108 protein-coding genes (1 of these 108 cut by a window edge) are annotated in these 114,232 nt (G+C 63.7%); 55 read left to right on the forward strand and 53 right to left on the reverse strand.

Annotation, left to right across the window (positions count from 1 at the left end):
• Positions 1-141: 141 nt before the first annotated feature.
• From HV823_RS19025 to HV823_RS19045, 5 genes are all read right to left on the reverse strand, one after another.
• Positions 142-894 (reverse strand): MBL fold metallo-hydrolase, encoded by a 753-nt coding sequence (locus HV823_RS19025; protein ID WP_176951326.1) that lies wholly within the window; start codon positions 892-894, stop codon positions 142-144.
• Positions 895-904: 10 nt separating this feature from the next.
• On the reverse strand, positions 905-1,987 hold the full coding sequence (locus HV823_RS27370) for an ABC transporter ATP-binding protein (RefSeq protein WP_176951327.1): 1,083 nt from the start codon (positions 1,985-1,987) through the stop codon (positions 905-907).
• Positions 1,984-2,826 carry an ABC transporter permease gene (locus HV823_RS19035; RefSeq protein WP_176951328.1) on the reverse strand — a complete coding sequence of 281 codons (843 nt, stop codon included), beginning with the start codon at positions 2,824-2,826 and terminating at the stop codon, positions 1,984-1,986. The genes HV823_RS27370 and HV823_RS19035 overlap by 4 nt, the downstream gene beginning before the upstream one ends.
• A gap of 2 nt (positions 2,827-2,828) precedes the next feature.
• Positions 2,829-3,692 (reverse strand): ABC transporter permease, encoded by an 864-nt coding sequence (locus HV823_RS19040; protein ID WP_176951329.1) that lies wholly within the window; start codon positions 3,690-3,692, stop codon positions 2,829-2,831.
• 181 nt (positions 3,693-3,873) lie between these two features.
• Positions 3,874-4,956 carry an extracellular solute-binding protein gene (locus HV823_RS19045; protein WP_176951330.1) on the reverse strand — a complete coding sequence of 361 codons (1,083 nt, stop codon included), beginning with the start codon at positions 4,954-4,956 and terminating at the stop codon, positions 3,874-3,876.
• A gap of 112 nt (positions 4,957-5,068) precedes the next feature.
• Between HV823_RS19045 and HV823_RS19050 the strand changes: the two genes are divergently transcribed.
• From HV823_RS19050 to cysG, 9 genes are all read left to right on the forward strand, one after another.
• Positions 5,069-5,698 (forward strand): TetR family transcriptional regulator, encoded by a 630-nt coding sequence (locus HV823_RS19050; protein ID WP_176951331.1) that lies wholly within the window; start codon positions 5,069-5,071, stop codon positions 5,696-5,698.
• Positions 5,699-5,711: 13 nt separating this feature from the next.
• Positions 5,712-6,104, forward strand: a complete 393-nt coding sequence (locus HV823_RS19055) for a YybH family protein (protein WP_176951332.1) — start codon at positions 5,712-5,714, stop codon at positions 6,102-6,104.
• Positions 6,105-6,256: 152 nt separating this feature from the next.
• Positions 6,257-6,859 carry an ANTAR domain-containing response regulator gene (locus HV823_RS19060; RefSeq protein ID WP_176951333.1) on the forward strand — a complete coding sequence of 201 codons (603 nt, stop codon included), beginning with the start codon at positions 6,257-6,259 and terminating at the stop codon, positions 6,857-6,859.
• A complete protein-coding gene (locus HV823_RS19065; RefSeq protein ID WP_176951334.1) occupies positions 6,856-8,070 on the forward strand; it encodes a CmpA/NrtA family ABC transporter substrate-binding protein in 1,215 nt (404 codons plus the stop codon). The genes HV823_RS19060 and HV823_RS19065 overlap by 4 nt, the downstream gene beginning before the upstream one ends.
• 321 nt (positions 8,071-8,391) lie before the next feature.
• The gene (locus HV823_RS19070; protein WP_176951335.1) at positions 8,392-9,627 is read left to right on the forward strand and encodes an MFS transporter; all 1,236 of its coding nucleotides are present in this window, start codon (positions 8,392-8,394) and stop codon (positions 9,625-9,627) included.
• 16 nt (positions 9,628-9,643) lie between these two features.
• The gene (gene nirB, locus HV823_RS19075) at positions 9,644-12,094 is read left to right on the forward strand and encodes a nitrite reductase large subunit NirB (protein ID WP_176951336.1); all 2,451 of its coding nucleotides are present in this window, start codon (positions 9,644-9,646) and stop codon (positions 12,092-12,094) included.
• Positions 12,095-12,235: 141 nt separating this feature from the next.
• Complete coding sequence (nirD, locus tag HV823_RS19080) at positions 12,236-12,565, forward strand: nitrite reductase small subunit NirD (RefSeq protein ID WP_176951337.1); 330 nt, start codon at positions 12,236-12,238, stop codon at positions 12,563-12,565.
• A 172-nt stretch (positions 12,566-12,737) separates the two neighbouring features.
• Positions 12,738-15,434 (forward strand): nitrate reductase, encoded by a 2,697-nt coding sequence (locus HV823_RS19085; protein WP_176951338.1) that lies wholly within the window; start codon positions 12,738-12,740, stop codon positions 15,432-15,434.
• Positions 15,406-17,085, forward strand: a complete 1,680-nt coding sequence (gene cysG / locus HV823_RS19090; protein WP_176951339.1) for a siroheme synthase CysG — start codon at positions 15,406-15,408, stop codon at positions 17,083-17,085. Before HV823_RS19085 ends, cysG begins: the two co-directional genes overlap by 29 nt.
• A 44-nt stretch (positions 17,086-17,129) precedes the next feature.
• On the opposite strand, the gene HV823_RS19095 is transcribed toward cysG, so the two are convergent.
• Positions 17,130-18,029 (reverse strand): LysR family transcriptional regulator, encoded by a 900-nt coding sequence (locus HV823_RS19095; RefSeq protein ID WP_176951340.1) that lies wholly within the window; start codon positions 18,027-18,029, stop codon positions 17,130-17,132.
• Positions 18,030-18,333: 304 nt separating this feature from the next.
• Between HV823_RS19095 and HV823_RS19100 the strand changes: the two genes are divergently transcribed.
• From HV823_RS19100 to HV823_RS19120, 5 genes are read left to right on the forward strand one after another with little or no spacing between them, the layout of a single operon-like run.
• Positions 18,334-19,080, forward strand: a complete 747-nt coding sequence (locus tag HV823_RS19100; protein ID WP_246301801.1) for a 5-oxoprolinase subunit PxpA — start codon at positions 18,334-18,336, stop codon at positions 19,078-19,080.
• A gap of 15 nt (positions 19,081-19,095) precedes the next feature.
• Positions 19,096-19,338 carry an acetyl-CoA carboxylase gene (locus HV823_RS19105; RefSeq protein WP_176951342.1) on the forward strand — a complete coding sequence of 81 codons (243 nt, stop codon included), beginning with the start codon at positions 19,096-19,098 and terminating at the stop codon, positions 19,336-19,338.
• The gene (locus HV823_RS19110; RefSeq protein ID WP_176951343.1) at positions 19,335-20,720 is read left to right on the forward strand and encodes an acetyl-CoA carboxylase biotin carboxylase subunit; all 1,386 of its coding nucleotides are present in this window, start codon (positions 19,335-19,337) and stop codon (positions 20,718-20,720) included. The genes HV823_RS19105 and HV823_RS19110 overlap by 4 nt, the downstream gene beginning before the upstream one ends.
• Positions 20,720-21,595: a 5-oxoprolinase subunit B family protein gene (locus tag HV823_RS19115; RefSeq protein WP_176951344.1), complete on the forward strand. Its 876-nt coding sequence runs from the start codon at positions 20,720-20,722 to the stop codon at positions 21,593-21,595. The genes HV823_RS19110 and HV823_RS19115 overlap by 1 nt, the downstream gene beginning before the upstream one ends.
• Entirely contained in the window at positions 21,585-22,553 is a 969-nt protein-coding gene (locus HV823_RS19120; protein ID WP_176951345.1) for a 5-oxoprolinase subunit C family protein, read from the forward strand. Before HV823_RS19115 ends, HV823_RS19120 begins: the two co-directional genes overlap by 11 nt.
• 96 nt (positions 22,554-22,649) lie before the next feature.
• Here HV823_RS19120 and HV823_RS19125 read toward each other — a convergent pair whose 3' ends face one another.
• Positions 22,650-23,660 (reverse strand): GntR family transcriptional regulator, encoded by a 1,011-nt coding sequence (locus HV823_RS19125; protein WP_176951346.1) that lies wholly within the window; start codon positions 23,658-23,660, stop codon positions 22,650-22,652.
• 199 nt (positions 23,661-23,859) lie between these two features.
• Here HV823_RS19125 and HV823_RS19130 point away from each other — a divergent pair, with 199 nt between their 5' ends.
• From HV823_RS19130 to HV823_RS19200, 15 genes are all read left to right on the forward strand, one after another.
• A complete protein-coding gene (locus HV823_RS19130) occupies positions 23,860-24,222 on the forward strand; it encodes a hypothetical protein (RefSeq protein WP_176951347.1) in 363 nt (120 codons plus the stop codon).
• Positions 24,189-25,262 (forward strand): ATP-binding cassette domain-containing protein, encoded by a 1,074-nt coding sequence (locus tag HV823_RS19135; RefSeq protein ID WP_176951348.1) that lies wholly within the window; start codon positions 24,189-24,191, stop codon positions 25,260-25,262. The genes HV823_RS19130 and HV823_RS19135 overlap by 34 nt, the downstream gene beginning before the upstream one ends.
• 48 nt (positions 25,263-25,310) lie before the next feature.
• Positions 25,311-26,210, forward strand: coding sequence for an ABC transporter permease (locus HV823_RS19140; RefSeq protein ID WP_176951349.1), 900 nt, complete (start codon positions 25,311-25,313; stop codon positions 26,208-26,210).
• A 2-nt stretch (positions 26,211-26,212) separates the two neighbouring features.
• Positions 26,213-27,058, forward strand: a complete 846-nt coding sequence (locus HV823_RS19145; RefSeq protein ID WP_176951350.1) for an ABC transporter permease — start codon at positions 26,213-26,215, stop codon at positions 27,056-27,058.
• Positions 27,055-27,795: an SDR family NAD(P)-dependent oxidoreductase gene (locus tag HV823_RS19150; RefSeq protein ID WP_425487681.1), complete on the forward strand. Its 741-nt coding sequence runs from the start codon at positions 27,055-27,057 to the stop codon at positions 27,793-27,795. Before HV823_RS19145 ends, HV823_RS19150 begins: the two co-directional genes overlap by 4 nt.
• Positions 27,796-27,808: 13 nt before the next feature.
• Positions 27,809-28,576 carry an SDR family NAD(P)-dependent oxidoreductase gene (locus HV823_RS19155; protein WP_210270862.1) on the forward strand — a complete coding sequence of 256 codons (768 nt, stop codon included), beginning with the start codon at positions 27,809-27,811 and terminating at the stop codon, positions 28,574-28,576.
• A gap of 98 nt (positions 28,577-28,674) precedes the next feature.
• Positions 28,675-29,907, forward strand: coding sequence for an ABC transporter substrate-binding protein (locus HV823_RS19160; RefSeq protein ID WP_176951353.1), 1,233 nt, complete (start codon positions 28,675-28,677; stop codon positions 29,905-29,907).
• A 107-nt stretch (positions 29,908-30,014) separates the two neighbouring features.
• Positions 30,015-31,124: an ABC transporter ATP-binding protein gene (locus HV823_RS19165; RefSeq protein WP_176951354.1), complete on the forward strand. Its 1,110-nt coding sequence runs from the start codon at positions 30,015-30,017 to the stop codon at positions 31,122-31,124.
• A gap of 40 nt (positions 31,125-31,164) precedes the next feature.
• On the forward strand, positions 31,165-32,046 hold the full coding sequence (locus tag HV823_RS19170; RefSeq protein WP_097141786.1) for a polysaccharide deacetylase family protein: 882 nt from the start codon (positions 31,165-31,167) through the stop codon (positions 32,044-32,046).
• A 68-nt stretch (positions 32,047-32,114) separates the two neighbouring features.
• The gene (locus HV823_RS19175; RefSeq protein WP_176951355.1) at positions 32,115-32,456 is read left to right on the forward strand and encodes a hypothetical protein; all 342 of its coding nucleotides are present in this window, start codon (positions 32,115-32,117) and stop codon (positions 32,454-32,456) included.
• Complete coding sequence (locus tag HV823_RS19180) at positions 32,453-33,529, forward strand: CobW family GTP-binding protein (protein WP_176951356.1); 1,077 nt, start codon at positions 32,453-32,455, stop codon at positions 33,527-33,529. The genes HV823_RS19175 and HV823_RS19180 overlap by 4 nt, the downstream gene beginning before the upstream one ends.
• Positions 33,526-34,746, forward strand: coding sequence for an ABC transporter substrate-binding protein (locus HV823_RS19185; protein WP_176951357.1), 1,221 nt, complete (start codon positions 33,526-33,528; stop codon positions 34,744-34,746). Before HV823_RS19180 ends, HV823_RS19185 begins: the two co-directional genes overlap by 4 nt.
• Positions 34,747-34,764: 18 nt before the next feature.
• The gene (locus tag HV823_RS19190) at positions 34,765-36,111 is read left to right on the forward strand and encodes an amidase (protein WP_176951358.1); all 1,347 of its coding nucleotides are present in this window, start codon (positions 34,765-34,767) and stop codon (positions 36,109-36,111) included.
• 435 nt (positions 36,112-36,546) lie between these two features.
• Entirely contained in the window at positions 36,547-36,735 is a 189-nt protein-coding gene (locus HV823_RS19195) for a hypothetical protein (protein ID WP_176951359.1), read from the forward strand.
• Positions 36,736-36,787: 52 nt separating this feature from the next.
• Positions 36,788-37,420 carry an RBBP9/YdeN family alpha/beta hydrolase gene (locus HV823_RS19200; RefSeq protein WP_176951360.1) on the forward strand — a complete coding sequence of 211 codons (633 nt, stop codon included), beginning with the start codon at positions 36,788-36,790 and terminating at the stop codon, positions 37,418-37,420.
• A gap of 36 nt (positions 37,421-37,456) precedes the next feature.
• Here the strand turns inward: HV823_RS19200 and HV823_RS19205 are convergent, their stop codons facing one another.
• Positions 37,457-38,143 carry a GntR family transcriptional regulator gene (locus tag HV823_RS19205; RefSeq protein ID WP_176951361.1) on the reverse strand — a complete coding sequence of 229 codons (687 nt, stop codon included), beginning with the start codon at positions 38,141-38,143 and terminating at the stop codon, positions 37,457-37,459.
• 138 nt (positions 38,144-38,281) lie between these two features.
• Between HV823_RS19205 and HV823_RS19210 the strand changes: the two genes are divergently transcribed.
• The 3 genes from HV823_RS19210 to HV823_RS19220 are packed head-to-tail and all read left to right on the forward strand — an operon-like array spanning position 38,282 to position 42,393.
• Entirely contained in the window at positions 38,282-39,055 is a 774-nt protein-coding gene (locus HV823_RS19210) for a LamB/YcsF family protein (protein ID WP_176951362.1), read from the forward strand.
• Positions 39,048-40,679, forward strand: a complete 1,632-nt coding sequence (locus tag HV823_RS19215) for a 5-oxoprolinase subunit B/C family protein (RefSeq protein WP_176951363.1) — start codon at positions 39,048-39,050, stop codon at positions 40,677-40,679. Before HV823_RS19210 ends, HV823_RS19215 begins: the two co-directional genes overlap by 8 nt.
• A 4-nt stretch (positions 40,680-40,683) precedes the next feature.
• Complete coding sequence (locus HV823_RS19220; protein ID WP_176951364.1) at positions 40,684-42,393, forward strand: acetyl/propionyl/methylcrotonyl-CoA carboxylase subunit alpha; 1,710 nt, start codon at positions 40,684-40,686, stop codon at positions 42,391-42,393.
• A gap of 111 nt (positions 42,394-42,504) precedes the next feature.
• Here HV823_RS19220 and HV823_RS19225 read toward each other — a convergent pair whose 3' ends face one another.
• Together HV823_RS19225 and HV823_RS19230 are read right to left on the reverse strand one after the other, a co-directional pair.
• Positions 42,505-43,995 (reverse strand): amino acid ABC transporter permease/ATP-binding protein, encoded by a 1,491-nt coding sequence (locus HV823_RS19225; protein WP_176951365.1) that lies wholly within the window; start codon positions 43,993-43,995, stop codon positions 42,505-42,507.
• A gap of 96 nt (positions 43,996-44,091) precedes the next feature.
• A complete protein-coding gene (locus HV823_RS19230) occupies positions 44,092-44,877 on the reverse strand; it encodes an ABC transporter substrate-binding protein (RefSeq protein WP_176951366.1) in 786 nt (261 codons plus the stop codon).
• 432 nt (positions 44,878-45,309) lie between these two features.
• On the opposite strand from HV823_RS19230, the gene HV823_RS19235 reads away from it, so the two are divergent.
• Both HV823_RS19235 and HV823_RS19240 read left to right on the forward strand, forming a co-directional pair.
• Positions 45,310-46,005, forward strand: a complete 696-nt coding sequence (locus tag HV823_RS19235) for a GntR family transcriptional regulator (protein WP_176951367.1) — start codon at positions 45,310-45,312, stop codon at positions 46,003-46,005.
• Positions 46,006-46,028: 23 nt separating this feature from the next.
• Positions 46,029-46,889 carry an urea carboxylase-associated family protein gene (locus HV823_RS19240; RefSeq protein ID WP_176951368.1) on the forward strand — a complete coding sequence of 287 codons (861 nt, stop codon included), beginning with the start codon at positions 46,029-46,031 and terminating at the stop codon, positions 46,887-46,889.
• 72 nt (positions 46,890-46,961) lie between these two features.
• Here the strand turns inward: HV823_RS19240 and HV823_RS19245 are convergent, their stop codons facing one another.
• From HV823_RS19245 to HV823_RS19275, 7 genes are all read right to left on the reverse strand, one after another.
• Positions 46,962-48,089: a M24 family metallopeptidase gene (locus HV823_RS19245; RefSeq protein WP_176951369.1), complete on the reverse strand. Its 1,128-nt coding sequence runs from the start codon at positions 48,087-48,089 to the stop codon at positions 46,962-46,964.
• A gap of 2 nt (positions 48,090-48,091) precedes the next feature.
• Positions 48,092-49,312 (reverse strand): M20 family metallopeptidase, encoded by a 1,221-nt coding sequence (locus tag HV823_RS19250; protein WP_176951370.1) that lies wholly within the window; start codon positions 49,310-49,312, stop codon positions 48,092-48,094.
• Positions 49,313-49,338: 26 nt separating this feature from the next.
• Positions 49,339-50,970 (reverse strand): dipeptide ABC transporter ATP-binding protein, encoded by a 1,632-nt coding sequence (locus HV823_RS19255; RefSeq protein WP_176951371.1) that lies wholly within the window; start codon positions 50,968-50,970, stop codon positions 49,339-49,341.
• An 8-nt stretch (positions 50,971-50,978) separates the two neighbouring features.
• Positions 50,979-51,803 carry an ABC transporter permease gene (locus tag HV823_RS19260; RefSeq protein ID WP_176951372.1) on the reverse strand — a complete coding sequence of 275 codons (825 nt, stop codon included), beginning with the start codon at positions 51,801-51,803 and terminating at the stop codon, positions 50,979-50,981.
• Complete coding sequence (locus HV823_RS19265) at positions 51,796-52,743, reverse strand: ABC transporter permease subunit (protein WP_176951373.1); 948 nt, start codon at positions 52,741-52,743, stop codon at positions 51,796-51,798. The genes HV823_RS19260 and HV823_RS19265 overlap by 8 nt, the downstream gene beginning before the upstream one ends.
• A 64-nt stretch (positions 52,744-52,807) precedes the next feature.
• The gene (locus HV823_RS19270) at positions 52,808-54,358 is read right to left on the reverse strand and encodes an ABC transporter substrate-binding protein (protein WP_176951374.1); all 1,551 of its coding nucleotides are present in this window, start codon (positions 54,356-54,358) and stop codon (positions 52,808-52,810) included.
• Between the two features lie 26 nt (positions 54,359-54,384).
• Entirely contained in the window at positions 54,385-55,704 is a 1,320-nt protein-coding gene (locus HV823_RS19275) for a M20 family metallopeptidase (protein ID WP_176951375.1), read from the reverse strand.
• A gap of 154 nt (positions 55,705-55,858) precedes the next feature.
• Between HV823_RS19275 and HV823_RS19280 the strand changes: the two genes are divergently transcribed.
• From HV823_RS19280 to HV823_RS19325, 10 genes are all read left to right on the forward strand, one after another.
• Complete coding sequence (locus HV823_RS19280; RefSeq protein WP_176951376.1) at positions 55,859-56,584, forward strand: GntR family transcriptional regulator; 726 nt, start codon at positions 55,859-55,861, stop codon at positions 56,582-56,584.
• Between the two features lie 436 nt (positions 56,585-57,020).
• Entirely contained in the window at positions 57,021-58,004 is a 984-nt protein-coding gene (locus HV823_RS19285; RefSeq protein WP_176951377.1) for a substrate-binding domain-containing protein, read from the forward strand.
• Positions 58,005-58,104: 100 nt separating this feature from the next.
• Complete coding sequence (locus HV823_RS19290) at positions 58,105-59,127, forward strand: galactitol-1-phosphate 5-dehydrogenase (protein WP_176951378.1); 1,023 nt, start codon at positions 58,105-58,107, stop codon at positions 59,125-59,127.
• A 65-nt stretch (positions 59,128-59,192) separates the two neighbouring features.
• Positions 59,193-60,704, forward strand: a complete 1,512-nt coding sequence (locus tag HV823_RS19295; RefSeq protein ID WP_176951379.1) for an FGGY-family carbohydrate kinase — start codon at positions 59,193-59,195, stop codon at positions 60,702-60,704.
• 2 nt (positions 60,705-60,706) lie between these two features.
• Entirely contained in the window at positions 60,707-61,693 is a 987-nt protein-coding gene (locus HV823_RS19300; protein WP_176951380.1) for a sugar-binding domain-containing protein, read from the forward strand.
• Positions 61,690-63,183 carry a sugar ABC transporter ATP-binding protein gene (locus HV823_RS19305; RefSeq protein WP_246301791.1) on the forward strand — a complete coding sequence of 498 codons (1,494 nt, stop codon included), beginning with the start codon at positions 61,690-61,692 and terminating at the stop codon, positions 63,181-63,183. Before HV823_RS19300 ends, HV823_RS19305 begins: the two co-directional genes overlap by 4 nt.
• A 22-nt stretch (positions 63,184-63,205) precedes the next feature.
• On the forward strand, positions 63,206-64,177 hold the full coding sequence (locus HV823_RS19310) for an ABC transporter permease (RefSeq protein WP_246301792.1): 972 nt from the start codon (positions 63,206-63,208) through the stop codon (positions 64,175-64,177).
• 27 nt (positions 64,178-64,204) lie between these two features.
• The gene (gene deoC / locus HV823_RS19315) at positions 64,205-65,158 is read left to right on the forward strand and encodes a deoxyribose-phosphate aldolase (protein WP_176951382.1); all 954 of its coding nucleotides are present in this window, start codon (positions 64,205-64,207) and stop codon (positions 65,156-65,158) included.
• Between the two features lie 9 nt (positions 65,159-65,167).
• A complete protein-coding gene (locus HV823_RS19320; RefSeq protein ID WP_176951383.1) occupies positions 65,168-67,549 on the forward strand; it encodes an aldehyde dehydrogenase family protein in 2,382 nt (793 codons plus the stop codon).
• Positions 67,539-68,252: an HAD family hydrolase gene (locus HV823_RS19325; RefSeq protein WP_176951384.1), complete on the forward strand. Its 714-nt coding sequence runs from the start codon at positions 67,539-67,541 to the stop codon at positions 68,250-68,252. The genes HV823_RS19320 and HV823_RS19325 overlap by 11 nt, the downstream gene beginning before the upstream one ends.
• A gap of 24 nt (positions 68,253-68,276) precedes the next feature.
• Here HV823_RS19325 and HV823_RS19330 read toward each other — a convergent pair whose 3' ends face one another.
• The 7 genes from HV823_RS19330 to HV823_RS19360 form a co-directional block, all read right to left on the reverse strand.
• On the reverse strand, positions 68,277-68,825 hold the full coding sequence (locus HV823_RS19330) for a flavin reductase family protein (RefSeq protein WP_176951385.1): 549 nt from the start codon (positions 68,823-68,825) through the stop codon (positions 68,277-68,279).
• Between the two features lie 183 nt (positions 68,826-69,008).
• On the reverse strand, positions 69,009-69,857 hold the full coding sequence (locus HV823_RS19335) for a GNAT family N-acetyltransferase (protein ID WP_176951386.1): 849 nt from the start codon (positions 69,855-69,857) through the stop codon (positions 69,009-69,011).
• Positions 69,854-70,600 carry an aspartate/glutamate racemase family protein gene (locus tag HV823_RS19340; protein ID WP_176951387.1) on the reverse strand — a complete coding sequence of 249 codons (747 nt, stop codon included), beginning with the start codon at positions 70,598-70,600 and terminating at the stop codon, positions 69,854-69,856. The genes HV823_RS19335 and HV823_RS19340 overlap by 4 nt, the downstream gene beginning before the upstream one ends.
• 14 nt (positions 70,601-70,614) lie before the next feature.
• Positions 70,615-71,433, reverse strand: a complete 819-nt coding sequence (locus HV823_RS19345; RefSeq protein WP_176951388.1) for an ABC transporter permease — start codon at positions 71,431-71,433, stop codon at positions 70,615-70,617.
• A gap of 3 nt (positions 71,434-71,436) precedes the next feature.
• Positions 71,437-72,348, reverse strand: a complete 912-nt coding sequence (locus HV823_RS19350; RefSeq protein WP_246301793.1) for an ABC transporter permease — start codon at positions 72,346-72,348, stop codon at positions 71,437-71,439.
• Positions 72,349-72,519: 171 nt separating this feature from the next.
• A complete protein-coding gene (locus HV823_RS19355) occupies positions 72,520-73,809 on the reverse strand; it encodes an ABC transporter substrate-binding protein (RefSeq protein ID WP_176951389.1) in 1,290 nt (429 codons plus the stop codon).
• 45 nt (positions 73,810-73,854) lie between these two features.
• Positions 73,855-74,943 carry an ABC transporter ATP-binding protein gene (locus HV823_RS19360; protein ID WP_176951390.1) on the reverse strand — a complete coding sequence of 363 codons (1,089 nt, stop codon included), beginning with the start codon at positions 74,941-74,943 and terminating at the stop codon, positions 73,855-73,857.
• 246 nt (positions 74,944-75,189) lie between these two features.
• On the opposite strand from HV823_RS19360, the gene HV823_RS19365 reads away from it, so the two are divergent.
• Positions 75,190-75,912, forward strand: coding sequence for a GntR family transcriptional regulator (locus tag HV823_RS19365; RefSeq protein WP_176951391.1), 723 nt, complete (start codon positions 75,190-75,192; stop codon positions 75,910-75,912).
• A 54-nt stretch (positions 75,913-75,966) separates the two neighbouring features.
• On the opposite strand, the gene HV823_RS19370 is transcribed toward HV823_RS19365, so the two are convergent.
• Positions 75,967-76,782, reverse strand: a complete 816-nt coding sequence (locus HV823_RS19370) for an alpha/beta fold hydrolase (RefSeq protein ID WP_176951392.1) — start codon at positions 76,780-76,782, stop codon at positions 75,967-75,969.
• Positions 76,783-76,944: 162 nt separating this feature from the next.
• On the opposite strand from HV823_RS19370, the gene HV823_RS19375 reads away from it, so the two are divergent.
• From HV823_RS19375 to HV823_RS19395, 5 genes are read left to right on the forward strand one after another with little or no spacing between them, the layout of a single operon-like run.
• Positions 76,945-78,201, forward strand: a complete 1,257-nt coding sequence (locus tag HV823_RS19375; protein WP_176951393.1) for an ABC transporter substrate-binding protein — start codon at positions 76,945-76,947, stop codon at positions 78,199-78,201.
• Positions 78,202-78,204: 3 nt separating this feature from the next.
• Entirely contained in the window at positions 78,205-78,942 is a 738-nt protein-coding gene (locus HV823_RS19380) for an ABC transporter ATP-binding protein (RefSeq protein ID WP_176951394.1), read from the forward strand.
• Positions 78,939-79,652: an ABC transporter ATP-binding protein gene (locus HV823_RS19385; protein WP_176951395.1), complete on the forward strand. Its 714-nt coding sequence runs from the start codon at positions 78,939-78,941 to the stop codon at positions 79,650-79,652. Before HV823_RS19380 ends, HV823_RS19385 begins: the two co-directional genes overlap by 4 nt.
• Before the next feature lie 39 nt (positions 79,653-79,691).
• Positions 79,692-80,567, forward strand: a complete 876-nt coding sequence (locus HV823_RS19390; protein ID WP_176951396.1) for a branched-chain amino acid ABC transporter permease — start codon at positions 79,692-79,694, stop codon at positions 80,565-80,567.
• Positions 80,564-81,556: a branched-chain amino acid ABC transporter permease gene (locus HV823_RS19395; protein ID WP_176951397.1), complete on the forward strand. Its 993-nt coding sequence runs from the start codon at positions 80,564-80,566 to the stop codon at positions 81,554-81,556. Before HV823_RS19390 ends, HV823_RS19395 begins: the two co-directional genes overlap by 4 nt.
• An 86-nt stretch (positions 81,557-81,642) precedes the next feature.
• Here the strand turns inward: HV823_RS19395 and HV823_RS19400 are convergent, their stop codons facing one another.
• The 10 genes from HV823_RS19400 to HV823_RS19445 all read right to left on the reverse strand — a co-directional run bounded on the left by HV823_RS19400 (position 81,643) and on the right by HV823_RS19445 (position 91,335).
• Positions 81,643-82,959, reverse strand: a complete 1,317-nt coding sequence (locus HV823_RS19400; RefSeq protein WP_176951398.1) for a M20 family metallopeptidase — start codon at positions 82,957-82,959, stop codon at positions 81,643-81,645.
• A gap of 111 nt (positions 82,960-83,070) precedes the next feature.
• Complete coding sequence (locus HV823_RS19405) at positions 83,071-84,384, reverse strand: aspartate aminotransferase family protein (RefSeq protein WP_176951399.1); 1,314 nt, start codon at positions 84,382-84,384, stop codon at positions 83,071-83,073.
• A gap of 13 nt (positions 84,385-84,397) precedes the next feature.
• On the reverse strand, positions 84,398-85,066 hold the full coding sequence (locus tag HV823_RS19410) for a cysteine hydrolase family protein (protein WP_176951400.1): 669 nt from the start codon (positions 85,064-85,066) through the stop codon (positions 84,398-84,400).
• Positions 85,063-86,091: a branched-chain amino acid ABC transporter permease gene (locus HV823_RS19415; protein ID WP_176951401.1), complete on the reverse strand. Its 1,029-nt coding sequence runs from the start codon at positions 86,089-86,091 to the stop codon at positions 85,063-85,065. The genes HV823_RS19410 and HV823_RS19415 overlap by 4 nt, the downstream gene beginning before the upstream one ends.
• A 13-nt stretch (positions 86,092-86,104) precedes the next feature.
• Positions 86,105-86,995: a branched-chain amino acid ABC transporter permease gene (locus tag HV823_RS19420; RefSeq protein ID WP_176951402.1), complete on the reverse strand. Its 891-nt coding sequence runs from the start codon at positions 86,993-86,995 to the stop codon at positions 86,105-86,107.
• A gap of 3 nt (positions 86,996-86,998) precedes the next feature.
• Positions 86,999-87,706 (reverse strand): ABC transporter ATP-binding protein, encoded by a 708-nt coding sequence (locus tag HV823_RS19425; protein WP_176951403.1) that lies wholly within the window; start codon positions 87,704-87,706, stop codon positions 86,999-87,001.
• Positions 87,699-88,433, reverse strand: a complete 735-nt coding sequence (locus HV823_RS19430; protein WP_176951404.1) for an ABC transporter ATP-binding protein — start codon at positions 88,431-88,433, stop codon at positions 87,699-87,701. The genes HV823_RS19425 and HV823_RS19430 overlap by 8 nt, the downstream gene beginning before the upstream one ends.
• A gap of 146 nt (positions 88,434-88,579) precedes the next feature.
• The gene (locus HV823_RS19435) at positions 88,580-89,749 is read right to left on the reverse strand and encodes an ABC transporter substrate-binding protein (protein WP_176951405.1); all 1,170 of its coding nucleotides are present in this window, start codon (positions 89,747-89,749) and stop codon (positions 88,580-88,582) included.
• 130 nt (positions 89,750-89,879) lie between these two features.
• Positions 89,880-90,530, reverse strand: a complete 651-nt coding sequence (locus tag HV823_RS19440) for a cysteine hydrolase family protein (RefSeq protein ID WP_176951406.1) — start codon at positions 90,528-90,530, stop codon at positions 89,880-89,882.
• Positions 90,520-91,335: an N-formylglutamate amidohydrolase gene (locus HV823_RS19445; RefSeq protein ID WP_176951407.1), complete on the reverse strand. Its 816-nt coding sequence runs from the start codon at positions 91,333-91,335 to the stop codon at positions 90,520-90,522. The genes HV823_RS19440 and HV823_RS19445 overlap by 11 nt, the downstream gene beginning before the upstream one ends.
• Positions 91,336-91,493: 158 nt before the next feature.
• On the opposite strand from HV823_RS19445, the gene HV823_RS19450 reads away from it, so the two are divergent.
• Positions 91,494-92,393 carry an SIS domain-containing protein gene (locus tag HV823_RS19450; protein WP_176951408.1) on the forward strand — a complete coding sequence of 300 codons (900 nt, stop codon included), beginning with the start codon at positions 91,494-91,496 and terminating at the stop codon, positions 92,391-92,393.
• On the forward strand, positions 92,383-93,696 hold the full coding sequence (locus tag HV823_RS19455) for a type I glutamate--ammonia ligase (protein ID WP_246301794.1): 1,314 nt from the start codon (positions 92,383-92,385) through the stop codon (positions 93,694-93,696). Before HV823_RS19450 ends, HV823_RS19455 begins: the two co-directional genes overlap by 11 nt.
• 75 nt (positions 93,697-93,771) lie before the next feature.
• Here HV823_RS19455 and HV823_RS19460 read toward each other — a convergent pair whose 3' ends face one another.
• From HV823_RS19460 to HV823_RS19490, 7 genes are all read right to left on the reverse strand, one after another.
• Positions 93,772-95,058 (reverse strand): NAD(P)/FAD-dependent oxidoreductase, encoded by a 1,287-nt coding sequence (locus tag HV823_RS19460; RefSeq protein ID WP_176951409.1) that lies wholly within the window; start codon positions 95,056-95,058, stop codon positions 93,772-93,774.
• The gene (locus HV823_RS19465; protein WP_246301795.1) at positions 95,051-95,800 is read right to left on the reverse strand and encodes an ABC transporter ATP-binding protein; all 750 of its coding nucleotides are present in this window, start codon (positions 95,798-95,800) and stop codon (positions 95,051-95,053) included. Before HV823_RS19465 ends, HV823_RS19460 begins: the two co-directional genes overlap by 8 nt.
• Positions 95,724-96,554: an ABC transporter ATP-binding protein gene (locus HV823_RS19470; protein WP_176951410.1), complete on the reverse strand. Its 831-nt coding sequence runs from the start codon at positions 96,552-96,554 to the stop codon at positions 95,724-95,726. Before HV823_RS19470 ends, HV823_RS19465 begins: the two co-directional genes overlap by 77 nt.
• Positions 96,551-97,546, reverse strand: coding sequence for an ABC transporter permease subunit (locus HV823_RS19475; RefSeq protein ID WP_176951411.1), 996 nt, complete (start codon positions 97,544-97,546; stop codon positions 96,551-96,553). The genes HV823_RS19470 and HV823_RS19475 overlap by 4 nt, the downstream gene beginning before the upstream one ends.
• Positions 97,546-98,496, reverse strand: a complete 951-nt coding sequence (locus HV823_RS19480; RefSeq protein ID WP_176951412.1) for a branched-chain amino acid ABC transporter permease — start codon at positions 98,494-98,496, stop codon at positions 97,546-97,548. The genes HV823_RS19475 and HV823_RS19480 overlap by 1 nt, the downstream gene beginning before the upstream one ends.
• Positions 98,497-98,652: 156 nt before the next feature.
• Positions 98,653-99,762 carry a branched-chain amino acid ABC transporter substrate-binding protein gene (locus HV823_RS19485; RefSeq protein ID WP_176951413.1) on the reverse strand — a complete coding sequence of 370 codons (1,110 nt, stop codon included), beginning with the start codon at positions 99,760-99,762 and terminating at the stop codon, positions 98,653-98,655.
• Positions 99,763-99,909: 147 nt separating this feature from the next.
• On the reverse strand, positions 99,910-100,668 hold the full coding sequence (locus HV823_RS19490) for a GntR family transcriptional regulator (protein WP_176951414.1): 759 nt from the start codon (positions 100,666-100,668) through the stop codon (positions 99,910-99,912).
• Positions 100,669-100,775: 107 nt separating this feature from the next.
• On the opposite strand from HV823_RS19490, the gene HV823_RS19495 reads away from it, so the two are divergent.
• Complete coding sequence (locus HV823_RS19495) at positions 100,776-101,537, forward strand: NAD(P)-binding domain-containing protein (RefSeq protein WP_176951415.1); 762 nt, start codon at positions 100,776-100,778, stop codon at positions 101,535-101,537.
• A gap of 6 nt (positions 101,538-101,543) precedes the next feature.
• Here HV823_RS19495 and HV823_RS19500 read toward each other — a convergent pair whose 3' ends face one another.
• From HV823_RS19500 to HV823_RS19530, 7 genes are all read right to left on the reverse strand, one after another.
• Positions 101,544-102,299 (reverse strand): SDR family oxidoreductase, encoded by a 756-nt coding sequence (locus HV823_RS19500; protein ID WP_176951416.1) that lies wholly within the window; start codon positions 102,297-102,299, stop codon positions 101,544-101,546.
• Between the two features lie 25 nt (positions 102,300-102,324).
• Positions 102,325-103,248 (reverse strand): 3-hydroxyacyl-CoA dehydrogenase NAD-binding domain-containing protein, encoded by a 924-nt coding sequence (locus tag HV823_RS19505; RefSeq protein ID WP_176951417.1) that lies wholly within the window; start codon positions 103,246-103,248, stop codon positions 102,325-102,327.
• Between the two features lie 10 nt (positions 103,249-103,258).
• Complete coding sequence (locus HV823_RS19510; RefSeq protein WP_176951418.1) at positions 103,259-104,113, reverse strand: hypothetical protein; 855 nt, start codon at positions 104,111-104,113, stop codon at positions 103,259-103,261.
• Positions 104,114-104,115: 2 nt separating this feature from the next.
• Positions 104,116-104,439: an NIPSNAP family protein gene (locus HV823_RS19515; RefSeq protein WP_176951419.1), complete on the reverse strand. Its 324-nt coding sequence runs from the start codon at positions 104,437-104,439 to the stop codon at positions 104,116-104,118.
• 78 nt (positions 104,440-104,517) lie between these two features.
• Positions 104,518-105,852: an acetoin dehydrogenase dihydrolipoyllysine-residue acetyltransferase subunit gene (locus HV823_RS19520; protein ID WP_176951420.1), complete on the reverse strand. Its 1,335-nt coding sequence runs from the start codon at positions 105,850-105,852 to the stop codon at positions 104,518-104,520.
• 12 nt (positions 105,853-105,864) lie between these two features.
• Entirely contained in the window at positions 105,865-106,839 is a 975-nt protein-coding gene (locus tag HV823_RS19525) for an alpha-ketoacid dehydrogenase subunit beta (protein ID WP_176951421.1), read from the reverse strand.
• Positions 106,840-106,841: 2 nt separating this feature from the next.
• The gene (locus HV823_RS19530) at positions 106,842-107,813 is read right to left on the reverse strand and encodes a thiamine pyrophosphate-dependent enzyme (protein ID WP_176951422.1); all 972 of its coding nucleotides are present in this window, start codon (positions 107,811-107,813) and stop codon (positions 106,842-106,844) included.
• A gap of 100 nt (positions 107,814-107,913) precedes the next feature.
• Here HV823_RS19530 and HV823_RS19535 point away from each other — a divergent pair, with 100 nt between their 5' ends.
• The gene (locus tag HV823_RS19535; RefSeq protein ID WP_176951423.1) at positions 107,914-108,660 is read left to right on the forward strand and encodes an SDR family oxidoreductase; all 747 of its coding nucleotides are present in this window, start codon (positions 107,914-107,916) and stop codon (positions 108,658-108,660) included.
• 13 nt (positions 108,661-108,673) lie between these two features.
• Here the strand turns inward: HV823_RS19535 and HV823_RS19540 are convergent, their stop codons facing one another.
• From HV823_RS19540 to HV823_RS19555, 4 genes are read right to left on the reverse strand one after another with little or no spacing between them, the layout of a single operon-like run.
• Positions 108,674-110,413, reverse strand: coding sequence for a cobalamin-dependent protein (locus tag HV823_RS19540; RefSeq protein WP_176951424.1), 1,740 nt, complete (start codon positions 110,411-110,413; stop codon positions 108,674-108,676).
• Between the two features lie 13 nt (positions 110,414-110,426).
• Positions 110,427-111,218 carry an alpha/beta fold hydrolase gene (locus HV823_RS19545; protein WP_176951425.1) on the reverse strand — a complete coding sequence of 264 codons (792 nt, stop codon included), beginning with the start codon at positions 111,216-111,218 and terminating at the stop codon, positions 110,427-110,429.
• Entirely contained in the window at positions 111,218-112,036 is an 819-nt protein-coding gene (locus HV823_RS19550) for an aspartate dehydrogenase domain-containing protein (RefSeq protein ID WP_176951426.1), read from the reverse strand. The genes HV823_RS19545 and HV823_RS19550 overlap by 1 nt, the downstream gene beginning before the upstream one ends.
• A gap of 3 nt (positions 112,037-112,039) precedes the next feature.
• The gene (locus HV823_RS19555; RefSeq protein WP_176951427.1) at positions 112,040-112,573 is read right to left on the reverse strand and encodes a cupin domain-containing protein; all 534 of its coding nucleotides are present in this window, start codon (positions 112,571-112,573) and stop codon (positions 112,040-112,042) included.
• Positions 112,574-112,721: 148 nt separating this feature from the next.
• On the opposite strand from HV823_RS19555, the gene HV823_RS19560 reads away from it, so the two are divergent.
• Positions 112,722-114,232, forward strand: the 5' portion of a protein-coding gene (locus HV823_RS19560; protein ID WP_176951428.1) for an FAD-dependent oxidoreductase. Its footprint extends 94 nt past the window's final position; only the first 1,511 of its 1,605 coding nucleotides appear in the window; it begins with the start codon at positions 112,722-112,724; the stop codon falls past the right edge of the window.

Genomic DNA, 114,232 nt, shown 5'->3' on the forward strand with positions numbered 1-114,232 from the left:
CCCTGGCTCTCCACCACCGGCTTCCTCGACAAGATCGACGAGAACCTGAAGAAGGCCATGGCCGCCTGAACGGCGACACCGACATAACCACACCATCGGACGGACCCGGCCTCGCGCCGGGTCTTTTCGTTTGCGGGTTGCTCAGCCCAACCGTTGGCCTGTCGGACGGTCGCGCTTTGCGTCGAGCCAATGGCGGATCAGTTGCCGGTATCGCGCGCCGTCGAAGCTTGGGAAATGCCCGCCGTGAACCACGCGGACCGGATAGTCCAATAACCGCTTCATGGAGGCCAGATAGTCGGTGGCGTCGGAGTGGTAGGTGTCTTCAATCAGCGGACCGTCATAGAGAATGTCCCCGGAGAAGAGGATACCCGTCCTTTCCTCCCACAGCGCAATCCCTCCGGGCGAATGGCCGGGCGTGTGGACGACTTCGAAATGCCGGTCGCCCAGGTCGATCACGTCGCCGTCCTGCAGGATCCGCGTGGCCGGCGCGGCCATCACGCCGTAGCATTTCGAGCAGTAGGGCTCGGGCGGCAGCGCGTCGAATATGTCGTCGGTGACATAGGGATCGGCGAGCGTATTGGCACGTGTCGGCTGTGCGAGAAGCTCGGCTTCCGCCGCGTGGACCGCCCGGCATTCGAATTCGTGATGGCAGCCTATGTGGTCGAAATGGGTGTGGCTGGCGACTGCAAGCAGCGGGCGCTCGGTAACAAGCGGTACCCATTCCCGCAGCGAGACGACACCCATGCCGCTGTCGACCAGCATGTCGGAATCGCGCCCGCGCACATGCCAAATGTTGCAGCGATAGAACTCCTTGATGTGTGGCTCGCAGATATAGGTAACGTCATCATCGAGACGGGTCACGGCATACCATTTGTCTGCTGGAATTCTCTGCATTGCCTCTCCTTTACGCCGCAGCCAGTGCTGTCACGGCGGAGGGATCGAGCGCAAGGGGGATGCGCTCGCCTGGCGTCACCGTGGATGCTTGCGGCATATGCGCGACGAGGCTCAACTCATTGGCCGCCATGGGGGCGAGATGACACCTGAAGTGGGTGCCGAAAAACGCGGCGGAGGTGATGTGCGCCTCGCCCAACCGAACCGCCGAGTGACTGGCTGCTTCGCAGAAATGCTCGGGCCGGATGCACAGCGTCACGTGGTCGCCGGGCGCCGGCTTGCCGCTGATGAAATTCGCGGCGGGGAGGACGACGGTTCCGACCGGCGTCTCGACCCGGGCACTGTCATTGGCCGCCTCCCGCACCCTGCCTTGCAGGAAGTTGACCTCGCCCATGAAACCGGCGGAAAAGAGCGATTTCGGCCGCATATAGATTTCCGACGGCGCGCCCAAGTCCTCCACTTTTCCCTGGTTCATCACCACGATGCGGTCGGCGATGGCCATCGCTTCCTCCTGATCGTGGGTGACATGGACGAAGGTCGTGCCGACGCGCTTCTGGATTGCCTTCAGTTCGTCCTGCATCTGCCGGCGAAGTTTCAGGTCCAGCGCGCCAAGCGGTTCGTCCAGCAAAAGCACGTCGGGATCGACGGCAAGGGCGCGGGCGAGGGCTACGCGCTGCCGCTGCCCGCCGGACAGTTCGTGTGGCTTCTTTCGGGCGGCAGACTTCAGGCCGACGAGATCCAGAAAACCCATCGCCTTGTCGTCCCGCTCGCTCTTCGGCAAGCCACGCATTCGCAGGCCGAAGCCGACGTTGTCTATGAGACGCATGTGCGGGAAGAGCGCGTAGTCCTGAAACATGGTCGTGGTCGGCCGGCTGGCGGGCGCGACGCCCGCCATATCCTTTCCGCCGATCAACACCGATCCGGCGGTCGGCGTGGTGAAGCCGCCCAGGATCGACAGCAGGGTCGTCTTTCCGCACCCGGACGGCCCCAGCAGGACGATGAATTCGCCGGCATCGATATCGAGCGAAACGTCGTCGAGCGCCTTGAACGGGCCGTAAGTCTTGGTGGCATTGCGGATGGAGACGGATGCGGTCATGATTTGCGGCTCCTGCCGAAAAGAGCGAGTTCGAGCACCAGCAGCACGGCGACCGAAACCAGGAAGACGAGCGAACCGATGGCGTTCGTCTTCGGGTTCAGGCCGGAGCGAAGCATGCTCCAGATTTCCACCGGAAGCGTCACGTCGAAGCGCGACAGGAGGAAGGCGATGATGAATTCGTCCCAGCTGAAGGTGACCGAAAGGAAGAACGCGGCCATGATCGAAGGCATCAGCATGGGCGCGGTAACCAGCGTCATCACCTTGAAGTCGCTGGCGCCGAGATCGCGCGCTGCCCGCTCTATGTTGATGTGATGATCGCCCATCGAGGCGTAGATGACGGCAAAGCAGAGCGGCAGGTTGATCACGACGTGCCCGATGCCGACCGTCCACAGCGACAGGCGAATGCCGAACGTGTTCAGCACCGCGAGCAGCCCGAGCGCGATGATCAGGTAGCTGACCGTCATCGGCGCGATCAGCAGGCCGCGCTGCAATGCCGACCCCGGCAGCTTGTATCGCGCCAGCGCATAGGCGGCCAGAAAGCCGAGGGTGCAGGCGACGACGGAGGAGGTCGTCGCGACCAGGAAGGAATTGGCAAGTGCCGCCGTCAGCTTGCGGTCGGCGAAGACTGCCTCGTACCATTGCAGCGAGAAGCCGTTGAACGGCGGCACCGGCAGCCGCCCGTCCTGGAACGAGAACAGCACCAACACAGCAACAGGCAGGAATATGAAACCGTAGATGCAGGCCAGATAGAGCCAGCTCAGGCAGGAGCCGAGCACACGCTTCAGCCTGCCCTGATGAAGCAGAACATCTGAGGTGCGCGCCTGTTGGTCGAAAGCCATCGTCATGCCCTTTCGATCTTCAGCCAGCGCGCGCAAAGCACATAGGCTGCCGTGACGGCGAGCATCAGTATGATGGAAAGGGCGGCCGCCATCGGGAAGTCGGCCCGCCGGCCAATCTGCAGCATGATGATCTGCGGGAGGACAAGCTCGTTGTTGCCGCCGAGGATCTGCGGCGTGATGTAGTCGCCGATGCAGAGCACGAAGGTCAGGAAGGCGCCGGTCATCACGCCGGGCAGCGTCAGCGGCAGGATCACATGCCAGAAGGTCTGGAACGCATTGGCGCCGAGGTCGGCGGCGGCGCGGCGGTAGTTCGGCGAAAGCTGTATGAGGTTGGAATAGATCGTCAGCGTCAGGAGCATGACGAAGAAATGCACGAAGCCGATGACCGTCGCGGTGCGGTTGCTGGCGATTTCGAGCGGTTCGGAGATGAGGCCGATCCCGAGCAGCGCCTGATTGATGACGCCGCCCTTCGACAGCAACAGCAGCCAGGAATAGGAGCGGACGACATAGGAGGTCCAGAACGGCAGGATGGCCAGGATAAGCGCCATCCGCTGCCAGCGCTTTGGCACCCGTTCGGCGATGATCCAGGCCAGCGGATAGGCCAGCAGCACCGAAAGCACCGTCACTGTCAGGGTGATCTCGAGCGAGTTCGTCAATCCCCGGAGCAGGGCACTTTCGCTGAAGAAGCGGGCGTAGTTGTCGAGGTTCCAAACACGCAGGATATCACGGCCCTGCCGCGACCACAGGCTCATGGCGGCCATGTAGAGAAAGGGAATGACGAAGAACGCAACCGTCCAGAGGAGGGCGGGGGCGACGAGGGCCCAGGCCTTGCGGCGTTCCGATTGCTCAAGGGTGGCGGTGGTCATCGTCATCGTCCAACTGGTGTCCGCCTGCTATCCCCGGTCGCAATTCTGCTACAGCATCCGCCTCACAGCTTGCGAGAGGTCGGCTATGCTGCTTGTGCAGCCGCACGGACAGGGCCTGCACAGGGTTGCGCATACGCCCGCCCCTTCCACGCGAGAAAGGGCAGGCGGGCAGAGGTTCCCCTCACTGCTGCATCATGTTGGTCCAGGCATCCTGCATCTTCTGGTCCAGTTCCGCCGTCGGGATCGGATAGAGCTGGGTGTTCTTCAGATAGGCGGGCTGGTCGTCCCAGCGCAGCGCCTTCTTCTGCTCGTCGGCCAGATGCTCGCCGGCCTTCTGGTTGGTCGGCATGCCCCAGTAGCACGACGACGTCGCAAGGCGGGCCTGACCCTCCGGGCTGAGGATGTATTGCACGAACTTCAGTGCCAGGTCAGGCTTCTTGCTATCCTTCATGACGCCGATGGACTGCGCCCAGCGCATCGCGCCCTGCTTTGGCACGATCCAGTCCAGGTCCGGCTTGTCCTTTGCGAGCGAGGCGGTGATCCACTCGCCGCCGCCGACGAGAATGTCCACCTCGCCCGTCGCAAGCGCCGTCTGGGAGGAAACCACGTCGCTTACCTGCTTAGACACGGTCTTCATCGCCGACAGCTTTTCTTCGATGGCCGGCATGTCGGCGTCGGAAAGGTCGGCGGTCTTCTTGCCGAGGCCGAGCTGCACCAGGCCGATCATGGGCAGATAGTAGTCATAAAGGGCGATGCGGCCCTTGTACTTGTCCGACCATATGACCGAGAGGTCTTCCATGTCCTTTGGGTCGACCTTGGTCTTGTCGAAGGAAATGGTGTTGTAGCCAAACTTCTCGGTCACGGCATAGGTCTTGCCGTCCTTGGTATTGTTTTCCTCCATGCGGAGTTCGGGAAAAAGGTCGGCGGTAGGCAGCGCGTCTGCGGGCATCTCTCCGAGCAGCCCCATATCGATCACGCGATGCACGTCGACCGCGTCCACCACCATCACGTCCCAGTCGCCGGGCTGCGATTGCTCCAGGATGGAGAGGCCGGCGCCGGTGCCCTCGTATTCCTTCAGGTTGACCTTGACGTCGTTGGCCTTTTCGAAGGGCTCGATCAGCGCGGGATCGGTGTGATCGCACCACACGAGCGCATTGAGCTCGTCGGCAGCGGCCGCCTGTCCCGCCGCAAGCGCTGCGAGGGTGAATGCTGCAACCGAAGAGAATAGCCGGCATGAAGCGGCCCTTGAATGAGATCTGTTCATCGTTCTGCCCTCTGGTTTCGGCGCTCGTTGCGGCGCCTTTACAAAAAGATTGAATGAGTTCATTTTTCAAGTCAATCTGAAAATTGAAGACATTCAAATAAAGGAATGGCGGGTGACCGGACTGCGCGCAAGACAGAAGGCCGACAAGAACAGGCGCATGCTGGAGGCGGCAACCAGGCTCTTCCGCGAGGTCGGCTACGATGCCGCGCGCATCGAGGACATCGCCGAGCGCGCCGAAGTCTCGGTCGGAACCTTCTACAATTACTATGAGAACAAGGGCGACATGCTCGTTGCCACCGTTGCCATGGAGGTCGAGGAAGTGCTGGAGGCGGGAGAGCCGATCGTCGCCAACCCGCCTGCCGATACGCTGGAGGCGCTGTCGGCGCTGATCAACCAGTACTACGACCACTCGCTCGTCTACCTCAGCAAGGACATGTGGCGGACGGCGATGGCGATCTCGATCCAGCAGCCCGACACGCCCTTCTCCAGACGTTACACCGAACTGGACCGCGCTCTCTGCCGGCAGGTGTCCACCCTGATCCAGCGGCTGCAGCAGCGCGGCGTCGTGATAATGGGCGTCGATACGGCCGCAGTCGGCGCCATGTTCTTCAATAATCTCAATATGATGTTCACGGAATTCGTGCGCGACGAGGCGATGTCGCTGGAACGACTTAAGGACGACGTGGCGCGCCAGAACAGGCCGCTGGCGACCTTGATAAGCGCACCGCAACAGCAGGCATGATCGGGGAGGAACAATGAACTGTGCAATAGACGGCGTAACAGCAGCAGCCGACCGGCTGGTCGGGGCGTTCGGACGCCATGACGTCGAGGCGTATTTTGCAGCATTTGCGGAAGATGCCACCTTCATCTTCCACAATCTCGATCGCGTTTTGACAAGTCGTGACGCGTATCGGGCGGAATGGCGGCTTTGGGAGGAGCGCGATGGATTTCGCGTGCTCGGGTGCCGTTCGAGCGAGCAGCGGATCCAGCTTGCCGGAGGCACCGCAATCTTCACGCATCGCGTGGAAACACAGGTGGAATTCGGCGGCGAACCGATGGAGACCGAAGAGCGGGAAACGATCGTGTTCCAGCAGGATCAGCACGGCGCGTGGCTAGCCGTGCACGAGCACCTGTCGAAGGCCGGTTGAATATTGCCTGAAAACCTGGCGGCATCGCCCCGATCGAAGATCGGCGACAGGCCGCCGCTTTTTGACGGGCACGCTTGATTTCCATGCCGGCATGGCGCATCTGCGAAACGTCGGCACGCTTTGTGCCGGCGCGGTCTCAATGCGGTGGCGGAATGAAACCAAGCGGATTGAACGTACTGGTCATAGACGAGAACCGGATTCGCGCCGCCATCATCGAAGAGGGACTGCGCGACGCCGGCTACGACCAGATCACGGTGATCGACGAGATGCGTGGACTGGCCCGGCGCATTGCCGATCTCAATCCCGACGTCATCGTCATCGATCTCGAAAATCCCAACCGCGATATGCTGGAGAGCTTTTTCCAGATCTCCCGTGCCGTGAAACGCCCGATCGCCATGTTCGTCGATAAATCCGACGAGGCCTCGATCGAAGCCGCCGTCGACGCGGGCGTCTCGGCCTACATCGTCGACGGATTGAAGCAGGAGCGCGTCCGGCCGATCCTGAAAATGGCGATCAGCCGCTTCAACGCCTTTTCGCGGCTCAACCGCGAACTGGAGGAGACCCGGGGCGAGCTGGAAAACCGCAAGCTGATCGACAGGGCCAAGGGTTTGCTGATGCGCTCGCGCGGCCTGTCGGAAGACGCCGCCTACGCGCTGCTTCGTCGAACGGCCATGAACCAGAACCGCAAGATCGTCGAGATCGCACAGAGCCTGCTTACCGCCGCCAGCCTGCTCGATCCGGGAGCCGAGGAATGACGACAACACATCACATCACCGCCGGCTTCCTTCCGCTCCTCGACAGCGCCCTGCTGGTCGCGGCCAGGGAAAAGGGCTTCGCCGAAGCCCAATCGGTGGAACTCACGCTGGTGCGCGAGCGGTCCTGGGCCACGATCCGGGACAGGCTTGCGGTCAGTCATTTCGATGTTGCCCATATCCTTGCGCCGATGCCGATCGCCTGCAATCTCGGCCTCAGCGCCCCGGCACCGAAGATGGTGGTTCCCATGGCGCTCGGGCTTGGCGGCAATGCCGTCACCGTTTCCGCAGCCCTTTGGGACGCGATGGCGGAATGCGGCGCGACTGACGACCTGGATGCCCGCACGAGCGGCGCAGCACTGCGACGGGCCATCGATAGCCGAAAGGGAGAGGCGCTTCGCTTCGGCGTCGTCCATCCCTATTCCGCACACAACTATGAACTGCGCTACTGGCTGGCAGCGAGCGGCATCGATCCCGACAGCGAGATCGAGATCGTTGTCCTGCCGCCGCCCGACATGGGCGATGCGCTGGCGTCCGGCCTCATCGACGGCTATTGCGCCGGCGAACCCTGGAACACGTTCGGCGTGCTGAAGCGCAGCGCTCATCTTGCAACCGTCAAGGCGGCGATCTGGAAGTCCAGCCCGGAGAAGGTCCTCGGCGTCAATGCGCGCTGGGCGGAAAGCCATGGCGAGGCGCTGGATGCCCTTCTGAGAGCGCTTTACAGCGCGTCGCTCTGGTGCGCGGAGCCGGAAAATCACGAGGAGCTGGCCAGTCTGCTGGCCGACACGTCCTATGTCGCCCGGCCAGCCGAACTGCTGTTACCGGCGTTGAAGGGGCTCCTGCCCATCGGCGCCGGGCAAACGCGGGTCGTAAAGGACTTCTTCGTGCCGAACGCCAAGGCGGCCACCTTCCCGTGGAAAAGCCATGCGCTTTGGTTCTACACCCAGATGGTTCGCTGGCACCAGATCGAACATACGGCGGAACATCAGAAGATTGCGGGCGGAACCTACCGCCCCGACATCTATCGGAACGCCATGAGGTCGCTCGGCGTAGCACTGCCTTCTGCCAGCGCCAAGGTGGAAGGGGCCTTGCGCGTCGAGACGCCGGTCGGATCGAGCGGCGCCCTGACACTTGGTCCCGACGGCTTTTTCGACGGCAGCCTGTTCGATCCTGACGACATCACTACCTATATCGCCGCGCAACTGGGATCGTAGGCCGTGCCCAATTTGCGTGCATTGCACAAATTTTGGATCGATTTCTGCATCCGATCGGCTCGGTCCATCGACCACCAAGGGCGCGGCTGCCGCTAAGATCACGTAAAAACAATTACTTGCAGAATCTGGCACGCACCTTGCTTTTAACCTAGCAGGCCCCCGGGCCACGAATTCGGCGTCCAACGACGGGCGCCTCCAGCAAAGCCGCTGATCAGGATAACTCGCGCGCCTCTTTGGGTGCATGCGTGGCCTGGCCAGCGGCTTTTTGTTTTTCAACCCCCAAGTTGGATCGGCACGACCTTGTCGGGCCAGGGAGAAGCCATGCCTGAAAACACCCAAGCCATGTCCGCCGGCGAACCGGCCAAAGCATTGTGGATGTCCACGCTCGCCTTCACCATCTGTTTCGCCGTCTGGACGATCTTTGCGATCATCGGCGTCCGTATCAAGCAGGACCTCAGCCTCACAGAGGCCCAGTTCGGCCTCCTCGTCGGCACCCCGATCCTGACCGGGTCGCTCGTGCGCATCGTGCTCGGCGTCTGGACGACCCGCTACGGCGGCCGCCTCGTCTACACGCTGACCATGCTCGCCGCGGCGGTGGCGACCTTCCTGCTCTCCTACGCCACCACCTATCCGCAGATGCTGCTCGCCGGCCTCGGCGTCGGCCTGGCCGGTGGCTCGTTCGCCGTCGGCGTCGCCTACATCTCGCCGTTCTTCCCGGCACAGAAGCAGGGCACCGCACTCGGCATCTTCGGCGCCGGCAATGTCGGCGCGGCGGTGACGAAGTTCGCAGCCCCCTTCGTGCTACTCGCCTGGGGATGGCAGGCCGTAGCCCAGATCTGGGCCGCAGCCCTCGTCGTCATGGCGATCGTCTTCTGGTTCACCACCACCGACGACCCGGCCTACCGCGCCCGCCGCGAGAAGGGTGCCGCACCGCGCAGCCTCGCCCAGGAATTCGCCCCGCTGAAGAACGCCCAGGTCTGGCGCTTCTGCCTCTACTACTTCTTCGCCTTCGGCGGGTTCGTGGCCCTTTCGCTCTGGCTGCCGCGCTATCTCGTCGGCGTCTACGGTTTCGACCTTGCCGTAGCCGGCATGATCGCCGCTGCTTACTCGATCCCCGGCAGCATTTTCCGCGCCTTCGGTGGCGTGCTGTCCGACAGGAAGGGCGCCCGCAGCGTCATGTACTGGATGTTCGGCGTCTCGGCGGTCTCGACCCTGATCCTGTCGCTGCCGGCAGGCGTCACGCCCACCGTCTTCATCGTTGTCGTCTTCGTGCTCGGCTTCGTCATGAGCCTCGGCAAGGCGGCCGTCTACAAGCACATCCCCGTCTACTACCCCGACAGCGTCGGCGCGGTCGGCGGCGTCGTCGGCATGGTCGGCGGTCTCGGCGGCTTCGTCCTGCCGATCGCCTTCGGGCTTTTGAAGGACGCAACCGGCCTGTGGTCGAGCTGTTTCCTGCTTCTCTTCGCCGTCGTCGCCGTCTCGCTGATCTGGATGCACGTTTCGATCAGGCAGATGGAGCGCCGCAGCCTCTCCGTCTCCGCCGTCGCCGCCACCTGATCCGAGGAGCAGAACTATGACCGAGAAACTTGTCATCATCGGCAACGGCATGGCACCGGGGCGCATGCTCGAGCACCTGTTCGAAAGGGCGCCCGGCCAGTACCAGGTGACGATCTTCAACGCCGAGCCGCGCGTCAACTACGACCGCATCATGCTCTCGCCGGTGCTCTCCGGCGAGAAGGACTACGAAGAGATCATCATTCACGGCGACGGCTGGTACATCAAGCACGGCATCACCCTCTACAAGGGGCACAAGATCATCAACATTGATCGTGCCAGGAAGACCGTCACCTCCGACCACGGCGTCACCGAGAGCTATGACAAGCTGGTGATCGCCACCGGCTCCGTGCCCTTCATCATCCCGGTGCCGGGCAAGGACCTGCGCGGCGTCATCACCTACCGCGACCTGGACGACGTGCAGGCGATGCTGCTCGCCGCCCAGTCGCGCGAGAAGGCCATCGTCATCGGCGGCGGCCTGCTCGGGCTTGAGGCTGCAGCAGGCCTTGCAAGCCGCGGCATGGATGTCACCGTGCTGCACGTCATGCCGACGCTGATGGAGCGTCAGCTCGACCCCGCAGCCGGATATCTGTTGCAGAAAGCAGTCGAAGAGCGCGGCATCAAGGTCATCTGCAAGGCCAACACCAAGGCGATCGTCGGCGATGGCAAGGTGGAAGGCATCGAACTCGACGATGGCCGCATCATCCCGGCAACGCTGGTCGTCATGGCGGTCGGCATCCGGCCGAGCGTCGGGCTGGCCAAGGAGGCCGGCCTCGCCGTCAACCGCGGCATCGTCGTCGACGACGGCATGCAAACCTCCGATGGCAGCATCTGGGCGCTCGGCGAGTGCGCGGAAGTCGGTGGCATGGTCTACGGCCTCGTTGCGCCCCTCTACGAGATGGCGCGCGTCGCCGCCTCGCATCTCGCAGGTGACCATTCGGCCACCTTCGTGCATTCCGATACGCCGACCAAGCTCAAGGTCACCGGCATCGAGCTCTTCTCGCTCGGCGATTTTGCGGACGGCGACGAGCGCGAGGAGATCGTGCTGCGCGATGCGTCCGCCGGCGTCTACAAGCGGCTCGTGCTGAAGGACAACAAGATCATCGGTACCGTGCTCTACGGCGAGACGGCCGACGGCGCCTGGTTCAACGACCTGAAGAAGAAGCAGACGGACATCTCGCAGATGCGCGAGACGCTGATCTTCGGCCAGGCTTATCAGGGAGGGTCGCCGCTGGACCCTATGGCGGCCGTTGCAGCCTTGCCGGATGACGCGGAAATCTGTGGCTGCAACGGCGTCTGCAAGGGCAAGATCACCTCGTCGATCACCTCCAAGGGCTTGACGTCGCTTGATGATGTGCGCGCCCATACCAAGGCATCCGCCTCCTGCGGCTCCTGCACGGGTCTCGTCGAGCAGCTGATGACGCTGACGCTCGGCGAGAGCTACAACCCCGCCGCCGTCCAGCCCATGTGCGGCTGCACCGATCTCGGCCATGACGACGTCCGCCGCCTGATCAAGGCCAAGGGTCTGAAATCCATTCCTGCCGTCATGCAGGAACTGGAATGGAAGACCTCGTGTGGCTGCGCCAAGTGCCGCCCGGCGCTGAACTACTACCTCGTCTGCGACTGGCCGGACGAATATGCCGACGACTACCAGTCGCGCTTCGTCAACGAGCGCGTCCATGCCAACATCCAGAAGGACGGCACCTATTCCGTCGTGCCGCGCATGTGGGGCGGTGTCACGAATGCAAAGGAGCTGCGCGCCATCGCCGACGTGGTCGACAAGTTCGACGTGCCGCTGGTCAAGGTCACCGGAGGGCAGCGCATCGACCTGCTCGGCATCGAGAAGGAAGACCTGCCGGCCGTCTGGGCCGATCTCGGCAAGGCCGGCTTCGTGTCCGGCCAGGCCTACGCAAAGGGCCTGCGCACGGTGAAGACCTGTGTCGGCTCGGACTGGTGCCGGTTCGGCACGCAGGATTCGACCGGGCTCGGCATCCGCATCGAAAAGTTCATGTGGGGTTCCTGGACACCGGCCAAGCTGAAGCTGGCCGTCTCCGGCTGTCCGCGCAACTGCGCCGAGGCGACCTGCAAGGACATCGGCGTGATCTGCGTCGATTCGGGTTTCGAGATCCACTTCGCCGGTGCCGCCGGCCTCGACATCAAGGGCACGGAAGTCCTCGGCCTTGTCAGGACGGAGGACGAGGCGCTGGAGCACATCGTGGCGCTGACGCAGATGTACCGCGAACAGGCCCGTTATCTGGAGCGCATCTACAAGTGGGCCAAGCGCATCGGGCTGGAAGAGATCCGCCACCAGATCATGGGCGATGCGGACAAGCGCAAGGCGTACTACGACCGTTTCGTCTTCTCCCAGAAATTCGCGCAGGTGGATCCCTGGTCGGAGCGCGTCTCCGGCAAGGACAAGCACGAGTTCCAGCCGATGGCATCGGTCGGTTTCAACGAGGCCGCGGAGTGATCTCCTTCTTCCCGCGGGCGGGGAGAAGGCGCCCGAAGGGCGGATGAGGGGCAGCGGTTCGAGAAATTGCCCCTCACCCTGGCCCTCTCCCCGCAAGCGGGGGGAGGGGACGAGCAATCCCATCGACAAGGATCGAGACCCATGAACTGGTATCCCATCGGCAAAATCGAGGACATCCCGCTGCGCGGCGCGCGCTGCGTGAAGACGCCGCAGGGCAAGATCGGCGTGTTCCGCACCGTCGAAAACGAGGTCTTCGCCATCGAGGACCACTGCCCGCACAAGGGCGGCCCTCTCACCCAGGGCATCGTGCACGGCAAAGCCGTGACCTGCCCGCTGCACAACTGGGTGATTTCGCTCGAAACCGGCAAGGCGCTTGGTGCCGACGAGGGCGCCGTCCGGTCGATACCCGTGAAGAACGAGGACGGCGCGCTCTCGATCGCGCTCGAAAGCCTTATGATGGCGGCGGAGTGAGGAAGTATGGCGATGGTCACCGCACCTCATCCGGCTACCGCCACGCTCTCCCCGACTGGACGGGGAGAAGGCCGCTGGAGCATCGACATCGCCACACTCTCCTCCCTGCCTGCGGGGAGAAGGTCCCCGCAGGGGGATGAGGGGCATGCCACGTTCCCGCAAGGAGCAGCCCATGGCCGTTGAGACGAAGACAACCTGCCCTTATTGCGGCGTTGGCTGCGGCGTGATCGCCCGCGTCGACGATGACGGCGCCGTCTCCGTCAAGGGCGATCCGGATCATCCGGCGAACCTGGGGCGCCTTTGCTCGAAAGGTTCGGCGCTGGCCGAGACGATCGACCTCGATGGGCGCCTGCTCCATCCCGAGATCGATGGCAGGCGGGCCGGCTGGGACGAAGCGCTCGACCGTGTGGTGCAGCGCTTCTCGGCTGTCATCACCGAGCATGGGCCTGACGCCGTCGCCTTCTACGTCTCCGGGCAGCTCCTGACCGAAGACTACTACGTCGCCAACAAGCTGATGAAGGGTTTCATCGGCTCGGCCAACATCGACACCAATTCCCGGCTCTGCATGTCGTCCTCCGTCGCCGGCCATCGCCGCGCCTTCGGTTCGGACACCGTTCCCGGCTGCTACGAGGACCTTGAGCTGGCCGATCTGGTGGTGCTCACCGGTTCCAACCTCGCCTGGTGCCACCCGGTGCTCTACCAGCGCCTCGCCGCGGCCAAGGCCGCCCGGCCCGGCATGAAGGTGGTCGTCATCGACCCGCGCCGGACGATGACCGCCGACATTGCCGACCTGCATCTCGCAATCCGCCCCGACGGCGACGTCGCGCTGTTCAACGGCCTCCTCGCCCATCTCGCCAAGACGACGGCGATCGACGAGAACTACCTTGCCGCGCACACCGAAGGCTTTGGCGAGGCTTTCGCAGCGGCAAGCGGCATGAGCTTTCCGGAGTTGATGGACAGGACCGGGCTTGGCGCCAGCGAACTGCGGCAGTTCTTCGGGCTGTTCGAGCGCACCGAAAAGACGGTCACCTGCTATAGCCAGGGCGTCAACCAGTCGTCGTCAGGCACCGACAAGGTCAACGCCATCCTCAACTGCCATCTGGCGACCGGTCGCATCGGTCGGCCCGGCATGGGGCCGTTCTCGCTGACCGGCCAGCCGAATGCCATGGGCGGACGCGAGGTCGGCGGCCTCGCCAACATGCTGGCGGCGCATATGGCGATAGAAAATGCGGAGGATCGGGATCGCGTGCAGCGCTTCTGGGGTTCGCCGACGATTGCCGACCGCCCCGGCCTGAAGGCCGTCGACCTGTTCGAGGCGGTGGCCGAAGGCAGTATCAAGGCGCTCTGGATCATGGCGACCAATCCGGTGGTGTCGATGCCGGATGCGGATGCGGTAGAGGCCGCCATCAAGGCCTGTCCTTTTGTCGTCGTATCCGATGTGTTGAAGACCACGGATACCGCGCGCCATGCGCACGTGCTGCTGCCCTCGCTCGGCTGGGGCGAGAAGGACGGCACGGTGACGAATTCCGAACGCCGCATATCCCGCCAGCGCTCCGTCCTTCCGGCGCCGGGGGAGGCGCGTGCCGACTGGTGGCAGCTTTCCGAAGTCGCCCGCCGGATGGACTTTTCCGGTTTCGACTATCGCTCGCCCGCCGAGGTCTTCGATGAGCATGCTGCGCTCTCAGCCTTCGAAAACGACGGCAGCCGCGATTTCGATATCGGCGACTATGCCGGGCTCGACCGCGAGATCTACGAGACGCTGGCGCCGTTCCAGTGGCCGGCGCCGTTAAATGGCAGCAAAGCCCCCGCCAGCAATCCACCCCTCGGCGGCACGAAGCCGGACAGCGCCAGACGTTTCTTCGCCAATGGCGGCTTCTACCATCCTGGCGGCCGGGCCCGCTTCGTCGCCGTGACCCCTGCCGAGACCGACCGGACGAATGCCGAGTATCCCTTCACGCTGAACACCGGCCGCATCCGCGACCAGTGGCATACGATGACGCGGACGGGGAAGAGCGCACGCCTCTCCTCCCATATTGCCGAGCCCTACGCCGAGCTTCACCCGCGCGACGCGATAGACATCGGCGTCGGCAATGCCGGTCTGATCGAGATTGCAAGCCCGCATGGCAAAGCGATCGTGCGCGCGCTGATCACCCAGCGACAGGCGCGCGGCAATATCTTCGTGCCGATGCACTGGAACGACCAGTTCGCGGCCAAGGCCCGCGTCGATGCGCTCGTGCCGCCACTGACCGACAAGTTTTCCGGTCAGCCGGCCTCCAAGAACGTCGCCGTCAGCGCGCGCCCCTTTTTAGCCTCGTCCTATGGCTTTGCCGTATCGGTCGAAAAGCCTGTGGCGCCGCAGGCCGACTATTGGGCGATCGCCAGGGCCGAGGGCGGATGGCGGGCCGAACTCGCCTTTGCCCGCGAAGTTGTGGACTGGCCGGCATGGTGCAGGCAGACCTTTGCGCTGCCCTCCGACGTGGAGCCGCTCGGCTATGCCGACCGCCAGACCGGCGATCTCCGGCTCGCCTTCTTCGATGGCGACCGGCTGCTGGCTGCCCTGTTCCTCGCTCGCGAGCCTGTTGCTGTCGCGCGCAACTGGGCGGTCTCGCAGCTCTCGGCCGAGCACGGCAACCTGCGCAAACGCTTCACTCTCGTCGCCGGACGCCCGGGCGCCGGCAGGCCCGATCCGGGCGCCACCGTCTGCTCCTGCTTTTCTGTTGGCGTCAATCAGATCGTCGGTGCCGTTCGCAAGGGTTGCCACTCGGTGGAGGCGGTCGGCGAAACGCTGAATGCCGGAACCAATTGCGGCTCCTGCCGCGCGGAGATCAGGGGGATCATTGATGGATGTCTTGCAGCAGCGGCGGAATGACAATACCGCCCGGGTGGAACCACTCGCCACGCTTCCCGTGTTCTGGTCACTGGCAGGCAAACGGGTAATCGTTGCCGGCGGCTCCGACGCGGCTGCATGGAAGGCCGAACTCTTGGCAGCGTGCGGCGCGGAGGTGCACGTCTACGCAGACGACCTTTCGGAAGGTTTTGCCAGGCTGGTCGAGGCCGATATCGCTTTGCCCCGCACCCTGTCCCTTTCCCCGCAAGCCCGGAAAGGGGACGCAGCATCTGCACGCGAACAGGCAGGCGGGAGGAGGGCCGGCGAGAGGGAGGCGTTCGACGGCGGCCAAATCCTCGCCTCTCCCAGCATGCGGCGAGAAGGTGCCGGCAGGCCGATGACGGTGGAAACCTCACAACGTCACGGCCACTACGTTCACCATCCGCGCTCATGGTCGCCCGAGATTTTCGCCGATGCCGCCCTTGCCATCGCCGACTGCGAGGACGAGGAGGAGGCGCTTGCCTTCTTTAAAGCCGCACGTTCCGCCGGCGTTCCGGTCAATGTCATCGACAAGCCGGCTTGCTGCCAGTTCCAGTTCGGCTCGATCGTCAACCGGTCTCCCGTGGTCGTAGCGATCTCCACGGACGGCGCGGCTCCCATCCTGACACAGGCGATCCGCCGCCAGATCGAGACCTTGCTGCCGCGCAGCCTGAAGAGTTGGGCCGCTCTTGCCCGGTCCATGCGCGACCGCGTCAACGAGAGACTGGCACCGGGCCCGCAACGGCGCGCGTTCTGGGAACGCTTCGTCGACCGCGTCTTTGCCACAACGGACACGCCGGAGGAGGGCGTCGGCAGGGCGCTTCTTGCAGATGCCGAAAGGCTCGCGGAAGCGCCCGCCACCGGCCGTGTGACGCTCGTCGGAGCGGGACCGGGCGAGGCCGAGATGATGACACTCAAGGCGGTGAGGGCGCTTCAATCCGCGGATGTGATCCTGTTCGACGATCTCGCGTCCGACGAGGTGCTGGAACTCGCCCGCCGCGAAGCCAGGCGCATGCTGGTGGGCAAGCGCGGCGGCCGCGAAAGCTGCCGGCAGGAGGAGATCAACGACATGATGGTGACGCTGGCGCGAGCCGGCAAGCACGTCGTGCGGTTGAAATCCGGGGACCCGGCGATCTTCGGGCGCGCCGGCGAAGAAATCGAAAGACTGGAGCGGGAGGGCATTCCCGTCGAAATCGTTCCCGGCATCACCGCGGCAAGCGCCATGGCCTCGCGTCTTGGCGTATCGCTGACCCATCGCGACTGCGCGCAGTCCGTCCGCTTCATCACCGGGCACTCCCGTCATGGCGGCCTGCCGGCGGATGTGGACTGGCGCGCGGTGGCAGATCCCCGGACGACGACCATCTTCTACATGGGAGGACGAACGGCATGTCTCATCGCCGAACGGCTTGCAGAGGAGGGCCTGCCTGCGGCAACCCCTGCCGTCATCGTCAGCAACGTCAGCAGGCCGTCCGAGAAACGCTGGCTGGGCACAGTGGAAAGCATTCCCGCAGGCATCGCGAAAATCGGCTTCGAAAACCCGGTCCTGATCGGCGTCGGTACCGTTTTCGAGGCCTGTGCGGCGCGATACCAGACCGCGCCGCAACATGCGCCGGCCGGCGTGCAGGAGACGGCAGCCCTGCATGCGCGACGTTAGCGAGCCTTGGCCGGGCACATGGGTGAATGAACCTTGGGCGCCGTCTATTCCGGAAGATGGAAGGCACCTCTGAAATAGGCGCGAAATGCCGACATCTGCGGGGAAAATTCGGTGCTGCGCCGCCAGGCCAGGCCGACGTCCATCGACGGTATGTCGTCCTGGAGCACCAGCGTCTCGATGCGTCTGCCCTCCAGCGACCACGGCCGGTGCACCATGTCCGACAGGATCGCGACGCCCTGGCCATTGGCAACGAGCGAACGGACGGCCTCCACCGAGGAAGTGCGCAGCGATATGCTGGGCTGGTAGGGCGTCTGGGTCCAGTACTTCAGCGAGGTATGCGAAGCCTCGTCCACCGTCAGCATGATATAGGGTTCCTCGGCGACATCCTTCAGGCCGACCGGCCCCACCGACAGAAGCCTGTGGCGGGCGGGAAGCCACAGGCGGCGCGGAGAACTCAGCAGTTTCTCCGTCTGCAGCTCGGGATTGAGGATGTTCGAGGTCAGCAGCACCGAAATGTCGTAGCGGTTGGTCAGCAGCCCTTCCTCGATCGACTCCCGATTGAGCTCGAAGAGCTGGATGTCGAGCCCCGGGAACTGCCGGCGTAACCGCTCGATGTGATAGGGCAGGAAATAGCCGATGACGGTGTAGGTCGCCGCGACCGTCAGGCGGCCAGTGACTTCGCTGGTCACCAGGTTGAGCTGCTGGGCCTCGGCGACCTTCTTCATGATATCATAGGCATGGCCGAGAAACTGCCGTCCGGCAGACGTCAGGTCCATCCCGTGAGGCGTGCGCTCGAAAAGCTGCGCCCCGACCGTTTCCTCCAGGTCGCGGATCGCCGTCGTCACCGCAGACTGCGAGATCGACAGGTTGACCGCTGCTTGCGAGACCTGCCCGGATTCCGCTGTCGCGATGAAATATCTGACCTGTTTGAGACTGAGCGCCATATCGTAATTCTGGATATCGATCTTTCGTTTTTCAGATACGAGGCCGAAGCATCGGCTCAATTTCTCTCCAGCGCACCCTTATTTCCGCGCTAAACACTTGAATCAACAACGGATTGTGGTGCTCAGAAAATGGGCGCCATATTCTGATTTTCAGATAATAAACATGAGAAATTCGAATTTTTCAAATGCGAAATTTGCGCGTAGCGTCTCCTGACGAAAACGCGTGCACCATCTTGCATTGCAAAAAATACAAGCAGAATGGGAGAGGCTTTTGGCTCTCGAGGTAGTAGATATCAATTGCGACATGGGCGAGGCTTTCGGGCGCTGGCACGTCGGCGACACCGACGATGCGAGCCTCATGGGCTACATCAGTTCCGCCAACATCGCTGCCGGCTTTCACGCCGGCGATCCGAACCTGATGGACCAGACGGTTCGCCTCGCGGTGGAGCATGGCGTCGGTATCGGTGCGCACCCCGGCTACAACGACCTGCAGGGCTTCGGCCGTCGCCGCATCAACGGCACCTCCCGCGAACTGGTCAACGACATCGCCTACCAGGTCGGCGCGCTGCGCGAATTTGCGCGCCGCCACGGCGCCCGCCTTCAGCACGTCAAGCCGCACGGCGCGCTCTACATGGAAATGGCAGTCAATCCGGACTTCGCCCAGCAGTTCATCACCTACATGCGGACGGTGGCGCCCAACGCATTCGTCTTCTGCATGGCGGGTTCGGCGACGGAGCGTGCGGCGCACGAGGCGGGGCAGCCCGCGATCCGCGAGTTCTATGCCGATCGCGACTATGATGAGAGCGGCTCCATCGTCTTTACCCGCGACGCGGGCCGGCCGGACCCGGCCGCGATCGCCCGCAAGGTGGTCCGCGCCTGCGTCGAGGGCAGGGTGACCGCTGTCACCGGCCGCGATATCGAGGTCCCGTTCGAAAGCATCTGCTTCCACTCCGATACGCTCGGCGCATTGGACATTGTACGCCACATGCGCGATGCGCTGCGCGCCGAGGGCATTCGCATCGCCCCGGTATCCGAAATCGTCAAAGTTTAATTTCCGGAGAACATCATGAGCAAGCTCGAGATCAGATCGCCGCTTCCCGGCACTTTCTACCGCAAGCCGTCTCCGGATGCGCCAAACTTCAAATCCGACGGCGATGCCGTCGCCACCACCGACGTGGTCGGCCTCATCGAGGTGATGAAGACCTTTCACGAGATTCCGGCGGGCATAGAAGGAAGCCGGGTCACGTTCCTGGTGGACGATGCCGAACCGATCATGGCAGGCCAGGTGATCGCAGAGGTCGAGGCATGACGATCCGCTCGCTGCTGATCGCCAATCGCGGCGAGATCGCGGTGCGGATCATCCGGGCGGCCAAGGCTCTGGGCATCCGCACCGTGCAGGTGCATTCCGCCGCCGACCACGACATGCTGGCCGTCAAACTCGCCGACGAGGCGATCGACATCGGCCCGCCGTCTGCCGCAAAGTCATATTTGAAGATCGAGGCGGTGATCGCCGCCGCCAGGCAGGCCGGCGTCGATGCCATCCACCCCGGCTACGGCTTCCTGTCCGAAAATGCCGCCTTTGCGCAAGCGGTCGAAGACGCCGGCATGATCTTCGTCGGCCCGAAGGCCGGGGCAATCAGCCTTCTCGGCGACAAGGTCGAGGCGCGCAAGGTCGCCAAGCGTGCCGGGGTGCCGACGGTGCCAGGCAGCGACGGCCGCGTGGACAGCGTCGAGGTTGCCCGCGAGATCGTCGGAAGGATCGGGTTCCCGATCATGATCAAGGCCGCCGCTGGCGGCGGTGGCCGCGGCATCCGGATTGCCGAGACGATGGAGGATTTCGAACGTCACTTCCCGCAGGCCTCAGCCGAGGCGCTCGCCGCCTTCGGCGACGGCGGCCTCTACATCGAGAAGGTGATCACGCGGGCCCGCCACGTCGAGGTGCAGATCCTCGGCGACGGGGAGAATGCCGTGCATTGCTTCGAGCGAGAATGCTCGCTCCAGCGCCGTCGCCAGAAGGTCTGGGAGGAGGCGCCATCGCATCTCCTGCCCGAGAATGTGCGCACCGCCCTTTGCGCCAGCGCAGTGGCGCTTGCCCGGGAGGTGAACTACCGCGGCGCCGGTACCGTCGAATATCTCTACGACGAGGTCAGCGGCGAGTTCTACTTCATCGAGGTCAACACCCGCATCCAGGTCGAGCATCCGGTGACGGAGATGATCACCGGCATCGACCTCGTGGCTGAGATGATCCGCATCGCCGGCGGCGAAAAGCTGTCCGTTCGCCAGGAAGACATCAAGGTCCACGGCCATGCCATCGAATGCCGGATCAACGCGGAGGATCCGTCCAAGGGCTTCCTGCCGGGACCGGGCACGGTGGAGAAGCTGGTGGTGCCGGAAGGCGAGGGCATCCGTTTCGACACCATGCTCTACGAGGGCTACACGGTCCCGCCCTTCTACGACTCGCTTCTCGGCAAGCTGATCGTCTGGGCGGAGACGCGCGAAGCCTGCCTGAAGCGCCTGCAAGACGCCCTGCGCGGCCTCACGATCAAGGGGCTGCCAACGACGGTTCCGCTGCACTTGGCACTGGCCGGCGACCCGGCCGTGGCAAACGCGGATTTCCATACGCGCTTTCTTGAACAATGGCTTGAAACGGATTTTCCGGCGGCGCTCGCCGCCCTCGAGGAGGCTGCCTGATGCCCATGCGCTATTCATTCGGAGGCGACGAGCACCTGTTTGTCGAATGCAGCGAGGACATGTCGCTCGAGGCCTTCTTCAACAGCCTGTCAATGACGACCGGCATCAAGGAGGCGGGTATCAAGGGCGTGACCGAGATCTGCCCGGCCAACGCCTCCTTCCAGATCAAGTTCGATCCGGATGTCATCCATCCCGACGACGTGCTGAGCGAAGTCAAGGCGATCGAGGCTGCGGCTACGAAGGCGGAGCCCGTTATCACCACCCGCATCGTCGAGATCCCGGTCTTCTACAACGATCCCTGGACACACGAGACGCTGATGCGTTTCCGCGAGCGCCATCAGGACCCGACGGGCACCGACCTCGACTATGCCGCACGCATCAACAATTACGCCTCGGTCGACGAGTTCATCAGGGCGCATTCCGGTTCGCCGTGGTTCGTATCGATGGTCGGCTTCGTCTCCGGCCTGCCGTTCATGTACCAGATGGTCGAGCGCAAGCGGCAGATTCAGGTGCCGAAATACCTGCGCCCGCGCACGGACACGCCGCGCCTCACGGTCGGCCATGGCGGCTGCTTCGGCTGCATCTACTCGGTGCGCGGCGCCGGCGGCTACCAGATGTTCGGCATCACGCCGATGCCCATCTACGACCCCACCCAGCAGACCAGCTATCTGAAGGATTTCATGGTGTTCTTCCGTCCGGGCGACATCGTGAAGTTCAAGCCGGTCGACCGCGACGGCTACGACCAGGCGGTGGAAGACGTGGACAAGGGTCGGTTTGCGCCCCCGATCCGCGAGGTCAGGTTCGACCTGCGCGAGTTCCAGAACGACATCGACGGCTACAACGCAAAGCTGGAGGGCGTGCTCAATGGCCATTAAGGTTATCCATCCCGGCCTTGCCACGACCGTCCAGGACCTCGGCCGCCCGGGCTATTTCCATCTCGGCATTCCCGAAGGCGGAGCGATGGACCGCTTGTCGCTCAAGGCGGCAAATCTTCTCGTCGGCAATGACGAGGGCGCCGCCGGCCTCGAGGCCGTGTTCATCGGGCCCAAACTCGAATTCACCCGGGATGCAATGGTTGCAGTCACCGGCGCGGAGATGCCCATCAAGGTCGATGGCGTCGAACAGCCCGGCTGGACTGCCCTTGCCGTGAAGGCCGGACAGGTACTGACGTTCGATTTCCTCAAGGGCGGGGCACGCATCTACATCGCCGTATCCGGCGGCATCGACGTTCCCACGGCCCTCGGCAGCCGTTCGACCTATCCGATCGGCGCGCTTGGCGGCTTCAATGGCCGCGCGATCGCCGCGGGTGACGAATTGCCGGTGGGCGAGGCGCGCAAGGCGACCGAAGGAAAATCGATCCCCGAGGCGCTGCGCCGCAGACCGGGCATGCCGGCGGAACTTCGCGTCGTGCCTGGCCTCTACTGGCATCGCATCAGCGAACAGGCTGGCAGGAACTTCTTCGAGGACGAATGGAAAGTGGCGCCCGAGGCCGATCGCATGGGTTATCGCTTCCGCGGCGGCAGGCCGCTCGATTTCGTGCCGCGCGAGCAGCCGTTCGGTGCCGGATCGGATCCGTCCAACATCGTCGACAGCTGCTACCCCTATGGTTCGATCCAGGTGCCCGGCGGCACCGAGCCGATCATTCTGCACCGCGATGCCGTCTCCGGCGGCGGTTATTTCATGATCGGCACGGTGATCTCGGCCGACATGGACCTGATCGGCCAGATGCAGCCGCATACGCCGACCCGCTTCGTCAAGGTCGATATCGGGACGGCGCTGCAAGCCCGCAAGGACCGCGCCGCCCTTCTCGGGCAGATCAAGGCGCTGTTCTAGGAGGATAGGGCGATGGCCGGGACGACTGCGAGAAAAAGCGTTGCGGCCATCGTCACCCGGCATGCTCCGGAAAGCGCGGGCCGGCAGGCGAGCGCCTTACTCCATCACGCGGGTGAGGTAGTCGGCGGTAACGCTCGGCCCCGGAATGATCGCCACGATCTTCATCTGGGCGATCGTCCGGTTGACCGAGGCGTCGAGATGGCTTTCGAGCATGGCGGCGGCGGCGGCAACCGCCCCGCGCATCAACAGTTCCACCACGAGCCGCAGCTCGGTGATGAGGATAGGCTCGCCGGGCAGGCCGAGACGGCGCAGCAGGCGCTCGGTCGCGGCCACCGGCAGCAGGTTGTTTGCGATGAGATCGCGCAGCTTCTCGTTCGGCGTCGACAGGACACAGGTTTCGATGAAGCGCGTCTGGATATCCTCAGGGTCGCGCTGGACGTCGAGCGCATGCAGCTTCTCAAGTTCGGCGAGGCGATCGAAGAGCCGCTTCAGCGCATCGCGATCGAGGTGCGGCGCACCGGTGATCAGCGCCTGGGGCTCGAGCATCTTGCGCAGGACGAAATGTTCCTTGACCGTCTGCGCCGTCAGCGGTCCTGCCACCCAGTGGGAACTCTGGTTCTTACGAACCAGGCCCCGTTCGCTCAGGCGGCCCAGAACGTCGCGCACGACCGTTCGGCTGACGTTGAAGTGGCTGGCAAGCTCGGTTTCGATGATCCTGTACTGCCCGAAGACAACACAGCCGGCGACGTCCTTCTCGACCGTGTTGTAGATCCGCTCCCAGGAGGAACGGCTCTGCAGCGCTTCGTCAACGTGCTGGGGAACGACGAGGCCGATCGACTTGATGTCGACGCGGTTCGGCTCAACGCGCTCCCCGCCGGGACCGACAAGGAAGCCGCGCCCCTTGAAGCGCGACACCAGTCCCTCGGACTCCAGCGTTTGCAGCGCGCGCTGCACCGGGGCGCGCGAAATCTGCAGGATCTCGGCAATCGGGCCCTCCAGCAGCACCAGACCGGCCGGAAGCGTGCCCTCGACAATATTCTTCCGCAGCACGTGCTCGGCAAGTTCGTAGCGACGCTGCGTACTCTGTCCGGTCCGGTTGTCGGCCATGAAATCAAGATACCTTCGCTCTGGCGCCCGAGTGGTCATCCGTTTGTACGCGATCTGCAATTGAAGTTCGATAGACGACTATAAATGCATTTTGCATACATCATTGACAAGAAGGATTGACGCAATTCGGCGCCGATTGCGCTGAAAACGGGACATCGCGCCGCGCGCAGAATGCGCGCGGTGCGGATGTGTGCGCGAAATGCGCGCCAAAGAGGCGATAACGTGCGCGTTCTCGAGGCGCATCGGCGCGTCCGCCGACAAGCCTGCCAACTTCTGCTCCAACAATGCAAAAAATTCAAAAAAGTCTATTGAGTACAAAAATCATTTATGTATTCTAGATCACAACAAGCGCGCCGCTCAGAAGCGCGGGGAACTGAACACAGATTTTAACTTTGGTGGAATCATTCGATCGTGCGCGGAACGCCTGCGTGCGAGCGCTATCGGCTTGTCGCCGTTCGGTCGTCACTGGCTGAACGAACGGATTGTCGTTGCCGGATGCATGCCGCCTGCAAACTGGCAGGATGAACAGTGTCGGCCGTGCTTCAACTTTCCAATGTCGTGAAGACCTATGGTGACCTGAGGGCGCTCGACGGGATCGACCTGTCCCTGCCTGACGATTCCTATGTCTCGCTGCTGGGGCCGAGCGGCTCCGGCAAGACCACGCTGCTGCGCGTGATCGCGGGTTTCGAACCGCCGGAAGGCGGCACAATCCGGTTTTCCGGCAAGGATGTAACCAACACGCCGCCGCACGAGCGTAATATCGGCTTCGTCTTCCAGAACTTTGCCTTGTTTCCGCATCTGTCGGTCTACGACAACATCGCCTTCGGACTGGTCAATCGTGCAGTGGATCCGGTCACCGACCCGAAGCTGGTGGACAGGAAGGTGCGCGACATGATTTCACTGGTCGGGCTCACGGGTCTCGAAGGCCGCGCCACGACCCAGATCTCGGGCGGCCAGAAACAGCGCGTCGCGCTTGCGCGCACGCTCGTCACCGAGCCGCAGATGGTCCTGCTCGACGAGCCGCTGGGTGCGCTGGACGCCAACCTTCGCGCCCGCATGCGCAGCGAACTGCGCATGATCCGCGAACGTTGCGGCGTGACCTTCCTGCATGTGACCGGCAGCGAGACCGAGGCGCTCGCCATGGGCGACACCGTGCTCGTGCTCGACCGGGCGCGCATCGCCCAGCAGGGCGATTCCGACACCATCTACAACCGCCCCTGTTCGCCGGCCGTGGCCCGCTTCCTGAACTGCTACAACCTGTTCTCGGGCAAGATGGCCGATGGCGGATTTGCAACTGCGCAGGGGCTGCTTGGCTTCCAGGGACAGCCGCAAAGGGCTGCCGATCCTGCCTATGCCATCCGCTACGACCGCGTCGACATCCGCCCGGCAGGGGCGGCTGTGACCGGAGACGAGGTGCAGATCGAGGGCACTTTCATCGCCAGCGAATACACCGGCTCGGCCGTCAACGCCTTCTTTTCGCTGGACGACGGAAAGGTGTTCGAGGTGGAGGCGCATCTCAGCCACCGGGCGCCGGAAAATCACGAACCGCACAGGCGCTACGCGCTGGCCTGGAAGAGGGAGGACGCCCTTGTCTTCGCTTGAACCGAATGCACGCCGCTGCCTCCCAGCCCGTTCGCGGAGAATTGCGAGATGACCATGACCGCCGTCACCGAAGAAATCAAAACCGAGAAGGCTGCGGCCAAAAGCTCGTCTGGCAAGACGCTGTGGCTGCTTGCGCCGGGCGTGCTGTGGATGCTGCTCTTCCTCGTCCTGCCGCTCGCGATGATGCTCTATGTGTCGTTCTGGACGCAGACCACCTTCAAGATCGAGCCGACGCTGACGCTGAAGAGCTGGATCACCTTCTTCACCTCCGACACCTATCTGGGCGCGCTGTGGACCACCGTGCGGATCTGGCTGATCGTGCTCGCGGCCACGGTCGTGGTCGGCTATCCGGCAGCCCTTTTCGTCGGGCTGTTCGTCAAGAACAAGACGCTGCAGACCGTCCTGCTGGTGCTGTGCGTCATACCGTTCTGGACCTCGTTCCTCATTCGCGTGCTGGCCTGGCGGCCGATGCTCGGCAAGGAGGGCGCGATCAACATGATCCTGATGAAGATCGGCATCATCAGCCAGCCGATCGAGGTGCTGCTCTTCTCCGAGCTCTCCGTCATCATCGGCATGACGCAGATCTACTGCGTTTTCATGGTCGGCCCGATCGCCTTCATGCTCGGCCGCATCGATCCCTCGATCATCGAAGCCGCCAAGGATCTCGGCGCAGGCTTCTGGCGGATTTTCCGCACCATCATCCTGCCGCTTTCCATGCCGGGCGTCGTGGTCGGCGCCATCTTCGTCTCGGTCATGGTTCTCGGTGAATTCGCTACGTCGGCCGCACTTTCGGGCCGCAAGGTGAACCTGCTCGGCAACATCATCGTCACCCAGGTCGGATCGCTGAAATGGGCCTTCGCGGCGGTCGCCGGCGTCGTCCTCACCATCCTCATGGGCGCAGTCGTCGCGGCTCTCCTGCGGGTCGTCGATCTCAGGAAGGAGCTCTGATCATGAACGCAAGCGGCATCAAGTTCGGCCTCGGCGTCTACACCACGCTCTTCCTCGTCTTCCTGTACGGCCCGCTGGTCGTGCTTGCCATCCTGTCGTTCCAGACGGGTCCGGAGGGCGGGCCGCAGTTTCCGATCATCGAATGGTCGACCTACTGGTACAAGCATCTCTTCGGCCTCACGCCCCCCTCGCGCATCGCACCGCTGCCGATCGACCAGGGGCTCGGCCGCTCGATGCTTCTGGCGATGATGACCATGGTGGTTTCCACCATCCTCGGCGTCACCGCAGCACAGGCCTTTCGGCGCAGGTTCACCGGTTCCGGCGTGGTCTTCTATCTGATCGTGCTCGGCATGATGGTCCCTGGCGTGCTCGTCGGTCTCGGTATGGCACTGGTCGCCAACACGCTCGGCATCGAGCGCCACTGGTGGGGCACGGCGTTCGTCCTGCACGTCGTCTATACGTTCCCCTTCGCCTTCCTGGTGATGCTGGCAATCTTCAACCGCTTCGATTCCAGCGTCGAGGAAGCCTCCTGGTCGCTCGGCGTCAGCCCGGCCCGCACCTTCAGGAAGATCACCTTCCCGCTGATCTTCCCGGGCGTCCTGTCGGCAATGCTGTTCGCCTTCACGCTCTCCTATGACGAGTTTTCCCGCACGCTCTTTGCGTCCGGCCGCGACCTGACGCTGCCGCTCGCCATCTACGGCACCTTCTCGGTGGAGGTGCACCCCAACGTCTTCGCCTTCGGGGTCCTGACCACGCTGTTCTCGTTCGCGCTGCTTAGCGTCTACGCGGTACTGATGGGCCTCTCCGTCCGCCGCGCCAAGCGTATCGCCGTCCAGGAGGAAGCATGATGTCCGGCATATCCACCATCGTTACCGGCGCGGGGTCGGGCATCGGCCGGGCGATAGCCGAACGGCTTGGCGCCGACGGCTACAGGGTCCTCGTGAACGACCTCTCGCCTGAGCGCGCCGAGACGGTCGCTGCCGGCATCCGGGCCAGGGGCGGCGCCGCCGTCGCCTTCGCCGGCGATGTCTCTTCGGAGGCGGACACAGCTTCGATCCACACGGCGGCCGTGAAAGCGCATGGCACGGTAGGCCTTCTGGTCAACAATGCCGGCATCGCCCACCAGGCGCTGTTCGAAAATCTCGAAGTCCGCGACTTCGACCGCATGTTCGCCGTGCATGTCCGTGGCACCTTCCTGATGACCAAGGCCGTTCTCGGCCCGATGCTCGCAGCCGGAAAGGGGTCGATCATCAATATCGCCTCGCAGCTCGGCCAGATCGGCGGCATCGAGCTTGCCCACTATTCCGGTGCCAAGGCGGCGATCATCGGCATGACCAAGTCGCTGGCCCGCGAGGTGTCGAACCGCGGCGTCCGCGTCAATGCCGTGGCACCCGGGCCGATCAACACGCCACTGGTGATGGAACTCTCGCCGGAATGGCGCGAGCGCAAGAAATCCGAACTGCCGCTCGGCCGCTTCGGCGAACCGGAGGAAGTGGCCGCAACCGTCGCGTTCCTCGCGTCCGACGAAGCAAGTCTGTTCGTCGGCCAGACGCTCGGCCCGAACTCCGGCGACGTCATGCTGTGAAGGAATGGAAAACATGTCAGCAAGAGAAAAGCGCATCGTTATCGTCACCGGGGCCGGGATCGGCATCGGTCAGGCCGCAGCAAAGGCGTTCGCCGCGATCGGCGACCATGTCGTCGTTACCGACATTCTGGAAAAAGAAGGCAGGGAAACGGTCGATGCGATCACGGCGTCGGGCGGCTCCGCCGAGTTCCAGCACTATGACGTCCGCTCAACCGAGCGAACCGATGCGTTGGTCGCCGATATCGAGAAGCGGTACGGCAGGATCGACGTCATAGTCGCCAATGCCGGCATCGCCCATAGAACCCCGCTTGCCCAACTGACGGACGAGAAGTGGGACCTGACCTTCGACATCGACCTGAAGGGCATTTTCCGACTGGTCCGCGCCGCCGCACCCAGCATGCGGGCCCGCAAGTCGGGCAGCATCGTCGCCCTCTCTTCGATCATGGGCATTGCGTACGGCTGGGACGAGCATGTCCACTATTCGGCAGCCAAATCCGGCGTGATCGGCCTGGTGCGCGGACTGGCAGTCGAGCTCGCCCGCGACGGCGTGCGCGTCAATGGCATCGCGCCCGGCTACATCCGCACAGCCCAGCTGCTTTCGGAGGAAAACTCGCTCGGTCCGGCCGGCGCCGAGAAGGCGGCCGAATTCATCCCGATGGGGCGGCTCGGCACGCCCGAGGACATCGCGGATGTCATCGCATTCCTGGCCTCTGAGGCCGCGAGATACATGACCGGCCAGGTGCTGGTCGTGGATGGTGGCCTCCTCGTGGGGCGGTACTGAACCGCACTGAAGGCCGGAACGGAATGTCCGGCCGGTGACGGCAATCAAGAGGGCGCTCCGGGGAGCGTTCCTGGGAACAACCAAAACTGGAGAAGAGAATGTCCAAGATGGAAATCAATCGCCGCTCGCTCCTGAAGCGGTCTGCAGGTGCCATGGCGCTCGCCATGGGCGCGGGTACGCCCTTCCTGTCTTCACGCCTGGCCTACGCTCAGGCAGCCGACCTGGCCAGCCAGCAACTGCGTACGATCGGCCTTTCCACGACCGTTCAGGAACGCATTCTCGAAACCTTCAAGGAGAAGTATGGCGTCGGCTCCGTATCCGGAACGGCCTCCACCTTCCCCGATGCGCAGACCAAGATCCTTTCCGGCTCGAGCGACTACGATTGCTGGGAAATCATTGCCGAACGTCTTCCCTCGATCGTCATGACCGAAAATGTCGCGCCCATTCCGGCGGCGGAACTGAAGAACTGGAACAGCATCCGCGATACGTTTACCACCGCAAGCGACAAGTGGGACCGCAGCGCCCAGATCGTCGGCCAGATCTGGACGGACGAGACGCAGACCATGCTGAACATGGTGCCGACCGTCTACAACTACGACTCCATCGGCTACAACCCCGACGTCCTCTCCGAAGAGGAGGCCAACACCTGGACCGCGATCTTCGATTCCAAGTGGCGCGGCAAGTCCGGCCTGAACACCGATCCGCTGATCGCCATCGGCCAGGCCATTCTCGCCATGAACTCGCTGGGCATGCTGGAAGCCAAGAACCCCGGCAACCCGACGGCTGAAGAAATCGATGAAGCGGCAGCCTTCCTCATCTCCAAGAAGAAGGATGGCCAGTTCCGCGCTCTCTGGGGCGATTTCGGCGAACTCGTCAACTTCATGGCTTCGGGCGAAATGGTCGTCTGCGATGCCTGGCAGCCTGCCGTCATGGCGGTCAAGGCGCAGGGCAAGCCGGCCCGCTATGCGGTTCCGAAGGAAGGCACCCGCGGCTGGGCGATCGGCCCGTCGATGATCGCCTCCACCAAGAGCCGCGAGGCCGTCATCGCCTATGCCGACTACTGGCTCTCCGGCGAGCCGGGCATCACCGTCTCCGAGCAGGGCTACTATTCGCCGTCCACCAACATCAAGAACGCGATGTCTCCGGAGAAATATGCGTTCTGGTACGAGGGCAAGCCCTGGGTTGGCGCGGCCGAACGCGGCATCAAGGAAGGCGACCTGCGCGACGGCGGTTCGCTCGAAGAGCGCTCGCAGAAGGTCGCCTACTGGCACCAGTGGCCGGATGAATACGACCACCTCGTGCAGAAGTGGGACGAGTTCCTGAACGCATAACCAGACTGTGACGGCGGCTCCTTCCCCGGTTAACCGGGGGAGGGGCGTCCAGACGACTTCGCGGCCTGATCCGAGCCGATCAGCATGCGCCAATCCGGAGAGCTAGGATGATTTTCGACCTCGAACTGATGAAGGTGGGCAAGGTCTACGACAATGGCACCACCGCTGTCAGCGAATTCGACCTGTCGGTCAGCAAGGGGGAGTTCATCGCGTTCCTCGGCCCATCCGGCTGCGGCAAGACGACGACGCTGCGCATGATCGCAGGGTTCGAGGGCATCTCGTCCGGCGACATGATGATCAAGGGCGTCCGGATGAACGACGTGCCGCCGGAACGCCGCCCCACGTCCATGATCTTCCAGAGCTATGCGCTGTTCCCGCACATGACCGTGCGCCGCAACGTCGGCTACGGCCTCGAGGTCAAGGGCCTTGCGAAGGCAGAGCGCGACGCCAAGGTCGATCGTATCCTTTCCACGCTCGGGCTTGAGGATATCGCCGAGCGCAAGACCGACAAGCTGTCGGGCGGCCAGCGCCAGCGCATCGCGCTTGCCCGCGGTCTTGTCGTCGAGCCGGATATCCTGCTGCTGGACGAGCCGCTGGGCGCGCTCGACGCCAACCTGCGCAAGGCGATCCAGAACGAGCTGAAGCTCCTGCAGAAGACGCTCGGCGTGACCTTCATCTTCGTCACGCATGCCCAGTCGGAAGCTCTGGCGCTATCCGATCGCATCGTGGTGATGAACCAGGGCCGCGTCGAACAGATCAGCCCGCCGCACCAGCTCTACACCCGCCCGAACACTCCCTTTGTCGCCCAGTTCATCGGGCGCAACACCATCTTTTCGGGCGAGGTGCAGAAGGCCGACGGAGAGAACGCCGTCGTGAACACGCCGGCAGGCGCGCTCACCGGCCGGATCAATGGTGCCGTCGCCAGCAAGGCGAAGGTGAACCTTGTCGTGCCGGCCGAGGCCATCGAAATCCATGGCACCTCGGATACCGATCGCGGCCGCGCCAGCACCGAGTTCGGCGGCAACGTCATCGATGCGAAGATCACCCGCTCCGACGTCGTCGGCCATCTGGCGCAACTCACGGCGGCACTGCCGGACGGACGGGCCATTTCGCTCGAGGCGCATATCGACAAGTATCGTCCTGGCGCCTTTGCGACGGGATCCGACGTCCTGCTCTCGTGGAAACCCTCCGAGGCAACCGTCATCCCGGCCCACTGAACATCTCAAACAGAAAAGCACCACAGAAGGAGACTTACCCATGGCGAAGGAAATTTTCTGCAGCTTCGGCATCGACGTCGATGCCGTCGCGGGCTGGCTTGGTTCCTATGGCGGCGAGGATTCGCCCGACGACATCTCGCGCGGCCTCTTTGCCGGCGAGGTCGGAAGCCCCCGGCTGCTGAAACTCTTCGAACGTTTCGGCATCAAGACGACCTGGTTCATCCCCGGACACTCGATCGAAACCTTCCCCGAGCAGATGCAGGCCGTGGCCGAAGCCGGCCACGAGATCGGCATTCACGGCTACACGCACGAAAATCCGATCGCGATGACGCGCGAGCAGGAAACCGAAGTGCTCGACAAGTGCATCGAACTCGTGACCAAGCTCTCGGGCAAGCGGCCGACCGGCTATGTGGCGCCGTGGTGGGAATTCTCCAACGTCACCAACGAACTCCTGCTGGAGCGCGGCATCAAGTACGACCACTCGCTGATGCACAACGACTTCACGCCCTACTACGTGCGTGTCGGCGACAGCTGGACCAAGATCGACTACTCCAAGAAGCCCTCGGACTGGATGGTCCCGCTGAAGCGCGGCCAGGAAACCGATCTCATCGAAATTCCGGCATCCTGGTACCTCGACGACCTGCCGCCGATGATGTTCATCAAGAAGTCGCCGAACAGCCACGGTTTCGTCAACCCGCACGATATCGAGCAGATGTGGCGCGACCAGTTCGACTGGGTCTACCGCGAGATGGACTATGCCGTCTTCCCGATCACGATCCATCCCGACGTCGCCGGACGCCCGCAGGTTCTGATGATGCTGGAACGGCTCTATGCCTACATGATCAAGCATCCTGGCGTGAAGTTCGTCACCATGAACGAGATCGCCGACGACTTCGCCAAGCGCTTCCCGCGCAAGAAGTAAAGATGCACAATGCCGGCTGGCGGTAAATGGCCGCCCGCCGGCCCTTCAATAGAATACAGAGGCAGCACATGTGTTCGCTTTGCGGCATTCTCGGAGGCAACGAGCACTGGGCGGACGCGGTGGCCCGGCCGGGCGTCTACACGCGCAACACCGAGCGCCTTGACCGCAGGCGCGAACGTGCGAACCGCGTCCACGCCGCCAACAGGGTGCTGTCCTGCTTTGCGCTCAGCCTTTCCGACTGGCAGGGTTCCTCCTACGTGATCGCGAATCGGACAGGCAAAAGCGAGATGATCGAGGATCTCGGCCATTTATGGCCGGCAGCCGAAAAGATGACGGGACGGCCGCTCGACCCGCTCGATCCTGACCTGATCGCCCGCATGGAAGCCCTGCATGGAAGCGATGTGCGATGACTGACCTTCCGCTTTTTACGAGCGTCAATCTGCTGACCGGCTTTCTCGGATCCGGCAAGACCACGCTGCTCAAGCGTCTGCTCGCCGATCCTTCGCTTGCGGATGCTGCGGTGCTGATCAACGAGTTCGGTGAGACCGGGCTCGATCATCACCTCGTCGAACGCATCGACGAGAACATGGTCCTGCTGCAATCGGGCTGCTTGTGCTGCACGGTGCGCGGGGAACTCGCCGACGCCATCCGCGATCTTTTGTCCAAGCGTGATCGCGGCATCGTGCCGCCGTTCCGGCGCCTCGTCATCGAAAGCACCGGCCTTGCCGATCCGTTTCCCGTGCTCTCCACCCTCAAGGCCGACCCGGTCCTGCGTCACCATTTCAAGGCGGGCAGCGTGATTGCAACCGTGGATGCGGTGAACGGCATGAGGTCGCTGGATACCTATCTGGAATCCAATCGGCAGGCGGCGGTCGCCGACCGCATCGTCGTGACGAAGACGGACCTTGTGCCGGATACGGAACGGCTCATCGAGCGGCTACGACGCATCAATCCCGATTGCGCGATCATCGACGCCCGCGATCCCGGTCTGTCGGTCGATGCGCTTCTGAGTGATGTCGGCCGTTCCCCGGGCAGCCGGTCGCAGTCCGCCTCCGGCTTCTATTGCGAGGAAAGCCTCGACCTGACCGACGCCGAGGGAAATCCGCACAGTGCCCGCTTCCGATCATTCTCGATTTCCGTCGATCGTCCCGTCGACTGGACGGCGTTCGGCATCTGGCTGACGATGCTGATCAACCGCTACGGCGAACAGGTGCTCCGCGTCAAGGGCATCCTCAACCTCGCCGGCGAGGAACGCCCCGTCGCCATTCACGGCGTTCAGCATCTCGTCCATCCGCCGGTCCATATGGAAGCATGGCCGAGCGCGGATCGGCGCTCGCATATCGTTTTTATTGTTGACGGACTCGACCCGGGCTTGATCAAACGCTCATTTGAGGCCTTCACATTGGTCAAACGTGCAGCAAACGGCGGGCCTCAGCGTGAAGTACCAGACGAGGGTCCCATGACGGTCGGGGTCGGAGGATGAACAAGCACCAACCCGCGCCGGACGTCTCCGGCGCACCGGCGCTTCATCTGGGCGGCAAGCCACGGCTGCGCGTGCTGGGTACGGCCATTTCCCTGCTCGAGGAATTGCGGGTCCAGGCGGAACGGGACCTGGATATTGAGGTCGTCTTCGATAACAACGACTTCCTGACGGCCCAGACCAAGGCCGCGCAGGAGCCGGAAAGCTACGACATCTACGATCAGTGTTTCCACAACCTCGATATCGTCTGGTACTGGCGCGCCATCCAGCCGATCGATATCGGCCGTATAGCATTGTGGGACGAAATCACCGACCTGACGAAAACCGGGCAGATCGCGCCGACGGCGCGGCTGGGCCAGGGCGACGCGCCGGTGAAAAAGCTGTTCGTACAGTCCAATCTCGCCCTTGGGGAAAAGCCCAGCAGCTTGATCTCCATGCTTCCGACCACGCACAATTTCGACAGCTTCGCCTATCGCACCGACGTGGCCAGCGCTGCGGAAGTCAACAGCTGGGCGGCCCTGTTCGACGATCGCTGGAATGGGCGCTGCGCGCTGGTGGATGAGCCGGCGATCGGCATTTTCGATGCGGCGCTCGCGGCCCAATCGGCGGGTCTGCTCAGCTTCGGCAATATCGGCAACATGACGATCGCCGAAATCGACAGCCTCTTCGATCTGCTCGAAACAAGGAAGAAGGCCGGTTTTTTCCGCGGTTTCTGGCGCACTGCCGAAGAGGCCGCCGAACTGATGGTCAAGGAACAGACCGACATCCAGAGCATGTGGTCGACCGGCATCGGCATCCTCAACAGTGCCGGCCTTCCCGTCGAGCAGAGCGTTCCGGCGGAAGGGTACCGTGCCTGGCACGGCGGCCTTTGCCTCTCGCGCGGGCTGGAAGGACGAATGCTGGACGTGGCCTACGAGTATCTGAACTGGTGGATCTCCGGCTGGCCAGGCGCTGTCGTCGCCCGGCAGGGCTACTACATCTCCACCCCCCACCACACGCGCCGGCACATGTCCGAGGCCGAGTGGGACTACTGGTATCGCGGGCTTGCGGCTGCCGAAGACCTGCCGGGGCCGGACGGCTCCATGCGCATCAAGGCCGGTTCCGTGCGCAGCGGCGGCTCCTACTGGCAGCGCGCCAACTCGATCGCGCTTTGGAATACGACAATGGACGAGCACAACTATCTGGTCCGACGCTGGATGCAGCTCGTCGGACGAAACTGATTGCCGAGGAATGACAAGATGAAATCGATCGCCCAGCTTTCAACGCTCATCCAGGCCGTTCAGTTGGACCCCGTCGCGCTTGCCGAGGAGACCATCGCCGGCATCGAGGCCTATTCCGACAAGGCCGTTTTCACAAGGCTGACCAGGGACCGCGCACTGGCCGAAGCCCGCGCCGCATCCGCCCGCATCCGCGACGGGCGGTCGCTTGGCGCGCTCGACGGCATTCCGATCGCCTGGAAGGACCTGTTTGCAATGGAAGGCCTGCCGACAACGGCTGGATCGAAGGTTCTGGCGAACGACCCTCCCGCCGAGGCCGATGCGGCCGTGGTCGCCTTGCTCAAGGCAGCGGGCATGGTCAGCGTCGGCCGCGTCAACATGAGCGAGTTCGCCTTTTCCGGCCTCGGTATCAATCCGCACTACGGCACGCCGGCCAATCCCGTATCCAGCGACGGCCACCGGCTGCCGGGCGGCTCTTCGTCGGGCTCCGGCGTCGCAGTGGCGGCAGGGCTGGTGCCGGTCTCGATCGGGACCGACACCGGCGGCTCCGTTCGCATCCCTGCCGCCTTCAACGGCATTGTCGGTTACAAGGCGACGCGCGGCCGCTATTCGATGCAAGGCGTGTACCCGCTGTCGAAGAGCCTCGATTCGCTTGGTCCTCTCTGCCGCACGGTCAAGGATGCTGTCCTGATCGATGCCGCAATGCGCGGTCTGACAGCGTCTTCGGTTACGGCGCGCAGCGTTAAGGATCTCGCCCTGCTGGTCCCGGAAACCGTCATGTTCGACGGTGCCGAGCCCGAAGTCGTCGCCAGTTTCGAAGCCGCCCTGGGGCGCCTCCGGGCGGCAGGCGCAAAGATCCGACGGTCTCCGGTGCCGGTTTTTGCCGAGATCTTCGAACTCATGGCGAGGCACGGAGCGCTGGTGACCGCGGAAGCCTATGCGCTGCATCAGGCCCGTCTTGCAGGCGCGGAAGCGGACGGAATGGATCCGCGCGTCGTGGCGCGCGCGCGGCTGGGCGCCAATATCTCGATGCCCGACTATATTGCCACGCTTGACGCCCGCGAGCGCCTGATCGCCCGGATGGCCGATATCCTGCGGCCCGGCGAACTGATCGCCTCGCCGACGCTGCCGCACGTTGCGCCGAAAGTGGCGCCGCTCATTGCCGACGACGATGCCTTCTTCGCGATGAACGGCAAGACCTTGCGCAATACCCTGATCGGCAATTTCCTCGACTGGTGCGGGGTATCGCTGCCGTGCGGCCACGGTGCGCATGGCATGCCCGTCGGTTTCCTGCTGTCAGGGCTTGCGAACACCGATGAATTGCTGCTCGGCCATGCGCTTGCCGCGGAAGAAATCATCCGCGGCTAGCCTGCAAATCGGGGACGCGCCCCCTGCACGTCGTGCACGATCACCATGTAGCGAGCCTGCCGTCGGGCTTGCGCTGACGGACCTGAAGTGGCTACCGCGGCGGGTCCTGCTTTCAGCGACGACCAGATCGCCGATGCACTTTCCGGATTCCGGAAAATTATCCTAATTCAGATCGCCATTCTCATTACATCAGAATTTTTGTACCAATTTTCTCCCGCAGCGCGTTGAGCCGCGGCGAGAATAATAGTATAGTTATTTTATAGATTAAATGCTTCCGGGAAAGGGATGCGGCATGGCGAAAAGCGCGGATTTGACCATTTCGACCGTCATGAACGATGCCCTGGTCGCAAGGCGTTGTCGCCGCTCTAGTTAGGCCATCCGCGGCCGTTAACACGGCTGGATTTGAAACTGAGCAGACATCGGCGGTCAAAGACCATGAACAAGCAAGTCATCGAGCATGCAGGGGTACCTGTGGGCATAGCGATCCCCGACGAGGGGCAACTGCGGTTCATTGCCGTGAAATTCAGCGTATTCGACCTGGACCAGCGCCGTTTCGAGACGCTCGGCCAGCTACAGAAAACCGTGAGGCACCACTTGCTCACGGAGACGGCCCACGCCGCATAGAGGGATTGGCTGGTTCAGAAAATCGAGCAGTGCGCAGCAGAAGGAGGCGCTCATGCCGTCAACCGATTTCGCCGTCGACACGCTCATTCTGCCCGGCCTCTACGGTTCGCCTGCCGCCCACTGGCAGCGCCACTGGGCCCGCGACAATCCCGACAGCCGGGTCCTCGAACAGTCCGACTGGCAATGCCCGGATCGACAAAGCTGGCTGACGCGGCTGGAGCAGGAGATCGACACGATCGGCAATGACGTCTGGCTGGTTGGCCACAGTCTCGGCTGCATTCTTGCCGCCAATCTCGCCGAAAGCCGGCTTGCATCCCGAATCCGCGGTGCGCTCCTTGTTGCGCCCTGCGACCTCGATGCGACGGAGACGCTGCATCCCTCTATCATCAAGTTCGGCGCCATGCCGACCGCGCGGCTGCCTTTCCTCTCGCTCATCATCGGCAGCCTCAATGATCCCTATATGCCGGTCGACAGGCTTCGCCGCACGGCCCGCAATTGGGGCGGCCACCTTCTGGACATCGGCAATGCCGGCCACATCAACATCGCAAGCGGCTTCGGTCGCTGGACGGACGGTTACGATTTCCTCGATCGCCTGAAGTCGAGTGCCGGACGAGAGGCCTTTTCGACGGGGAACGGCACCCGGTTTTTCTCGGCAGCCGTCGCCAATACCTGCCTGACGATCTAGCAACCTTGCCTCGTCATGGTGGCTCGGCCCGCGGTCCTAAGCCAACTTTCGAACCTGTCCCTTTTGCCGCTGCAGCGCTGCCAGCACCGCGCGTTCCGATTTCAGCAGATAGGTCTCCAGCTGGGCCACGGCATCCGCAATCCGCCCCGCTTCCAGGGCGATGACCAGGGATTTGTTCAGCGCCACATAGGGTTCGTGCAAATGGGCGGTGTCGTCCAGTTGGCCGAAGACAAGCCGCAGTTCGGCCAGCACGAGATCGAAACAGGTGCTTAAGCGCGGGCTGTCGCAAAGCTCCACCATTGCGCGGTGGAACTCCATGTTCAGCGTGCCCACCTTTTGCCAGTCGCTCAGGCCAAGCGCTGCCTCCGCCTGCGCAACCAGTTCCCGCATGCGCGCCAGCGCCGGATGGCCAGGACCAGCCGCCATGACGGCACCCCGCTGGATTACCTGCCGCACCCGGTAGATGTCCAGGACGGCCGCTTCGCCCGGAGCGGCGACGAAGGCACCGCGATTGGGGATGTGCTCGACCAGCCCCTGGCTGCTCAATAGTCGGAAGGCCTCCCGCAGGGTATTGCGCGAAACCCCGAACTGCGAAGCGATCTGCTGCTCCGACAGCTTCTCTCGTGGTGAAAAGCCGCCGTCGATCAGCATGTCCCTGATCCGGTCCGCGACCTGAATGGCGAGCGACTGGTCCTCGGCTGGCAGAACGGGCGTGACGGGCATGAACCTTCCTTACGAACTGTGCTTTGCGGCTGCCTCGGGCCAAATTTCGCACCTTCGGCGGATTTTGTATTGTTGAACAATCTATAATAGGTTATTCAACAATAATCGACATAAAGCGTGCGTTCAATGGGGTGCGACATGGCAATCATCGATCTCAACAGTGATCTGGGCGAGAGCTTCGGCCCATGGCCGATGGGCGACGATACCGCGATGCTTCAGATCGTCACCAGCGCCAACATCGCCTGCGGTTTCCACGCCGGCGACCCGGCGGGCATTCTCACCGTTCTTCGCGAGGCGGCAAAGCGCGGGGTGGCGGTCGGCGCCCATGTCGGCTATCGCGACCTCGTCGGCTTCGGGCGCCGCAACATGGATCCGTCCAGCGCCGAGCTCGTCGGCGACACGATCTACCAGATCGGCGCTCTGCAGGGGCTGGCGCGCGCCGCGGGCACGTCCGTGCGCTACGTCAAGCCGCACGGCGCGCTGTACAACACCATCGCCGACGACGCGCGGCAGGCTGCGGACGTGATTGCCGCAATCAAGGCGATCGACCCCTCGCTCGTGCTGATGGCGCTGGCCGGGGCGCCGATCGTCGCGCAGGCGCGGCAAGCCGGGCTTGCCGTGGTCTGCGAGGCCTTTGCAGACCGCGCCTACAATACCGACGGGAGCCTGGTCAGCCGCCGCCTGCCGGGATCGGTGATCCACGATCCGGCTGCAGTGGCCGCGCGTATGCTGCGCATGGTCACGGAAGGTCGCGTGACGGCCATCGACGGCACCGATATCACGCTGGAGGCGCAGTCGATCTGCATTCATGGCGACACGCCGGCAGCCGTTGCCATTGCCCGCACCTTGCGCGAAACGCTCGAGGCGCATGGCGTCAAGCTGACATCCTTCGCAGACGCGCCCCATGTCTGAGCGTCTGCGCTTCCTGCCGGCCGGCAGCGACAGCTTCCTCGTCGAACTCGCCGACCTCGAAACGACGCTGACCCTGCTCGATGCGCTCCTTGCCGACATGCCGGAGGGCGTGATCGAGGCAATCCCCGCCGCCAGGACCGTCATGGTCCGGTTCGACCCACAGGTCACGGACCGGACGCGTCTGACGGCGCGCATATCCCGGTTCGACCTGACGAAACGCAGTTCACGACAGGGCGAGCTGTTCGAGATCCCGGTCGCCTATGACGGGGAGGACCTTGGCGACGTCGCCGAGCACCTCGGCTGGACGGTCGACGAGGTCGTACGCCGCCACACGGAAGCGACCTATACCGTCGCTTTCACCGGCTTTGCCCCGGGCTTTGCCTATATGACCTGTGACGATCCCGGTTTCGACGTACCGCGACGCAAGAGCCCACGCGTGCGCATTCCCGCCGGCTCGGTCGCCATCGCTGGAAAATTCGGCGGCATCTATCCGTCCGACAGCCCCGGCGGCTGGCAGCTGCTGGGGACGACGCCGCTGAAGATGTGGGACACGACCCGCACCCGCGCCGCATTGCTCTCACCTGGCGACCGCGTGCGCTTCCGCGACATAGCGAAGGGGGCGGCTGTTCCCGTGGCCGTGCCACAGAAGCCGGAGCCCGAGCTTGCCGTGTTGGCGAAAGGCCTGCTCGTGACCCGTGCAGACCGGCCGGCACTCTATCAGGATCTCGGGCGCCCGGGTCGCGCCAGCCAGGGCGTCGCGCAGTCGGGCGCCCTCGACCGAGGTGCGCTGCGAGCAGCAAACCTCTGCCTCGGCAATCCCCGCGATGCGGCTGCGGTGGAGATCACCTTCGGCGGGTTTGCCGTGAAGGCCGATCGCCCCGTCACCATGGCCGTGGCCGGCGCGTCTTGCCCGCTCACCATCCGCACGGCTGCGGGGCGGGAGGTTGTCGCGCCGTTCGCACGCCCCTTTGCGCTCGATGCCGGCGACGAACTGGTTCTCGGGTCCCCGACAGAAGGCATGCGAAGCTATCTGGCGCTTCGCGGCGGTTTTCTGGTTCAGCCTGTGCTCGGGTCAGCCGCAACGGATACGCTGGCAAAGATCGGTCCCGAGGCCATCCAGGCTGGAAGCGTTCTCGTTCCGGACGATCAAACGTCGGGCGCCGTCGACCCGGCCCCACCGGTTCCGCCCCGGCTGCCGCGCTCCGGCGAAGTCGTGACGCTTGACATCGTTCTCGGCCCGAGGACCGACTGGTTCACGCAAGACGGCGTCGAGACGCTGCGCACGCAGGAGTGGGAGGTCACCCCGGAATCGAGCCGCGTCGGCATGCGGTTGTCGGGCGCTGTTGCGATCGAACGCCGCGATCAGGCCGAACTGCCATCCGAGGGAACCGCACTCGGTGCGATCCAGGTGCCGCACACCGGCCAACCCGTGCTCTTCCTCGCAGACCATCCGCTGACCGGCGGCTACCCCGTCATCGGCGTCGTGGCGCAGCACCATCTCGATCTGGCCGGACAGATTCCGATCGGCGCGCGCATCCGCTTCAATCCGACAAAAGCCTTCGACCCGCAGGAGACTGTTTCCGGCACGGATACCCCGGCACCCGCCGCCCAACAGAAAGACTGAACCGATGAAGAAGCTGCTCATCGCCAATCGTGGCGAGATCGCCGTCCGCATCATCCGCGCCGCACGCGACTATGGCGTTGCCTCGGTCGCGATCTATTCAGATGCCGATGCCCGCTCGTTGCATGCCGAACTCGCCGACGAGGCTTATGGCCTCGGCCCCGGCCGTCCGGCGGAGACCTATCTCAACATTGAAAAGGTCCTGGAGATCGCGCGCCGCGCCGGCGCGGATGCCGTCCATCCGGGCTATGGTTTTCTGTCCGAACGGGCGGAATTTGCCACGGCCGTCATCGATGCCGGCCTGATCTGGGTTGGGCCGGCGCCGCAGGTCATCACCGCACTTGGCGACAAGGTGGAAGCGCGCCGCATCGCCGAAAAGGTGGGCGCTCCGCTGGTCAAGGGCTCCGACGGCCCGCTGGCGTCGGCCGCGGAGGCCGTCGCATTCGCGCGCGAGGCGGGTCTGCCGCTTGCCATCAAGGCGGCCTTCGGCGGCGGCGGCCGCGGCATGAAGGTGGCGCATCGACTCGACGAGGTCGGAGAACTGTTCGATTCCGCCGTACGCGAGGCGACGGAAGCCTTCGGGCGCGGCGAATGCTATGCCGAGCAGTTCCTCGACAAGCCGCGGCATATCGAGGCCCAGGTGATCGCGGACAGCCATGGCAACACCGTGGTGCTCGGCACGCGCGACTGCTCGCTGCAGCGGCGCAACCAGAAGCTCGTCGAAGAGGCGCCTGCGCCTTTCATCACACAGGACCAGCGCAGCCGCATCCACGAGGCGGCCCGCGCGATCTGCGCCGCGGCCGGCTATACCGGCGCCGGAACGGTCGAGTTCCTGTTGTCGCAGAACGGCGTGATCTCCTTTCTCGAGGTCAACACCCGCCTGCAGGTCGAGCATCCTGTCACGGAGGAAACGACCGGGATCGACATCGTCATCGAGCAGCTGCGCGTCGCCGACGGCCTTCCCCTTTCCGTCACCGAGACTCCGGAACCGCTCGGCCACGCATTCGAGTTTCGCATCAATGCCGAGGATCCGGGCCGCGGCTTTTTGCCCACGCCTGGCCTAGTCACGCAGTTCCGCGCCCCGGGAGGGCCGGGGGTACGCCTCGATACGGGCGTCGAGACGGGTTCGGAGATCCCCGGCCTCTACGATTCCATGATGGCGAAGCTGATCGTCACCGGAGCGACGCGCGAGGAGGCCCTGATCCGCGCGCGCCGGGCGCTCGCCGAATTCCGCATCGAGGGTGTCGCCTCGGTCCTCCCCTTTCACCGGGCCGTGCTTCAAGAGCGCGACTTCACGGGCGAGGAAGGGTTCAAGGTCTACACCAACTGGATCGAGACGGCGTTTCGCGGCATCGAGCCCGCGCCGCGCGTCGATCCGGCCGAAGGCGGCCTGCTGCGCAGCTTCATCGAGATCGACGGCAAGCGTCACGAGCTCGGACTGCCCGCCGCATTGTTCTCGGGGCTCGGCGCTGCGCAGCCCGCAGCGGCAACACCTCCGAAGGCCGGCGCGGGCGCAGTCACGGCACCCATTCCCGGCACGTTACGGCAGTGGCTGGTCGAGGACGGCGCCGAAGTCGCCGAAGGCGAGATCGTGGCGGTGATGGAGGCAATGAAGATGGAGACGCGCATCCCGGCACCGAAGGCCGGCCGGATCAGCCTTGTGGCGGAAATCGGCGCGACGGTAGGGATCGGCGCGGAACTGGCGACAATAGCCTGAAGGCAAAAGGGGCAGGCGAGCCCCCGCCACTCAACCATCGCACAAAAAAGAAGAGCGGCAATCGGATGATCGCCGGTTTCTCTTTCCATCGCGCCGGTGATGTTGCGGCGCTCAGCCTTGCAGCATGAAGCGGCGGATGCGGCTGTCGGCGGGTGAGGCTTCGAGCTCAGTGGCGGTCATGTCGGCGACGACGTGACCGTCTTCCATCATCACCACCCGATCGCTGACGCGGCTGACGAAGCGCATCTCGTGCGTCACGATGATCATGGTCATGCCATCGCGCGCCAGGCTTTCTATGACCTGCAGCACTTCGCCGACCAGTTCGGGATCCAGCGCCGAGGTCGGCTCGTCGAACAGCATGATTTCCGGATCCATCGCCAGCGCCCGGGCGATCGCCACGCGCTGCTTCTGGCCGCCCGAGAGCTGATGGGGATATTTGTTCGCATGGCTTGCCATGCCGACGCGGGCGAGGTGCCCCATTGCGGCCGCGCGCAGGGCGTCCGTGTTGCCGCTTCCGTGATAGCGCGGCCCGAAAGTGACGTTCTTCAGAACCGTCATGTGCGGAAACAGATTGAAGGATTGGAAGACCATGCCCAGCCGGGTGACCCGGTCATGGAAGTCCGCCGCCAGCCGATAATTCCCCTCGGCACTGATCCAGTCCCCGCCATCGAGGACAATGCGACCGGCGTCGATGTCCTGCAGCGCGTTGATCGTGCGGATCAGCGTCGTCTTGCCGGAGCCCGACGGGCCGATGATGCTGACGACTTCGCCCTTGTTGACCTTCAGCGAGACGTCCGCCAGCGCGCGTTTGTCACCAAAATCCTTTCGAACGTGATCGAGCGCGACCACGACTTCGTCGCTGACACGGCGCGCGGTCGCCGGCGCCTCGGTGACGACATTCGCAGGCGCCGTAATCTCCGCGCCCGTCATGCGCGCGATGTCGAGACGCTTTTCGAGCCGCGACAGGAACAGGCCAAAGACCGAAACGACCAGGACATAGTAGAACGACACCGCGACGAGCGTTTCAATCACCATGAAGTTACGGGTGTAGAGCCGCTGGCCGACCAGCAGGATTTCGGCAAGCGAGATCACCGAGACCAGCGAGGTCAGCTTGACGATGGTGATGAACTCGTTGCCGAGAGAGGGCAGGGCGACGCGGATCGCCTGCGGCAGGATGATGTGCCGATACTTTCCGACCGGCCGCACGCCGAGCGCATGGGCCGCCTCGTGCTGGCCCTGATCAACGGAGATCAGGCCGGCGCGATGGATTTCCGCCAGATAGGCGGTCTCCGAAATGACCAGCGCGATGAGCCCCGCCCAGAACGGTACCGACAGCACCGGCGAGAGAGATGGCGCGAACTGCGGCAGGTTGTAGACGAAGATCAGCAGCACCAGCAGGGGCAGGCTGCGGAACAGCCAGATGTAGGTCTTGGCAAACCAGCGCACCGGACGCAACGCGGATTGGCGCGCCAGCGCCAGCAGGAAGCCGAGCACGGTCCCGATGACCCAGGTCAATACGCCGAGCCAGGCGACCAGGGCAGTGGCTCGCCAGAAATCGGGATAAAGCGCCAGGCTGAAAAGATAGTTCCAGTCGAAGTTCATGGGACCTGCTTCTTCGTTAGGCGGCGCCGGAGCGCCGCGCAATGCTGCATCGGACAACGGGCCGGACAGGGCGCGAGCCCCGCCGGCAGATACCCCTTATTGTGCGATGGCGGCCTTGAATTCGGCCTCTGTGGACTTCGCCACGCCATATTTGCTGAAGAGCGCTTCGTAGTCCGCGTCTCCTTCGAGGCCGGCCAGCGTTTCGCGCAGGAAGGTTGCGAGTTGCTCGTTACCCTTCTTCACGCCGAGACCGACGATCACCGGATAGAGCTGTTCGGTCGAGGTCACCTTCAGGCGTCCGTTCAGCTTGACGGCGGCATCCGCCAGGACAGCGGAGTTTTCGAGCTGCGCGTCGACGCCACCCGACATAACCGCCTGAGTGGCCTCGGGCGAAGTCGGGAACTCGCGGGAGTCGATCGGATTGCCGGCGCAAGTCGTCGCGTTCAGTTTCTCAAGCTCGGGGATCCAGGCCGCCCCCTTGATCGAGCCGACGCGCTTGCCGCACAGTTCCTCCGGCTTGGCGAAGCTCTGGCCGCCGCTTGCGGAGACGGCGATCGACACGCCGGTCTTCATGTAGGGCACATAGTCGATCTGCTGCGCGCGGGCCGGCGTGACATAGAGCGTCGAGGCGATTACGTCGAACTGCCCGCCGGAAACGCCGAGGATCAGGTTTTCGAAGCGTGTGTCGAGGAACGAGACGTTGCCGCCGCTCTTCTTGCCGATCAGTTTCATCAGCTCCACGTCGAAGCCGGCAGGCTGGTTGGATTCGTCGAAGTAGTTGTAGGGCGGATAGGTGAGATCCACTCCGACCCGAAGATCTTCGGCCTGTGCGGTCGTCAGCGATGCCACAAGGAGAATGGCGCCGGCCGTAAATTTTTGCATGATGCATTCCTCTCGATGAATGGCACCATCTTTGTTGAACAATTTTTAGAATGCAATACCCTTATGATCAGTGCGGCGCGCTTCGTCCCGGCAGACGCGTCCGTGGAGCGGCCGATCCGGATCAGGATTCCGATAAGAATCAGGCGATTCCCATGACTTTTTTCGTTATTTCTCGCCAAGCTCGCCTGCTTTTCTGCCGCAATCCCTCAATTCCCGCCGCGAATTGAGAAAAGTCGAATTGTCTGCGGAATCTCGCCGACCTCACCTCCAAAGCGCCCAATGTTCGACAATCTTGACAGCCGGAAGGGCATCAGCCGCGCCCGGACTGACCTCACAATCCATCACCATGAGCTTTCTTCGCGGGACGAATTACCAACAATGCGCCTTGACAGGAAAATTTTGTTCAACAAATTATAGAGCAAGGAGATACTCGTGCCCGAATCCGATCGCCCCCTCGTCCTTTCACAGACCGCTGCCGGACTGCTGCGCGACAAGATTCTGCGCGGGGAGCTGGCGCCGGGCACGCCCTTGCGCGAGGTCATCTGGGCGGAAGCGTTGAACGTCTCCCGCAACACCCTGCGCGAGGCGTTGCGCGACCTTGTCGCCGAAGGCCTGATAGAGCATCGCCCACACCATGGCGCGACCGTTCGCGCCCTGACGTCGGCCGAGATCAGCGAGATCTATACGATCCGCCTCACGCTCGAGCTTCGGGGCGTGACCTGCAGCGCCTACGCCTCGAAGGAGGCCATGGCCGAGTTGGTCGAGCGTGTCGAGGCGGTTCAGCGCGCCGCACTCGCGCGCGACTGGAAACAGAGCGGCACGGCGTCCCTCGAGTTCCACCGCCAGATCGTCAGTTTCATCGGCAGCCCTCGGCTGGATGAGCTGTTTGCTTCGGTCGCCGCGCAAGCGCGGCTTGCTTTTTCGCTTGCCAGCGACGCCCGCCGTTTCCAGGAGCCTTGGGTGGCGCGCGATGTCGAGATCTGCAGCATGCTCTGCGATGGCGACCGCGCAGGAGCATCCCGGGCACTTGAGCTCTATCTGCAGGAATCCGAGCGCGTCGTGCTGGAAGCGGCCCGATCCCACGGCCTGCCCCGCCCCTCCAGGACCGCGGCGCCCGCCCCGGACTGACTTAAGACACGGAGAAAACAGGGATGAAACCCCAGCCCATCACCAACGCCCCGCAGGATGCGGCGGCCCGCAAGGCCATCGCGCCCGTCATCTGCTATCCGGTCGAGACGCTGCCGCGCCCCGATCTGGCGACCTATCGCGCCGCGCGCGAAAAAGTCGAGCTTGTCGATCGCGTCACGGTTCCCGCACGCGATGCCGCCTGCTGGTCCGTTCCGGCCGGCCACTTCTGCCGTATCCTCTGCAGCGAGGGATCGCAGGTTGGCGACCTCAACCTGTTCAACGCCCACAATCTCAGTGAACGTCTCTATACCGGCAAGACGCGGGCTCTGAACGGCACCCATGTCGGCCTCGGCGATCAGCTGTTTTCGAACATGCCCTATCTGCGCCCGATCGCCACCATCACCCACGACACGCTCGACTGGTATGGTTTCGACGAATTCGGCGGCTCGGTGCATGACGTGATCGGCACGCGCTGCGATCCCTATACCCACAATCTTCTCAGCCATGGCGGCCAGTATCACCACTGCTGCCACTCGAACCTCACCCGCGCCTTTGCCAAACAGACGGGCAAACCGCTTGCCGAAGCCGCCGACCATATCCACGACGTCCTGAACGTGTTCATGTGCACCGGCTTCACCCGTGACACCGGCCAGTATTTCATGAAGGCGAGCCCGGTGCGCCCGGGCGACTATCTGGAGTTCTTCGCCGAAATCGATCTTCTCGGCTGCATGTCGGCCTGCCCCGGTGGAGACTGCTCGTCGGAGCATTCTTCCGACACGGCCGCCTGCTATCCGCTCGAAGTGGAGATCTACAGGCCGGCAGCATTGCCGGAAGGCTGGAAGCCGCCGCAGCTGAACGGCTATGACGGCTCGCACGGCGTCTGAGGGTTGAGAATTCGTGCCCCCTGCCACGCCTTGAGCGGGCAGGGGGCACCACCGGCAAGCGCGGCGAAGGCCTCAGGAGGCCTGGCCGCCAAGGATCGCTCGGTCGGTTCGTGTCAATTTGACGCCACCATCTTTCCCGACCACCACCGTTTCGCTGAAACCCAGGCCCTGCGCGGTTGCATACAGGTGAAAGACCATTCCTTCTTCGAGCGGCCAGTCCGAGGTGGGGAGGAAGACGCGTGAGAAGTCACTGGTGCGCGGCGTGCGCGTATAGAGGCCGAGCGTATAGGCCGTCACGTTCTCGTAGAGAGGGCGCAGCCCCTGGCTGAGGGCGCCCTGTCGCATGATCGCGTCCACCTCGCTCGCCAGCACCCCCGCCTTCATCGCTTCGATCTGCCGGTCCTGCAAGGCGACGAGGCGTTCTGCGGCGGATACGAGTTCGGTAGCCGCCTGACCGACCACGATCGGCCGCATCATGCGCGCGCCGTAGTTTGCGACGCGCGGGATCAGCTCCACATGCAGTATCTCGCCGGGGCCGATGGCTTCGGTCTTGAAGACGCCGTGCAAGAACTCGTGGCTGCCGCTCGCCTTGACCACAGGACCGACTTCACCGGTATCGGCGCCTTCTCGCAGGAAGACGGATGACGCGATCGCAGCTGCCTCCCGCGTGGTGAGGCCCGCCCCTGCCTCGTCGGCAATGGCGCGCATCGCCTTGTCCGCGATCTGCGACGCCTGCCGCAGGACCGCGACCTCGGCCGGGGATTTGATCCAACGCAGGCTGTCGCTGACACCCGGCATGGGAACAAAGCATGCCTGCGGCAGGAGATCGACAAGCCTGGCGAACGTCGCAGCGCTCATGCTGTAGGAATTGGTGTCGAGACCGATCCGCGCCGCCCCGAAGCCACGCGCGCGGATGCTGTCGGCTATCGCCGTTTGCGGTTCCTCGGTGTCGGCAAAGCCGGCGACGTCGGAAATCCAGCTTTTCTCACGGCAGGGCGCCTCGTCCAGCGCCCGCAAGGCGAACCAGGCCTTGCCGTCACGCGACAGGAATGCCGCGCGGTACATCGTCTCCGAGACGGTATAGCCGGTGAGCCAGGCTAGCAACTCGCCGCTGTCCACCAGAAAGAGATCGACATCGGCGGCCGCCATGGCGGCGACCGTCCTTAACACGCGCCGATCATACTCGCCGCGGGAAAACATGATCAGGCGACCTCGCAGATATCGAGGATCGTCAGCATGTAGATCTTGATCATGTCGATGAAGTCAACAATGTCGACGCGTTCGTCCGGCATGGTGTTGTAGCGTCCGCCGGGGCCGCACACGATCCCTTCCATGCCTGTCTCGTGATAGAGATGACCCGCATCCGTCCCATAGAAGCGCGTCGGCGTGATGGCGCCGGTCGGCTGCGGTTCGCCGCGCACCGCCTCGTAGGCGGCATTGATCGACTTGACGATCCGCGATTCCGGGGAGACCTCGAAGGGCGGCATCAGGGGACGGCCTTCGATCATTTCCGGAACGAGCTTGGCCTTCAGGCCGGGGAAGCGCCTTTCCAGTTCGCGCAGTTCGGCGTCGAGATCGGCCAGAACGCCTTCCTGCGTCTGTCCCGGCGCATAGCGGCACGAGCCTCTGAGGCGCACGAAATCGGCTACCTGCGGCGGGCGCCATTCTTCGAGCTCGCGGCCGAGCGCGCCATGGACGACGCCGACATGGCCGCGATTGATGGAGCGATGAACATCGCTTCGCGCGCCGCTGAACGTCATGGCGTTGATGCGCGGGATCAGGTCGCAGGCCGCCGCGATCGCATCGACGGCTTCCTCACGCTTGGAAAGATGACGGGTATCACCGGTCAGTTCGATCACAAAGCTCAGGGCCGCTGCGTGCATCGTCACGGCGACGAGATCGCTGGGCTCGCTGTTGATGAAATAGTCCGCCTTCATACCGCCCTTGATCGCGGCAAGGGTGCCCACGCCGCCCTGAAGCTCGCCGACCACGAAGGTGAGGATAACGTCGCCCTTCAGCCTGATTCCCGCGTCGAGCAGGGTCTTGAGCGCGCAAAAATAGGCCGCGTCGCCCGCCTTCATATTGGATACGCCGATCCCGTAGATGAACTTGTCGTCCACCAGTCCGCCATAGGGATCGACCGTCCAGCCCTCGGTTACGGGGTTCGTGTCGAGATGACCGTTGAACAGCAGGCTCTTGCCGCCGCCTGTGCCCTTGAGGCGGCCGATGGTGTTGAACCGGCGCCCTTCGTCGAAGGGCTGCAGCTCCGCCTCGACGCCGATCTTCCTCAGCTCCTCGGCCATGTAGCGCGCCAACTCGCGCTCGCCCTCGGTTTCGGAATGGCTCTTGTGGCGGACCATCTTCGACAGAAAGTCGAGGCAGGCCTTCTCGTCGATCCATTCGACGAGCGATTTCGGGTCCATTTTCATGCTCCTAACATTTGCAAGAATTACGCGGCCGACCCGACAGGGGGCGGGACCGCGTCCAGCAGGCGGCGCGTGTAGTCGGCGCGCTGCGGGCTATCGATCTGGTCGGCGGGGGCGATCTCGATCAGGTCGCCGCGATACATCACCGCTATGCGATGGGCGATCTGGCGAATGAGGTTGAGATCGTGGGTGATGAAGAGATAGGCGGTGTTACCCGCCTTCTGCAGCTCCAGCAGCAATTGCACGATCGACGCCTGCACGGAGACGTCGAGCGCGGAGGTGATCTCGTCACAGATCACCAGCTTCGGCCGGGAGGCGAAAGCGCGTGCAATGGCGACGCGTTGCTTTTCCCCGCCCGACAATTGGTGCGGATAGCGGCTTGCATGCGTTCGAGGCAGGCGAACCTGCTCGAGCATGTCGCCGATCTGCTGATCGAGGTTGGCGGCGTCGCCGTAGAGCTTCAGCGGCCGCGACAGGATCTCGCCGATCCGCTGGCGCGGGTTGAGCGAGGCGTCAGGATGCTGGAAGATGATCTGGACGTCCTTGCGGTAGACCGTGTTCATGTCCTTGAGGCCGGTGATCGGCCTGCCGTCGAACCAGATCTTGCCCTCGAAGGGGTTCAGGCCCGTCATGGCCTTGGCGAGCGTCGATTTGCCCGAGCCCGATTCGCCCACGATGCCGAGAATCTCGCCCTGGTTGACGCTCAGGCTCACGGCACGGTTACCCGTCACCCTCTCATGCTTGCGCCCCGTTAGCGCCGCCAGAAACGGCTTTCTGCCATAGTGGACGCTGACGTCCTCGACCCTGACCAGAGGCTGGGCATCGGTCGGAACCTGACCTGCGACCAGGCGGCGGCGGGGATCGGGCACCGCGGCGATCAGTTCGCGCGTATAGTCCTGTCGGGGAGTGGTGAAGATTTCTCCCACGCTCCCCTGCTCGACGAGCTCGCCGCGGCGGATCACGGCCACCCGGCCGGCCGTTCTCGAAACGAGCGCCAGATCGTGCGAGATGTAGAGGGAGGCGACCCCTGTCTCGGCTTGCAGCTCGACGAACAGGTCCAAAATCTGACGCGACGTTATCACGTCGAGCGCGGTTGTCGGCTCGTCGAAGATGATGCATTCCGGGTTACAGGCAAAGGCGGTGGCGATGACCACCCGCTGCTTCTCGCCGCCGGAGGCCTCATGCGGCATACGGTGCATCATCGCCGCCGGTGTCTTCAGCCCGACGCGGGCGAGCATCGCTTCGCCTTCGCTCCAGGCCTGCTTCCTGGTGAGGCCGCGGTGACGCACCAGCACTTCCGAAAGCTGCGAGCCGAGTGACAGTGTCGGGTTCAGCGACGTGCTGGGGTCCTGGAACACCATACTGATGCGCTTGCCGCGCATGTTCTCGATTTCCGAGGACGATTTCTGTGCGAGATCTTCTCCGCTCAAGAGGATCTTGCCGCTCGTCTCGCGCGCATTGCCGGGCAGGTAGCGCATGATCGACCATGCAAGCGACGTCTTGCCGGAGCCGGATTCCCCGACGAGGCCGAGGATTTCTCCGCGCGCGATTTCGAGACTGATGTCCTTCAGCGCATGGAACGTTCCGTTCGCGGTTTTATAGTCGAGCGAGTAGTTCCGCACGTCGAGGACGGCATTTTTGGTGTTGTCTGTCATGATCGTCCTCACGTCCGCGGATTGAGCGCGTCGCGCAGGCCGTCGCCAAGCAGGTTGAAGCCCACGGCGACGATTGCGATGGCGGCGCTCGGCCAGATGAGAATGCCGGCGCTCAGGTGCATGTATCTCCGGGCCTCGGAGACCATCAGCCCCCATTCGGCGGCAGGCGGCTGGGCGCCCAGGCCGAGGAAGCTCAGCGTTGCAAACAGCATCACGGCGAAGGACACACGGATGGTCATCTCGACCACGATCGGCGCGATGACGTTGGGCAGCATTTCCCGCATCACGATGTAGGAGGAGCCTTCGCCGCGGGCGATCGCCGCATTGACGTAGTCCTGCTTGCGGACGGCCAGCGCCACGCTGCGGGTGATGCGCGCCATGCCCGGCGCAAAGGCGATCGCGACGGCTACCAGTGCATTGATTGTGCTGGAGCCGAGCAGGTTGACGATGAGCAGCGCAAACAGCAGGCTAGGGATCGACATGACCGCATCGATCGTGCGCATGATGAATTCGTCGGCGCGCCCGCCCATGAATGCCGACGCGGTGCCGACGATGGCGCCGATGAGCGTTCCGACGATGGTGGCGAACACGGCCATGGTGACGGTCGCGCGGGCGCCGATCAGAAGACGGCTGAAGATGTCGCGGCCGTACTGATCCGTGCCGAGCCAGAAGGCCGTGCTCGGCCCCTTGTAGCGGGCAAGCGGCGACAGCGCCTCGGGATCATGGGGCGCAAGCGTTGGGCCGAGAACCACGGCCACCAGCACCAGCGCCACCAGCGTGACGCCGATGGCGCCCTGCGGCGTGCGCAGCAGGCGTTTCAGGAACTCAATCATACTGGATCCTCTTGTCGAGCCAGGCATAGAGGATGTCGGCGACGAAATTGACGATGGAGTAGGTGGCGGCCATGATCAGAACACCCGCCTGGATTGCCGGGAGATCGCGCGCCTGAATGGCGACGATGAGTTGCCGGCCGATGCCAGGGATGGCGAAGATTTCTTCCACCACGATGACCCCGCCCAGCAGATATCCCACGTCAAGGGCGACGATCGTGATGGTCGGCAGCAGAGCGTTGCGCAGGGCGTGGCGTCGCAGCACCGTGCCGCCGGATAGGCCCTTCATCCGCGCAGCGCGGATGTAATCGGTGTGCAGGACATCGACCAGTTCGGAACGCACCATGCGCGAGACATGCGCGATCAGGATGATCGAGATTACGCAGACCGGAAGGACGAGATAGCGGATGCCGTCGACGAAATTCTCGGTCAGCGGCACGTAGCCCGTCGGCGGCAGCCACTTCATCAGATCGGCGAAGAACAGGACTGCGAGGGTCGCGGTGACAAATTCCGGAAGCGACACGCCGGCGTAGGAAACGAGGCTGACGACCATGTCGGCAACCTTGCCGCGCCGGATCGCAGCGATGATGCCGAGCGGGATCGCCAGCACCAGCATCAGCCCGATCGACAGCACCGCCAGCAGCAGCGAGCGACCGAGCGCTTCGAACATGATCGGGCCGACCGGCTGGCCGGTGCGCAGGGACGTGCCGAAATCGCCCTGCAGCAGTGAGCCCAGCCAATGCCCGTACTGCGCCCAGATCGGCGCGTCGAGGCCCATGGATTGACGCAAGGCGTTCAACGCCTCGTCCGTCGCGTTTTCACCGAGCATCATCACCGCGGCATCGGCCGGCAGGACCTGCGTGATGGCGAAGACGATGAGCGACACGACGAACAGCGTGTAGACGATCATCATCAGTCGCTTGAGGATGTAGTTTGGAGACACGGAACCGTCCTTGCCGGTTGGGAGCCGGACGCGGATTGCCGCGCGCCCGGCCGCTCTTGTGCAATCAGCCGCGCTTGGGAGCGTCTTCCGTCAGGGAGACGTAGTCGAGGCGGAAAACGGATGCGCGCGGATGCGCCTCGAAGCCCTGCACCCAGCTGCGCTTTGCCGCAAGGACATCGAAGAAGGCCGGGACGATCGAAGGAACCTCTTCATTCATCAGTTCCTGGGCCTTGGTATAGAGCTCGGAGCGCTTGGCCTCGTCTGTCGTGGCCCGGGCTTCCGCCACCAGCGCGTCGAAGTCCTTGTTGTTCCAGCGCGTCTCGTTCCACGAGGCATCGGACGTGTAGAGCAGCTTGAAGATCCCGTCGGGCGTCGGCTGCATGTTGTAGAAGCCGACATAGAAGCTGCCCTTCTTCCAGACCTGCTCCAGATAGGTGGCGTGCGGCATCGTCTGCACATTGATGGTGACGCCTGCCTCCTTGGCCATTTCCTTCAGCGCGACGGCAAGCTGGGTGCGCACGGCGGGACGATCCGAGGCGATCAGCGTGGCTTCGAAGCCGTCCGGATAGCCCGCTTCAGCGAGGAGCTTCTTGGCTTCCTCGATGTTCTTCTCGCGCCTGGCGATATCCTTGAAGAAGCGGTAGGAGGGGTTCAGCGGCGTGTCGTTGCCCAGCGTGCCGAAGCCTTCGGTCACGAACTGGAGCATCGCCTCGCGATCGACCGTCAGGGCGATGGCGCGGCGGACGCGGGCGTCGTTGAAGGGGGCCGTGTCGCAGCCGAAGTTGATGTTGCAGAACTGACCCGAGGCGACGCGCAGGACGTCGACGCCGTCATTGCCGTCAAGACGGAGGTATTCCGTCGGCTGCAGCGTGGAGATGACGTCGATGTCGCCGGAAATCATCGCCGAGCCTTCGGCCGAGGTGTCGGGGAACACCTGCACCTCGACGCGGTCGAGATAGGGGCGCGCCGGGTCGTAGTAGTCCGGGTTGCGCTCGACCGCGATCAGGCGGTCCGGCTCATAGCTTGCAAGCTTGAACGGGCCGGTACCGACCGCCTTGGACGAAAGGCTCTTCAGGTCGCCATTGGCGATGGCGGCAGGAATGATGCGGGCCGTCGGGTAGGCAACGGCGACGGGAAGATCCGCATAGGCCGTGGTCAGCTTAAAGAGGACCGTTACAGGATCGACGGCCACGACATCCGCGATCGGGCCGACATTGTTGCGGCCGGGCGAAGCGGTCTCGGGGTTCAGAATCGCCTTGAAGGTCGCAGCCACATCCTCGGCGGTGAAGGGCGAGCCGTCGTGGAACTTGACGCCGTCGCGCAGCTTGAAGGTCCATTCCGTCAGGGCGTCGTTCGGCGTCCAGCTCTCCGCCAGATCGGGCTCCAGCGACATGTCGCCCTTCAGGCGCGTCAGGTTGCTGTAGAGCAGTTCGGTGATCATGTATTCCGGATTGACGCGGGTCAGCAGCGGATGGATGACGCTTGCGGCCTGGTCGATGGAGATGCGCAAGGTGCCGCCCTTGGCCGGCGCTGCGGCCAGGGCGAAGCCTGCGGAAGGCATCGCCAGCAGGGCTGCGGTTCCTGCGAGGAAGAAGCGGCGGTTCATTTCAAGCATGTCGAAGTTCCCCTTGTATGGTGGGCTTAGTGATTCTGGTTTTCCGGAGCGAGATCGGAGGCGAAGTCCCGTGCGAGATAGGCGAGAATGCTTTTTGCGAGCGCGATGATGTCTTGCTTCGTGGTGTGCTCTTCCGGGCTGTGAATGCAGCTTTCCGGACGCCCCAAGCCGCCGAGCAGCACCTCCTGGGCAAACCCGGCCTGCTGGACGTAGCCGAAGTCGGAACAGCTTGCCGCGCCCCACTTCCTGAAGTCCTCCGGCTTATAGCCGAAGCCCAGCGACAGGGCCTTCTGCCAGCGCGGCCAGTGCGGTCCATCCGGATCGCTTGTCGGCACGAGGTGACCCACGAGATCGACGGAGACGCCGAGGCCCGGGGTCTGCTCGACGCCAGTGCGAATGGCGGCTTCGATTTCGCCGCGCGCGTCCTCGTAGCGCTCCTCGGGCGCATAGCGCCTGCTGACGAGCAGCTTCACTTCGGCCGGCACCTGGCCGCCAGCCGTTCCGCCCGCAATCGCCGACAGGTTGAGCTGGGGCCTGAGAGGGCCGCTTGCATGCGGCGGCGGCGCCAGCTTCGATTCCCGGCTTGCAACGACCGGCTTCAATGCGGCCAGGGCATTCAACACCGGCAACGCGCCCTCGATGGCGTTGATGCCCGCGCCGGTGCGGTTGCCTTCACCGGCATGGACGACATGGCCGCGGATGGTCACCTGCAGATTGAAGATGCCGAAACAGCCGGCCCAGACGCGGGGTGCAGCCGAACCGTTGAAGTTCAGGATGTGCCCCTTGAGCATCCTCTGCTCGGCCAGGTAGCGGATGCCGGGGTAAAGGCCACCTTCCTCGTCCGTGCACAGAAGCAGCATCGGATCGTACAGCAGCTCTACCCCGCACTCGCGCGCGGCCGCGAGTGCCAGCAGGGTCGCCGCAATCGTCCCCTTCATGTCGGCGGCGCCGAGACCGAAGAGGTCGTCGCCCTCGACGGTGAGCGCCAGGGGATTGCGCGTCCAGCCGGGAGACACCGGCACCGTATCGACGTGGTAGTAGAGGCCGCATACCGGCTTGCCGGTTTCGCGCTCGGCGACGAGGTTTGTTCTCGGCCCCCAAGCCGGGCCGCCGTCAACACGCCAGAGCTCTTCGGGTACAGTGACACGCCGGCTTTCGAAGCCGAGCGGCGCGAACAGTTCTTCCATCAGGTCGGCGAAAGCCTCATAGCCCTCGCCAGGCGGAAACGAGGTATCGATCTCGATCATGCGGCCGAGCTGCCCCACGGCGGCCTCGACATTGCGCTCAATCGCTGCCATGGCAGTCGAGAGACGAAGTTCAGATGTTTCCTCCAGCAGAGTGGCCATTGCGATGTACCCTTGTCAGCGCGACATATCCCGTCGCCATGACCATTAATATAAACTATATAGTAATGATGAGAACTCCGAAGCCGCGAGTCAACTCCAAATAAGAGGCAAATCATTGTCTAAAATGCCTATTTCTTCAGCAGAACCATTGAGAATGTCGGAACTCTCGTTGCCGCTCTACGAGGTCGTGAAACGGCAGATCAGCGAAGCCATCATGCTGGGGAAATGGGAGGCCGGCGCGGTGCTTCCGAGCGAAATCGCTCTGTCGCAAACCTACGGCGTTGCCGTCGGAACGATCAGGCGCGCGCTCACCGACCTTACCAATGAAGGGCTGCTCAGCCGGAGAAGAAAGACCGGCACCGTCGTCACCGGCCGCACGCCGCAGCACAGTCTGCGATTCTTCTTCCAGTACTTCCGCCTTCACGGGCTCGACGGCTCTCTGCAGAAATCGAACACCATCGTCACGTCGCTCGTGAGCGGGCTCTCAACAGAGAGTGAGCAGGCCAGGCTGCAACTGGAAAATGCCGCTCAGGTCTATCGCTTCCACCGCCTGCGCCTTGTCGACGACAAGCCGATCATGCACGAAACACTGGTGCTCCCGCAGGAAAGCGTGCCGAATTTTCCGGCGAACAAGGACGAGATCCCGCAACTGTTCTACCTGCATCTCCTGGACAAGTATGGCATTCGCATATCGGCGGTGCGCGAACAGATCGGCGCCGATCTCGCCACCGAGGAGGATGGGCGCTGGCTTGGTCTGAAGCTGCCTGCGGCCGTGCTGACCATCGACGAGGTCGCCTATGACCAGTCCGCGGTTCCGGTACTCATCTCGACGCATCGCGCGACCACCGCGAACCATCGCTACGTCCACGAGGTAAAATAGCCGGCTACGCCGCAGGCGGATCGTTCGCGATCCCCGTACCAACTCCCGCTGTATCCGCCGCTCGTCTGGAGCGTTTGCCTCGCCCGCTGATCGAAGCACGCGGCTAGATGCACCATCCCGGTTCCGCGCCCGGTCTCGAATGCACCATTTGCGCTGCACAATCCAACAAATGCGGGTTTTTTGCGCAATCTAAGCGCGATGCAAGCAGACGAAGCAACCAGGCCCCTTCTGACCTGGAAGACGGATGCGGTTAGTGATCCAATAAATAATCAATTTAAAACAACACATTATACCACAAACAGCATTTTCAACAGGCGTTCTGTTGACAAGCGGGACCCGTTCATGTCGGCATGAATTCAGCATAAGTGAATAATTATCACAAATGCTGATTGCCGAGGAGGGCAATCGTTCATTTGCTTCAATCCGGGAGGACCGCATGAAAACCCGTCGTACAATTCTGGCCAGCCTGGCTACCGCAGCTTCTGCCATCGCCATGCTCGCCGTATCCGGTGCAGCGCACGCCGAGGGGCTCAAGATCGGCTTTAGCCAGGTCACCCTCCAGTCGCCGTTCTACGTGCAGCTGAAGACCGGCGCAGAGGCCGCCGCCAAGGCCTCCGGCGACACTCTGGTGTTTCTCGACGCCAACGGCGACGTCAGCAAGCAGAACAACGACATTCAGGATCTGATCACCCAGGGCGTCAGCGCGATCATTATCAATCCGGTCAACCCGGAAGCTGTGGCGCCCTCGCTTGAAGCGGCCGCGGCTGCCGGAATTCCCGTCATCACCGTCGACCGCCCGGTTACCGGCGGCAAGGTTGCCGCACATGTCGGTCGCGACAACAAGGTGATGGGCAAGCTCGTCGGTGAGGCTGTCGTCGCCAAGCTCAAGGCCGACGGCATAACGGGTGCGAAGATCATCGAGATCCAGGGCGATGCCGGCGGCGCCGTCATGATGGATCGCCGTGACGGCTTCCACGCCGCCATCGAGGGCTCCGGCCATGCCATCACCGAAGGGCCGTATGCCGAGTACATTCGCGCAAACGCGGTCACCGCGATGCAGGACCTGCTTCAGGCGAATTCGGACGTGAAGGTGGTCTACGCGCACAACGACGACATGGCGCTGGGTGCAATGCAGGTGCTCAAGGAAAACGGCCGCGACGACGTGCTGATCGCAGGCGTCGACGGCCTGTCCGAGGCACTGGAAACGATGGCTGCCGGCGGACAATACGTCGCGACCGCCCTCAACGACCCGCAGTACCTGGGCGACGTCACGATCCAGGTCGCACGCGAGGCGGCGGCCGGCAAGACCGTCCCCGCCTTCGTCGATGCCGGCACCGCGCTCGTGACGCCTGAAAATGTCGGGCAGTTCCCGCATGCCGCGCTGTTTGCGGAATACCGTCCGCAGATCCTCAACAAGTAACTCCCAAGAAGGTGGGAGGGGCCATGTGCCCCTCCTGCTTGACGAACGCCGGCCGATCACGGCCGGCGACTGCCCAGTCGCATTCAAAGGATCGATTTACATGCGTGCAGCCGTGCTTCACACCCCCGGAGACATTCGCCTGGAAGACGTGGCAAAGCCTGTGGCAGGCCCGGGAGAAGTCCTCCTGCGCGTCGCCGCCGTCGGCGTTTGCGGGTCGGACCTGCCGCGGATGCTGGTCAAGGGCGCCCACAAGATGCCGATCATTTGCGGTCACGAGTTTTCCGGGCACATCGAGGAGATCGGCCCCGGTGTCAGCGGTTTTGCCAAGGGCGAGCTCGTGACGGTGCCGCCCATGCTGCCGTGCGGCACCTGCGACCAGTGCGCGACCGGAAACTTCTCGCGCTGCAGAGATTACGATTACTTCGGTTCGCGCCGTGACGGCGCCTATGCCGAGTGGGTCTGTGCGCCCGTCGAAAACCTCCTGAAGGCCCCGGAAGGCTGTGATCCCCGTGCCGCCGCCATGGTCGACCCGGCATCGATCGCCCTTCACGCCATCTGGAAGGCGGGCGGGGCGCGCATGGGCGATCGCGGTGCCGTCATCGGCTGCGGCCCGATCGGGCTTTTTGCGATCCAGTGGATGCTGCTGATGGGCGCGCGCGAGGTGGTGGCGATCGACGTCTCCGAGGAGAAGCTTGAACTTGCGCGGCAGGCCGGTGCGACCCAAACGCTGCTGTCGGGCGCCGAGCTGCCGAAAACATTGCTGTCGGATGTGATCGTCGAGGCGGCGGGCCATCCGAGCTCGATCAACGCCGCGGTGAAGCTCGCCGCTCCCGGCGGGCACGTGGTCTTCATCGGGATACCGGTCGGCGAGGTTCCCCTCTCGAACGCCGCCTTCCAGCATTTCCTGCGTCAGGAGGTTTCGCTGCATGGTTCATGGAACTCCTTCGGCGCCCCCTATCCGGGCGCGCAGTGGACCGTGACCCTCGACAAGCTTGCGTCGGGCGCCCTGAAATGGGAATTCATGATCACCCACGAGCTGGGACTGGAGGAGTTGCCCGGCATTTTCGAACGGCTTCGCACCGATCGCGGCTTCTTCTTCTCCAAGATCATGTTCCGTCCGTGACGATGCGCCCCGGAAGCAGGAGGCCGGGGCCGTCTGAGACGCACGTTTGAGGAGGACATCAGGACATGGCTCATATTCTGAGCTTCGACTTCGGCACAGGGGGCGTGCGGGCGGGTGTCTATGACACCGACCGCCGACAGATGCTGGGACAGGCGGATGCCCCCTATGCCACACGTTATCCTCGCGCCGGCTGGGCCGAGCAGTCACCCGACGAATGGCGCACAGCGCTGCGCCTTGCCGGTCGCGCCGTCCTTGAAAAGACCGGGCGCAGGACCGTCGATGCGGTGTGCACCGCGACGACCGCCTCGACCGTCGCCGTCTGCCTGCGCGACGGCACGCCGCTCTCCCCGGCCATCCTGTGGATGGATTGCCGCGCCGAAACCGAAGCGCGTGAAACCGCGCGCTTGACGCATCCGGCCATGCGCTTCTGCGGCGGCTCCGATGCCGTCGAGTGGCTGGTGCCGAAATCGATGTGGCTCAAGCGCCATCAACCCGAACTATGGTCGAAGGCGGAAGTCGTCTGCGAGGCATTGGACTACGTCAACTTCGACATGACCGGCGAATGGGTCGGCTCGCGCATGAACGCGGCCTGCAAGTGGAACTACGACAGCGAGGGGCACAGCTTCGTCCCGGAAATCTACGAGAGCCTCGGAATAGCGGACCTCATCGACCGCCTGCCGCAGCGCATCGTGCCGGTGGGCGGCGTCATCGCCCCGATGCGTGCAGCCATGGCGGCCGACCTCGGCCTTGAAAACCGGCCGATCGTCGCTCAGGGCGGCATCGATGCCCATATCGGCATTCTCGGCGCCGATACCGTCGAGCCGGGCGGCATGCTGTTCATCGGCGGCACGTCGATCGTGCAGCTCGTTCAACTGGCGGAGGAGGCGGACGTCTCCGGCTTCTGGGGACCTTATCCCAACGCCCTCACCGACGGGCACTGGCTCGTCGAATGCGGGCAGGTGGCCGCCGGTTCGATGCTGAACTGGCTGGCCGGCGAAATGTTCGGCCTCGATCAGGCCGGTCACGCGGCCCTGATCGAGAAGGTTGCGGCATCGCCCGGCCGCTCCGAAGGCCTTCTCGCGCTCGACTACATGATGGGCAACCGCACGCCTTATCGGGACGCAGCCTTGCGCGGCGCGCTGATGGGGCTGACCCTCGGCCACACGCGGGCGGACATCTACGCCGCCGCGGTCGATTCCCTCGCGCTCGGTTCGGCCAACGTCCTGTCCGTGCTGAAGGCGCGCGGCGTGGCGGTGGACCGCGTGATGATGGCCGGCGGTATCGTGAAGAATGCGGCCTGGCTTCAGGCAACTGTGGACGCGCTGGGCCTGCCGGTCCAGGTGGCGCGCGAGGACAATCTCTCGCTGGTCGGCACGGCGGTGGCCGCGGCCGCGGCGATCGGCGTCTTCTCCGACCTGAAGACGGCGGCACGGGCGTGCGCCGCTCCGGCAAGCGAGCTGACCCCAGATCCCGCGCGGGCCGAATGGTTCTCGCGTACATTGCCCCTCTATCAGGAGGCCACGGAGCAGCTGCGCCCGGTGCTGCACCAACTCGCCCGCCGGCAGATGGGAGGCTGAACGTGGCCGAACGCAATCCCTATTCGGCGCGGCTGCCGATCAACGAGCAACGTGATCACCTGATGGTTCAGGTGGCCAAGCTCTACTACGATCTCGACCGCACCCAGTCCGACATCGCGACGGAACTCGGGCTGACCCGCTGGCAGGTCGGAAGGTTACTGACCGAGGCCAAGGAGGCGGGTATCGTCCGCATCGAGATCACCCCGCGCGCAGGCCGGCGGACCTCGCTTGAAGTCGAATTGCAGCGCCAGTTCGGCGTCCGCGAAGCGATCGTCGTGCCGATCGGCGACATCGAGGATCCGAGCCTCATCATCGACAGCGTCGCGCAGGCGGCGGCGACCCATCTTGCCAGCCTGAGCCCCAAGCCGTCCCTGATGGGGGTGAGTTGGGGGCGTACCATGGCCGCGGTCGCCCGGGCCCTGCCGAAGGACTGGTGCCCCGGGCTGCATGTGGTTCTGGTCAACGGATCCACGGCTCTGACGACGACGACGAGCCGCAATTCGGCCGTCGCGGAGGAAATCGCCCAGTCCGCCGGCGGGCGGGCGACGCTGCTGCCAGTCCCCGCCATCATGGGATCGCGTTCGACCAGGGACGCACTCGAACAGGATCCGATCATCGACAGGGTGCTGAGCCTGGCCGACGAGGCGCCCGTCATCTGCTTCGGACTCGGCGGGCTGACCCACCAGTCCGTCCTGCTCGGTTCGGGCTATCTCGACGAGGACGACATCGCGCGGCTGAGAAAGCTGAATTCGGTGGGCGACATCATGGGGCGCTTCGTCGACCGGGAGGGCAGGATCGCCGACCCGCATCTGGACGACCGAACCATCGGCCTGCGGCTCGATGCCCTTGTGCGCAAAGAGCGGGTGATCGGGGTCGCAGCCGGCGAAGACAAGCACCTGATCGCGGCGGCCTGCCTGCGGGCCGGCTACGTCACCGACCTCGTCACGGACGAGGGGACGGCGCGGCGCATACTGGAGGAGACTGCATGATGGAGGACGTACTGCGCATCGAGCGGCTGTCCAAGCGATTCCCGCCCAACATCGTGGCGCTCGCGGACGCCAATATCTCGGTCCGCAAGGGCGAGGTGCATTGCCTTTTGGGCGCCAACGGCGCCGGCAAGTCGACGTTCCTGAAGCTGATTGCCGGCGCATTGTCACCGTCCGCCGGCGAAATGCGCGTCGATGGTCACAAAGTGAGTTTCCGCGCGCCGGCGGAGGCCGCCGCCGCCGGAATATCGATGATCTACCAGGAACTCGACCTGGTGCCGCAGCTGACGGTGGCCGAAAACCTCTTCCTCGGCCATCCGCCGCAGCGTTTCGGCTTTCTCGACAAGCGGACGCGCCGTGACCGCGCGAAAGAGGCGCTGATCCGCGTCGGCGCGAACTTTTCGCCGGAAGACCGGGTGGGCAGCCTGTCGATCGCCAACCAGCAGCTGACGGCCATCGCAAGGTCTCTGACCCGCGATGCCAAGGTCATTATCATGGACGAGCCGTCGGCAGCGCTTAGCGAGACGGAGCTCAAGGCCGTCTTCCGCGTCATCCGCGAACTCACCGCACAGGGCGTGGCCATTCTCTATGTCAGCCACCGGCTCGGCGAACTGCGGGAGATCGGCGATCGCGTGACGGTCCTGCGGGGCGGTCAGACGATCGAGACCTTCGATGTCGAAGGCACCCCCGACAGCGCGCTCGTCGAGGCGATTCTCGGCCGCAACCGTACGCTCGTCGAGCGTCGCCAACGCCCGCCGGTGACGGGCGATGTCCTCCTCAAGGTCGACCGGCTGACGGCGGCGCAGGGCCTCGACATCCGCGATTTCGAACTTCGCCGCGGGGAGATTTCGGGGCTGACCGGCCTCAACGGCTCCGGGCGGACCTCGTTCCTCAAGGCGCTTTTCGGCGCTGAGCTCTGCGAGGCGAAGATGTCGCTCGATGGCCGGCCCTACCGGCCGAAGGCCCCGCGCGACGCGATCAGGGCCGGGCTCGGCCTCGTACCGGAGAACCGCAAGACCGAAGGCCTCATTCTCGATGCGCCAATCTATCGAAACGCGACGCTGCCCGCGATGCAAGGCAACTTCCTCGCCCGGCACGGCGAACTGAAGGCGAAAACCGTCCCCGTCCTCAAGCAGTTGTCCACCAAATACGGCGCACCGGAACAGAAGGTCATCCAGCTTTCCGGCGGCAACCAGCAGAAGGTCGTGCTGGCGAAGTGGATCATCAAGGGCGCGAGCCTGCTTCTGCTCGACGAACCCTCGCGCGGTCTCGACATCGGCGCCAAGGCAGACCTCTACCGGCTGGTCGAGGAACTGGCTGCGGACGGTGCCGCGGTGATCGTCGCCTCGTCCGAGCTGGAGGAACTCTACGCGGCCTGCGACACCATCTGGGTCTTCCACGAGGGGCGAAACATCGCCCGGTTCGATCCGGCCATCACCAACCAGGACACGATCCTGAAGCATCAGATTCTCGGAGAACATCACCATGACTGACACCGTGACGGGAGCTCCGCCCATGCAGCGTTCCGGACGCCGCCTCATCGATCTGGCGATCGAATACAACTTCATCTTCATCTTCCTGGTTGTCGTGGCGATCGCCGCGATCCTGTCGCCAAACTTCATGACGCCGACCAATATCGCCAACCTGTTTCAGCAGGCAGCCGTCGTCGGCGTGGTCGCGATCGGCATGACCTTCGTGATCCTGACAGGAAACATCGACCTTTCCGTCGGCTCCGTGGTTGCGCTGTGCGGCATGCTCGTCGCGGTGCTGCTCGCGGGCGGCATGCCGATCCTGCCGGCGATCGCCATCACCATCCTGACGGGCGCGGCTGCCGGCGCGACAATCGGACTGATCACGGCGCTGGCGGAAGTACCGAGCTTCATCGTCTCGCTTGCCGGGCTGGTCTCCTTCCGCGGCATCACCTACCTTTTGACCGACGGCGTGCCGGTCTCCGGGCTGCCGCCAAGCTTCGGAGCGATCTCGTCCACGATGATCCCGCTTTTCCCGGGCGCGCAGATCAGCTCGATGGGGCTGATCTTCATCGTTCTCTGCATCGCTGCCGGCGCGCTCCTTCGCTTCACGGTCTTCGGGGAATCCGTCTACGCGACGGGTGGCAATGCCGAGGCGGCCCGCCTTTCCGGCCTGCCGACCAAGCGCATCCTCGTCCTCGTGTTCACCGTTTCGGGCATCATGAGCGCTCTCGGCGGCATTCTGCTCACCTCACGCCTGCGCATCGGCCAGCCGACCGCCGCGCAAGGGCTGGAACTCGATGCCATCGCGGCCGTGGTCCTCGGCGGCACTTCGCTCTTCGGCGGCCGCGGCGGCGTGCTCGGCACCTTCTTCGCCGTGATGCTGCTGCAGGTGCTGCGCAACATCTTCAACCTGCTTGGCCTCGGCTCATTCTACCAGATGACCGTCACTGGCCTGATCATCGTCGCCGCCATCCTGCTCAATCGTTTCATCGACATCCGCCGCGGCCGGGCCTGACCCCGCCGCCCAACGCTGGACATTGCCATGACAAAACATTTCCCCCGTCCGGAGGGTTCTCCCCTCATGCTCGATTGGTTCGACGGCCATGCCGTCAATCTGAGCGCCACTGAGCGGCGTGCGACGAGCCTGCCGACGCGTCGCACCGTCAAGAAGGAGTGGCAGGCCGCCTGGCTCCTGCGGGCGATCACCTGCATCGACCTGACGACGCTTGCCGGCGATGACACCGAGGGCCGCGTCCAGCGCCTGTGCGCCAAGGCCAGGGCGCCGGTGCGCGCGGACTTGCTCGAAGCGCTCGGCATCGAGAAAGTGACCGTCGGCGCGGTCTGCGTCTATCCGACGATGGTGGCGCATGCGGTGAAAGCGCTCGAAGGTTCGGGCATTCCCGTCGCCTCGGTCGCGACAGGCTTCCCCGCCGGCCTCACGCCCCTGCCGCTGCGGCTGGCAGAAATCCGCTACGCCGTGGAGCAGGGGGCGAAGGAAATCGATATCGTCATCACCCGAGAGCACGCGCTGAGGGGCGACTGGGCCGCTCTCTATGACGAGATCAGGGCGATGCGCGAGGCCTGTGGCGCAGCACACATGAAGGCCATCCTCGCCACCGGCGACCTGAAGACGCTGACCAACGTCTACAAGGCCGCGATGGTCGCCATGCAGGCCGGATCGGACTTCATCAAGACGTCGACCGGCAAGGAGGACGTCAGCGCGACGCTGCCGGTGTCGCTGACCATGGTCCGCGCGCTTCGCGACTACTGCGGCCGGACCGGCCAGATGGTCGGCTTCAAGCCGGCCGGCGGCCTCAGGACTGCCAAGGACGCGATGAACTGGCTGATCCTGATGAAGGAGGAGCTCGGCACCCGCTTCATGATGCCGGATCTTTTCCGAATCGGCGCGTCCTCCATGCTCGGCGATATCGAACGCCAGCTCGAACACCATGTCACGGGCCGGTACTCGGCCGCCAACCGCCACGCGCTGGCCTGAGGAAAGACCATGCCTTCCATCAAGGACATCATGCAAACCATGGAATATGGCCCCGCACCCGAGAGTAATTCCGAAGTCAAGGCCTGGCTCCAAGCCCGTTCGGCCGGGCTCGGCCACTATATCAACGGCAAATTCACGACGGCCGAGGGTGACCTTATCGAGGTCTCCAACCCGGCGACCGAAGAAGTGATCGGCCGGGTCGCCAAGGCCAATGCCGGCGATGTGGACGCTGCGGTGCGTGCTGCCCGGGCCGCGCTGCCGAAATGGTCGGCGCTGAGCGGCCACGAGCGCGCGAAATATCTCTACGCCATCGCCCGCCATATCCAGAAGCGCGAGCGGTTCTTCTCCGTGCTGGAGACCATGGACAACGGCAAGACCATCCGCGAAACGCGCGACATCGACATCCCGCTCGTCGCCCGGCACTTTTATCACCATGCCGGCTGGGCCGAGCTCGTTGCCGACGAGTTTCCGAACCATGCGCCGGTCGGCGTCTGCGGCCAGATCATACCCTGGAACTTCCCGCTGCTGATGCTGGCCTGGAAGGTCGCGCCGGCTCTGGCGGCGGGCAACACCGTCGTCATCAAGCCTGCGGATCTCACGCCGATGACCGCCTACGCGTTCGCAGAGCTCCTGAGCGAGATCGGCCTCCCGCCGGGCGTCGTCAACATCGTCCACGGCGACGGCGAGACGGGGGCGGCGATCGCCGGCCACCCGGACGTCGATAAGGTCGCGTTCACCGGCTCGACCGATGTCGGCAGGATCATCCGCCGCCAGATCGCCGGCTCGGGCAAGAAGCTCAGTCTGGAGCTCGGCGGCAAGTCACCCTTCATCGTGCTGGAAGATGCCGATCTCGATGCGGCGGTCGAAGGGGTAGTCGATGCCGTCTGGTTCAACCAGGGCGAGGTCTGCTGCGCCGGGTCGCGCATCCTCGTGCAGGAGGGAATTGCCCCGCGCTTCTTCGAGAAGCTGAAGAGCCGCATGGCCACCCTGCGCGTCGGCGACCCGCTGGACAAGACCATGGACATCGGCGCCGTCGTGTCGCCGAAACAGCTCGCCCGCATCAAGGGCCTGCTTGCGACCGGCGAGGCCGAGGGAGCAACCCTCAATCTCGCCCCCGTCGATCTGCCGAAGCGCGGCGCCTTCTGCGCGCCCGGCTTCTTCACCGGAACGGCACCGGCCCACACCGTGTCACAGGTCGAGATCTTCGGACCGGTCGCCACCAGCCTGACCTTCAGAACCCTCGACGAGGCGATTTCGCTCGCCAACGATACGCGCTACGGGCTTGCCGCTTCGGTCTGGTCCGAGAACGTCAACCGCGCCATCGAGATGGCGGCACGGGTGAAGGCCGGCGTCGTCTGGATCAATGCGACCAACCTGTTCGATGCGGCAGCACCTTTCGGCGGCTATCGGGAAAGCGGCTTCGGCCGCGAGGGCGGGCGCTCCGGCCTGCTCGAGTACCTCACGATACCCGCAGACAGGCAGGGCAAGACGCGGCCTGCGCCAGCGCTTCAGCCGCAGGTCGTGCCGTTTACCGGCAAGGCCGAGCGGCCCGACATCGACGTGACGGCGAAACTCTATATCGGCGGCAAGCAGGTCCGGCCCGACGGCGGGCAAAGCTACACCGTCTTCGGCAAGTCGGGCCAGGCGATCGGGCAGGCGGGCCTCGCCAATCGCAAGGACGTCCGCAATGCCGTGGAAGCTGCGAACAAGGCAACGGGCTGGGGAAGTGTCACCGGACACAATCGCGCCCAGGTACTCTATTTCCTCGCCGAGAACCTGAGCCAGCGTCGCGCCGAGTTCGTGTCGGCGCTCGCGGTAACCGGGGCAAGCCCGAAGCCCGAGGAGGAGGTGGAACTGGCGATCCGGCGCGCCTTCTGGTACGCGGCTCAGGCAGACAAGTTCGATGGCGCCGTTACGGCGACGAAGTCGCGACATGTGACGATGACCGTCAACGAGCCCTATGGCACCGTTGGCGTCGTCGCCGCAGACGAGGCGCCGCTGCTGTCGCTCTTGTCGCTGATCCTGCCCGCGCTCACACTCGGCAACCGGGTCGTCGCGATCGCCGCCCAGAGCCACCCGCTCGTCGCAACGCGTCTCTACCAGGTGCTCGAGACATCAGACATTCCCGCAGGCGTCGTCAATCTCCTCACCGGTGAGCGCGACGTACTGGCCAAGACGCTTGCCGAGCACGACGATGTAGCCGCGGTCTGGTACTGCGGCGACGACGAGGGCTCCAGGATGGTCGAGGCCGCCTCTGCCGGCAATCTGAAGACGACGTGGGTCGATCACGGCAGGCTGCGCGACTGGCGCGATCCGCGCCAGGGGCAGGGCAGTGAATTCCTCCGGCGCGCCTGCCAGCTCAAAACCATCTGGTTGCCCTATGGCGAGTGAACGAGCGGCGGCGGCCGGGGTGCTTCGGCGTCCCCGGCTGGTCATCTTCGATTTCGACGGCGTGATCGCCGATAGCGAGACTATTGCGCTGGAGGAGCTTGCCGCGGAGATGACGGCACGAGGAGCCGAGACGAGCTACGAACAGGCGAGGGCCCTCTTCCTCGGCATGTCAACGGCACGCCACATGGCCTATATCAGCGAGAAATCGGGCCGCCCTTGCGCGCCGGATTTCCCAGACGTCTGGCATGGCCGGCTCTTCTCGCGCTATTCGACCGAGCTTGTTGCCGTGACCGGCGTGCATCGAACGCTCAACCTGCTCGATCGCCTCGGCATCGACTACTGCATCGCGTCCGGCGGAAGCGTCGAACGCATCCGCTTCGCCCTGGATTGCTTAGGCTTGGCATCACGCTTCGAGGGCCGCGCCTTCAGCGCGGAAATGGTGGCACGGGGAAAGCCGGCGCCGGACCTGTTTCTCCACGCCGCCGCCGCCCGCAGCACGTCCCCGCACGAATGCCTCGTGGTCGAGGACGCGCCCTCCGGCGTCATGGCGGCCGTGGCGGCGGAAATGCCCTGTGCGGCCTTTCTCGGCGGGTCGCATCTCGATCCCATCCGCACCCGGCATCGGGAGACTTTGATACAGGCGGGCGCCACGGCCTGCGTGGGGGATCACGCCGAATTGCAGGTGATGATCGAGGCACGCTGACGCCATGGGCAAAGCCGCCGCCTATCAGCCTGCCAGCGGCGAAAAACCGCCATATCGGCCGTTGTGATAGACAAGCGACTGCCCGCCGCCGATCGTGACCTCCAGGACGCGGCCGATGATGATGCCGTGGCTGTGCCTCTCGATGATTTCCTCGACTTCACAGTCGATGGCCGCCAACGCACCGACCAGGACCGGCGCACCGCTGAGCCGTGTCGTCCAGGCGGCACCTTCATAGCGCGCTTCGCCCTTGACCCCGCCAAGTCCGGCGAAGCGGTTGGCGATTTCCTGATGTTCTCCCGCCAGGATGTTGACGCAGAAGTGGCCATGGCGGCTGATGACGGGAAAGCTGGAGGACGCGCGGTTGATGTTGACGATCATCGTCGGCGGTTCGACGGACAGCGCCGTGGCGGACGTGACCGTCGCGCCCGTGCGATCCGGGCCGGCGCCGGCCGTGATCACCGAGACCGCGCCGGAGACCCTGCGCATGGCCGTCTTCAACAGAGCCGGATCAACGATGGCGCGCGCGCCGTGGTCGTCGTTGAAGCCGATGTTTGTGAGATTGGCCGTGTTCATTTCCGTCTCCGTCGTCGAGCCTTCGCTAAAGGCAGCATTTCGTCGGAGAATGGAAGTCCGGATATGCATCTCATGCATTGCCTGACTGTCAGTCTGGCAACCACGGCCGCATTGGAGACCATCTGCCCGAGCGCTGATGAGCCGCGCCGGGTCTGCGGCACCGCCGGATGAACGCGGCCTCGATCAGCCCAGTTCCAGCGTGGTAACCGCAAAAACTCCTTCGTGAGATACGGACGGTGCGGCTCCCCGGTACATGCGCGCAGTCACGAAACCCTTCTGCATGCCTGACCGTTCCAGAACGGCTGCAAAAGTCGCGCTTGTCTCCGGCACGTCAAGCTGAATGAGGTCCGGTCCGCACGACTGCGCCAGCGACGCGAGCAGTTCCGTAGCTCCACTCGTATCGACCGCAAAAAGCGGGCCGATCTTGTAGCCTTCCCGGCAGCGCCTGGCGACACTGTAGCCGCAAACATTTCCATCCCGAAGCAGGACGCGTGCAATTCGCGGCGGCGCGAGCCATTTCGAGAGAAAAGCCTGACGCTCCGCGGGAAAGAAGCGCCGGTCGAAGGCGGAGAGCGACGCCAGGGGGTCAGGCGCTGCGTTGACGAAGGTCCCGCTCGGAGCAAAGGCCGGCAGCGCAGGGCGGCCCGACCAGCGATAGGTCTCGTAGACGGGCCGGAAACCCATGCTGGCATAGTTCTGTTGCTGCTGCGGAACGCCATCGAGACCGATCGTGCGGCCGGCAAGGTACGCCATGCCGGCATCCCAAACAGCTTTGCCGTAACCCTTGCCCCGTGCATCCGCGCGGCAAATGTAGAGGCCGATGAACCCGAAATCGGCCCCGTAGGCGATGGCGGAGATGCCGGCCACCATCCTGTCTTCGACGAAAGCGCCGATGAAGCCCGCCGGATCGGCGGCATGAAAGGCCGGCGCGTCGTCCAGTCCTGGATTCCAGCCTTCGGCTGCAGCCCAGTCCAGAAGCTCCGCCACCTCGGGAAGGGTCAGTGTCCGTATCACGGGTATCGTTGTGCTCATGCCGACAGGATGACCTGCGGCGCGAATGATTCAAGCGCGCCGCTATAGGATTTTGGCAGCGGCGCCGCATAGGGACCGCGCTTGGACGTGCGCAGCCCCAGTGCCACGAGTGCTTCCGCCTGTTTGACGGCTGCGGCGACGCCGTCGACAACCGGAACGCCAAATTCGGCGCGAAGGGAATTTGCGAGGTCGGCCATGCCGGCGCAACCGAGCACGATCGCCTCCGCGCGATCGTCACGAAGGGCAGCGCCGATCTCGCGGCGCAGACGGTCGCGCGCATTCGAGCGCGGATCCTCCAGCGACAGGACCGGGATGTCTGCGGCGCGCACCTTGCAGCGGCCGCCCATGCCGTAGCGATGGACGAGATCCTCGATGGGAAGGCGCGAGCGCTCCATTGTCGTGACGATGGTGAAGCGCCGCGCGATGAAAGAGGTTGCGGCGACCGCGGCCTCGCAGATGCCGAGCACGGGGATTTCAGCGAGCGCCCGGCACGCATCGAGCCCCGTATCGTCGAAACAGGCGATGATGGCGGCGTCGGCTCCGGCGCGCTCGGCCTTGGCGAGTTCAACAAGAAGACCCGGCACGGCCAGCGCCTCGTCATAGTAACCTTCGATCGACGCCGGGCCGGATGCCGAAGTTATGGGCACGATCGCGGTCAGCGGGTTCGCCACGCGCGAAGCCGCATCGGCGATGGTCGCGGTCATGGACTGCGTGGTGTTGGGGTTGATAACGGCGATGCGCATGACTGCAGAATTCCCTAGGCCCGCGCCCTGCGCCGGTTGAGGTAGAGGATGGTGCCGACCGTGCCGCCAATGACAAGAAAGGAGAACAGGGTGGTGACGGTGCCGAGCGCATAGAGCACCGGCGTGGTGACGTTGGTGGTCATGCCGTAGATCTCCAGCGGCAGCGTGTTGTAGGTGCCCGAAGTCATCAGAGTACGTGCGAATTCGTCGTAGGACAGCGAGAAGCCGAACAGGCCGACGCCGATCAGGCTCGGCGCGATCATCGGCAGCACCACATGGCGGAAGGTCTGCCACGAACTGGCGCCGAGGTCGCGTGCCGCCTCCTCGTATGTGGGAGAGAAGCGGTTGAAGACGGCGAACATGATCAGCACGCCGAAGGGCAGGGTCCAGGTGAGATGAGCCCCGAAGGCCGAGCTGTACCACGCCGGCTGCAGGCCGAATTGCTGGAATAGCACGCCGATGCCAAGCGAAATGATGATCGACGGCACGACGAGGCTTGCAACCGAAAGGTAAAACAGCGGCGTGGCGCCGAAGAACTTGCGGCGGAAGGCGAGCCCGGCAAGCAGCGAAATCACCACGGTCACCGCCATCACCATCAGCCCGAGCATGAGCGAACGGCGGAAGCTGCCGCCGAAATCGCCGACCGCCTGCTTCTCCAGAAGATTGCCGAACCAGTGCAGCGACATGCCGTTCAGCGGGAAGGTCAGGCCGCCGTCCGGCCCCTGGAAGGAGAGGATGACAATCGCCGAAAGCGGTCCGTAGAGAAAGACGACGAAGAGCGCGAAGAAAAGCGCCAGAACATAGAATTCGCGGCTGCGGGGTTCGCGATGCATGGCTCAGAGCTCCTTGCGGATATCGACGATGCGCAGGATCCCCGCCACCATCATGAGAACGAGGACCAGCAGGATCACGGCATTTGCGGCGGCCGCCGGGTATTGCAGCAGTGACATCTGGTTCTTCATCATCAGCGCGACGGAGGCGCTCTGGCCGCCGGACATGACCTGCACCGTCGAGAAGTCGGCCATCACAAGGGTCACCACGAAGATCGTGCCGATCGCCATGCCGGGCTTTGCGAGCGGCAGGATGACGTTGGTCAGCACCTGCCAGCTTGATGCGCCCGCGTCGCGCGCCGCCTCCACCAGCGATCTGTCGATGCGCATCAGGGTGTTGAAGATCGGCGTCACCATGAAGAGCGTGTAGAGATGCACCATGGCAAGCACGACGGCAAAATCAGAGTAAAGCAGCCATTCCACCGGAGCGGCGACGATGCCCGTGTCCACAAGCGCCGAGTTGATCAGCCCGTTGCGACCGAGCACCGGGATCCAGGAGATCATGCGGATGATGTTCGAGGTAAGGAAGGGCACCGTGCAGACGAGAAAGAGGACTGTCTGCATGGCCGACGTACGGACGTGGAATGCCAGGAAATAGGCGGCCCAGAAGCCGACGAAAAGCGTGATCATCCAGACGATGACAGCGAATTTGAGGGTGTTGAGATAGGTCTTCCACGTCACCCAGGAGCCGAGGGTCTCGGTGTAGTTGAAGGTGACGAAATCTGGATACATCGCCGCAAAATCATAGTCCCAGAAGCTGACGACTGCGATCATGAGGAGCGGCAGCAGCAGGAAGGTGCCGAGAATGACGAGGAGCGGCAGCGCCTGCAGATAGGCGGCGAATTCGCCGATCCGGCTGCCGGGCTTGCGTGTACGTACAGCGGGTTGCGCAATCGCAGTATCAGTCATCGTCGCCATGTCTTCTCCTGAAGATGCGGGGAGCGCCCCGTTTCCTGCGCATTGGCTCTCGGTCACACCGGCACCGCCTCGCTCGACCGTCATCCTCGGGCTAGCCCCGAGGATGACGGCGTGGGTTTGCGCCGAGGCTTTCTCCCCGCGCGGAAAGCCGGGGTCAGCGGCAGCAAGCGGTTACGCAGCGATAAACTCGTTCCAGCGCTTCAGCATGTAGCGGTCCTCGTCCATGACCGAATTCCAGCAGGCGACCTTGCCCATGCGCTCCTCGAAGGAGCCGCCGTCGCGGACGGCGCCCGCCTTCTCCATGACCTTGCCTTCAGGTGAGAGGATGTCGCCCTGGGCCGGCTTGCCCTCGATCCAGTAGCCCCACTCGTCCGGCGACATGAATTCCTTCGCCGTGTCCATGCAGGCCGAATAGTAACCCTGCCGGTTGAGGTAGCCGCCGACCCAGCCGGAGGTGTACCAGTTGATGTACTCGTAGGCCGCATCGAGCTGTGCGCCCGTCAGATGCGTGGCAAGGCCGAGACCGCCGCCCCAGGAGCGATAACCTTCCTTCAGCGGCTGATACTTGCAGGCGATGCCCTTGGAACGCACGGCGGCTACTGCCGGCGACCACATGGACTGGATGACGACTTCGCCCGAAGCCATCAGGTTGACGCTTTCGTCAAACGATTTCCAGAAGGCGCGGAACTGGCCGTCCTGCTTGGCCTTGATGAGGAAATCGATCGTCGCGTCGATCTCCTCCTTGGTCATATTGCCCTTGTCGGCATATTTGATCTTGCCCATCGCCTCCATGATCATCGCGGCGTCCATGATGCCGATCGAGGGGATGTTGAGGATCGAGGTCTTGCCCTTGAACGCCGGGTCCATGATGTCGGCCCAGGAGGTGATCTCGCGGCCGACGAGGTCCGGACGAATGCCGAGCGTGTCGGCGTTGTAGATCGTCGGCATCATGGTGAAGAAGCCGGTCTCGCCGGAAGCAAAGGTCTTGGCGTCCTTGCTCTCGACATAGCCGACCGTGTGCGGTGCCGTCCCCTGGGCGATGACACTGTCAGGCGTCAGCTTGCCGGTTTTGAACAGCGGAACGACCTTGTCGTAGTATTTCAGCTTGGAGGTTTCCATCGGCTGGATGACGCCGGTCGGATAGACCTTCTTGAGGATCCAGTATTCGATGTCGGCGATGTCGTAGGAATTGGGCTGGGTGACGGCGCGCTGGGCCGCAGCATCGGAGTCCGTCGCCGTCATCTCGAGCGTGATGCCGAGGTCTTCCTTGCATTTCTCGGCGATGGCATTGATGTTCGAGACGCCGGTACCGAACTGGCGCAGGGTGATCGGGTTCTGCGCCCAGATGGTCGGGAAGCCGGTGATGGCGCCCGAGCCCGCGGCAAGGCCGGCGGCTGCGGCACCCGTCTTCAGAAGCGCCCGGCGGCTGACGCCGCCCTTGTGCGATGCATTCTCTGTCATAGGCTGTTCTCCTTCATTGTGATTGTTGTCGTTGTCTGGTCGGCCTTACGCCGCGACACGCCCGAGCACGATGGCATCCGCCCCGCCCCAGGAGAGCGGCACGGCGTCGCCGACCCTGATCGTCTGCTGGAAGAAGGTCGCGTCATCGAGGATCGCCGTGAAGTCCTCGACGCCCGCACCGTCGAAGGTCAGCTTCACCGTCGAGCCACGGTACTCGATGTTGGAAACGATCCCGTTGAAGCCGAGACCGGCTTGATCCGGGTGGCCGATGCGGACGCGGTCGGTCCGGACCGCGATATCGACAGGCCCGCCGATGTCCGCCGCGTCACCGATCGCCTTGAACTGGCCGCCATTGGCCACTTCCAGCGTGACGACGCCGTTTCCGCTTGCAACCGCACGGCCGGAAATCACGTTGTGATCGCCCATGAAGCGGGCGACGAAGGCAGTGGCCGGCCGTTCGAAAACCGTGCGGGGTGCCGCTGCCTGCTCGATCCGCCCGTCGTTCATCACGACAATCAGGTCGGCCAGCGCCATCGCCTCTTCCTGGCTATGGGTGACGTGGACGAAGGTGATGCCGAGGGAGGTCTGCAGGCGCTTCAACTCGGCGCGCATGCGGATCTTCAGGAACGGATCCAGCGCGGAAAGCGGCTCGTCCAGAAGCAACGCTTCGGGATCGGTGATCAGCGCGCGGGCAAGCGCCACGCGCTGCTGCTGCCCGCCGGAGAGCTGTGCCGGCCGCCGCGTCGCATAGGCCTCAAGCTGCATGAGCCGCAGCATGTCGAGCGCCTTCTGCCGCCGCTCGTCCTTCTCCACGCCCTTCATCTTCAGGCTGAAGGCGACATTGTCGACAAGGTCGAGATGAGGAAAGAGCGCATAGGACTGAAACATCATGGCCGTGCCGCGCCGCGCCGGCGGCAGGTCGGTCACGACGACGTTGCCGAGGCGGATATCGCCGCTGGTGATGCTCTCATGGCCAGCGATCATTCGAAGCGTGGAGGTCTTGCCGCAACCGGACGGCCCGAGCAGGCAGCAGTAGGTTCCGGCCGGAATTTTCAGGCTGATTGCCTGCACGGCCGTCGACTGGCCGTAGACTTTGGAGACGGAAGCGATGTCGATTTCTGCGGCTTTGGTCATGCGGCATCTCCTGGTTCCCGCCATGGGCGATGCAGGTGCCGTGCCAGTTCAAATGAGGAAATGCCAAGGCATTGAAATCGCGGAAGTTTAATTTCGGCTGCCTGTTGTTTGCGCTGCATCGCAGCAATGCATGCACAAAAAACAGCATTTTGCGTTCAATCTGGTGGCGATATTGAATGCAAAACAATTTTGAAATTGCAGACGCTCCATATTCCCTCGCGGGCCGTCGCAGGCTAGAGATAGGTCATGCCAAAGACCCTGAAGATCGCCGAACCGCCGCTCCCCTCCGATCCGAGCCAGGAGGATCGGGCCCAGGCCATCCGCGACTCGTTACGCGACGCGATCGTCGATCGCCGGCTTGCGCCCGGCACAAAGCTGTCGGAAGCAGAGGTTGGAACGCTCTTCGATGTGAGCCGAACGGTGGTGCGCGCCGCCCTGCAGATGCTGGCGTTCGAAGGGTTGGTACGGGTCGAGCGCAACCGCGGTGCCTTCGTGTCCGATCCGACGCCAGAGGAGGCGATCCAGGTGTTCGCGTCCCGACGCCTGATCGAACCCGGCGTGATCTCAGCAGCGATCGAGCGGGCCTCGGCGAAAGACATTGCGGCCTTCCGCCGTCACCTGGAAGAGGAAACGCGCCACAAGCATGAGAGGGGTGCGCAGGCGCGGCGCGCGGAGATCAAGGCGTCCGGCGACTTCCACCTGATGCTTGCCGCCGTTGCCGGCAACGTCATCTTGCAGAAGTTCATGGACGAGCTGGTTGCCCGCTCGTCGCTGGTCATCGCGCTTTACGGCCGCTCGGGCGCGTCAAGCTGCGGGCACAACGACCACGCCGATCTGCTCGACGCAGTCGAGGCACGGGACGTCGCACGCGCGCAGGCGCTCATGCTGCGCCATATCGATCACATCGAGGCCGACCTCGACCTTCGGGCCAGTTCCAGCCTGACCCTTCGCGACGCACTTTCGCTTTAGGGGGCGCCCGCGACCTGGGGCGCCCTGAAAATTTGTATCGCCACTTCCGGCCTGTCAGGCCGCGACATCGCGGATGAAACGGAGCAGATATTCGTCGAATTCCGCCGGCTTGTCCCAGAAGGGGGCATGACCCGAATTGGCGATGGTGTGGGTTTTGCCTTCCCATAGGTTGCCGAACCTGACGTTGGCAACGAAATCCACCTCGACGAATGGCTCGTCGATACCATTCACGACGGCGATCGGCGGCGTCGGCCCGGCGACGATGTCGCGCTGGTTGTCGCCGGTGCCGGCAGCGAATTTCTCGAACATCAGCCGGCGCGCGCGACCATCGGTTCGCCGCACCGTATCCAGCAGGAACGGTTCGAACGGCTCGCCGCAGGTGGAGTGCGCATAGTGGCCGACATCCTCCTCGGTGAAATCCTGCTTTCCGGCAAGCCCCATGTGCGGACTGGGTCGGAAGCCCCGGGAGACCTCGTCGGGCGCGACCGGTGGCGTCCCGGTGATCATCAGGCCGAGCATGCCGGGATACCGCTTGATCATCTCCAGGCCGATATGGCCGCCAAGCGACCAGCCGAATACGACGGCGCGCTCGATGCCGAGAAGGCCAAGTGCCTCGACCATGCAATCGGCATAGCCTTCCATCGAGTAGCTGCGTTCCGGATCGACGGCATCGGATGAAACGCCATGTCCGGGGAGGTCGAACGAGATCATGCGGTAGGTGGCGCCGATCTCCCCTTGAAACTGATTGCGGAATACCGCGCCAGAACTCGAATTCCCATGCACGAAGAGGATCGGCGTACCTGTACCGCCGCTCTCGCGGACCGCAATTTTCGCATGGCTCGTTTCGAGCACTGATGTTCGCACGCTCATGAAAATCTCCGGAAAGCGGACGTTGTCCAATTGGTGGGCATGCTCAGAAATTAAGCGAAATCTTTAACGCGTCAATGAAATTATCTTTTCAATCGAAATTGATTATGCCTATATTGAAAAAAATATATCGCCGCCGAGGGTGGTCATAACAGGGGTCCGCACATGAAGAATCGCTCCATTGCCGCGCATGTCCGCAAGCTCGCCTCCTGCGTTGCCGCAGGTGTCCTGCTGAGTGCCGCCGCGGCGAATATCGCGTCCGCAGCCACCATCAAGATCGGCCTTCTGGCGCCGTTGACCGGGCCAGCCAGCGCTGACGGCCAGGAGTACGAGCGCGGTGCACAGATGGCCATCGACGAACTCAACGCCGCAGGCGGCTTCAACGGCGACACCTTCGAACTGGTTGTTGGCGACGTGAAGGACCAGTCTGCCGGGAATGTCACCAGCGCCGTCGAGCGCCTGCTCGGCGATCCAGACGTTCACTTCATGCTGACGGGCTATGCGAGCCTGACCAACTTTGAAATCGACACCATGGCCGAGGCGGAGATGCCTTATGTGCTCGCCGCCACCTCGGCGCAGACGCGCGACATCATCGCGCCGGATCCGGAAAAGTATAACTGCTGCTGGTCCTGGACGCCGTCCTTCGACGCCTACAACACCGATGTCACGTATTTCGTCGAGAAGCTCGCTGCCGATGGCAAGCTGAAGCTGTCCGACAAGAAAGTAGCGATCATCTCGTCCGACAATGCCTACTCGAAGACGATCTCCGAGGGCATGAAAAAGACCTTCAGCGAGAAGGGCTGGACGCTCACAGTCGACGAAATGGTGCCGTTCGGCGAAGTCACCGACTGGCGTCCCATTCTTGCCAAGGTGCGTGAGAACCCGCCGGACGTGGTGATCAATACCGACTATCTGTCGGGCAATTCCGCCTCGTTCCTGAACCAGTTCCTGGAACAGCCGACAGACAGCCTCGTCTTCCTGCAATATGCGCCGAGCGTGCCCGAGTTTGTCGAACTGACCAAATCCAACTCCAACGGCGTCGTCTACAACCTGCTCGGCGGCCCGCTCTTTTCGCCGAAGAACCCGCGCGCCGACGAGGTCGCAAAGAAGTTCAAGGACAAGTATGGCGTGGAAAGCGGCACCTATGGCCTGGCGCTCTACGAGATCGTCAACGTCTACTATGACGCGCTGAAGAAGGTCGGCGATGCCAGCGACCACGAGGCGATCATGAAGGCGATCGGCGAGACCGACAAGCAGGTGGTTGCCGGCCGGCTGAAGTTCGACCCCGCCACCCACCTTGCCATGCAGGGCGACGACTACATTCCGATCACCTTCTTCCAGATCTGGGATGGCCAGCGCACGTTGATCTCGCCCGCGGCCTATGCGAGCGGTGAATACAAGCAGCAGCCCTGGATGAAGTGAAGCATGCCGCTGCTCGAAGTCGAAAGCGTCAGCAAGGCCTTCGGTTCGCTGAAGGCTTTGGACAAGGTCTCCTTTAAGGTCGAGCCCGGCGAGATCTTCGGGATTGCCGGACCGAACGGATCGGGCAAGAGCACGCTGTTCAACGTGATCACCGGAATTCCGTTCGGCCCGGACAGCGGCCGCATCGTCTTCGACGGTGCCGAAATTCAGCGCAAGGCCGGCCATGAGATCGCGTGGCTCGGCCTGGCGCGGACGTTTCAGCGCGAGACGAGCTTCGACAAGCTGACCGTGTTCGAAAACGTCCTGATCTCCGGCGCCTATGGAAAACCCGGTCGTTCGCCGGAAGAAGCGCGCGCCGGCGCTCTCGAGGCGCTGGACATCGTGGGGTTGCCAAGATCGAGCCATGGGCGACTGGCCGAGGAACTGTCGGTGTTCGACCGCAAGTGCCTGATGCTTGCAACCGCGGCCGCGATGCAGCCGAAGATGCTTCTTCTCGACGAGCCCGCCTCCGGCCTCACCAAGCCGGAAATCGAGACGTCGATCGGCTTGATCCGCAAGATCGCGGACCTCGGGGTGACGATCGTGCTGATCGAACACGTGCTGACTTTCCTGATGAGCCTTTCACAGCACCTTCTCGTGCTCAACCAGGGACAGGTCCTCACCATCGGCAATCCAAAGGACGTGATCGCCGATGAGCGCGTCATAGAGGCCTATCTCGGCACGAGGAAGGCTGCGGTATGAGCGGGCTTCTCGAAATCACCAATCTGACCGCCGGCTACGGCCGCATCGATGTGCTGCACGACCTGACCATGTCGATCGGCGCGCACGGTAATGTCGGTCTTTTCGGGCCGAACGGCCACGGCAAGACGACGTTGCTCAGGGCGATCTCCGGCCTGGTGAAGGCGCGTTCCGGCTCGATCCGTTTCGGCGGCGCGGCGATCGCCAACCAGACGCCGCGCTCGATCGTCGGGCTGGGCCTGGTCCACTCCTCGCAGGGCAACCGGCTTTTCCCTGATCTGACGATCGGCGAATGCCTGGCACTCGGCGCCTATACGCCACGCGCCAGGGCGCAGGAGGAGGCGAACCGGGAGCGCGCGCTGAAGATATTTCCGAAGCTCAGCGAACGCTGGAACCAGAAGGTTCGCACGCTTTCCGGCGGCGAGCGCCAGATGGTGTCGATCGGCACTGCGCTGATGAGCAGCCCGGCAATGCTGATCCTCGACGAGCCAACGCTCGGCCTTGCACCGAAGATCAAGGAAGAGCTATGCCGCGCCGTGCTCGATATCTCCGCCGGCGGCATCCCGCTCGTCGTGGTGGAGCAGGACGTCGAGTTCCTGCTCGAGCTCAGCCAGCACCTCTACCTCATCAATCACGGGCAGGTGGCCGCCGAGATCAAGCCCGGCCAGACCATGGACCATGCCGATATCATGGCGCTCTATTTTGGCCAGTAAGACGATGTTCGATTTTTACCCCTCCGGAGGGCAGGCATAATGGATGCAGCCTTGCAGATCCTGTTCGGTGGCCTGTTTCAGGGTTCACTCTTTGCCATGATGGCAGTAGGGTTGGCGCTGATCTGGACGACGATCGGCGTCTTCAACTTCAGCCACGGCGTGATGATGATGCTGGGCGCATACGTCGCCTGGCAATTGAGCGACTGGTCCTTGCCCCTTTTCATCGTGCTGCCGGCGACGATGCTGATCATGGCGGGGGTCGGCTGGCTGCTTCAGGCCAGCGTTGTGCGCCCGCTAATCGGCCGTCCCAACATCGTTCTCGTGGTCGTGATCACGACGCTCGCCGCAGCCTCGCTCATCGAGAACGGCGTCCTTGAGGTATGGGGGCCACGGTCGAAACAGCTGCCGACGCTGATCGAAGGCAATACGCAGATCCTCGGCGTCGGCGTTTCGATGCATCAGATCGCCATCATCCTCATTACCCCGGTGATCCTCGGCGCGCTCTGGCTGTTCCTGAACCGGACGCGGCTAGGGCTTGCACTTCGCGCGGTCGCGCAGAACGAGGACGCCAGCCTGCTGGTCGGCCTGAACGTGACGGCACTTTACGGCCTCGCCTTCGCGATCGCCGCAGCCCTTGCCGCTCTCGCCGGCATCTTCATGGGCGGCTATCGCTTCATGTCGCCGGTGATGGGGGCCGATCCGCTGCTGAAGGCGCTGATCGTGGTAGTCTTCGGTGGATTGTCGAGCATTTCCGGCCCGATCTTCGCGGCCTATCTGATCGGCTTCTTCGAGGCGATCTGCAGCTACTACTTCGGCCTCTACTGGACGCCGGCGCTGCTCTTCGCAGTTCTCATTCTCATGCTGATGATCAAGCCGGAGGGCCTCTTCGGCGCAAAGACGAGGGGGCTCGCATGAAGGCCGACCTGCGCTCGACACCTGGCCGCGTAAGCTGGAAGAACGAGGCGGCACTTGTCGCTGCGGCATTTGCCGTGCTGGCGCTGCTGCCATTCGTGATCACCGACAGCTACAGCCGCCACATCCTGATCATGGCGTTCATCTATGCGGTGGTAGCGTCGAACTGGGACCTGAGCCTGGGCTATGGCGGCGTTTTCAATTTCGGCCATCTGGCGCTGTTCGGCATCGGCGTCTACGCCTACGGCCTGATGACCAAGCTTGCCGGCATCGATCCGTGGCTCGCCCTGGCATTGAGCGGCGCGGTGTCCACAATTGCCGCGATCGTGGTGACGATCCCGATCCTGCGGCTGAAGGGTATCTACATCATTCTCGTGACCTTCGGCTTTGCCCAGCTCGTCATGCAGTTGATCCTCAGCCAGTCCGATTATACCGGCGGCACGCAGGGCATGGTGCGGATCCAGACGCTCTATCTTGCCAGCCACAACATGATCCGCGACGGGAAGTTCGCCTATTTCTACATCGCGCTGGCGATTCTGTTTGCCAGCACGGTGTTTCTGCGGCTGCTCGTCCGCTCGAAGACCGGAGCCAGCATCGTAGCGCTTCGCGACAATGAGGAATATGCCGTCAGCCGGGGTATCTCACTGGTGCGCCAGCGAGTGATCACGCTTGCCGCAAGCGCTTTCTTCACCGGCGTCGCGGGTGCCTTCTATGCCGCCTACCAGCGCAATGCCTCGGTGGACGTGTTCGGCATGAGCCTTGCCACGATCATCCTGTCAATGGTGCTGCTGGGCGGCACGAGCACGATATATGGAGCGATCGGCGCATCCTTCGTGCTGACGATCTTCGCCGAGATCATGGCCGACTTCGGCGCCTGGCGGCCGATCATCACCGCCCTTCTGATCATTGTCGTGATGCTCGTCTATCCGTCCGGGCTTGCGGGGATATGCACTTCGGCGCGCGCCTCATGGCGCAGACGCCAGGAAATCTGAACAGACAGGGGTTCCCCAACGATAAAAAACCCGGACTGCATCCCTGCAGCCCGGGTTTTTTGGCACTGGAATGCGGGCCTGGGCGCTTACTTGCTGCCGCACCAGTCGATGACGCTGGCCGCGATCACCTTCGTTGTTTCGACCAGGGATTCAACATCGACATATTCGTCGTCACCATGAAAGCCGTCGCCGGAGGGGCCGAAGATGACGCCGTCAACGCCGGCCCCGGCATAGTGGGCAGCATCGCAGACAGCAACGAACCCCTTGATGTCAGGCTTGCGCCCCACCGCCGTCTTGTTGGCCACGAGAGACTGCACGAGCGGATGATCGACCGGCGTATTGAGGGGCGGGAAATGCAGCCCGCCGAGTTCCCATTGAATGGTTGGCGGATTGTTGCGCAGCCAAGCGTCCGTCTGGGCGAAATGATGCACGAAGGCTTCGAAATCGCGCCTATAGTCCGCGGAATTCTCCGACGGCAGGAACTTCATGTCGAGATCGATCACGGCGACGTCGGGGATGATGGCCGGGTTCGTCATCGTGATCGGCAGGCCGTTGTCGCCGAGACCGGCGCCCGCATGCAGGACGCCGACGTTGATCGTGTTCATGCCCACGGGCAGAAGCGGGTGGGATGCCGCACGGGTGCGGCCGGATTCATAGTGGCGCAACGCTTCGATGAAGCGCGTGGCAAGCTCGATCGCATTCACGCCGGGTTCCAGGCGCCCGCTTTCCTGCCGCTGCGGATAGATCTCGTTGTAGCGCCAGGCCGAGTGAGCCGTGCGCCCGCGGATCGTCACGCGCGCCCATTCGAGGCCGCCTTCTGCCGGCAACACGTCGCCCCAGGTCGGCTCAGCGACGAGGACGGCCTTTGCAAGCTTGCCTCGCTTGACCGCATCCATCGCGCCGAAGCCGCCGGCTTCCTCGTCGACCACCGTATGGATCGAAAGCCGGCCGTCCAGCTCGATGCCAGCCGCACGAACCGCCCGCGCGGCCGCAATGCAAGCAGCCACGCCACCCTTCATATCGATGGCGCCACGTCCGTAGAGCCTGCCGTTCTTGATCTCACCGCCGAACGGATCGACGGTCCAGCGGGCTGGATCCCCGATCGGCACCACGTCGATGTGACCGCACAGGATGAGGCTTTTCTCCTCGTTGCCGGCAAGATCGCCGACGACGTTCGGGCGGCCGGGCAACGCATCCCAGCTTTCGGTCGAAAATCCGATCGTCTTCAGTTCCGTCTCGATGAGCTTCTGAACGTCCGCCTCGCGATTGACCGCCGGATCGAGGTTGAATTTCGGGTTGACGGAGGGGATGCGGACCAGACGCTGCGTCAAGTCGACAACCCAGTCCCTGTCCTTTTCGATCAGGGCGGTTACTGTCTCAACCAGTTGGGAACGTGTCGTCATGGAGTTTAACCTTTCCGGATAACATGCTGTTTTCGGGCAATTTCATTTCGTTTGACAAAGACTTTGATTTTCATCGGCGGCGCGCCTCCCCTCTCAGAGGCACGTCGAAGGCTACCATCCTGCAAAGCCGGAAAGGACGTCTTCACCGATCTTGCCGTCGCGGACGTCGGTGAGCGCCCGGTCGAGGATGGCCACCCCCTTCTCCGCCTCCTCAGCGGTGAGGGTGAGCGGCGGTGTGAATTCCAGCACGTTGGATCGTACCCCGACATAGTAGAGCACCAGCCCCAGTTCGAAGGCACGATAGACGGTCAGCGCCGCTTCCCGCGCGGCTGCGGCGCGACTGGCCGCATCGCTCACAAGCTCGACCCCAAGCGCCAGACCATGACCCCGGATATCGCCGATCAACGCATGGCGAGAGGCGAGCCGGTCGAGAGCGGTGCGGAGAACGCTCCCCGTCCGGGCTGCGTTTTCGGCAAGGCGGTCCCCCTCGATCGTCTCAAGCACGGCGAGGGCGGCGGCGGCGCAGACAGGGTTGCCATGGACCGTCTGCAGCGAGAAGGCGGCGGCGTGGTTCATCAAGGACTCAGGGCCGACGACGGCGGAGATCGGCAATCCGCCGCCGAGGCCCTTGCCGAAAACCACGATATCCGGCTCGATCCCGGAATGCTCGTATGCGTGGAACCGGCCGCTGCGGCCGATCCCGACCTTCACCTCGTCGCAGACGAGCAGGATGCCGTGCTTGCGGCAGAGCGCCTCCACCGCCTGAAAGAAGCCGTCCGGCGGAACCAGCATGCCGCCATCGGACTGGACCGGCTCGATGAAGAAGGCCGCAACCTCATCCGGCGGCACTTCGGCCGCAAACAGGCACTCGAGATGGGAAAGGGTGGCGTCCCGCGCGGCCTCGGCGCTGCCGGCGGTATAGCTGTTGGGGTAGGGGACGAGCGTCAGGCCGGCCGCGCGCGCACCTTGCTGCGCCGGATGCCCGGAAACGGCCATCGAACCGACAGTGCCGCCGTGGTAGGCGCCATTGAATGCGAGGATCCGCGGACGCCCTGTTGCGGCCGTGACCATGCGCGCGACCGTCTCGTTGGCGTCCGAACCGGAATGGCCGAACCAGACCCGGCCTCTGGCACGCTCGGGCACGAGCGACAGCAGCTTTTCCGCAAGCAGCACGCAAGGCTCGTTCGCCGACGAAAGATAGCTGGCCCCGGCCTGGTCCGAAAGCGCGCGGTCGACCGCCGCGCGGATCGCAGGATGCGAATGTCCGAGGCTTGCAGACCCCCACGATGCGGAGAAGTCGAGAAGTTGCCGGCCGTCGTCGCCGGTCAGATACGCACCGCGGCCGCCGACGACCGCCTGCGGGAAGAACCGCAGGTGCGCCATCTTGGAGACCGATTGGCCTTCGCGGGCGTAGAGACCGGACATGGCATTTCCTCGCCTATTTGAAGAAGGTCAGGACCTCGTCGAGCTGGACGACATGGCAGTAGATCATGTTGATGATCTCGAGTTCGCGCGCGTGCAGTTCGTCCGTCGCCGCCGCACCGCAATCGTCGACGACCACCACGCCAAAGCTCTCATCGGCCAGGCTGCGCACCGTCGAGGAGACGCACTGGTCGGTGAAGATGCCGCAGCAGATGACGTTCTTGATGCCCATGTTGTGCAGGACGAGGCGCAGGTTCGTGCCGGTCAGCGCGCTGTCGGTGGTCTTTGTGATGACGATTTCGTCCGGACGGGGCTCTAGCTCCGGCACGACCTGGCCCTCCGGCAGTTCCTTCGGCAGCAGCAGGTAGTTGAAACCCGGCTTCTTCTGGCTCAGGGACCGGTCGCGTCCATCCGGTTTCAGGCAGGCGATCCGGGCGAAAATGACCTCCACCTTGCGCTTGCGGCATTCCTCGATCAGCCGCGCCGTATTGGGGATGACGGTCTTGCGCATGCGGTCGTAGAAGGGCTGCCAGCGGTCGGTTTCCTCGGGCGTGTCCTTCGGGTCAAGATAGGTGTTCTGGATGTCGATGACCAGCAGTGCGGTCGTTTCCGGATCGAGGACAATATCCTCCGGTTCTTCGGCATTGGCATAGTAGAAGGATCGGTAAGCGGTCTTCCAGGTCATGCGGAGGTCTCCTTCTTGCGGCGCATGCGGGCGAGGATGTGGCCTATCTCGCGGGTCGGAAAGAGGCCGCCAGGCCTGAGGATCATGAAGGCGATCATGGCGATCGCCAGAACGATCTCGGTCAGTCCGACCACCTGTCCGGCGCCAGCGGCCGTCGCGTTCAGCGTTCCTTCGAGGCTGCGGAGCCCCTCATAGGCGAACGTCACGAGGATGGCGCCGGCGACAGCCCCCGTCACGGTGTTCGCGCCACCGATCACCAGCATGGTGATGACGAGGAAGGTTTCCTTCAGATAGAACGACTTCGGCGCAAACGAGGTGATGAAGTGCCCCCACAACGCCCCGCCGACGCCGGCGATGAAGGCCGCCAGCACGAAGGCCTTCCAGCGAAGTTTCGGAATGTCGGCGCCGAGCGCCGCAGCGGCGACCTCGTCCTCGCGCGACGCCCGCAGCAGCTTTCCCGTTCGCGACTCCTTGAAGACGAGCGCGACGACGACGACAAGGGCCGCCACGATCGCCGCCATCGGCAGGGTCGTGGTCTTCGGTAAGCCGAAAAGGGTGCGCGGACCGTTGGTGAAGGCGCTCCAGTTGTTCATCACCGTGTATAGAACGACGAGCAGCGCGAAGGAGGTGATGACCGCCGCCGCATCGGAAAGGCGCATCAGCGGGTAGGCGACGATCGCGGCCACGATTGCGGCAACGATGCCTGCGACCAGCATGGCGAGCAGCGGTGATACCTCCACCGCCGTCATGAAGCCGTAGAGGTCGGGCAGTGCCATGCCCTTCATCTGCGCCGGAATGGTGAGAACGGCGGATGTATAGGCGCCGAAGCCCATGAAGCCGATATGGGCGAAGGACAGCAGGCCGGAATTGCCCATGAAGGTCTGCAGCCCGATGACGAGCACCAGCGAGATGAGGAGGTTCGTGACGATACGGTCATAAAGCCGGATGCCGAGCAGTTCCGTGCCGACGACGAGGGCCGCGATGAGACCGATCAGCAGAGCGGCAGTGATGTAGGAATGCTTCATTGTTGCGCGCTCCTCAGGTCCGCTGGCCGCTTGCCGGACCCTTGATGAGGCCCGCCGGCCGCCAGAGCAGGATCAGGATGACGAGGGTGAAGGTGAAGGCGTCGCGGAACTTCAGCAGGTCCTGCGGCAGGGTGTAGTTCAAGGTGGTGTCGATGAGCGCGAGCAGGAAGCCGCCGACGACGGCGCCGGGCAGGCTCCTCATTCCTCCAATCACCGTTGCGATGAAGGCGACGAGCAACGGTTCGAGGCCGACGCCCGGCACCACGGTTCCGATGCGACCGATCCAGAGGATACCGACGACACCGGCGAGGAAGCCTGAAAGCGCGAATGCCGAGGAGATGATCAGGTTTGCGGGAACGCCGAGCATGCGGGCCATGGTGAAGTTCGTGGCCGCCGCGCGCATGGCGATGCCGAGCGTGGTCTTGCGCATCAGGTAGGCGACGGCGGCGAGAAGCACGATCGATGCGGCTATCGTGATCAGGTTGCGGACTGGGGTGATCGCCCCCCCGATCTCGACCGTCTGCGAGAAGATCGGCGGCAGCGGCACATTGCGTGGACGCGGCGAGATGAAGAGAAGTGCCGCATTCTGCAAGAGGTTGGAGAAGGCAAACGAGGTGATCAGTACGGCGGTGACCGACTTGGCGCGTACCGGCCGGAAGGCGGCGTAGTCGGTGAAGATGCCGAACACCACGGCCATGGCGACGGCGAGCGAGGCCATGACGATCCACGGCAGACCCGAACCGCTGGAGAGATACATGGTGTAGCCCGCGACCATGATCAGTTCGCCGTAGGCGAAGTTAACCAGCCGCAGAATGCCGTAGATGATCACGAGACCGAGCGCCATCAGCGCATAGGCGCCGCCGAGGCTGAGGACGTCGATGATGAACTGGATGGTAAAGGCCATGGGTCAGCTCCCCAGATAGTGCGCGCTGAGGTCGCTGGTCGAGCGGATCTCGTCCGCCGTGCCGGATGCGACGATCGAGCCGAGCCGCATGACATAGGCGCGATCTGCGACAGCCAGCGCCTGGTTCACGTTCTGCTCGACGAGCAGGATGGTCAGGCCGGACTTCTTCAACGTTTCGATCATTTCGAAGATGCGATCGACGATCGCGGGCGCGAGGCCGAGCGAGGGCTCGTCGAGCAGCAGCACGCTCGGACGCGACATCAGCGCGCGGGCAATGACCAGCATCTGCTGCTCGCCGCCCGACAGTGTGCCCGCCGCCTGGTTGGATCGTTCGGAAAGGCGGGGAAACAGCGCATGCATCCGCTCCAGGTTGTCGCGGTTGCCTGCCTGGTCCCGCCGGTGGATATAGGCGCCGAGCATGAGGTTCTCGGCGACGGTAAGATCGGGGAAGACGTCACGCGTCTCGGGTACCGTCGCTAGTCCGGCGCGGACCACCTGTTCGGGGCTGGCTGCGGTGATATCCCTGCCTTCCAGCGTGATCGCGCCGCCGGACGCCCTTAGCGCACCGGCAATGCATTTGATGGTCGAGGACTTGCCGGCGCCGTTTGCGCCAAGAAGACTGACCAGTTCTCCCCTGCCAAGCGAGAAGCTGATGCCCCGCACGGCACGAATGGCGCCATAGCTGACGGAAAGGTCGCGCACCTCAAGCATGGGCCGTGCCCTTTCCAAGATAGGCCTCGATGACGGCCGGATGCGCGCGAACGTGAGCAGCGGTGCCCTGCGCTATGGTGCGCCCCGAAGCGAGCACATGCAGCCGGTGGCACAGGCGCATGATCAGGCCCATGTCGTGGTCGATGATGAGAAGACCGAGCCCCCGCTTTTCCGGCAGCGCGGCAAGGGTGTGAAGCAGCGTTTCGGTCTCCGCGTCGTTCATGCCCGCGGCAGGCTCGTCCAGAAGCAGAAATTTCGGTTCGGCCGCCAGCGCCCGGGCGATCTCGACGCGGCGCTTGTCGCCATAGCTGAGGCTGTCGCCAAGCTCGTCGGCCTTGGAGGCGAGCCCGAACTCGTCCAGCAGCGCTTCGGCCCGCTCGCGCGCGGCTGCGCGGCCAGCACCCTTGGCCAGAGCCGCGGCCTCGACGTTTTCAAGCACGGTCATGGCATTGAACAGGCGAACGATCTGAAAGGAGCGGCTGACCCCCTGCAAGGCGATCGCGCGCGGAGAGAGGCCGGAGAGCGTGACGCCGGCGGCGGTGATCGTGCCGGTGGCAAGTTTGACCTGGCCGGTGATGGCATTGACGAGCGTGGTCTTGCCGGAGCCGTTCGGCCCGATGAGGCCGACGACTTCGCCGGTGTCGACCGACAGCGATACATGATCGAGTGCGCGAAGTCCGGTAAACTCCACCGACACATCGGCTACCGCGAGACGCGTTTCAGACATGGCTTATCCGAAGGTGATGGGCCGGTCTTTCCGGGCACCGTGCGTCATCGACTGGAAAAGACGACGCCGCGGCGCCTGGCCCGCGCATGCCCGAAAAACCGTTTTCGGCTCCGGAGGCATGCGCAGGACCGGCCCGGTGTGGGCGATCAGGGCTTCGGCAGGGATTCGGGCTTGCGCCATCCCACGAAGCTCGGCTTGCCACCCTTGAGCTGGATGATGGCTGCGGCCTTGTTCGGCACGTGACCTTCTTCTGCAGTGCCGTAGTCGAGATCGCCAGTCAGAAGCTTGAACTGGCCGTCCTCAAGCGCCTTGGCGACGGCCGCACCGTCGGTGGAGCCGGCCGCCTTGATCGCTTCGGCGATCAGCATGACAGTGTCCCAGCCGGTCGAAACGAATGAGGTGTCCGGCGCCTTGCCGTGCATGGCGGTGTAGAGTTCGATGAACTTTGCCATGTCGGGATGCGCTTCCGGTCCCATCCAGGTGTGGGTGACGAAATAGACGTCGTTGCCGAATTTCTCGCCGAGCGCTTCGTGCATTGCCGGGTCGTCATAGGCGTCGCCACCGAGGATCGGCGCATCGTAGCCGACTTCGCGCAGTGCGCGGATGATGACACCGATATCCGTCCCGTAAGAGGAGACGAAGATCACGTCCGGCTTCTTGCCGAGCGCCTGCAGGCGCGCCAGCTGGGCGGAGAAGTTGTTGTCGCCGTTGGTATAAGTGTCTTCGAGGATGACCTCGCCGCCATTCGCCTTGAACTGCTCGACGAAGTACTTCGAGAGCGACTTGGTGTAGGCGATGAACTGGTCGGTAACGACATAGGCCGTCTTCCAGCCCTTCTCCTTGACGGCGAAGTCCGCCGCCGTGGCCCCCATCGTCGTGTTCCACATGGACAGCGTGAACTGCTTGTCGCCGAGCGACCACGATGAGTAGAGCGGATCGGAAGCGCAGGTCGAGATGCCGACGAGACCGGCCGACTGTGCCTCGCGGCCCGCCGGCGATCCGAAGTCAAAGTCGCACGGCGCCACGATGACCTCGGCGCCCTTGTCGATCAGTTCGACGGCGACATTGCCGACCGTCACCGGATCGGACTTGCCGTCGATATTGATGAACTCGACCTGTTTGCCGAGCACGCCGCCATTGTCGTTGAGGTATTTCACGGCGACGAGGGCGCCGTTATAGCCGGGGGTGTCCAGCGGTGCCTGGATACCGGTCATCGAAAGCGCGCCGCCGATGACGATCTTGTCGTCGGCCGCGAGCGCCGACGAGCCCGCAAGCGCAAGACCTGCTGCCAGAAGTAGTTTGGACGTCGATTTCATAGCTTGGTTCCCCTTTCTTTTGCCATCACGGCACTAAAGCTGTTGCGCGGACATGTCTTTTTCTTCTGCTGGGGTCCGCTTGCGGAGGTCTCCTTGTTTCGTCCCATCATGCTTGATGCGCAGTTTCTTATTATTGGCCGATTTCCTTCAGCAGCGCATCGGTCGATATCTGGCGGCAATAGCCCTTGATCGCGCGAAGCGACGTCTCGTGCCGCTCCTCGGAGTAGGTGCCGCAGGCATCCGGCACCAGCGTCACCAGATAGCCGAGGTCGCAGGCGTCGCGGATGGCCGATTCCACGCACTGATCCGTCAGAAGGCCGCAAAGGACGAGCTGCTTCACGCCGAGATTGCGCAGGACATAGTCGATATGCGTGGAGACGAAGACACTGGACGAACTCTTGGGAAACACGATCTCGTCTTCGAGCGGTTCCAGTTCGTCGATGACCTTGCCGTCCCATGACCCCTTCGCCACGTTGAACCCGGTGATCTTGTAGTCCAGGCTGCGGTCGCGGCCGTCCTTTGTCAGGCTCTCGATGGTGGTGTGCAACACCTCGATGCCGGCCTTGCGAAAGCCGTGCAGCAGGCGCTGCATGTTCGGGATGGCAACCTCGCCGATGCGCTGGAAGTAGTAGCCGTACTTGCCGGCGATGTCGGCGTCGGAGACATCCTTGAACTCGCCCCCGTCGCGTCGGACCGAGAAATTCTGGACGTCGATGAAGAGGATCGCGGACGCAGCCGGATCGAGCGCAACTTCGCGGGTGGTCAGGTGTTCAGCGGCCATCGGTCGTTTCCTTCAGCATGTCGGTAGCGCGGCGGAGCGGTTCGGCGAGCCTGTCGGCCCACTCCTGCTGTCCGCGGGCGTCCTTGATGAGATCATTGCGCACTTCGATGAGAACGTGCGGCAGACCGCGTTTCTCGCCATGGACAGGAATCGTATAGTCGGACCGGTCGTCTACGACGTAAGGCTCGTTGAGCCGGACGGAAGCATCCGGATTGGCCTCGGCAAACGCCTCGGCGAGATTCCTCGCAAAGCGCCCGTCGCGATTGTAGAGAAGCCCGAGTTCGAAATCCCGCACGGCGCCGGTCGAGCGCATGACCGGCGTGAAGCTGTGCACCGATACGAGCACCGTCGGGCGGCCGGCGGCCTGGCGCTCATCGAGAGCCGCCGTGATGGCATCGTGCAAGGGCTCGTGAATTTCGGAGTAACGACGAACACGGTCGCTCTCGGCAAGGTCCACATTGGCGGGCACCCTCGTGCCGTCACTGCGCAGCACGACGCAATCGTCAGCCTCGAAGGGCCGGTTACAATCGATCACAAGGCGGCTGTAGCGCTGGAGAACGAGGGCTGAGCCCAGGCGCTCCGAAAGCGCATGCGACAAGCCTTCGGCGCCGACGTCATAGGCGATATGCCGGTCCATCTCGTCGCTGGCCACGCCAAGGTCGCCCAGTACGGAAGGCACCGCGCGCCCGGCATGCTCGCAGGTCAGGAAAATGGCAGAGTCGCCCGCAAGGTTGACCGTTTCGACAGGCTCGGGATCTCCGGCCAGCAGCAATTTCATCGTGTCGCGTTCCGCGATCCTCGGCATGGAAACCCGATCTGTTCATGCTCCGGCGACATGGTTGCCGGTGCGGGATAGTATGGACGTCATCCAAGGAAATTTATCAATCATAGTCAATCATATTTTTCTGTTTGACTATTTTTTTTCATGCCGCAATATCGATCGAAACTGGGGGAAAGCAACCGGTGAACCATGTGAAATCATCGACGATCCGCGCGAGGATAAGGGATTCCGCGGCACAGCTGACGGCAAGCGAGCGCAAGATCGCGAATGCGATCCTCGCCGACTATCCGTTTACGGCGCTTGAGAGCATCCAGGAGCTTGCCACCAAGACGGGGGTGAGCGCGCCTTCCATTACCCGCTTCGTCAGCAAGATCGGTTGTGGCGGCTTTCAGGACCTGCAGCGCCAGCTCATTGCCGAGTTGAGGGAGGGGCAGCGCTCGCCTCTCGATCTCATGTCGAGCCAGAAGCCCGTCGGCCATTCGGAATTTCTGGCAGAGTACGTCGCGCGTCTTTCTGCCGTCATGCAGGAGATGACGGAGACCTTCTCGCAGGCGCAGTTCGACATCCTCGCCGCTCTGCTGGCGGATCCGTCCCGCAACATCTTCCTGCTGGGCGGCCGCGTCAGCGACAGCATTGCGTCCTTTCTGTCGATCCATCTCCGCCAGATCCGCAGCGGCATCTACCACATCTCCGACAATCCCGAATTCTGGCCCGAGCACGTCCTGCGGATGCGCAAGAAGGACGTCGTCCTTCTGTTCGATTTTCGCCGCTACCAGCCGAGCCTCTGCCGCCTCGCCGAAACGATCGCCGCCAATCGCGGCGCGACCATCGTCGTGGTGACCGACAAGTGGATGTCGCCTGCCGCGCGTAGCGCCGACCATATCGTGGCGCTGCCGATCGATGCCGGGACCGCATGGGACACCGTGGCCGCGGCGATAGCCCTCGTCGAGGCACTGATCGTGCGCGTGTCCGAGGCAGACTGGAGCGCCACGCAGAAACGGATCAACGATTGGGACGGCATCCGTTTTTCGATGCCGGGATATGACCAGGACAGCATGAACGGGGAAATGGATGAAACGTGAGGAAATGATGGTCGCATGCTGCGGCGACCTTTCGGGCATGGTCCGCGGCAAGGCCTTTCCGTTGGATCAATTTGAAAAGCGCCTGAAGCGGGGTGTCGGCTGGACGCCGACCAATGTGCAGATCACCTGCTTCGATGCCATCGCCGACAGCCCCTTCGGCTCGCTTGGCGATCTCGTGCTGATCCCGGATGCTGCCACGCGCGTAAGCATCGAGAGCGAAGACGACGCGCCTAACGAAAACTTCGTCCTCGGAAACATCCGCTACACCGACGGACGACCCTGGGAATTCTGCACCCGCTCGATTCTCGAATCCGCCCTCGAAAGGCTTGAGCGCGTTGGCGGCGTCACCCTGCTCGGTGCCTTCGAGCACGAATTCCAGCTGAAGCACCTGACGTCCGAAGTGGGCGGAGCCTTCACGCTGGGCGGCTTCCAGCGGGAGCGCCACTTCTGCGAAGCCATCGTCGCCGCCATGCGCGACGCCGGTGTCACGCCGGACACGATCCTGAAGGAGTTCGGCAGCGGTCAGTTCGAAGTCACCATGGGTCCGCAGAAGGGCGTCACAATCGCGGACCATTCGCTGATAACACGCGAACTGGTCGGCCTTGTCGCCCGGGAACTGGGCTATGACCCGACCTTCACGCCGATCCGCGATCCCGCAGGCGTCGGCAACGGCGTCCATGTGCATCTGAGCATGTTGGACGCCTCCGGCAATCCGGCGACCTACGATCCGCAGGGCAAGCATGACCTGTCGGAGCTGGCGGGAAAATTCGTTGCCGGCGTCCTGAAGTACCTGGATTCGATCATCGCCATCACGGCGCCGAGCGTCGTCTCCTATCTCCGCCTGACGCCGCATCGATGGAGTGCCGCCTTCAACAATCTCGGCTTCCGCGACCGCGAGGCCTCGGTGCGAATTTGCCCGGTCTCGGACATGAGCGACATTGCCAAGGCAGCCCAGTTCAACTTCGAGTTCCGTGCGGCCGATGCCGCCGCCAATCCGCACCTTGCGCTTGCCGCGATCGTCCATGCAGGCGTTCAGGGCATCGAGGAAGGCCTCGAAGTGCCCGAAGCGACCCAGGAGGACCTGTCGCTGCTCGGGCCGGATGCGCTTGCCGCCCGCGGATACGTCCGGCTGCCGCAGTCGCTCGAGAACGCGCTGGCCTGCTTCCGGAACAATGCGACCGTCTGCAGCTGGTTTCCGGAGGGTTTTGCCGACGTCTACGTCAAGCACAAGCAAGGCGAGATCGCCCACTTGGCAGGAAAGACGCAGGCCGAAATGTGTACAGCCTACGAAGCGATCTACTGAGCTTAGGACAACAAGACATCCGCCCGAGTGGGCGGCTGTCTGTCCCTATGCCCCTGGACGACCGTCGCCCGACGCCTACTCCCGATCCTGGAAGCGGTTCCAGGCGTGCATGCGGTTTGCGACCTGTGTTGCGATCGGATGAAAGGGAACCGGTTTCATGCCGGTCACGGGGAGGGGCATCTGCGCGTCCGTCCGCCGTCCCGCAGCCCATCTTCCCAACTCCTGTCCCAGAGACATGGACAGTGCGACGCCTCGCCCGGAATAGATGCCGCCGAAGACCAGACCCGGCGCAAGCCGGTAGAGGCGCGGCTGCCGATCTGGCACAACGGCGAACGTGCCATGCCAGTACTCGCTCATCCGAGGCTCGCCGCCAAAGGCGGAGAAAGCCTTGCCGAGCATTCGCGACACCTTGGCAAGGCCGCGGTCGGCTTCGTTGTGCCAGAACGTATGGGTGCCACCACTCACAAGCCGGTTGTCGCAGTCATAGTGGAAATAGCGCAGATCGTTGCGCATGTCGGAGACGGCCGGATTGCCGACGAGGATCTTTGCCCGCACGTCCTCCGGCAGGGGATCGGTGGCGGCCTGAAACACCTTGAACGGGATCAAGGTGCGCTTCAGGCCGGGCCATATGTCACCGGTGAGCGCATTGGTGGCAAGTATGACTTCCCGTGCCGTCACGCTGCCCTTTGCCGTGCGCACGCGCCATCCCGACGCCGCCTTCTCGATCCTGGTCGCCCTGGAGTTTTCGAAGATCGACACACCTTCGCGTGTCAGCGCGTCGGCCAGCCCGATCGTCATCGCGAAGGGATTGATGTGGCCGGAATTGTGGACGATCCAGCCGCCGAGATAGGGGCTGCCGATGCGCGCCGAAATCTCTTCCCGGTCAAGCCACGAGACATTGGCACCGAAGGCCTTCCACTCGTCATGAAACTTTCGGGCGCGGGCAAGTGTCGTCTCGGTGTGGGCGGGCTGGATCCAGCCCTCCTGCACCTGGTGGGCATCGATGCCGAAGCGCTGCATCAGGCCGAAGGCGACGCCGGCCGAATCCGCCACCATGCGGTTGAACCGTTCGCCGATCGAGCGGCCTAATGCAGTTTCGAACTCGGAAGGGGACGCCTTGGAATGATGGGAGATGACGAGACCGTTGTTGCGTCCCGATGCCGCCGAGCCGATCTCGTTTCCTTCCAGGAGAACGACGTCGACACCGCTGTCGCGCGCGCCGAGTGCTGCCGCAAGTCCCGTGAAGCCGCCGCCGACGACAAGAACATCCGTAAGATGGTCGCCCTGGAGTTCCTGTGACGCAGGACGCACTTTTGCCGTCTTGCGCCACAGGTGCGGCGTCTTCCAGTCCACCTCAAACATGAAGGACTTCCTCGGTAGCGCTACCGAGATAGTGGTCGCTGAGGGCGGAATGCTGGGCGATTTCCTGCGCCGGTCCGTGGACCCTGACCCGTCCTGTGTTCAGCAGGTAGGCGTAGTCGCCGCATTCCAGCGCCAGCTGGACGTTCTGCTCGACGAGCAGGATGGAGATCCCGGTCTGGGAGAGATCCAGAATGATCCGGAAGATCTGGTGGATGATCTTCGGGGCGAGGCCCAGCGACGGCTCGTCGAGCATCAGCAGTTTCGGTTCCGCCATGAGCGCGCGGCCGATCGCCAGCATTTGCTGCTGACCACCGGACATGCGGCTCGCCATCCCGTTGCGCCGTTCCTTGAGCACCGGGAACAGGTCGAACACATCAGAGCGGAGCGCTTCGAAGCTCTTTCCGGCGCGGCCGATGTGGGCCGCGACGAGGTTTTCCTCGACCGTCAAACGCTGGAAGATCCGGCGACCCTCCGGGCAATGCACGAGCCCCATCCGCACGACCTGTTCGGGCTTTGCGCCGGTGATGTCCTTGCCGTCGAATAAGATGCTTCCCGTCGTCGCCCGAGCGACGCCGGAGATCGAGTTCAGGAGTGTCGTCTTTCCCGCGCCGTTCGGACCGAGGATGACGACGATTTCCTGGTTGTCGACCTCGAGGTCGATACCTTCAAGAACGCTGACGCGCCCGTATCCCGAGCTTAGCCCTGCGATCTTGAGCAGCGGCGCGGATTTCGTCGATGTCATTGGCTGTCCCCAGATAGGCAAGTTGCACGTCGGGATTCGCCTGCACCTCGGCGGGCGTGCCCTGGAAGAGAAGTTTGCCGTGATGCATGACCACGATGCGATCGCAGAGCGTCATCACGAGATCCATGTCGTGCTCGACGATAATCATGATGCGAGCGGGCGAGCGCAGCTCGGCGAGCTTGGCCGTCAGTTCCGCGGTCTCGTGGTGATTGAGGCCGGCCGCCGGCTCGTCCAGCAACAGCACTCGCGGATTCATGACCAGCGCACGCGCAATCTCGAGCATGCGCTGGCGGCCGTAGGGCAGGCTGCCGGCTTCGGCCGTGGCGTAACCTTGCAGATTGAAAAACCGCAGTATCTCCATGCAGGCTTCGCGTCTGCGCTCGCGCTGGCTCCGGCTGAAGGGCGGCCACAGCACTTCCCGCCACGTCGCCCCGACTTCCGTCGGATAATAACACACCTCGAGGTTCTCCAGCGCCGTCATCTGGTCGAACAGGCGGATGTTCTGGTAGGTGCGGGCGATTCCCGAATTGGCAATTTCGTACTTCTTCAGGCTCTGCATCTGCCTGCCATCGAGAACGATCGCGCCTGACGATACGGTATACGATCCGGCCGTCATGTTGATCAGGGTCGACTTTCCCGCACCGTTCGGCCCGATGATGCCGTGGATCAGTCCGGGCACGAACTCTGTGGAGACGTCGTCGATCGCGACGTTGCTGCCATACTGCTTGCGGATATTCTGGAAGATGAGCGTCATTTTCCGAACAGCCCCCGAATGAGTTTATCCGGTCCGAAGCTGCGCGGCACGATGCCGGCCGGACGAATGATGATGAGAACGATCATGAGCAGGCCGAGGAAGAGAATGCGCCATTCGGCGAACTCGCGCAGGACTTCCGGCAGGAGGATCAGGATCGCGGCACCCGCAACGATGCCAAGGATATTGCCGATACCGCCGATGACGATCATCAGAACGATCAGCACCGACTCCTGCAGCGTGAAGCTTTCCGGGCTGACGAAGCGTTGCGAGGCGGCGAAGATGACGCCCGCGATGGAGCCGATGCTGGCAGAGGTCGCAAATGCAGCCAGTTTGGCATTGGTCGTGTTGATGCCAATGCCGCGCGCGGCATCCTGGTCTTCCCGGATGGCGGCCCATGCCTTGCCGAGGATCGATTGCTCCATGCGCCAGACCAGAACGGCGACGGTGAAGACGATCACCAGCAGCAGGAAATAGATCTCGACCGGACGGGCGAACTCGATTCCGAACACCGATGCCTTGTCGAGGCGGGCGATGCCCTGCGGGCCGCCGGTGAGCCAGTCGACGTTGTTCATCATGATGCGGATGATCTCGCCAAAGCCGAGGGTGACGATCGCCAGATAGTCTCCCCTGAGCTTCAAGACGGGAATGCCGAGCAATATGCCGGTCAGCATGCCGAGAAAGGCCGCGATCAGGAGGATCAGCAGGAAGGGAAGGTGGAGATCGAACTGCGGGCTTGCGAGCAGCGCGTAGGTATAGGCGCCGACTGCGTAGAAGGCCACGAAGCCGAGATCGAGAAGACCTGCATAGCCGATGACGATATTGAGGCCGATGCCGAGCAGGATGTAGATCAGCAGGCCGTTGATGACCCGGATATGATAGTTCGGCAGGAACGGCGTGGCGACGAGGAGGGCAATCGCAAGCGCAAACACGAGGAACGGGATGATCCTGCGCGTCCGCGGCGCGGCTGCTGCGGGAGTGTCGGCGGCGGACATCAGAATTCCCTCTTGTAGACCATGCTCTCCTCCGAAACCGGTTCCCCGAGGATGCCGGCCGGACGCATGAGCAGAACGAGGATGAGAATGGCGAACGAAAGCACGTCACGGTATTCGGTGCCGAGGACACCGCCGGAGACGACGGGCAGAAGCGCCGTCCCGCCAACCTCGACGAAAGCGAGGATATAGGCACCGAGCATGGCGCCGGGGATCGAGCCGATGCCGCCGAGGATCGCTGCGGTAAACGCCTTCAGGCCAATCACCGCGCCCATGGTCGGCGACATGATCCCGTAATAGCTCGCATACAGGATGCCGCCGGCCGCACCCAGCAGGGGGCCGGAAAAGAATACCATCGAGATCGCCATATTGACGTTGATGCCGAGCAGCTGCGCGGTTGGCCGGCTCTCGGAGACGGCGCGCACGATGATGCCCATGCGGCTGCGATTGACGAGCATGTAGAGGCCGAACATCAGGATGAATGCGGCGATCAGAATTCCGATCTGCACCAGCGTGACCGTGCCGCCGAAGACGTCGAAGCGGGTCGTCGGGAAGAAGCTCGGAAAGCCCACCGGCTGCGGTCCGGCCAAGATCTGCACGCCGGTGACGAGCGAAAGCGAAACGCCGAGCGACGAAAGCATCGGCGCGAGCCGTGTCGAGTTGCGTAGCGGCTTGTATGCGAGCCTCTCGATGCCGACGCCGACAAAGCCGACGGCAACGATGGCGCCGAAAAATACCAGCGTCAGGCCGATGGCGCCGACGGCGCCGATATCTCCGACCACGAGGGTCAGCGCGAGAAAGGCGGCATAGGCGCCGAGCATGAACATTTCGCCGTGGGCGAAGTTGATCATGCGCAGCACACCATAGACCATGGTGTAGCCGAGGGCGATCAAGGCGTAGATCGAGCCGATCGTGAGAGCGTTGACCGTCTGTTGGATTATGGTTCCCAGCATGGGTGTCCTGTCCGAGGTATCCGGCTGCCGACGCATTTCGCGGCGCGGGACGAGGATAGGAATGTGCGACCAGCACGCCATCTATTTGGCGGCAGCGCCAGTCGCACGACGACAGTATCGGCCGGATAGCTCCGGCCTATGCACTCCTGACGCGGCTTACTTCGAGCCGATCATCATGAAGTCCTTGCCCTCTACCTTGTAAAGGTAGGACGGGGCGACCTTCAACTCGCCGACTTCGTCGAACTCCAGTTCGCCGACTGCCGTCTTGACCTTGACGGCGTGGAGGGCGTCGTTCATTTCTTCGCGGCTGAAGCCCTTGGTGGTTTTCAGCACTTCCTCAAGGATCTGCGCCTGGACGTAGCCGTAGATTGAGTAGGGACCGGCTTCCTCGCCGTACTTCTCCTTGTAGAGCTTGCCGAACGCGGCAATGTCCGGGGATGCGTTCATCGGCGGCACCTGGATCGCCACGATCGTGCCTTGCACGTTGGCTTCGCCGGCCTGGCTGATGAAGTCCGGCGTGTATCCGCCATCCGGCACAAGCAGCGTGGCCGTGACGCCCTGTTCATGCATCTGCTTGGCGAATAGCGACAACTGCGGCATGACGGCGCCGACGTAGATGACATCCGGGTTCTTGCTCTTGATCTGAGCCAGGACGGCGGTGAAGTCGACGTCGGTCGGAGCAATGGCAAGTGTGTCCAGCAGCTCGCCGCCGCCGGAGGTGAAGTTCTTGGCGAAGATCTCCGAAATGCCCTGGCCGAAGACCTGCTTGTCGTTGACGACGATCGCCTTCTTGGCGCCGAGCTCCCCAAGCGCGTATTCGGCCGGCAGCAATGCACCTGCGAGGTCGTTGGCAACCGGGCGAACCATGAACTTGTAGCCCTGTTGCGTCAGAGCCGGATTGGAGCCGAAGGTCATGGTCGGCAGAGAGCAATCCTCGTAGATCGGCAGCGTGGACTGGGCGACGCCCGAGTTGAAGTTGACGAGGCCGAGCACGACGTCATCGTTGTCGCAGTACTTCTGTGCGACCAGCGTTCCTTCGCGCGGATCCGCCTTGTCGTCCTGCTGGTCGATGGCGATGGTCGTGCCGTTGACGCCGCCTGCGGCATTCAGCTGGTCGACGTAGAGCTTGAAGCCATTGTGCCAGGTCGTGCCGAAATAGGCCTGCGGCCCGGACAGCGGGCCAGCCAGCCCGATCGTGACTTCATCTGCGAGCGCCTGCGTGGCGAGTAGCGATACGCCGAGGCAGAGCGAGGCGGCAAATTTCATGGCGGTTCCCCTTTTTTGCAATCTGTTCAAGCCAGGAAGCTCGATGCGGTTTCCTTGCCGATCGTCATGGAAGCAGACTATTGGATCGCCGTCAAGAAAGTGTCGACACTATTGCGTTCAATTTTTGCGCAGGCTAGTTCTTCTTCCTCAGGCCCTTCGGCGGCGCGTCTTGGAGGATGCGTCGCCGGGGGCGAAAACCTTGAGCAGAGCGTCCTTCAACGCCTGCTGCGTCGCGGAGACCGTCATCTCGATATGATTGCGCAGCAGTTCGACACCGCGTTCGATATCCCGGTTCATCGCGGCCTCGACGATGGCCGAGTGAGAGCTGACCTGCGCCTTGTCGTGCGTGCGGTGTTCGATCTGGATGCGCCGAATGAAGCGGATGCGCGCATTGATGGAAGACAGCTGATGAACAAGCTCGGGATTTCCCGAAAGCTCGGCGATCAGCAGATGGAAACCCTCGTCCTCCGCAAGGATGACATCCGGCGGGTGGTCCTGATAACCCTCGACGATGGCGGTCCAGTAGGCGCGCAGCCGCTCGATCTGATCGTCCTCTGCGCGCTGGCACATCAGCCTGAAGGCGGCGCATTCGATGATGGTGCGCAACTCGTAGAGGTCGAGCAACCCTTCGGTGCTGAGGCTGCGGACGAAAAAGCCCCTGTTCGGCGTCAGAGAAACGAACCCCTCCGAGGCGAGGCGGTTCAGGGCCTCGCGAATCGGCGTGCGGGATACGCCGAGGCTGCGGGAAAGCTGCACCTCGTTGATGCGCTCCTCGGGTTTCAGTTTGAATTCCACCAGAAGCTTGCGGATCGTATTGTACGCCCGCTCGCTGCTGTCTGCCGATCTGCGCGTCTCGCCCTCGGTCTGCGGATCGCTCAGGGCAATGATTTCGGATCGTTCGTTCATAGGGCCTCCGGCGCGTTTCAGTCTGCGCTTTGTCGACAGATTGTAATGCACCTTTCCCCCAGTTTCATGCGGTTGGCAAGCCGCGGCACGTCCTTGAGGAGTTGACGATGATACTTGGTATCCTTGGCGTAGGGCATCTCGCCGCGACCATGCTCACGGGCTTGCTGAAGTCGGGTTTTGACCCGGCGAGCGTTCTTCTGTCTCCACGCGGGAAGGGGCGGGAGCTTTCGGCCCGACACGCAATTCCGCTGGCCGCCGACAACCGGGCGCTCGTCGAGAAGGCCGACGTCGTCCTGCTTGCGGTCCGTCCGGCAGACGCTTCGGCCGCCGTCGCCGACCTGCCGTGGCGAATGGGGCATGTCGTCATATCAGCATGTGCCGGCGTTGCGCTCGAGTGCCTGCCGGTCGCGCCGGCGCGGGCTGTCAGAGCGATGCCGCTGACTGCCGCGGAGATCAATGCAAGCCCGACGGTTTGCTTTCCCGAGATAGCCGAGGCCAACATGGTTCTGGAGCGCCTGGGGCCCGTGATACCGCTCGCAAGCGAGGCTGACTTCGAGGTCGCCACCGTCAACGCCGCCGTCTATGGCTGGGCCCAGGACCTGATCCGGCGAACTGCGGAATGGTCCGCGCAAAAGGGCGCCGACGCGCAGGCGATGCGCCGCCTTGTTGCTCTGACGTTCGTGGCCGCAGGCCGCTTGATCGATGAAAAGCCCGATCCGATGGGCGCGCTCCTCGCCGATCTCGTGACACCCGGCGGCATTACCGAACTGGGGCTCGACGTCCTCGCCTCAGGTGGTCAGGCTGCGCTCTGGCAGGAGGCCTGCGAGGCAGTGCATGCGCGCCTCATCCGGGAAAGCGGGCCGGCTTGACAGGCTTCAGGACTGACGTTTTGGCGCATCGGGATAGGTGTGCCCGCCAGCAGCCTGTTCGCTCGGGGTGACCACCAGTTCCGCAACGTCGACATGATCAGGCAGGCGGAGCGCCGAGACAAGAACCGCCGCGACGTCCTCGGGTCCGAGCGGACGCTGCCGCGTATACATCCGGTTTCGCAGCAGTTCCCGATCGCCGTCGAAAGCCTTCATGTAGAAGTCGGTTTCCACACGGCCCGGAGCAATCTCCGTCAGCCGGACGCCCGTTCCGGCGAGGTCGTAACGCAGGATACGCCCGGCCTGGGACAGGCCCGCCTTCGCAGCGCCGTAGGTCGTCGTTCCGGGAAAGACCGCACCGGCCGCCGTGCTCGTGAGGTTGAAGATGTGCCCGCGCCCTCGCTCAATCATGCCCGGCAGGACCAGGCGGATCATCTGCAGCGGGGCTGTCAGGTTCAGCGACACCACCTCCGCCGTCTCCTCCGCGCTCTGCTCGTGCAGCGGTCGTACGGTCGCAAGCCCGCCGGCATTGTTGACGAGCACATCGACGGGAACGCCGTCCAGTTTCCGTGCGATGGCCTCATGGTCGCGTACATCCGCCGCCAGAGGCTTCAGGCGCGGGCCGAGCCGCGCGGCCAGACTTTCCAGCGCCGAAAGGTCACGCGCCAATGCGTGCACCGTCAGGCCTTCGTTCACCAGTGCCGCGGCGATCGCAGCGCCGATCCCCTTGGAGGCGCCAGTCACGAGGGCTGTACGGTATTCCATGATCTTCACCTCAATTTTGCTATTTTCAGAGAGCGCCGCGTTCGGCGATCGTTTTCAGGATCCCGACGAGACCGGCCTCGCGGTCGTCCTTCAGTTCCGCCTGGGTGCGGCCGCGAACGGCCTGCGCGGTCGAACCGGTGACGGTGCGGATCGTCTCGTCGTCCAGCTTGGCATCGAGAAGCGTATCCCAGATCGCCTGGTAGGTCGGGCCGTACTTCCGGAGGAAATCCTCCATGCCGTCAGCATTCAGCTGGTTGGAAATGAAGGAGCCCTGCAACGTCCATTTCGGACCCGGGCCGTACATGAAGGCGCGATCGACATCCTCGACGGACGCCACGCCGTCGCGCACGAGCGCGATCGCTTCGCGCCACATCGCCCCCATGAGGCGCAAGGCGAGGTGGCCGGTGATTTCGCGGTTGAGAACGACCGGCTTCTTGCCGATGGCTTCGTAGATGGTGCGCGCCCGAAGGAGCGACGTCTCGGTCGTGTCGCGCCCGCCGACGATTTCGACCAGAGGCATGAGATGCACCGGATTGAAGGGATGGCCGAGGACGATGCGGCCGGGCACACGGCAATCCGCCTGCATGTCGGATACGATCAGCGCGGAAGATGATGAGGCTATCACCACCTCGTCGTCGATATGCGCCTCAATCTCGGCCAGCAGCCGCCGCTTCAGCGAGAGGTCTTCCGGGCCGTTTTCCTGAACGAAACCTACGCCGGCAAGTGCATCCGCCAGCGTCGCGAAAATGTCGATGGGGCCGGGCTCGGCGATCCGTCCGCTAACCGCGTCCAGATCGGCCATCAGCCCCGGTTGCGCGGCCCGGAACGCCTGCGTGCGGCCGTCCCCCGGATCATACACGCGCACGGGATGGCCGGCATGGGAAAAAGCCGCCGCCCAACGTTGTCCGATCACCCCAAAACCAACGATGCCGACAGGCTGCTTTTCCATTTCCCTATCCTCAGTCCAACGCTTTGCGGAAGGCCTCGTTAAGGTCGTTCCACGGTATCAGGAGGTCGATCCAGGCGCCGATGCGGCCGGCAGCGAGTATCGCTTCATCGATGAGGGAATCGAAAGGCAGGTCTTCCGCCATGGCCGCTTCCAGACGGAACAGAAGCGCCGGCGTTTCTTCCATGTGGCAGAAGTCGCGAAGCCGCGTTGCGGTCTTGTTCAACGCCAGCGCCGCCGTCTGCCGCAGGACGTCTTCGTCCCGTTTTCCGCGCTCGGCGCGCACCCACCAGAGGAGTTCGTGAAGAACCCGCGCTTCGGCCTCTGCTGCAAAGACCGGCCCGGCCGGATGCATGATCGCACGCGAGGCGGTGATACCGCCGATGTCCGCCGGGCAGGCGGCCCAGAGTTTCGCGCGCGCCGACAGGATGTCGGGCGGCAGAAGCTGGGTTGCTTCGGGTACGGACGATTGCCGGTCGGCGCGCTCGAGCGTGCCGCTCAGGATGCGGCGGCCCTGCTCGTGCTTCAGCGTCCTGGCCAGTGCCGCGATGCCTTCGATCGGGGCATCGAGATGACCAAGTACGGTGATCTCAGCGTTCTCTGCCTGCAAGGGAGCAAAGGTGATTTCCAGGAACTGACGGACAGGCCAGTACAGAAACGCTCCCGGCGCTGCCGAAAGCACATGGGTCGCCCCTTCGACATCTTCCACAAACGGCGCGTGCCAGTAGATATGGCTGCCGGCGATCTTGGGTGTGTGGAGTTGCAACGGCAGCGGCAGTGCGTTCAGAAGAGCGCGCTGTGTGCGTTCGGCGTTGCCGTTCAGCCGCAGTGGCCAGCTCTGGCCTTCGGCCGAAAATATGAGGTGCATTCTTACTTCCCGGGATTGAAAAAGGGGACGGGTTTGAGGATCTGGTTTCGCATGTCGAGCAGGTAGTCGGTCTCGATCACCTTGCGGCGGTAGGCCTGCCATTCCGGATCGGCCTCCATGCGGTCGCGACGTTCCTCGCGGTCGGCGAGGCTGTCGTACTTCCAAAGGTGGACCGTGCGGGAGAGATCGCCGATATGCGTCTGGAAGAAGCCGAACGGCTCGCCGAGATAGTGGCGCTGCATCGGCAGGCCGACATCCTCGTAGAGCTTCAGAAAGTGCGGCAACATGTTCGGGCGGGCCGTGTAGGTGCGATGATCAAAGATCATTTTCGTACTCCTTCGGGATCGATGGCACTGTGCCATCCCGCACATGCGGAACGGCGATGACGTATTGGCCGACGCCGGTCAGCCGGCGCTCCGAAGTGTTTCGGCAATGAGGCGCGCGGTGAGCTCGGGCGCTTCCATCTGCGGCACGTGGCCGACACCGTCGAGCAGGTGGACCGCCGCCGAGCCGGGCGCGCGCAAACTGTGCGCATGCGGGATCACCCGGTCCGAGCGGCCCCACACGATGCGCGTCGGCACCGACACCCGCCGCAGGGCAGACAGCAGATCGAAGGCCTGCGTGCCGCCCGCAAAGAGTCGTTCGGCAAGGGCTGCCAGCACCGCTTTTTGTCCGTTCCGCTCCATGCTTCTCAGAACGGCACGCGCGTAGCCCTGCGGCAGCACGTTGGGGTCGGCGACCATCACGGAAAGCCAGCGCTCCAGTGCTTCGGCGGTCGTGGAGCGGGTCAGGCCACCGATGAAGCCGGCGTTGATTTCCGGGCCCAGACCTCCGGGAGCAAGCAATGTCAGCGACCGGACTGCGACACGGCCAAGGGCGGTCAACGCCAGCGCCGTGGCACCGCCGAGCGAGTGGCCCACGAGGTGGCTCCGCTCGATGCCCAGAGCTTCGATCCGGTCGGAAACGTCGAGCGCCAGGTCTTCGATCCCCTGTGCGGAGCGGCCGGTTTCTGCGCCGTGGCCGGGCAGATCGAGCGTGATCGTCTCGAATTCGGCCGGCAGAAGCGGCAGCACCTGCCGCCATGCCGAGCGGTCGGCGCCGAAACCGTGCAGCAGGATCACCGGATCGGCTTTGCGAGTGACGCTGGAAACCACCGGTGCCTGCGGTGCGCCCCCGGCCGTGGACGCTACTTGCGGCGCGGCGGAAGCAACCGGCGAAGCGATTGCCGGCTGCTCGCCCCTTGCGGACAAGGCCGCGGCCACGTCGCGCTGCTTGATGCGTCCGCGCGGACCGGAACCGGAAATGCCGCAAAGGTCGAGGCCGGCTTCCCTTGCAAGACGCCGCGCAAGCGGGCTTGCAATGACCCGACCTCCGGCCACCGCGGCAGGTGCGCCTGCCTCAGACGAGGCACCTTCGGCCGTGGCCGCGGCCATGACCGGCGCCGGGGCGGCCAGAGGTCGGGACTTCGGCCCGCCAGCCGAAGCATCTGCAGGTTTCGTATCCGAGATGGTGCCCAGGACCGCGCCGACCGGCGCTTCCTGGCCTTCAGAGAAGAATGTTTCTGCGAGCCAGCCGTCGCGTTCGGCTGCGACCTCGGTTGCGGCCTTGGCCGTTTCTACGGTGACAATCAGCTGGCCGGCCTTCACCGGCTCGCCGGGCTTCACCGCCCAGTCGAGGACGAGCACGGACTCCATGTACTCGCCGCCGGCGCTTTCGATGCTGATCGGATGGTTCGCCATTCCGCGTCTCCGTTACTTCAGCGTTGCGAGCGCGGCTGCGCGGATCTTTTCCGCATTGGGCAGCATCGCCACTTCAAGCGGTTCGGAATAGGGGATCGGCATGTCGGGCAGCGTCACGCGCGCAACCGGCGCGTCGAGTTCGTCGAATGCGTGATCCATGATCGTCGCCGATAATTCGGCCGCGTAGCCGCAGAAGCGCCAGCCCTCGTTGACGACGACCGCATGGTGCGTCTTGGCGATCGAGGTGACAATGGCATTGACGTCGAGCGGGCGCAGCGAGCGCAGGTCGATGACTTCTGCGGAGACACCGTCCGCGGCCAAAAGTTCGGCTGCCTTCCTGGCTTCCACGACCATCTTCGAGGTGGCAAAAATCGACACGTCATTACCGTCGCGCACGGTCGCCGCCTTTCCGAGCGGCACGGTCACGTCGCCGTCCGGCACTTCGCCACGAATGTTGTAGAGAAGCTTGTGCTCCAGGAACACGACCGGCTGGTCATCGCGGATCGCCGCCTTCAGCATGCCCTTCGCATCGGCCGGCGTCGACGGTGCGACCACCTTGATGCCGGGGATATGGGCGAGCATCGAATCCAGCGCCTTTGAATGCTGCGCCCCGGCGCCCGCGCCGCCGCCGCCCTGCGTGCGCAGCACGAACGGCATCTTCACCTGGTCGTTCCAGATGTAGTTGTAGATCGAAGCCTGGTTGACCAGGGCGTCGAGCGTCAGCGGAACGAAGTCCGCATACATGATCTCCAGCACCGGCCGAGTGCCGGTCATCGCGGCCGTGACCGCCATGGCCGTCAGCGCCTGCTCCGAGATCGGCGTGTCGCGAACGCGGCTTTCGCCGAACTCCTCCATCAGGCCTTTCGACACCTTGAAGACACCGCCATAGCGGCCTATGTCCTCGCCGAAGAGAAAGACGGACGGATCAGCCAGCATTTCCTCGCGAAGCGCGGCGTTGAGCGCTTCGGCATATCGCATAAGGGCCATGTTCAGAGCGCCTCGCTGTAGGGATTGCAATTTTCGTCGATGCTGAACTCCGGCATCGGATCGGAAAGCGCAGTTGCGAAGGCCGCATCGACTTCCGCCTTTGCCGCAGCTTCGATTGCGGCGAGCCTGTTCTCACCGACTTCGCCCAGAAGCGCCTTGCGCGAAACGAGCAGCGGGTCGCGCTCCTTCCAGGAGGCGATATCCTCCGGTTTCTGGTAGCCGCCCATGTCGGAGGTGGAGAAGCCTTCCAGGCGGTAGGTCTTGCACTCGACCATGCCGGGACCTTCGCCGCGGCGGGCGCGATCGACCATCGAAGAAACGGCGCGATAGACCGCGACCGCGTCGTTGCCGTCGACGATCTCGGCCGGCATCGCATATCCTGCCGCGCGGACCGAAAGGTCTTCGACAGGCGACTGGACGTCGGAGGGAACCGTGAGGCCGAACTGGTTGTGTTCCAGCACGAAGACGACGGGGAGCTTCCACAGCCCGGCCATGTTCATCGCTTCGTGACAGATGCCGGTCTGGGCCGCACCATCGCCGAATACGCACATGGCGACGTTCTTCTGGCCGAGCACCTGCATGGAAAGCGCCATGCCAGCGGCTGCCGGAATACCGGCGCCGACGATGGCGTTGCCGCCGATGACGCCCTTGTCCGCATCAGCGACCAGCATGTGACCGGCGCGGCCGGCGCAGGCGCCGGTGGCACGGCCAAAGATTTCAGCGATAACCGGATAGGGATTCATGCCCTTGCCGATGTAGACGGCATGACCGCGGTGGGTGGTCGCCACCTTGTCGCCGGCTTCAAGCACGGCGGTAGCGGCAACGCCGACAGCCTCCTGCCCATCGCAGCGATGGATCGGGCCGCGCGTGCGCCCTTCCTTGTGAAGGGCGCCGAGGCCCTCTTCGAGATGCCGGACCAGCAGCATCTTCCGGTAGATTTCCAGATGCTCTTCTACTGAAGGTGTGTTCTTCACGGATGCCTCCAAATGCATGCAGCAATTTAATACAAAAGTGTCGACACTTTGCAAGGGCTTCTGCAAGATTGGATGTGGTCAATTGAAAAAGGGGACCGAAATGCGATTGAAGGACAGGGCCGCCATCGTCACCGGAGCAGGTGCGGGCATAGGAGCGGCCACCGCGGAACTCTTCGCCCGGGAAGGAGCGCGCGTGCTCGTGGTGGACCGCGACGGCGAACGGGCAAGGCAGACAGCCGATCGAATCGGCGCGCAAAGTCTGGCGGTCGATGTCTCCGACGAAACGCAGGTGGCGAACATGGCGCGCTTCGCAAACGAGCGCTTCGGCGGCATCGACATCCTCGTCAACAATGCCGGCTACGGCTTTCGGGGCACGGTCGTCACCATCGAGGCGAGCGACTGGGATGCCTTGATGGCCGTGAACCTGAAAGGCGTGTTCCTGTGCTCGAAACACGTCATTCCCGTCATGGCTTCATCCGGCGGCGGCGCCATCGTCAACACCGCCTCGAACGTTGCCCAGATCGGCCTGGCCGATCGGGCAGCCTATGTCGCGTCGAAGGGCGGCGTCGCCGCGCTGACGCGGGCGATGGCCCTCGATCACGCCGGGCAGAACATTCGGGTGAACGCGGTGGCGCCCGGAACGACCTGGTCGAGCTACTTCGACGATATCCTCGAGAACCATCCCGACCCCGAGGGTTTCCTCGCAGGCTTGAATGCGCGTGCGCCCATGAATCGCGTTGCCCAGCCGATCGAAATCGCGCAAGCGATCCTATGGCTTGCCAGCGGCGAGTCGTCCTTTGCGACCGGCTCGATCCTCACCGTCGATGGCGGCATGACCGCCTGGTAGAGGTTTTTGGCCCTCAGGCAGGCTGAAAGGTCTTTCTGAGGGCTCCGAGCATCTGGTCGAGATCGGTGCAGGGGCTGCATCCGAGTTCGGAGATTTCGCGGGTCACATCGACCGGCAGACCCGAATTCGAATCCTTCGGCACCTCGTTCAGCCGCCCTCCGATCAGCACGGGAAGCCGAATAGATTGCTTCTCCATCGCCGTTTTGACGGCCTTGGCATAGGAATAGGCAACGCCATTATACGTGCTGATGGCAATGGCATCGGCACCGGCCTCCATTGCGCGTGCGACCAGCACTTCCGGATCGACCGCCACCCCGGCGTCGACGATGCCGATCCCCAGCCCTTCGAGAGCCTGTTCGACCAGATACTTGCCGTGTTCGTGCACGTCCGTCGTACCGATGCAGACCGAGATCGGCCCGGTAGTGGCGATCGGCTTCTGGCCTGCCACCCAGACCTCCGCCTTGTCGTTGAGTTCGCGCGCCCATTCCGCATGAATCAGTGGCTTGCGACCGCGTGCGGTCTCCGCGCCAGGGCCGAACAGCATCTCCATGCGTTTCGGCCCCATGCGGCGGATCGCCAACATCAGTGCGGCCGGATCCTTCGTGTCGACGCCCCGATCCGCAAGGCCGGCAAGGACGGCGGCTGCGAAACGCCCGCCGCCTTCCACCAGGACGTCGGCCATGGCCTCGACCTTCGACCAGTCGTACACCGGATCGTAGAACGGGGCATGCAGGGTCAGCCGGTGGGCGAAGGTCTGCGCATCGATGATCTCGTCGACATCCGGGATGCGCTGGTTCTCGGTCACCGGCACGGGATTGATCGCATGACCCGCGGGCCACCGGCCAAGTGCCAGAATGTCGGCCAGCAGATAGCTCGCAAGGCTCGCATAGTTCCCGGCAGGGCTCGACTGATAGGCAACCGTATTGCCGAAGATCATCGTGCCGGGCGTATCGTTGACGCGGACGAGCGCGGCATGGAACGCGGTTCGCGATAGCGGGTCGCTGAAATGGTGCCCGTAGCAATGCGCCAGCTTTGCGCCGATCAGGTCTTCGACGATGTGCTTTTCGATCAGCACCATGCCCAGCGCGCAAGCCATGTCGATGAAGAGGCCGGCAAAGCCATCGTCGAGATTGGAATGGACAAGGATTTCGGCGTCCTGCGCGGCAATGAGACCGAGGGCGGTCACGGTCGCCTCGGTGGTGGCCACGTCGTCGTCCCAATAGGGCAGCCGGAAGGTGAAGTACTGGCCGAGATTGCCGACGGCGGTCGCGCCGGCCGCAATCGCGGCCCGGGTGTTTTCGACTGCGCCCGGCAGCCCGAGCATGAAATCGCCGAAATGGGCCGCGGCAGGGGCCGCATTCGTTATGCGCGCGAAATCCTCCGGCCCGGACAGGACGATGCCCGTGCCGCGCGACGCCTTGGCGCGCATGGCTTCCGGATAGCCCATCGACCAGTCCAGGGTGATGCCAAAGCGATCGACGGTCGTCCCGTTTCGGGCGCACGTGCCGTGAACTTCGCGGATAGCCTCGATCGTCCGGTTGACATCGCGAAAACCGATATGGGCGTGCTGCATGATGCGCTTGTCGGCCATGGCCTTGCGCTTCCAGGCGGCCTCGGAAGGGACGCCTTTCTCCGACAGGAACAGGCAGCTTCCAACGCGCCAGTCGCGCGCCATGGCCCGCCCTGCGGAGAGAAGGTCGGCGCCGGGCGTAAGGCGCGGGTCAACAAGGGTAAGCAAGGTCTCAGCTGTCATGGCGGCTGTCCGGTTACAATTTGGCGATGAAGCGGCGAAATTCGGCAGCGAAGCTGTCCGGGTCGGTAAACGGGTGAAAATGCGCGCCACGGACGGTTACGAACTCCGCACCGGCAATTGCTGTCGCCACCGCCCTGGATAGTTCGGGCGGCGTCAGGATGTCGTCGACGGCGGCGATCACCTGGACCGGACTCCTGATGCTTGAGAGGTCTGCCAGACGATCATGATCGAGCAGCATGCGCACGCGTGCCGCCGCGACGTCGAGCGGGGCGAGATTTCGAGGAGCATCCGCCACTGCGGCGTCCAGCTTTGCGGCGTGGGCCGTCAACCAGGCCGACGTATGCCCGAAGACATGCGTCAGCCGCTGGTAGGTTTCCGCCTGTCCCGCTTCCAGCATCTCGGCGCGGGCAATGAACAGCGTGCGGAACCGCGCGTCCGATCGCGCCCAGGAACTGCTGATCGTATAGCTCAGGCCTTTGATATCGTGATCCAGCGCAAGGACCTGTGCGATCGCTCCACCGGTGGAATGGCCGACGACATGGACCGGTTCACCCCATTGATGGACGATGCCTGCGACATCTGCGGCACTCCGGGGGATCGAATAGCCTCCGGGCGGCCGGTCGCTTCGCCCCGCCCCGCGGTGGTCCGCAACCACCAGGCGGAACTCCGTCTGAAGCCGCTGGACGACGCCGCCCCAGAAACGTCCGTCGCCGCCAAGGCCCGGGATCAGCAGAACCCGCGGCCCCGTTTCGCCAAAAGTCTCGTAGTGTATCCGGCAGCCATCCGGCGCTGTATAAGTCGCCATCAGCCGTTTTTCCCCGCGTCCAGCACGGTTTCCAGCGCCGACAGCAGGCTCAGCGCCGTGATCGCGGACGTCTTCGGGTTGTCGGGGGAGGGGGTGTTCACGAAGCGCATGAAAGCCGTGCCTGCGGAGCTTGCAGCTTCGATCTCGTGCGTATTTCCTTCCACCTTCGGGTCGGCGACGACGCGAACGGTGAGCGACCGGGGACGAACGGCCAGGGATATTGCCAGCGCTGCATTCAAATTCTTCGGAAAGCGGCGCGCGGCCTCTTCGGGCGCACCCTCGAAAAGCACGACCTCTGTCGACGGTGCTGTCACTCCCAGCCTTTCAAGCTCTGACGCCCAAGCGGCCACGGGCTTGCGCGACGTGTAGCGAATCTCCGCATCCTCCAGCCTCGCGACGGCGCCGAGGTAGTCGAGCCCTCCCACCGAACCGGCGGGAAGCACAAGCGGCGCGCCCGATGCGTTCCGCGCTGCGTCCAGCCTGAGACAGAGCTCCGGATCGGCGAGTACGCCGACCGATGCCAGAACGACGGGAATTCCGGCTTCCAGCAGTTGCGGCACGCAGTCGGCCGCAGCATCCTGCGTCGCAACCTCGACTACCGCGCGTGGCCGGGCCGCGACCAGTTCTTCGATACGCGTCACAAGGCGGACGTTTTCTGCGGATTGCGCGAGACGGCGATCGTTCCGCACCAGAACGACCCACTCCGCCTCGCCGGGTCCGAAACCGGCAATGAGGCGGTGTGCCAGCGCGCCGAACCCGATGAGGCCGAGTGTGACGGGAGCGGAGCGCTTTTGGTCCGGCGCGGCAAGCGAAGGCATGAATCAGTCGCCCTTCACCGGGTCGAACTTGTCGGCAAGGTCGGTGCCGAACACCGTCTGGCGTTCGATTTCCAGCACGTTCTCCGGCCGGGGAAAGTTCGAGGGAACGCGGTCGCCCGGCTTGCGGGGCCTGCCGATCAGCCGGAAGAAATCCTCAAGCCCGTTGGGAACGATCAGCCAGACCCAGCGCAGGCGCGTCTCGCCATCGTTGATGAACATGTGTCGCATGTTCTTCGGCAGGAAGATCGCGCTGTCCGGGCCGATCGGATACTCCTTGCCGTCGATCACGGCGCGGCCGTGCCCTTCGATGACATAGACGGCTTCCTCATTGTGTTCGTGGGTATGTTCGCGCACATAGCCGCCGGGCGCCACCGATTGGGTGCCCATGCCGAAAGGCGATTCCATGCCGACGATATGCGGCGCCAGCGCGACATCGACATGGCCGTTGGCCGGCACCGGCTGCCAGTAGCTTTCGCGTGCTTCGGGACCGGAAACATGGACACCGGCGAGAACGGGCGGAATGCGGGTCTCGTCCATTTTTTACACCTGTCGGATAAGGACCCCGAAGGGTCTCATGGTACATCGTGACCTGTGAAAGCTATATCGCAAAAAGTGTCGACACAATAGTAGACAGATTAAATGCGGTGCTTTTATAGTGCCGCGACGCGGTGAATGGGGAATAGATATGGAAGCTTGGGACGTATTGGTCATCGGTTCCGGTTCGGCGGCTTGCGCATCGGCGCTGCGAGCAGCCAAGGGCGGATTGAAGGTGCTCGTCATCGAGAAGAGCGAATGGCTCGGCGGCACCTCGGCCATGTCGGGCTCAGGCATCTGGATTCCGGCCAATCACGTGGCCGCGGCCGCCGGCATCGCCGACAGTCGAGATGAAGCGATCGCGTACCTGCGCGCGGTCACGCCCGAGGGGTGGGCAGAGAAAGAAGACGCGCGCTGGGTTTCCTTCGTCCAGTCCGCGCCGGATATGCTCCGTTTTCTGTCCGATAACACCCCGCTCGACCTGCGCGTCGTAGCCGAGCCCGATCCTTATGCCGAGGCACCGGGAGGCAAGATGGTCGGACGCATGGTGTCGCCGATGCCGCTCAGCCGCCGCATCCTGGGCCGCTTCGCACCCCGGCTGCGGCGTTCGACGCTGCCCCATACCTTTACCTATCAGGAGGTCGTCGATCTCGACCTCTACCACCACCCCATCCGCGCCGGGCTGCGCATGTGGCCGAAGCTGCTTTGGCGTTGGCTGACCAATTCCGGCGGCCAGGGCACCGCCCTGATGACGGGCCTGGTCAAGGGCTGCCTCGACGCCGGTGTGACCTTCTGGCTCGAAACCCGCGCCATTCGCCTCATTCAGGATTCCGACGATCGCATCGTGGGTGCGGAAGTGGAGCGCCAGGGACAGCGGCAGACGATTGCCGCCGAGCGCGGCGTCGTGATCGCGACCGGCGGGTTCGAGTGGGACCCACAGATGCGCGAACGCCATTTTCCCGGCCCGCTCGACCGTATCGGCAGCCCGCGCAGCAACGAAGGCGATGGGCAGAAGCTCGCAGCCTCGGTCGGCGCAGAGCTTGACCGCATGGACCAGGCCAATATCTATCCCTGCCTGCCGACACGCTACCAGGGCAAGCAGCACGGCCTTCCGATGACCTTCCAGGCCGAACCCCATTCAATCGTGGTGAACCGGCATGCGAAGCGCTTCGTCAGCGAGAACGACTTCAACATCGGCGAGGTGCTGGACGAGCGGGATGCCAATGGCGCGCCGGTGCACCTGCCATGCTTCCTGGTCGGCGATCACCGGTTCCTGAAAACTTCGATCCCCTTCCGCTGGTATTCCTCCTACGACCGCGACTGGGTGAAGACGGCGGATACGGTTCCCGAACTCGCAGCCAAGCTCGGCCTGCCGGCCGACGCGCTCGTCGAGACCATCAACCGCTGGAACGAGTTCTGCAAGACCGGCCATGATACCGACTTCAAGCGCGGCGAGAACGGCTGGGAAGCCTACAAGGCGCACGGCGACGAGAACCGCCTGAAGCCGATCGACAAGGCTCCCTATGTCGGCATGACGATCAACCGTTCCATTCTCGGCACGAAGGGCGGCGCGCGCACCAACGACAAGGGCCAGGTCCTGCGCGCCGACGGCTCGCTGATCCCGGGCCTCTATGCGGCGGGCCTCGCCATGGCCAACCCGTT

Source organism: Mycoplana rhizolycopersici, assembly GCF_013378445.1.
Classification (GTDB): domain Bacteria; phylum Pseudomonadota; class Alphaproteobacteria; order Rhizobiales; family Rhizobiaceae; genus Mycoplana; species Mycoplana rhizolycopersici.

Coding starts and splice junctions, on each gene's coding strand:
- HV823_RS19230 (WP_176951366.1), bottom strand. CDS start 44,877: ATGCAAAAATTTACGGCCGGCGCCATTCTCCTTGTGGCATCGCTGACG.
- HV823_RS19175 (WP_176951355.1), top strand. CDS start 32,115: ATGTGTTCGCTTTGCGGCATTCTCGGAGGCAACGAGCACTGGGCGGAC.
- HV823_RS19220 (WP_176951364.1), top strand. CDS start 40,684: ATGAAGAAGCTGCTCATCGCCAATCGTGGCGAGATCGCCGTCCGCATC.
- HV823_RS19160 (WP_176951353.1), top strand. CDS start 28,675: ATGTCCAAGATGGAAATCAATCGCCGCTCGCTCCTGAAGCGGTCTGCA.
- HV823_RS19165 (WP_176951354.1), top strand. CDS start 30,015: ATGATTTTCGACCTCGAACTGATGAAGGTGGGCAAGGTCTACGACAAT.
- HV823_RS19065 (WP_176951334.1), top strand. CDS start 6,856: ATGACGACAACACATCACATCACCGCCGGCTTCCTTCCGCTCCTCGAC.
- HV823_RS19385 (WP_176951395.1), top strand. CDS start 78,939: ATGAGCGGGCTTCTCGAAATCACCAATCTGACCGCCGGCTACGGCCGC.
- HV823_RS19360 (WP_176951390.1), bottom strand. CDS start 74,943: ATGACCAAAGCCGCAGAAATCGACATCGCTTCCGTCTCCAAAGTCTAC.
- HV823_RS19455 (WP_246301794.1), top strand. CDS start 92,383: ATGAAACGTGAGGAAATGATGGTCGCATGCTGCGGCGACCTTTCGGGC.
- HV823_RS19415 (WP_176951401.1), bottom strand. CDS start 86,091: ATGAAGCATTCCTACATCACTGCCGCTCTGCTGATCGGTCTCATCGCG.
- HV823_RS27370 (WP_176951327.1), bottom strand. CDS start 1,987: ATGACCGCATCCGTCTCCATCCGCAATGCCACCAAGACTTACGGCCCG.
- HV823_RS19550 (WP_176951426.1), bottom strand. CDS start 112,036: ATGCCTTCGCTTGCCGCGCCGGACCAAAAGCGCTCCGCTCCCGTCACA.
- HV823_RS19195 (WP_176951359.1), top strand. CDS start 36,547: ATGAACAAGCAAGTCATCGAGCATGCAGGGGTACCTGTGGGCATAGCG.
- HV823_RS19445 (WP_176951407.1), bottom strand. CDS start 91,335: ATGCCGAGGATCGCGGAACGCGACACGATGAAATTGCTGCTGGCCGGA.
- HV823_RS19040 (WP_176951329.1), bottom strand. CDS start 3,692: ATGACCACCGCCACCCTTGAGCAATCGGAACGCCGCAAGGCCTGGGCC.
- cysG (WP_176951339.1), top strand. CDS start 15,406: ATGGATGTCTTGCAGCAGCGGCGGAATGACAATACCGCCCGGGTGGAA.
- HV823_RS19200 (WP_176951360.1), top strand. CDS start 36,788: ATGCCGTCAACCGATTTCGCCGTCGACACGCTCATTCTGCCCGGCCTC.
- HV823_RS19190 (WP_176951358.1), top strand. CDS start 34,765: ATGAAATCGATCGCCCAGCTTTCAACGCTCATCCAGGCCGTTCAGTTG.
- HV823_RS19330 (WP_176951385.1), bottom strand. CDS start 68,825: ATGAACACGGCCAATCTCACAAACATCGGCTTCAACGACGACCACGGC.
- HV823_RS19380 (WP_176951394.1), top strand. CDS start 78,205: ATGCCGCTGCTCGAAGTCGAAAGCGTCAGCAAGGCCTTCGGTTCGCTG.
- nirB (WP_176951336.1), top strand. CDS start 9,644: ATGACCGAGAAACTTGTCATCATCGGCAACGGCATGGCACCGGGGCGC.
- HV823_RS19045 (WP_176951330.1), bottom strand. CDS start 4,956: ATGAACAGATCTCATTCAAGGGCCGCTTCATGCCGGCTATTCTCTTCG.
- HV823_RS19180 (WP_176951356.1), top strand. CDS start 32,453: ATGACTGACCTTCCGCTTTTTACGAGCGTCAATCTGCTGACCGGCTTT.
- HV823_RS19150 (WP_425487681.1), top strand. CDS start 27,055: ATGATGTCCGGCATATCCACCATCGTTACCGGCGCGGGGTCGGGCATC.
- HV823_RS19340 (WP_176951387.1), bottom strand. CDS start 70,600: ATGCGCATCGCCGTTATCAACCCCAACACCACGCAGTCCATGACCGCG.
- HV823_RS19250 (WP_176951370.1), bottom strand. CDS start 49,312: ATGGACCCGAAATCGCTCGTCGAATGGATCGACGAGAAGGCCTGCCTC.
- HV823_RS19420 (WP_176951402.1), bottom strand. CDS start 86,995: ATGGCCTTTACCATCCAGTTCATCATCGACGTCCTCAGCCTCGGCGGC.
- HV823_RS19505 (WP_176951417.1), bottom strand. CDS start 103,248: ATGGAAAAGCAGCCTGTCGGCATCGTTGGTTTTGGGGTGATCGGACAA.
- HV823_RS19270 (WP_176951374.1), bottom strand. CDS start 54,358: ATGCTTGAAATGAACCGCCGCTTCTTCCTCGCAGGAACCGCAGCCCTG.
- HV823_RS19145 (WP_176951350.1), top strand. CDS start 26,213: ATGAACGCAAGCGGCATCAAGTTCGGCCTCGGCGTCTACACCACGCTC.
- HV823_RS19305 (WP_246301791.1), top strand. CDS start 61,690: ATGATGGAGGACGTACTGCGCATCGAGCGGCTGTCCAAGCGATTCCCG.
- HV823_RS19085 (WP_176951338.1), top strand. CDS start 12,738: ATGGCCGTTGAGACGAAGACAACCTGCCCTTATTGCGGCGTTGGCTGC.
- HV823_RS19285 (WP_176951377.1), top strand. CDS start 57,021: ATGAAAACCCGTCGTACAATTCTGGCCAGCCTGGCTACCGCAGCTTCT.
- HV823_RS19115 (WP_176951344.1), top strand. CDS start 20,720: ATGCCCATGCGCTATTCATTCGGAGGCGACGAGCACCTGTTTGTCGAA.
- HV823_RS19025 (WP_176951326.1), bottom strand. CDS start 894: ATGCAGAGAATTCCAGCAGACAAATGGTATGCCGTGACCCGTCTCGAT.
- HV823_RS19035 (WP_176951328.1), bottom strand. CDS start 2,826: ATGGCTTTCGACCAACAGGCGCGCACCTCAGATGTTCTGCTTCATCAG.
- HV823_RS19485 (WP_176951413.1), bottom strand. CDS start 99,762: ATGAAATTTGCCGCCTCGCTCTGCCTCGGCGTATCGCTACTCGCCACG.
- HV823_RS19400 (WP_176951398.1), bottom strand. CDS start 82,959: ATGACGACACGTTCCCAACTGGTTGAGACAGTAACCGCCCTGATCGAA.
- nirD (WP_176951337.1), top strand. CDS start 12,236: ATGAACTGGTATCCCATCGGCAAAATCGAGGACATCCCGCTGCGCGGC.
- HV823_RS19260 (WP_176951372.1), bottom strand. CDS start 51,803: ATGATTGAGTTCCTGAAACGCCTGCTGCGCACGCCGCAGGGCGCCATC.
- HV823_RS19535 (WP_176951423.1), top strand. CDS start 107,914: ATGCGATTGAAGGACAGGGCCGCCATCGTCACCGGAGCAGGTGCGGGC.
- HV823_RS19525 (WP_176951421.1), bottom strand. CDS start 106,839: ATGGCCCTTATGCGATATGCCGAAGCGCTCAACGCCGCGCTTCGCGAG.
- HV823_RS19465 (WP_246301795.1), bottom strand. CDS start 95,800: ATGACATCGACGAAATCCGCGCCGCTGCTCAAGATCGCAGGGCTAAGC.
- HV823_RS19460 (WP_176951409.1), bottom strand. CDS start 95,058: ATGTTTGAGGTGGACTGGAAGACGCCGCACCTGTGGCGCAAGACGGCA.
- deoC (WP_176951382.1), top strand. CDS start 64,205: ATGACAAAACATTTCCCCCGTCCGGAGGGTTCTCCCCTCATGCTCGAT.
- HV823_RS19215 (WP_176951363.1), top strand. CDS start 39,048: ATGTCTGAGCGTCTGCGCTTCCTGCCGGCCGGCAGCGACAGCTTCCTC.
- HV823_RS19155 (WP_210270862.1), top strand. CDS start 27,809: ATGTCAGCAAGAGAAAAGCGCATCGTTATCGTCACCGGGGCCGGGATC.
- HV823_RS19320 (WP_176951383.1), top strand. CDS start 65,168: ATGCCTTCCATCAAGGACATCATGCAAACCATGGAATATGGCCCCGCA.
- HV823_RS19125 (WP_176951346.1), bottom strand. CDS start 23,660: ATGGCCGACAACCGGACCGGACAGAGTACGCAGCGTCGCTACGAACTT.
- HV823_RS19110 (WP_176951343.1), top strand. CDS start 19,335: ATGACGATCCGCTCGCTGCTGATCGCCAATCGCGGCGAGATCGCGGTG.
- HV823_RS19425 (WP_176951403.1), bottom strand. CDS start 87,706: ATGCTTGAGGTGCGCGACCTTTCCGTCAGCTATGGCGCCATTCGTGCC.
- HV823_RS19310 (WP_246301792.1), top strand. CDS start 63,206: ATGCAGCGTTCCGGACGCCGCCTCATCGATCTGGCGATCGAATACAAC.
- HV823_RS19185 (WP_176951357.1), top strand. CDS start 33,526: ATGAACAAGCACCAACCCGCGCCGGACGTCTCCGGCGCACCGGCGCTT.
- HV823_RS19325 (WP_176951384.1), top strand. CDS start 67,539: ATGGCGAGTGAACGAGCGGCGGCGGCCGGGGTGCTTCGGCGTCCCCGG.
- HV823_RS19490 (WP_176951414.1), bottom strand. CDS start 100,668: ATGAACGAACGATCCGAAATCATTGCCCTGAGCGATCCGCAGACCGAG.
- HV823_RS19225 (WP_176951365.1), bottom strand. CDS start 43,995: ATGAACTTCGACTGGAACTATCTTTTCAGCCTGGCGCTTTATCCCGAT.
- HV823_RS19395 (WP_176951397.1), top strand. CDS start 80,564: ATGAAGGCCGACCTGCGCTCGACACCTGGCCGCGTAAGCTGGAAGAAC.
- HV823_RS19365 (WP_176951391.1), top strand. CDS start 75,190: ATGCCAAAGACCCTGAAGATCGCCGAACCGCCGCTCCCCTCCGATCCG.
- HV823_RS19240 (WP_176951368.1), top strand. CDS start 46,029: ATGAAACCCCAGCCCATCACCAACGCCCCGCAGGATGCGGCGGCCCGC.
- HV823_RS19100 (WP_246301801.1), top strand. CDS start 18,334: ATGGGCGAGGCTTTCGGGCGCTGGCACGTCGGCGACACCGACGATGCG.
- HV823_RS19095 (WP_176951340.1), bottom strand. CDS start 18,029: ATGGCGCTCAGTCTCAAACAGGTCAGATATTTCATCGCGACAGCGGAA.
- HV823_RS19555 (WP_176951427.1), bottom strand. CDS start 112,573: ATGGACGAGACCCGCATTCCGCCCGTTCTCGCCGGTGTCCATGTTTCC.
- HV823_RS19345 (WP_176951388.1), bottom strand. CDS start 71,433: ATGCATCGCGAACCCCGCAGCCGCGAATTCTATGTTCTGGCGCTTTTC.
- HV823_RS19245 (WP_176951369.1), bottom strand. CDS start 48,089: ATGTTTTCCCGCGGCGAGTATGATCGGCGCGTGTTAAGGACGGTCGCC.
- HV823_RS19480 (WP_176951412.1), bottom strand. CDS start 98,496: ATGCTGGGAACCATAATCCAACAGACGGTCAACGCTCTCACGATCGGC.
- HV823_RS19520 (WP_176951420.1), bottom strand. CDS start 105,852: ATGGCGAACCATCCGATCAGCATCGAAAGCGCCGGCGGCGAGTACATG.
- HV823_RS19510 (WP_176951418.1), bottom strand. CDS start 104,113: ATGCACCTCATATTTTCGGCCGAAGGCCAGAGCTGGCCACTGCGGCTG.
- HV823_RS19140 (WP_176951349.1), top strand. CDS start 25,311: ATGACCATGACCGCCGTCACCGAAGAAATCAAAACCGAGAAGGCTGCG.
- HV823_RS19355 (WP_176951389.1), bottom strand. CDS start 73,809: ATGACAGAGAATGCATCGCACAAGGGCGGCGTCAGCCGCCGGGCGCTT.
- HV823_RS19335 (WP_176951386.1), bottom strand. CDS start 69,857: ATGAGCACAACGATACCCGTGATACGGACACTGACCCTTCCCGAGGTG.
- HV823_RS19295 (WP_176951379.1), top strand. CDS start 59,193: ATGGCTCATATTCTGAGCTTCGACTTCGGCACAGGGGGCGTGCGGGCG.
- HV823_RS19410 (WP_176951400.1), bottom strand. CDS start 85,066: ATGACCTGGAAGACCGCTTACCGATCCTTCTACTATGCCAATGCCGAA.
- HV823_RS19060 (WP_176951333.1), top strand. CDS start 6,257: ATGAAACCAAGCGGATTGAACGTACTGGTCATAGACGAGAACCGGATT.
- HV823_RS19470 (WP_176951410.1), bottom strand. CDS start 96,554: ATGACGCTCATCTTCCAGAATATCCGCAAGCAGTATGGCAGCAACGTC.
- HV823_RS19275 (WP_176951375.1), bottom strand. CDS start 55,704: ATGGCCACTCTGCTGGAGGAAACATCTGAACTTCGTCTCTCGACTGCC.
- HV823_RS19375 (WP_176951393.1), top strand. CDS start 76,945: ATGAAGAATCGCTCCATTGCCGCGCATGTCCGCAAGCTCGCCTCCTGC.
- HV823_RS19475 (WP_176951411.1), bottom strand. CDS start 97,546: ATGTCCGCCGCCGACACTCCCGCAGCAGCCGCGCCGCGGACGCGCAGG.
- HV823_RS19255 (WP_176951371.1), bottom strand. CDS start 50,970: ATGACAGACAACACCAAAAATGCCGTCCTCGACGTGCGGAACTACTCG.
- HV823_RS19430 (WP_176951404.1), bottom strand. CDS start 88,433: ATGTCTGAAACGCGTCTCGCGGTAGCCGATGTGTCGGTGGAGTTTACC.
- HV823_RS19290 (WP_176951378.1), top strand. CDS start 58,105: ATGCGTGCAGCCGTGCTTCACACCCCCGGAGACATTCGCCTGGAAGAC.
- HV823_RS19545 (WP_176951425.1), bottom strand. CDS start 111,218: ATGGCGACTTATACAGCGCCGGATGGCTGCCGGATACACTACGAGACT.
- HV823_RS19495 (WP_176951415.1), top strand. CDS start 100,776: ATGATACTTGGTATCCTTGGCGTAGGGCATCTCGCCGCGACCATGCTC.
- HV823_RS19280 (WP_176951376.1), top strand. CDS start 55,859: ATGTCGGAACTCTCGTTGCCGCTCTACGAGGTCGTGAAACGGCAGATC.
- HV823_RS19210 (WP_176951362.1), top strand. CDS start 38,282: ATGGCAATCATCGATCTCAACAGTGATCTGGGCGAGAGCTTCGGCCCA.
- HV823_RS19205 (WP_176951361.1), bottom strand. CDS start 38,143: ATGCCCGTCACGCCCGTTCTGCCAGCCGAGGACCAGTCGCTCGCCATT.
- HV823_RS19500 (WP_176951416.1), bottom strand. CDS start 102,299: ATGGAATACCGTACAGCCCTCGTGACTGGCGCCTCCAAGGGGATCGGC.
- HV823_RS19370 (WP_176951392.1), bottom strand. CDS start 76,782: ATGAGCGTGCGAACATCAGTGCTCGAAACGAGCCATGCGAAAATTGCG.
- HV823_RS19170 (WP_097141786.1), top strand. CDS start 31,165: ATGGCGAAGGAAATTTTCTGCAGCTTCGGCATCGACGTCGATGCCGTC.
- HV823_RS19105 (WP_176951342.1), top strand. CDS start 19,096: ATGAGCAAGCTCGAGATCAGATCGCCGCTTCCCGGCACTTTCTACCGC.
- HV823_RS19405 (WP_176951399.1), bottom strand. CDS start 84,384: ATGTCCGGTCTCTACGCCCGCGAAGGCCAATCGGTCTCCAAGATGGCG.
- HV823_RS19390 (WP_176951396.1), top strand. CDS start 79,692: ATGGATGCAGCCTTGCAGATCCTGTTCGGTGGCCTGTTTCAGGGTTCA.
- HV823_RS19055 (WP_176951332.1), top strand. CDS start 5,712: ATGAACTGTGCAATAGACGGCGTAACAGCAGCAGCCGACCGGCTGGTC.
- HV823_RS19440 (WP_176951406.1), bottom strand. CDS start 90,530: ATGGCCGCTGAACACCTGACCACCCGCGAAGTTGCGCTCGATCCGGCT.
- HV823_RS19130 (WP_176951347.1), top strand. CDS start 23,860: ATGCGCGCCAAAGAGGCGATAACGTGCGCGTTCTCGAGGCGCATCGGC.
- HV823_RS19435 (WP_176951405.1), bottom strand. CDS start 89,749: ATGAAATCGACGTCCAAACTACTTCTGGCAGCAGGTCTTGCGCTTGCG.
- HV823_RS19540 (WP_176951424.1), bottom strand. CDS start 110,413: ATGACAGCTGAGACCTTGCTTACCCTTGTTGACCCGCGCCTTACGCCC.
- HV823_RS19070 (WP_176951335.1), top strand. CDS start 8,392: ATGCCTGAAAACACCCAAGCCATGTCCGCCGGCGAACCGGCCAAAGCA.
- HV823_RS19350 (WP_246301793.1), bottom strand. CDS start 72,348: ATGGCGACGATGACTGATACTGCGATTGCGCAACCCGCTGTACGTACA.
- HV823_RS19515 (WP_176951419.1), bottom strand. CDS start 104,439: ATGATCTTTGATCATCGCACCTACACGGCCCGCCCGAACATGTTGCCG.
- HV823_RS19120 (WP_176951345.1), top strand. CDS start 21,585: ATGGCCATTAAGGTTATCCATCCCGGCCTTGCCACGACCGTCCAGGAC.